Origin of the sequence: Streptococcus infantis (assembly GCF_000963255.1) — a bacterium.
Classification (GTDB): Bacteria; Bacillota; Bacilli; order Lactobacillales; family Streptococcaceae; genus Streptococcus; species Streptococcus nidrosiense.
On sequence record NZ_JYOV01000009.1, the window covers coordinates 1 to 102,230 of the forward strand.

The window sequence follows — 102,230 nt, forward strand, 5'->3', positions numbered from 1 at the left end:
CAATGTCATTAAGTTAGTAATCTAACTATTTGAATAGGAGATAGGATTGAGATCATCAAAGTGATTCTCTATCCTATCTTCTATTTTTTTTGCATAACAAATAAAGGTTTTTTCACCCTATTTTTTGAGATTTATGTTACTCTATAGATGAAATCAATTACCGATTGGGCCTTTATTTTTCTTGGATATTTTCGATTCGGTCGAATAATAGATAACTGTTTCTTGAGGTAGTTTTTCAACTGGAGAGAAGAAAGGGAACCGTTAAAAAACAAACGGCAGGCATAAGTCGCATCTGAGAAACACACTTTATATCTTTGTTTTTTGTGACTACTGTCGATGGCAACTTGCGAGGTTACCCAACGACAAAAGTTAAAATTTGTAAATCGGGCAAAGATTTCTTGGAGAATCCCTTCCTTCTTTTTGGCATGAAAATTGACCAAGCCAATACTGTATTTCAGGTCACGAAAACTAGTCTCTATGCCCCATCTGCTGGCGTAGAGATTTTTTAATTGTTGGACTGAATAGTCTGTATTTGTCACCAAAGTTTCGTATTTTCCTTCTTCCGCTTCTAAACGCACCAAACGAAAAGGAAGTTGGTATAGTTCAACAGGGTCATGTTTTTGACTTGTTTCTGGAAGAAAATCAAAAGTAGAATTGTGTGGAATAAAATGATAGTCATTGGGGAAATCACGATAAAGTTTTTTGAGCTGATTGGTTTGCTTTCGTGATAATTTTAGAGAAAAGTTTTGATCAAAACACTCTGTATTTGGCAAGTTGAAGGAGGAACGCATGGATTGTTTTCCATCTCGAATTCGGATGATATAAAGCCATCCTTTTTCTTGAAAATGAGCCATGAGATTGTAACTTTCATAGCCTCTATCCATGATAACAAGAGCTTTCTCGAAAGGGAGAAGCCTTCATCATCTGAATCAGAGCTAAGCGCTCATGTTGCGTATGTTTGTCTTGAATAGAAACATCTCTATACACTCCAGTCGTCAAGTCGTATAGGGCATTTATGTGTATGAGATTATAGGATTTAACATCCGTTTGGGTTTGGATAGAGGTTTCTGTATCCATGGGATTTCGAGGAATACAGATATCACTCCCATCTGCAGCGAATATCGGAAGATTGGTGTTAAGTGGAATAGGTGCTGTAAATTCTTTAAATAAGGTATAGAAAGCCTCAGGTTTTATCTGATAGCGTCTTTGAACAAAGGCTGAATTTGAAACTGTCAGTCTAGCATCTAGTAATTCTTTTGACAGTGATTTTCCTCCCATTCCCAGAATGGTACGAATCATGGTTTCTAGTGATAACCTTCTTTTACGAGTAAAGGCCTGTTCATCTTGTTTGACGAGCTCAACTTTTTGACCAAGGATACTCTGAATACTCTTATTCAAGTGGGCTTTTATCTGTTTTATCATAGGAAGTACCTCCTTAACTATCAGTTTAGCACATAAAAAAAGAAACCCAAATACAGAATTGTATTTGAATTTCTTAACTTAATGACATTGAGCTCGCGGGCTTGGTTTTTCTTATCTATCACAAAATATTCCAAAATGAAATGGGTTCTTGATAGGCTTGGGGGAAGTCTCTTTTCAGGCTTTGGCAGGTGCGATAGGAAGGGATGAGATATCTTAGGATGAGGAGACTTCCCTGAAGGAAAGGTGGGATACCACTTAAAAACAGCAAGGAGAGAATTATCAGGTTATCCCATAGGAGGATTTGTAAGGCAAAACGCCAGAATCTCGGTCTAATCTGGGAATAGAGTTGACTAAAGTGGTCACAAAGTTGGTTGGAAAGATAGGTAAACAGCACAGGGTGAAAGAAGATGAGCCAACCGCTATAAATCAAAATCCAATCCCAGGTAATACTCTTCGAAAATCAAATTCAAACCACGTCAGCTTCACCTTGCCGTACTCAAGTACAGCCTGCGGCTAGCTTCCTAGTTTGCTCTTTGATTTTCATTGAGTATAAGTCCCTCTTTAAATGTCAAAAATGCCAGCATGATTCCATCGATGATGAGGAGTTGAATGGTTTTGATGTAGATGATTTTTTTCATGATAAAACCTTTTTTTCCTTAGAGACACTCCCACAAAGAGATATGTTTGTCATAAAAGTCTGGATAGTTTTCTCTTAGGTGGCTAGCCGTTATATAATAAAAAGTAGAATGACAGGAAGTAAAGACTGGAGTAAGAGAGTAAAAATGTTGAGGGCCAGTGATGGCTAAAAAGACAAATAATAGTAGGTCAGCGGAGAGAATCTCTAAGTAGTAAAGGCGAATTTTTTTGTTCATCTGAGGATAAATCTCAGAGAAATGTTTTTTGAGTCGATTGACCAAGCGAAATAGCAGTAGTCCTTGAGCAAGGATGAAAATGAAGCAAAAAATCAGGCCTCTCTCCAAAGAAAGTTCGTATCGGGGTCTGAAAGTTACCAACAGTAGCAAATCGCTGACTACGATGGCTGTAAAATGGATTCTAAAGAGATTTTTCATAAGATGACCTCCCTCTTTTATCTAGCTTCATTCTACTCCAAAAGAATGGGAGTTACAAGTAAAATGATAAAAAATTTTAGTAAGGAGATTCTATTAAGTCGGCTTGCTTTCTTTATTTGAGTTTCCTTCTATTTTTCCACTTCTTCATCATTCCAGACAAATAAAGCTCCGATTGCATTGAGGATATAAAAGATGTATTTTCCGATATTGGCAAAGTTTCCTTGAATGCCAGCCTTTGTCAGCTGAACGAAATTGTAAATCAACCAAAATCCCCACTGAGTTGTCAGTTTCAATGCATTCAAAGCATTGGCAATGAGGGAGAGTGCAAAGGCAATAGTTGTTACGTAGGCAAGGAGATTCATCTTTCCTCCATAGCCGATATAGTTGGTCATAAATGCAAAGAGGAAGGCGATGATTGAAATGATGATGGCAGCTAATTTTATCTGTTTTTGGCTCATTTGGTTGGGTCTGCCTTCTTGCGAAGCTTCCCATTTCTTAATAGCAAAGGTATAAATGAGGAAGGTGACAGGATAGGTGATAATGGCTGCCTTATTTCCAAGGATATAGTCAATGGTGCCGGACAAAATCGTATTGACAATGCCAAAGTAATTTCCCCATTTGCTTAATTTTCCCGTGAAACGAGTGGACAACATGGAAATCCCAACGTTGGTTACGGAAATCAATCCAAAGGGCACAAGGGCAGTCCATGGGCCCCAGTCTACGAATTTATCGAGACGGGAGTTGAGGTAACCAGATGCGATCGCAATTCCAACGACCAGAGCAACCCCAAAGAGGTCAAACCATTTGGATGTCGCAAAAATTTTTAGTGATTTTTTCATAGGTTAAAATATCTTTCTTTTTTTTACAAACATTCTACAACAAAATGAGAGTAACATCAAATGCTAGAAATAAAACCCTGAAAATCAAGCTTTCAGGGTTGGTAGGGGACTTGAGAAATTAGTTCAGTTTTTCAACATAGAGCTGCTTGGCGATTTCTAGGCTGACTTGGAGTTCTTCATTCTTGTGAATGAGACTGAAGGTATTAGAGAAGCCATCAAACTGCTTGACTTGGAGTTTGTCTCCAATATGGATACTGTGTTTTTCCAAATATTGGAGAAGTTCAAAGCTATCATGGACCCGAGTCAGTAGATAGGTCCCTGCTTCTTTGATATCAGAGAGTGGAAGGTTATTGATCTCAACTAAAAGCTCTCCCTTGGCAGGAATGGTTCCTCCATGGGGACAGGTTTTTGGAAAGCCTAACATTTTGTCTAATCTCTCGACAAAAAAGTCTGAAACCGTATGTTCTAATACCTCAGCTTCATCATGAATCTGATTACTGGTATAGTCCAGATGGTGAACCAGAAAAACTTCAATGAGTCGGTGCTTTCGGTAAAGGTCAGATACAAGTTTTAAACCAATATCCGTTAGTAAGTAGCCCTTTTTCTGATCTTTTAGGATAAGATTTTCGGATTGCATGCGCTTGATCATTTCGGTTACAGCTGGAGGTGATACCTGCATTCGAGCAGCGATTTCTTTATTGGTAATCTTAGGAAGTTCCATGCCAATCTCATAAATACATTTTAAGTAATCTTCTTTATTTGGTGTCATTCGCATTTCCTTGTTTATTATCTCCATCTAGTATACCAAAAAAAGCTAGATTTCTCTAGCTTTCTGCCTTGTTATAAGTGGTCTTTCTTTTAGTCAAGCGACTTTGCTGCTTCAATGGCTGCTTCAAAGTTTGGCTCACTGTTGATATTGTCCACGTATTCGACATAGCGGATGGTATTGTCAGTATCGAGAACAAAGACTGCACGTGCGAGCAGATGCCACTCATTGATTAAGAGCGCGTAATCGCGTCCAAAAGAGTGGTCGAAGTAGTCTGAGAGCATGATGGCATTTTCAATTCCCTCTGCGCCACACCAACGTTTTTGAGCAAATGGAAGGTCCATAGAAACAGTAAGGACAACAGTGTTGTCCAAGCTAGCCAATTCTTGGTTAAAGCGACGAGTCTGAAGTGAGCAGATTCCAGTGTCGATAGAAGGAATGACACTCAAAATCTTTTTCTTACCATCAAAGTCAGCCAGTGATTTTTTAGAAAGGTCAGTTGTTGTTAGAGAGAAGTCAAGAGCCTTGTCTCCTACTTGTAGTTGTTTTCCTGTGAAAGTTACAGGATTTCCAAGGAATGTAGTCATAAGCTACTCCAATCTTTTTTCTTTCATTCTACATTAAATGTTCAGAGTTTTCCAATAGTTTGACTGAAAATTGATTAGACAAAAACGCCAATTCAAGGAGAATGACGTTTTTAGAAATTTATTTAGACAATCCTTCAGCAATCTTGTCAAGGTTGTATTTCATCATGTTGTAGTAGCTATCGCCTTCTTTTCCTTCTTCAGCGATAGAATCTGTAAAGATTTGAGCGTAGATTGGGATGTTTGTGTCTTGTGAAACAGTCTTCATTGGACGGTCATCCACACTTGATTCTACAAAGAGTGAAGGAGTTTTTGTTTGGCGAAGTTTTTCAACCAAGGTCTTGATTTGGTCAGGAGTTCCTTCTTCTTCAGTGTTGATTTCCCAGATGTAGGCACTTGGGACACCGTAGGCTTTAGAGAAGTATTTGAAGCATCCTTCACTGGTTACGATGAGTTTTTTCTCAGCAGGGATGTTGTTAAATTTCTCCTTAGCTTCCTTGTCAAGTTTGTCTAGCTTATCAGTATATTCTTTGAGATTTTTTTCGTAGAATTCCTTGTTGCTAGGGTCTTTAGCGCTCAATTGTTTTGCGATATTTTTAGCAAAGATTATACCGTTTTCAAGGTTAAGCCAAGCGTGTGGGTCTTCTTTGCCTTTTTCGTTTTGGCCTTCAAGGTAGATAACATCAACGCCTTCGCTGACTGCAAAGTAGTCTTTGTTTTCAGTTTTCTTAGCATTTTCTACCAATTTTGTAAACCAAGCATTGCCACCAGTTTCAAGGTTGATACCGTTATAGAAAATCAAATCAGCTTGAGAAGTTTTCTTAACGTCTTCAGGAAGTGGTTCGTATTCGTGTGGGTCTTGACCAACAGGAACGATACTGTGAAGATCAATCTTGTCACCAGCAATATTTTTAGTAATATCAGCGATGATTGAGTTTGTGGCAACAACTTTTAGTTTTTGACCAGAAGCTGCATCTTTTTTTCCACTAGCACATGCTACAAGAGTAATAACGGAAAGAAAGAGAACAAGTAATGTACCTAATTTTTTCATTAGATCCTCCAATTTATTGGGGCTTTGCCCCTTATTTTAACAAATGTTTATTTTTCAGTTTCAAATATCGTTGTTTTGGAGCGATAAAGAAGCTAATGAGAAAGAAACTAGCAGCTGTAAGCACGATACTAGAACCTGCCGCAACGTTAAAGCTATAACCGATAAAGAGTCCCAAAACTGAAGCTGTAGCTCCAAAGGTTGAGGAAAGGAAAATCATGCTTTTCAGGCTATTAGCATAAAGATAAGCAGTTGCAGCTGGGGTAATCAGCATGGCTACAATCAGGATAGTTCCGACACTTTGCATGGCTGTCACAGACACGAGAGTCAGGAGTACCATGAGAAGGTAGTGATAGAAATTGACAGGCATTCCCATGGCTTTGGCCAAGAGTTCATCAAAGGAAGTTATCAAGAGTTGCTTGAAGAAAATCCAGATTAACAAGAGAATGGCTGTCCCTACCCCCATGGTAATAAACATATCCGTATCTTGGACGGCCAGGATATTACCAAAAAGGATATGGAAAAGGTCAGTTGAACTTTTAGCGACACTAATCAAGATGATACCGAGGGCTAAGAAAGAAGAAAAGGTAATGCCGATGGCGGTATCGCTTTTGATAATCGAGTTTCCCTTGATGTAGGTAATGATGATGGCAGCTAGCAATCCAAAGACAATGGCTCCGATAAAGAAGTCAAGGCCCAAGATGAAGGAGAGGGCTACACCTGGTAAGACAGCATGTGAAATGGCATCTCCCATGAGTGACATCCCGCGTAGAATAATGAAACATCCTACAGCTCCAGCTACGACCCCGATGACAATGGCTGTTATCAAGGCATTTTGTAAGAAATGGAATTTTTGCAATCCATCGATAAATTCTGCAATCATAGGTCACCTCCATTGAAAAAGAGTCGATTACCGTAAGCTTCTTTGAGATTGGCTTCGGTAAAAGTTTCTTTGGTCGGACCAAAGGCAATCAGTTCCTTATTGAGAAGGAGTACCTGGTCAAAATAATGGGCAACCTTACCAAGGTCGTGGTGGACTATAAAGACGGTCTTGCCAGCTTTTTTCAAGTCTCTCAGCGTGTTCATGATGATCTCTTCACTGACAGAGTCAATCCCAACAAAGGGTTCATCCAAGAGAATATAGTCAGCCTCTTGAACCAGGCAACGCGCAATCAAGACACGTTGGAATTGACCACCAGAGAGTTGACTAATCTGACGTTCTGCATAGTCAGAAAGACCGACAATTTCTAGTGCTTCAGCCACCTTCTTCCAGTGACTTGCCTTTAGAGTGTGAAAGAGTGGAATGGATGGATAGAGTCCCAGAGAGACACATTCTTTGACCTTGATAGGAAAGTTGTAGTCAATATGAATTTTTTGCTCAACATAGGCAACTTTCTTAAGAGCTTTTTTCATTTCTTTATCATCGATAAAAGCTTGTCCTTCATGAGGGATAATGCCCAGCATTCCTTTTAATAAAGTTGATTTTCCAGCACCGTTTGGACCAATAATTCCGGTAATCGTTGGTCCTTGGAGCACTAGTGAAATATCCTTTAGTGCCAACGTTTCTTTGTAGGAGACACTGAGGTTTTCGATACGTATCATACAGTTATATTCCTCCTATCTTTTAATATACCTTAAAACAAAAATTAAGTCAAGTTAATTTTTGTAAATATTTAAAATATTAACTAAAGAATAATCAGGAGGAGAAGGCATTTTTAATTGCATTCCCCAGGGATTTTTGCTAAGCTAGGAATAAGTGAAAAATGAAAGTGAGAACAAGATGACACGTTATCAAGATGATTTTTATGATGCTATAAATGGTGAGTGGGAAAAGACTGCAGTCATTCCAGCCGATAAATCGAGAACAGGTGGTTTTATCGACCTTGACGAAGAAATCGAAGAGTTGATGCTAACGACGACGGACAAGTGGTTGGCTGGAGAAGATGTTCCAGAAGATCCTATCCTAGCAAACTTTGTCAAATACCATGCTATGGTGAGAGATTTCGATAAGCGAGAAGCTGATGGAGTTGAGCCAGTCCTTCCAATGCTTAAGGAATACCAGGATTTGGAAAGTTTTGCGGAATTCACAAGTAAATTAGCAGCATTTGAATTAGCTGGTAAACCGAACTTCCTTCCATTTGGAGTATCACCAGACTTTATGGATGCTAGAACCAATGTTCTCTGGGCTAGTGCTCCAGGAACGATCTTGCCTGATACAACCTACTATGCGGAAGACCATCCTCAGCGTGAGGAATTATTGAATCTTTGGAAAGAAAGCACTCGAAATCTCCTCAAATCCTATAACTTCTCAGATGAAGCAATCGAAGACTTGCTAGAGAAACGATTGGAATTGGACCGCCGTATCGCAGCTGTAGTCCTCTCTAATGAAGAGAGTTCAGAATATGCCAAACTTTACCATCCATATTCATATGAAGATTTCAAAAAGTTTGCGCCTGCTCTACCTCTAGATGACTTTTTCCAAGCTGTTCTTGGTCAAGTACCTGATAAGGTCATTGTAGATGAAGAACGTTTCTGGCAAGCAGCAGAGCAATTCTATAGTGAAGAAGCTTGGCCTTTACTCAAGGCAACCTTGATCTTGAGTGTAGTCAATCTTTCAACTAGCTATCTAACAGATGAGATTCGTATCTTGTCAGGTGCCTATGGACGAGCTCTTTCAGGAGTCCCAGAGGCTCAAGACAAACGCAAGGCTGCTTATCACCTAGCTCAAGGACCATTCAAACAAGCGCTCGGACTTTGGTATGCCCACGAAAAATTCTCTCCAGAAGCTAAGGCAGACGTAGAGAAAAAAGTGGCAACCATGATTGATGTTTATAAGGAACGCTTGGCTAAAAATGACTGGTTGACCCCTGAAACTCGAGAAAAAGCTATCGTCAAACTCAATGTCATCAAGCCTTATATTGGTTATCCAGAGGAATTGCCAGCCCGCTACAAGGACAAGGTTGTAGATGAATCTGCTAGTCTCTTTGAGAATGCTCTAGCCTTTGCGCGTGTGGAAATCAAACACAGCTGGAGCAAGTGGAATCAGCCAGTTGATTACAAGGAGTGGGGCATGCCTGCTCATATGGTCAACGCCTACTACAATCCACAAAAGAACTTGATTGTCTTCCCAGCCGCTATCCTACAGGCTCCATTCTATGACTTGCATCAGTCATCTTCTGCCAACTACGGTGGAATTGGAGCGGTTATTGCCCATGAAATCTCTCATGCCTTTGATACCAACGGAGCTTCCTTTGATGAAAATGGTAGTCTCAAGGACTGGTGGACAGAGAACGACTATGCAGCCTTCAAAGAGAAAACGCAGAAGGTTATCGATCAATTTGATGGTCAAGAATCTTACGGTGCAACCATTAACGGTAAATTAACCGTATCAGAAAACGTTGCCGACCTAGGAGGAATTGCTGCTGCCCTTGAAGCTGCCAAGAGAGAACCTGACTTCTCAGCCGAAGAATTCTTCCATAACTTTGCGCGTATCTGGCGTATGAAAGGCCGCCCAGAGTTGATGAAACTCATGGCCAGTGTCGATGTGCACGCGCCAGCTAAACTCCGTGTCAATGTCCAAGTGCCAAACTTTGATGATTTCTTTACAACCTATGATGTCAAAGAAGGCGACGGGATGTGGCGCTCACCAGAAGATCGTGTGATTATTTGGTAATCAAAAAACCAAGGATGATTGATCCTTGGTTTTTAGCTTGCTAGAAAAATGGGTTAAAAGTTTTTTCGTGAGCGATGGTCGTAGCTGGTCCATGGCCAGGATAGACATCGTAGTTTGGGAGGGTAAAGAGCTGGGTTTGGATACTATGGAGGAGTTGTTCCATACTACCTGTAGGTAGGTCTGTTCGTCCAATAGTTTCTCGGAAGAGAGCATCACCCGTTAAGACCAAGTGCCCATCTGGAAAAACAAATGAAACTCCTCCGATAGAGTGGCCTGGAGTTGGTAATACAGTGAAGCGGAACTCCTCAATCTGGTATTCTTCATGAAAGACAAAGGTGTGTTCAGCTGGTCTACATACGACATCTGCCATATCGTCATGACGAGGGAGACCAGAGAGGTTGTCAACTGGAGTATAGAGCCAAGAAGCTTCACTTTCTGCCACATAAACGGGAGGATTTCCAAAAGTATCTCTGACCAAGTCCAGACTCATAATATGATCGTAGTGGGTGTGGGTTAGGAGAATTGCACAGACTGGTTTGTTAATGTTCTCGATAGTCTTGCGAATAGCTTCCCAATGGCTACCAGGATCAACAACAATCAGGTGTTTTTCTCCTTCAAGATAATAAGTGTTTTCATAAGCAACAGGGTTCACAGTTTTATGGATTTTCATAGGATTTCCTCTTTCAAAGCATTTACTCCTACTAGTATAACACAGAAGAATAAAATAAGGAATCAACAAGAAAGTCCCTCCGTAAAGGAAGGACTTTTTGATAAATTAAAAATGATTCTTCCAAGCTTGGAAGCGAGCATCCAGTAGGAGTTGTGTCAGATTTTTTAAGATTTCAACTTGCTCGGGTTCCAGTGTCTGGGCTTGAGAAACAAGTTGTCGAACATGGTCAATAGCATTTTTAGAAGACAGTTCATTAATGGAATTGATTCCAGACTCTAGGATGGTTCCAAAGAAGAGATCGAAGTAGAGCTCCAATTCCTCATCGGGAACACTATCCACCCATTCTTTGAGAGTGTCTTTAATTTGGAGACTCTCGCTACTAATTGCCTCAAGTTGGACAAAGTGATTATCCTCAGTTTGCCAGCTAAAGGTGCTGTGTTGGGCGATGCCACCAAGAGCCGTAGATTTGACGACGATAGGAGTATCAGGAACTTCCAGCATCATGCCAATGACAGAACCTTGTGGGACAAAACGGTGAATTTTTGGAATAACATCTTGATAACCAGTGGTCTCAGTCAGATGAGCCTGCAAACCAGGGGCGTCATAGGTATAAACTGCGGAGACTTTTTCTTGCAATTCAGGCTGGATTTGACTGGCAGCATAGACAGCCAGATTCCCACCTTTAGAATGTCCAGCAACAATCACTTTCTGTTTTGGATGTTGCACAAAGAAATCCTCCAAGTATTCAAGAGCATGCTTTTGGGCAGGGATTTCCTTCATGTAGGTCATATGGAAATCTTCCTTCCAGCCTATAATACTATCGTCAGTACCTCGAAAGACAATCAGATAAGTATCTAGATTCAGACGATAGGTCATAGCAGCGAACTGTTTCTGTTGCTCCGTATCAACCTCGTTTACAAAGTTAGAGAGTTTGCTATTTTTAAAACGTTTGTGCTGGGATAACTGATCGAGGAGCTGGAGACGTTCTTTATTGGTCAACATGTTAGTCTCACGAGGAACACGTGTTGCGACATCGCTTAAACGATTGACAGGCTGGTCCAATAAGTTATCAAAAGGAAGATAAGTCAGCTCTGTAAAAGCAAGTATATCCAGTTCATTCAAGGGAAGATCGTAAAAAGAATCGTATTGAACATCAGTTAGGTAGTCGAAAATATTGGCCATGGGAACTCCTTTCTTAACTTTTATCTTATCAGATTTACATCAATTTCGCTAGTAGTGAGGAGAATTTTGCTATAATATAGAAAAAGGAGGAGCAGATGCACAAGATTTTACTAGTAGAAGATGATCCAGTCATCCGTCAGCAAGTTGGGAAAATGCTCTCTGAATGGGGATTTGAGGTAGTCATGGTAGAAGACTTCATGGAGGTTCTCACACTATTTGTTCAGTCTGAGCCTCATCTGGTTCTCATGGATATTGGCTTGCCTCTCTTTAATGGTTATCACTGGTGCCAAGAGATTCGCAAGATTTCAAAAGTTCCCATTATGTTTCTGTCTTCGAGAGACCAGGCTATGGACATCGTGATGGCTATCAATATGGGGGCGGATGATTTTGTGACCAAGCCTTTTGACCAGCAGGTTCTTTTAGCCAAGGTACAGGGCTTATTGCGTCGTTCCTATGAGTTTGGACGGGATGAAAGTCTCTTAGAGTATGCTGGAGTTATCCTCAATACCAAGTCTATGGATGTGCATGTCAATGGCAAAGCTATCAGTTTAACCAAGAATGAATTTCAGATTTTACGAGTTTTATTTGAGCATGCGGGAAATATCGTGGCGCGTGATGATTTGATGCGGGAACTTTGGAATAGTGACTTTTTTATCGATGATAATACCTTGTCCGTAAATGTTGCGCGCTTGCGTAAGAAATTGGAAGAAGAAGGTTTGATTGGTTTTATCGAAACCAAGAAAGGAATAGGGTACGGATTGAAACATGCTTGATTTTAAAAGTTTTTTTCTAGCTTATATCCGTTCGCGTAGCCGTTTTTTCGTGTTTATTCTCTTACTTACAGGTTTACTTTTTCTCTTTGAGGTCTTATTTGATAACCAAGTGCCCTACTTTAACTATTTCTTCTTTCTATCTACCTTTTTGACACTTTTGTTTTTGGTCTATGATTTCTTGATAGAATTGCAACGCTATCGTAAGGAATTATTTTACGGAAAAAGAGAAGCCAAGTCACCAATGGAGGCTCTATTGACTGAAAAATTAGAGAAAAGTGAAGAGGAACTCTACCAAAAGAAATCAGATGCTGAAAACCGCTATAATGACTTGGTGGACTACTATACTCTCTGGGTGCATCAGATAAAAACACCCATTTCAGCCAGTAAACTTCTCGTGAGTGAGGTGGCAGATCGCCAATTGAAGCAACAGCTAGAACAGGAAATTTTTAAGATTGATTCCTATACAAACCTCGTTCTCCAATACCTACGCTTAGAGAGCTTCCATGACGATCTGGTGTTGAAGAAAGAAAATGTGGAGGATTTGGTCAAGGAAGTCATTCGCAAATATGCCATTTTCTTTATCCAGAAAGGATTAAGTGTTAATCTGCATGACTTGGATAGAAGCATTGTGACGGATAAAAAATGGCTGTTAGTAGTTATTGAACAAATCCTTTCAAATAGCCTCAAATACACAAATGAAGGTGGAATTGAGATCTATATGGAAGATCAAGAACTTTGCATCAAAGATACTGGGATTGGCATTAAAAACAGTGATCAATTGCGAGTTTTTGAACGCGGATTTTCAGGCTACAATGGTCGCATGACCCAGCAGTCATCTGGACTTGGGCTCTACCTGACCCAAAAAATTAGCCAAGAATTAGGACATCAAATCCGTATCGAATCTGAACTTGGTCAAGGGACGACTGTGCGCATTAAGTTTTCAGAAGTAAATCTACTGATCGAATGAAAAGAATTACTAAGAGCTTGGAAGAAACCTTTCAGGCTCTTCTTTAGACCTTTTTATGGTAAGAAAGCAGGCTTCAATCAGATAAAAAATTGTAATCTTACAAAAATGTAAGATTAAAGGCCTCTTTTGTAAGGTTATGTTATGGCAAGACCTCTTTATTTGGAGTAAACTTATAGCATAAAGAAAAAGGAGAGAAACCATGAAAACAATCTTACAAAAGAAACATACAAGTAAACCAAGTCCAAAAGAGATCGAGCGGGTTCAGCTCGGTTGCGCTATTATGCAGGCTCAGTTTCAATTAATGGGATATTAAAAAGGAGATTATCATGACACTATTAGATGTAAAACACGTACAAAAAATTTATAAAACTCGTTTCCAAGGCAACCAAGTAGAAGCTCTAAAAGATATTCACTTTACCGTAGAAAAGGGCGATTACGTTGCCATTATGGGTGAATCTGGTTCTGGGAAATCAACCCTACTCAATATTCTCGCCATGCTTGACAAACCAACTCGTGGTCAGGTCTTCCTAAACGGAACAGACACAGCAACCATTAAAAATACTGAAGCATCAAGCTTCCGTCGTGAAAAGTTAGGCTTTGTCTTCCAAGACTTCAATTTGTTAGATACGCTTTCTGTTAAAGACAATATCTTACTCCCTTTGGTATTGTCTAGAAAGCCTATTACAGAAATGATGAAAAAATTAGTCGTAACGGCTGAAAATCTTGGCATCAACCAATTGCAAGAGAAGTACCCTTATGAAATCTCTGGTGGACAAAAGCAACGGGTTGCAGTTGCACGCGCCATCATTACAGAACCGGAAATTCTCCTTGCTGACGAGCCAACAGGAGCTCTAGACTCTAAGTCATCTGCAGCTCTTCTTGATATTTTTGATCAGATCAATGAACAAGGACAAACCATTCTCATGGTAACCCATTCAACAGCTGCAGCAAGTCGTGCGAAACGTGTCCTCTTCATCAAGGACGGCATTCTCTACAATCAAATCTACCGTGGTGAAAAGACTGAACGTCAGATGTTCCAAGAAATCTCTGACACCTTGACTGTTATGGCAAGTGAGGTGAACTAGTATGTTTCGATTAACCAATAAGTTGGCCATCTCCAACTTAATCAAAAACCGTAAACTCTATTATCCTTTTGCACTAGCAGTTCTCCTTGCAGTTACTATCAGCTACCTATTTTATTCATTAACTTTTAATCCTAAAATGGTAGAAATGCGGGGTGGATCTTCTATTCAATTTACCCTACAACTAGGTCTCATCGTAGTAACACTTGCATCTGCCATTATCGTCCTTTATGCCAACAGTTTTGTCATGAAAAATCGTTCCAAAGAACTGGGTATATATGGCATGTTGGGACTAGAAAAGCGACATTTGATTGGTATGACCTTCAAGGAACTCCTGATTTTTGGTCTAGTAACAGTCACTGCTGGGATTGGGATTGGTGCCCTCTTTGACAATCTGATTTTCGCTTTATTGCTCAAACTTTCAAAGATGAAGGTGGAGTTAGTCGCAACCTTCCAATGGTCCGTAGTCCTTTCCATCCTTCTGGTATTTGGTTTTATCTTTTTAGTCATTGTCTTCCTAAATGCTATCCGCATTATCCGTATGGATGCTCTCCAACTATCTCGTGAGAAAGCAAAAGGTGAGAAGAAGGGCCGTTTCCTAGTGTTTCAGACAATCTTGGGACTACTCTCTTTAGGTAGTGGCTATTATCTAGCTCAAAGCGTAACAAATGCTCTATTAGCTATTTCTACCTTCTTTTTAGCTGTAATACTGGTCATTTTAGGAACCTATCTCTTGTTCAATGCTGGGATTACAGTTTTCTTGAAAATGCTCAAGAAAAACAAGAAATATTACTACAAACCTAACAATCTCATCTCTGTTTCTAACCTCATTTTCCGTATGAAGAAAAATGCGGTTGGTTTAGCGACTATCGCCATCCTTTCCACCATGGTTTTGGTCACCATGTCGGCAGCAACCAGTATCTACAATGGTTCTGAAAATATTAAAAAACTCCTGTATCCTCACGATATGTCAATTTCAGGACAAAATGTAGAAGTTGAGGATTTAGACCAACTTTTAACTCAGTATGCCAAGGAAAAGAACCTAACAATCAGCACTAAGGATGTTCTTAGCTATGCAAGTTTCGGCCTTTCTAGTCAAGATGGTACCAAATTAACCACCTTTGCAAAAGGTCAAAATAGTGTTATGCCCAAGACAGTTTTCCTAGTCTTTGATCAAAAGGATTATGAAAAAATGACTGGACAAAAGCTGAACCTTACGAATAATGAGGTGGGACTATTCGCTAAGAACGATGGCCTTAAAGGTCAAAAAGCATTCAGTCTGAACAATCAGAACTATACGATCAAGCAAGAAATCCAGCAAGATTTCCTCAGAGACCATGTTGCTAACCAGTATGTACTTTTGATCTCAGATTATAACTACCTTGTTGTCTCAAATTTGCAGGACTTTTTAGATAAATACCAGGATTCTGCTATATACACTCAGCTATATGGTGGAATGGATGTGACAGCAAGTAAAGAGGAACAGTTAAAGCTATCTGATGATTTCGATTTGTATGTGAATAATTTCAGTCACAATCTCAAGAACGAGAATGGTATGGTTTACGGTGCAAACATTGCGAGTGAGTCAACTGTCGAAATGAACGCTCTCTTTGGTGGAGTCCTCTTTATCGGTATTTTTCTCTCTATCATCTTTATGGTAGGTACTGTACTCGTTATCTACTATAAACAAATTTCAGAAGGTTATGAAGACCGTGAACGCTTTGTCATTCTGCAAAAAGTTGGCTTGGATCAAAAACAAATCAAGCAAACCATTAACAAGCAGGTCTTGACTGTTTTCTTCCTACCTCTGGCCTTTGCCTTTCTTCATCTGGCTTTTGCTTATCACATGTTGAGCCTGATTCTCAAGGTCGTTGGTGTTGTTGATTCAGCCATGATGTTAAGTGTAACCCTTTCTATCTGTGGTATCTTTGCTTTAGTCTATGTCCTAATCTTTATGATTACTTCAAGAAGCTATCGCAAGATTGTTCAAATATAAAAATAAAGGATATAATGTAAAGTCTGAAAGTTATTTTGACGTAGGAATCCCGGATTATATTGGATACTCTATCTTAGTAGCCATATTTTGCGGGTTTACCTTGGGGATCACACCACCTTGGGTGGTTTGCATGATACAAAATTGGAAAACCAAACACACTCATCATGTTTAAACATTAAAACGTTATCTTCTTTCAGAGGAGATAACGTTTTTTCTTCTTCGGATAAGGAAACAAAAATTTCTACCTTTCTCTATCTTTTAAATTGATTGATTTCTTCAGAGAAAGGCTGTAAAATTTTTGATATAATGTTAAGGATGGACTGATGGATATTTAAAGGATCATTTTCAAAAGAATGACAGGTGAGAATTAAAAATATGTAAGATTGGACAGATGTCTCTCTACCATCATCCATACAGAAACAAGATTATATGAAATAAAAGGAGTAACCAATGACCGGAAACTATTCAACACGTGAATACCGTGAGAAATTATATGATGACCTTCATGTTCGATTAAGAGATACAGTGATTTTGATGTGTGCGATTTTTATTGCCTCTATAGGTCTAAATATGAATTCAACAGCTGTCATTATTGGAGCCATGCTGATTTCCCCTCTTATGACACCGATTGTTGGACTGGGATTCGGTTTAGCTATTTTTGATACGCGTTTAATCAAGCAATCTCTAGAGGTTTTATTTACTCAAGTATTGGTCAGTTTGCTTGTATCGACTCTGTATTTCTGGATTTCTCCCTTATCTTATGCAAGTAGCGAGTTGATTGCACGAACCTCTCCAACCATTTGGGATGTTCTGATTGCTATTGCTGGTGGGATTGCAGGTGTAATTGGTTCAAGGAAAAAAGAAGCAAATAATATCGTGCCTGGAGTAGCCATTGCAACAGCTCTGATGCCACCTATCTGTACTGCAGGATATGGTTTAGCTAATGGAAATGTAGGATTTTTATTTGGGGCTCTCTATCTTTTCTTGATCAACTGTGTCTTTATCATGCTAACCAACATTGTTGGAACAAGAATTTTGATGAGAAAATCTCCTTTAAGTTCATTTAAAGAGCTAAACATTAAAATGAAAATTGGGTTGATATCTTTGATTGTATTATTGATTCTTCCAGCCAGCTACTCAGCGGTCACTCTGACGATGGATCAAGCGCGAAAAGAAGGAATCAAACAGTTTGTAGGAAAAGAGTTCGCCAATCATACGGTCATTAATCAAGTCTACAAGTCAAGGAGCAATGAATTGGTCTTGACAGTTGTTGGAGATCCGATTTCAGAAGAAGAATTAGAAACAATCCACCAAAAACAAGCCTCTTACGGTATTCAATCTGTTCAATTGAAAGTCAATCAAGTCCATAATTCGACAAATTTAGATAGTGAGATGACCAAGGAATTTTATGAAACCATTAACAAGTATATCGATCAAAAACTCTCTGAAAAAGATTCACAAAAAGATCTTGTAAAAGAAAAAGAAGCAAACAAGGATTGAGGATATTGACCTTATCTCACTCATGAAAGCAAATCTTGGGAGGATATCCTATATCCAAAAGTTAGTGGATAGAAAGGATTGTTGATGAGGATACCATTTGTGGTGGTTTTACAAATCACTACTAGCTTAGGCTAAATAAAAAAGCAACAGCTGAAACAGTTGTTGCTTTTTTAGCTAGCTGGAAATATTATCCCAGATTTTATCGTTTATTTTTCAACTCGTGATTTGTTGTCAATATCTGCAAGAATCAATTCTACAAATGCATCTACCGGCATGGTTTCTGTTTCTTTTTGACCATAACGGCGAACGTTTACAGCCTTCTCTTCCATTTCCTTGTCACCAACGATCAATTGGTAAGGAATCTTTTGAGTTTGAGAAGCACGGATCTTGAACTGCATTTTTTCATTACGTTCATCCACATCGGCACGGACACCACGGTCACGAAGTTTCTTAGCTACTTCCCAAGCGTAGTCCACGTGTTTTTCGTTAGAAACTGGGATAAGAGTTACTTGGTGAGGTGCAAGCCATGTAGGGAAGGCACCCTTGTAGTTTTCAATCAAGATAGCTGTGAAGCGTTCCATAGTTGAGATAACACCACGGTGGATCATAACTGGACGGTGTTCTTCACCATCAGCTCCGATGTATTTAAGGTCGAAGCGCTCTGGAAGCAAGAAGTCAAGCTGGATAGTAGAAAGGGTTTCTTCTTTTCCAAGGGCAGTCTTAACTTGGATATCCAATTTTGGTCCGTAGAAGGCTGCTTCCCCTTCAGCTTCAAAGTAGTCAAGTCCCATGTCATCCATAGCTGATTTCAACATGCGTTGAGCATTTTCCCACATCTCATCATTATCAAAGTACTTGTGAGTATCTTGAGGGTCACGATATGATAAACGGAAACGATAGTCAGTCAAGTTGAAATCTTCGTAAACGTCGATAATCAATTGAAGCGTACGTTGGAACTCATCTTTGATTTGTTCAGGTGTTACGAAAGTGTGACCGTCATTAAGTGACATTTCACGTACACGTTGAAGCCCTGTGAGAGCACCAGATTTTTCATAGCGGTGCATCATACCGATTTCAGCAATACGGATTGGCAATTCACGGTAAGAGTGAACGTGGTGTTTAAAGACTTCGATATGGTGAGGACAGTTCATTGGACGAAGAACGAATTCTTCCCCATCCCCCATATCCATAGTTGGGAACATATCTTCACGGTAGTGATCCCAGTGACCAGAAGTCTTGTAAAGTTCTACTGAGGCAATTGGTGGAGTGTAGACGTGTTGGTAACCAGCAGCGATTTCCTTGTCGACGATGTAGCGTTCCAATTCACGACGGATAGTAGCACCATTTGGCAACCAGAATGGAAGACCTTGACCAACTTCTTGAGAAATCATAAAGAGGTCAAGCTCTTTACCAAGTTTACGGTGGTCACGTTCTTTGGCTTCTTCACGCATTTGAAGGTAGTTTTTCAAGTCTTTCTTGTCAAACCAAGCTGTACCATAGATCCGTTGCATCATAGCGTTGTCGCTATTTCCACGCCAGTAAGCACCAGCTACGTTGAGAAGGTGGAAGATTTGGATGCGGCCTGTTGATGGGACGTGAGGGCCACGGCAAAGGTCTACATATTCACCTTGACGATAGATGGTCAAACCACCCTCGTCTTCTGAGTGTTCTTCGATCAATTCTAACTTGTATGGGTCGTTTTTGAAAATTTCACGCGCTTCGTCTTTTGTCACTTCCTCACGAATAGATGGGAAGTTTTCCTTAACGATTTTTTGCATTTCTTCTTCGATACGAGGAAGGTCTTCGTTAGAGATTTGACCAGCTTGGTTGTCTGTATCGTAGTAGAAACCATCTTCGATAGCTGGACCGACACCCAAGTGAATGTCTGGGAAGAGACGACGAGCTGCTTGTGCAAACAAGTGGGCTGCTGAGTGACGCAAGATTGGAAGAGCATCTTCGTGATCTGGTGTCACGATTTCAATGCTTCCATCTTCAGTAATGGCACGAGTAGTGTCGATGAGTTTGCCGTTAAATTTACCAGCAAGAGCTTTTTTAGCTAGAGAATTGCTGATGGATTGGGCAATTTCAAAAGTAGTAACGCCAGATTCGAATTCACGAACAGCGCCATCTGGGAAAGTAATTTGAATCATGATTTTCTCCTTATATTAGTTATCCATTATTTCTAAAGCAGAAGTGTTGCCCTATTTTGCAGTCTTAAATCAAGAAAAACAAAAAGCGACATCCTAAAAAGGACGTCGCAACGTGGTTCCACCTTCATTTATGTTCCTCAAAAAAGAGGGACACCTCTGACTGGCTCTAACGTGGCCACCGTTTTATGTTTGCATAAAAGTTAGTAGAGTAGTATCAGTATAGTCTTCCTATGCGTTCTCAGCAACCACGCACTCTCTGGTAGAAAGGGTCTAAGTGACTTGTCTCTATGCATTATTATAGCATGATTGTGAGATTTTTCAAGGATTTTGTGAAAGTTTTTTGTTTTTCAGTTTTTGCATTAGATACCTGATAGCGGCACCAATAACTGTACCTAGTAGAATAAGAATTTCATAGGCTAGGAAATAAACAATAATAAATTCTCTGAAAGGAATGATTGTAAAGCCATAGAGCAAGCAACTACCTAAAAGCCAATGCAGTGAAAAACCAAATCGATAACTATAAAGAAGTGAAACTATAAAAACTACAATGGGCGAAATGATGAATATATTTAGAAGATAGAGGCCTGTTAAATCAGGATTCGATGATAGTAGTATAAATAGTCCATAAAGTGGCCAATAAAAGAAAAATATGACCAGATAGTAGGGGAGATATTGCGAGAATTTACGCATGGTAATCACCTCTCTTTTCAAGATGTCAACTTAGATATCCTTCCTATAACTATTATAGCACTTTTGCGGTAAGAATAGTAAATCAGTTGACAAAGAACTTAGTTCTTGGTAGAATAAGAAATGTCGTAAAGACAAATAACTTCTTCTTGGTTACAGGCATGCCAACCTGTCACTCGGATGAAGCCAAATAAAAAGGAGAAACATCATGGCAATCTCAAAAGAGAAAAAAAATGAAATCATTGCACAATATGCACGTCACGAAGGTGATACAGGTTCAGTAGAGGTTCAAGTTGCTGTCCTTACTTGGGAAATCAACCACCTTAACGAACACATCAAACAACATAAAAAAGACCACGCTACTTACCGTGGATTGATGAAGAAAATCGGTCGCCGTCGTAACTTGCTTGCATACTTGCGTAAAAACGACGTTAACCGTTACCGTGAGTTAATCAACTCTCTTGGACTTCGTCGCTAATCTTGCGTCTAAAACGTTTCTATACTTCGTTGGCTTCGCCTCGATGTACCATCAGTACAATCTTCGGCTTGCCGCCTAGTCTAAAAACGTTTTATCCAGCAAGAATCAAGCTCTCTGACTTCAGAGGGCTTTTTTATTTTCGTCACCTTGCCTCGATATACTCAAGTATAATCTTCGGTTACGGTTCCTAGCACTGTAAGGTAAAATAAACCAGATCTTCTCCCTTGGGGGAGATTTTTTTGTTTCACTAAAATTTTTGTACAATCTTCGGCTTGCCGCCTAGTCTAAAAACGTTTTATCCAGCAAGAATCATGATGCTAAGGGCACTAAAAATCCGTATGAAAATAGGGAAACGACACAGTGTTCGATGAACACAAGGAGTTTCATCTTTTTCACTAGGATTTTAGCCCGAGCTCAAATCGCTCTCTGATTTCAGAGAGCTTTTTTATTTTTCTCACCTTACCTCGATATACTCAAGTATTATCATCGGTTACGTCTCCTAGGACTATAAGGTAAAATAAATCAGATCTATCTCCCTTCGGGGAGATTTTTGGTTTACTAGGATTTTAGCCCAAGCTCAAATTAGATCTCTGATATCAGAGGGCTTTTTTATTCATTTTTCTAGTCTTGTTCCTGATTTGGAAATGTGGTATACTATTTATGAAAATTGTCTAAATTTTTAATTTTATTAAGGGAGGGTTTCATGATTTCCAAATCTTCTGGAAGCCATCAAAACCTGCGATATGTTTTTCTCCTAGCTCTGTTGCTCGGAGCTTTGGGTGTCTCTCTGTTTCTAGCTGTTTCTATGGGGTCTGTTCAGATTAGCTTGAGTGATACTTATAGAATTATTTTAAGTAAGATGGGGGCCCCTCTGGATATAGGAGACCTTTCGAAGTCTACACTTGCTATTGTTTGGAATATGAGATTACCACGGGTTTTTCTTGGTTTGATAGTTGGTGCAGGCCTTTCCATGTGTGGTAGCGTTATGCAGTCAACAGTTAATAATCCAATCGCAGAACCCTATGTGTTAGGAATTTCTGCTGGGGCAACCTTTGGTGCGACTTTGAGCATCATTCTCGGATTTAAGATCATGATTGGTCTTGGCTCTTTCCTTGGAGCGCTTGTGGCAACAGTTGCAGTACTTCTGATTGCTTCCATGCAAGGCAGGATGACAACTTCAAGCCTGATTTTATCAGGGACAGTTGTGAATGCACTATTTTTGGCTTTTTCAAACTTTATTATCTCAATTGGCGCTAATGCTGATAGTGTCATGACCATCAAGTTTTGGACCATGGGTTCTTTAGCGGGGACTTCCTGGGCTCACTTAACCTTGCCAACTATAATCGTGGGAATTGCTTTTTTATTTTTCTCTACCCAATATCGTGTTTTTAATGCCATGATGATGGGTGATGAGGCGGCTTTGACCTTAGGGATTCCCCTACGTTTTTACTGGTATCTTTATGTGACGATTGTGGCTATAATGACAGCAATCTTGGTATCGACCTGTGGGATTATCGGTTTTGTAGGTCTTATTACCCCACATTTGGCGAGAAGTTTGGTGGGGACAAATTACAGAAGGCTTTTTCCGATAGCTACTTTGCTCGGCGCGCTTTTTGTTGTTTGGGCAGATGTTCTTGCTCGTGTCTTGATTCAAAATGCTGAGCTGCCGATTGGGATTTTTACAGCCCTAGTAGGTGCCCCTTTCTTTATCTACATGGTTGGAAGTAGACGAGGGGAGGTGAAGATCTGATATGGACTTAATGTGCCAGGATATTCACTTTGGAATCGGAGAAAAAAAGATTCTCAAAGGAGTCTCGCTCAAACTGGAGGGCAAGCAATTTCATACCATTTTGGGACCCAATGGAAGTGGGAAGACTAGCCTACTGAAACTTCTCTATCGACAGGAAAAGCCTGATCAAGGCTTGATTTCTCTAAATGGAAAACCCTTGGAACAAATGAGCGTCAAGGAAACGGCAAAACAGATGGCAGTCGTCACGCAGTTTAATCAGTTACAATTTGATTGTAGGGCTGAGGAAATCGTCATGCTGGGCAGAACACCCCATCTCTCTTTCTTACAAAAGGAAAAAGAAAAAGACTTTGCCTTGGTTGAGGATGCTCTGGTCAAGGTAGATATGTTCGAAAAGAGAAATCGACTCTACTCTTCTCTGTCAGGAGGAGAGAAGCAGAGGGTTTTGTTGGCACGCGCCTTGGCACAAGAACCGACTCTCCTGCTCTTAGACGAACCGACCAATCATTTGGATATCAAGTACCAGCTAGACTTGTTAACCATTGTCAAACATCTCAATATCAATGTACTAGCAGTATTACACGATATTCAGCTAGCTTGTCGCTATTCAGACTATCTCTATCTAATGAAAGAAGGAGAGATTGTTTACCAAGGGACTCCAAAAGAGACCATCACTCCTGAGTCTTTGCAGGCTGTCTATGGTGTCCAAAGTAAGGTTACTTGGACAGAAGATCAGCAAGCCATGATTCACTATTTATAAAAAATGAAAAGGAAAACAAACATGAAAAAATCAATCAGTATTTTGCTCCTAACAGTAGCAACCTTAACTTTAGCAGCTTGTGGAAATAGTGCAACAGAAAAAGCTACCACACAATCAAGCGCAGAGACAAGTCAAAAAGCTAATACAGAAACCAGCTATCCTGTAACCATCAAAACTTATGATGCCAAAGGAAATGAAGTCGAACAAGTTTTTGAAAAGGCTCCTGAAAAGGTCATCACCAACAATCTTTCAACAACTGAAATCCTACTTGAACTTGGTTTGAAGGATAAAATTGCCGGCATGCTCAACCCTGATAATGCCGTAACTGGTAAATACAAGGATGCCATTGAAGCCATCCCTCATATTGGGGATAAAAAATCAGTCTCACAAGAAACGATTCTTTCTTATGAACCAGATGCCTTGATGGGACGTAATATGATGTTCTCTGAAAAGTCAATGGGAACTATCAGCGCTTGGAATGAAAACAAAATCCCTGTTTATACGCAAAAAGCCTCACTATCAAATATCCAACAGGATTTGGGAAATATCGTTGAAGATGTGAAGAATCTTGGTACCATTTTCAATGTCCAAGACAAGGCTAACCAATATGCAGAGCAATTGCAAGCTAAAATCGATGCGGTTAAAAAAGCAAATCCAGAAACACAGGGTAAAAAGAAAAAAGCTTTGATTATGGTTGCTTATAACGACGAAACCTTTGGTGCCTACAAGTCAGCCCTTCAAGAAAGTTTGCTCAACCAACTTGGTTACACAAATGTCGCAACAGGAACTTCTGGCTTGACCTTGGAAAATCTAGTATCAATGGATCCAGAGTTGATTATCTATGTAACCAGCGACCGCAATCAAAAATTGGATGAAAAAGCAGTGGATTTGATGAAGGCAAATGCTGTTTTGGAAAATGTCGCAGCAATCAAGAATCAAAAAATCATGACCATCTCTTACGATGAGTTGATGGACTACGGTCCTGCAGTGATTGATTCCCTTGAAAAAATCAATGACTTTATCAAGAAATAAGGAGTTTAACTGGGAAGGGATTCGTGTTAGAGTCAGTCTTCCTTCAAACTATGACTCTAAACAAGCCTACCCAGTTGTGCTCTTAAACGATGGGGAACTGGATTATTTATCAGACCTGTCCCAATCTGTGATTTTAGTGGGTTTGATTCCAGAAAAACGTCTGGATGACTTTACACCTTGGAAAGCTAGTTCTTTGAAAGAAGGGGCTCCAGATTTTGGTGGAAAGGTAGATGCCTACCATCAAAAGCTCTTTCAAGGAATTCTAACAGCTCTAAAAAAATCCTACTTGATAGATGAAAGCAGGATTGCTTATGGAGGCTATTCACTGGGGGGGCTTGCTGCTGTTTATAGTCTCTATAGTAGCCATCTTCCTGCGACCTGTATCTTTTCTATCTGTGGTTCTTTCTGGTATCCAGAATTTATAGACTTTTGCAGGGAACATACTTTGATACAGAGCCAAAGTCTGATTTATCTGCAAAATGGTCAGATAGAAGGTGTCAATCATTCCAATCGTCTGTCTAAGGCGACTCTTTTTGCAAGGGATCTACATGATCTGATTTCAGGGAAAGTTCCCTCAACTTATTCTACTTTTGATGCTTATGGGCATCATGAAGCTCTCGTCCAACGCTATCAACATTTTTGTGATTGGCTGAGAGAAGAGTGGAAGCTTACGTAAAAATCTAATACTCTTTGTTTAGGATGGACAGAGAGTATTTTTCTTGCCTTTAATCGGGTATGTTTTTACATTTCGGAGTGATTATCCAAACCGAAAGTTTAACTGAAATGCATCAAAATGTGGTATAATGAGTAGATAGATAGAATCGAGGATATTATGTCATTTACGAAATTTAAATTTAAAAAATATATAGAAGAAGCTTTGGAGGAGTTGAAGTTTACGACTCCTACCGAGGTGCAGGAAAAGCTGATTCCTATTGTCTTGGCAGGTCGTGACTTGGTCGGTGAATCAAAAACAGGTTCAGGAAAGACTCATACTTTCTTGCTTCCAATTTTCCAACAGTTGGATGAAGAGAGCGATAGTGTGCAGGCAGTTATCACCGCTCCAAGTCGTGAATTAGCAACTCAGATTTACCAAGCCGCTCGCCAGATTGCGGAACATTCTGAAGTAGAAATTCGTGTTGTTAACTATGTTGGTGGTACAGATAAGGCCCGCCAAATTGAAAAACTGGCAAGCAACCAGCCCCACATTGTTATCGGAACACCAGGTCGTATCTATGATTTGGTAAAATCTGGTGATCTTGCCATCCACAAGGCTAAGATCTTTGTAGTCGATGAAGCTGATATGACCTTGGATATGGGATTCTTGGAAACAGTTGATAAGATTGCAGGTAGCCTTCCCAAGGACTTGCAGTTTATGGTCTTTTCAGCAACTATTCCGCAAAAACTGCAACCATTCTTGAAAAAATATTTGTCTAATCCAGTTATGGAAAAAATCAAGACCAAAACAGTTATCTCAGATACCATTGATAACTGGTTGATTTCTACTAAAGGTCGTGACAAGAATGCTCAGATTTATGAATTGACTCAAGTTATGCAGCCGTATCTCGCCATGATTTTTGTCAATACTAAGACTCGTGCAGATGAATTGCATACATATTTAACAGCCCAAGGCTTGAAGATTGCTAAGATTCATGGAGATATTGCACCTCGTGAACGCAAACGGATCATGAATCAGGTCAAGAACCTTGATTTTGAGTACATCGTTGCGACTGACTTGGCTGCGCGTGGGATTGACATTGAGGGGGTCAGTCACGTCATTAATGATGCCATTCCACAAGACTTGTCCTTCTTTGTCCACCGTGTTGGACGAACTGGACGTAATGGTCTGCCTGGTACAGCCATTACCCTTTACCAGCCTAGTGACGACTCAGACATTCGTGAGTTAGAGAAACTAGGGATCAAGTTTGTGCCTAAGATGGTTAAAGACGGAGAATTCCAAGATACCTATGACCGCGATCGTCGTGCCAATCGTGAGAAGAAACAAGAAAAATTGGACATCGAAATGATTGGCTTGGTTAAAAAGAAAAAGAAAAAAGTCAAACCAGGATATAAGAAAAAAATCCAGTGGGCTGTCGATGAAAAACGTCGTAAAGCCAAGCGAGCAGAAGGTCGTGCCCGCGGACGCGCAGAGCGAAAAGCTAAACGCCAGACATTTTAAAAATGAAACAGTAGAACCAAATCGGTTTTACTGTTTTTTTGAGCAATGAAAAGGATATTCCTTAACATTTAGGTTAGTTTTGTGAGATTGTGTGCGATAATGCTTCCTACTGTGGTTCAGGCTTATTCGATAATAGCAGAGTAGTGAGAGGAACGCTATAAAGTTCAATTAAGAAAGTACCAAAATTGTTAAAAATTTTTAGCAGCGGGAGAAGATTAAGTTTTTTAGTTGTAAAATGTTGTCAAAGTAAAATAAAAAGCCTTAGAAATATTGATTTCTAGGCTTTTTTTAACTTATTTACTCTACTCCCACTCAACAGTTGCAGGTGGTTTACTTGTAATATCGTAGACGATACGGTTAACGTGGTCAACTTCGTTTACGATACGAACTGAGATTTTTTGAAGAACTTCCCATGGAATCTTAGCGAAGTCAGCTGTCATTCCGTCGATAGAAGTGATGGCACGGATAGCGATGGTATAGTCATAAGTACGACCATCTCCCATAACCCCTACTGAACGAACGCCAGTGTTAACAGTGAAGTATTGCCAGATATCGCGGTCAAGACCAGCTTTGGCGATTTCTTCACGGAGGATTGCGTCTGATTCACGAACAGTTTCAAGTTTTTCTTCAGTGATTTCACCCATGACACGGATTGCAAGACCTGGACCTGGGAATGGTTGGCGCCATACGATGTGGTCTGGCATACCAAGTTCAGTACCAAGAGCACGAACTTCATCCTTGTAAAGAGTGTTGAGTGGTTCGATCAGTTCAAACTGCATGTCTTCTGGAAGTCCACCCACATTGTGGTGAGACTTGATGGTTTGTGCAGTATCAGTACCAGACTCGATAACGTCTGTATAAAGAGTTCCTTGCGCAAGGAATTTCACATCTTTAAGTTTGCTTGCTTCGTCATCAAAGACATAGACAAATTCATTACCGATAATCTTACGTTTTTGTTCAGGATCAGACACACCAGCCAGTTTATCAAGGAAGCGTTTGGCAGCGTCTGCTTTGACAATGTTCAAACCAAACTTACCACCAAGCATATCCATAACTTGGTCAGCTTCTCCTTTACGAAGAAGACCGTGGTCTACAAAGATACAGATCAATTGATCTCCGATGGCTTTTTGGAGAAGAACCCCAACAACAGAAGAGTCTACACCACCAGAAAGTCCGAGGAGAACACGTTTGTCTCCAACTTTTTCACGGATTTGTTTGATTTGCATCTCGATGAAGTTATCCATAGTCCAATCGCCTTTGGCACCACAGATGTTCAAAGCGAAGTTACGAAGGATATCATAACCGTGAACTGAATGACGAACCTCTGGATGGAATTGGATACCATAGATTTTCTTGTCTGGATTTTCGATTGATGCATAAGGACAGTCAGCTGATGTACCAGTACGAACGAAATCCGCAGGAATTTCTGTTACAGCATCCCCGTGGCTCATCAAAACAAGTTGTTCTTCTGGAGTACCAGCAAAAAGAGCAGACTCAGTGTGAGTAAGAGTGGATTGTCCGTATTCACGGTTACCAGCGTCACCTGCAGGAACAACCTTACCACCAAGCTTGTGTGTCAATAGCTGCATACCGTAGCAGATTCCTAAAATTGGAATTCCAAGTTCAAAAATCTCTGGATCAATATCAAATGATCCTTCTTCGTAAACAGAGTTTGGACCACCTGAAAGTACAATCCCGATAGGATTGATAGCACGGACTTCGTCAGCCGAAATCTTGTGACTTTTTAGTTCTGAAAAGACACCAATCTCACGGATACGACGTGAGATAAGTTGGTTATACTGGCTACCATAGTCCAGTACGATGATCTTTTCGACATCTTGCAAATCAGTTGAAATGTTGGTCATCTTTTCCCTTTCTTAAAAGAAATATCTTCTTGAATATTCTATCATAAATGCCCCAGAATTACCAACCAAACAAGTGCAGTTTGACTTTTCCCCATGAGATAGGGTACAATGGAAAAAATAAAGAAAAGAAGTGAGCAAGCATGTTACCAGCTTATATGAAAATTCACGACCAAATCAAAAAAGGTATTGATGAGGGAAATTGGAAAATTGGAGAGAGACTCCCAAGCGAGAGAGACTTAGCTGAGGAATTTGAGGTTAGCCGTATGACCCTTCGTCAAGCCATCTCCCTTTTGGTCGAGGAAGGAGTTTTGGAGCGTCGTGTGGGTAGCGGGACCTTTGTTTCTAGTACTCGTGTTCAGGAAAAAATGCGTGGAACGACCAGTTTTACGGAAATTGTGAAGGCTCAGGGGAAAACACCATCGAGTCATCTGATTTCCTATCGTCGAACCATCCCTAATGAACAAGAAGTTGAAAAATTAGGGATCAAGGCTACTGAAAATATTATTCGAATGGAACGTGTTCGTTATGCAGATCAAGTTCCGGTAGTCTACGAGGTGGCTTCTATTCCTGAGAAATTTATCAAGAATTTCAAGAAAGAAGAAGTAACCAAGCACTTCTTTCAAACCTTACAGAAACATGGTTATCGGATTGGTAAATCTCACCAGACTATTTATGCTCGCTTAGCCAAGGAAAAAATTGCTCATTATCTAGAAGTAGAAAAAGGTCATGCTATTTTAGGACTGACTCAGGTTTCTTACTTTGATGATGGTACAGCTTTTGAGTATGTAAAGAGCCAATACGTCGGAGAACGTTTTGAGTTTTATCTAGAAAATAATTAGTTTTTAAGAAATCTCTTGAAGTTGGAAATCCTATCCACTTTAAGAGTTTTTATTTGGCTAAGATTAGAAAACAGTTTCCGATTAAGAAAAATAGTAATCATACGAGTATTTTTTAAAGATTCGTGTTATAATAGTTAGGTTATATGGTCCCGATAAGGTGGTAGTGAACGTCGTTTATCGATTCTGTGCCAGTACTTTGTAACTCTATAACGAATATTTTTTAAGGGGGGACATTTTTATGTCAGAACGTAAATTATTCACGTCTGAATCTGTATCTGAGGGGCATCCAGATAAGATTGCAGACCAAATTTCAGATGCTATCTTGGATGCTATTTTAGAGCAAGATCCAGAAGCCCACGTTGCTGCTGAAACAGCTGTTTATACTGGTTCAGTTCATGTTTTTGGTGAAATTTCAACCAATGCCTATGTAGATATTAACCGTGTGGTACGTGATACGATTGCAGAGATTGGCTATACCAACACTGAGTATGGATTCTCAGCTGAAACAGTAGGAGTTCACCCATCACTTGTTGAGCAGTCACCAGATATCGCCCAAGGTGTTAATGAAGCCTTGGAAGTTCGTGGAAATGCGGATCAAGATCCACTTGATTTGATTGGAGCTGGAGACCAAGGTCTCATGTTTGGTTTTGCGGTTAATGAAACTGAAGAACTCATGCCATTGCCAATCTCACTCAGCCACAAGTTGGTTCGTCGTTTGGCAGAGCTTCGTAAGTCTGGTGAAATTAGCTATCTTCGTCCAGATGCTAAATCTCAAGTCACTGTTGAATATGATGAAAATGACCAGCCAGTGCGAGTGGATACAGTCGTTATTTCAACTCAACACGATCCAGAAGTTAGCAATGAACAAATTCATGAAGATGTGATTAACAAGGTTATTAAAGAAGTGATTCCAGCTTCTTATCTTGACGACGAAACTAAATTCTTCATCAATCCAACAGGTCGTTTCGTTATCGGAGGACCTCAAGGAGACTCAGGTTTGACTGGTCGTAAGATCATCGTGGATACTTATGGTGGTTACTCACGTCACGGTGGTGGTGCCTTCTCTGGTAAGGATGCGACTAAGGTTGATCGTTCAGCTTCTTATGCAGCTCGCTACATTGCAAAAAACATAGTTGCTGCAGGTCTCGCTAAGAAAGCAGAAGTTCAATTGGCTTATGCCATTGGTGTAGCTCAACCTGTATCTGTTCGTATCGATACCTTCGGTACTGGAACAGTAGCTGAAAGCAAACTTGAAAAAGCAGCACGTCAAATCTTTGACCTTCGTCCAGCAGGAATCATTCAAATGCTGGATCTCAAACGTCCAATCTACCGTCAAACTGCGGCTTATGGACACATGGGACGTACAGATATTGACCTTCCATGGGAACGCTTGGATAAGGTTGACGCCTTGAAAGAAGCAGTTAAATAAAGTAAAAAGGAGTTGATTTAAACTCCTTTTTTAGTTATTTATTGATAGTCTTTAAAAAAGCCCAGTTCCCAATAGACTTAGCCCCGTACTCTAACTCCATAAAATCTAGCAATTCATAATCATTCTTTTTATAGAATGGAACATTTTTTTCTGTACTGGTAATGAGCCCTAAGCGCTTGCAGCCCTTGGATTTGACATAAGGCTCAACTGCGTCTCTAAGAAAAGCACTGCCCACTCCTTGTCCTTTAACAGATGGATTGACCGCAAGGAGCATCAAATACCAGTCAAAGCTATTAGATTTTTTCAAATGTTCTTCGGAACGGTCTACTAAATCAAGATACTTCAAAAAATTTCGTGGGCTAATGTAGCGAAACAGTTTTATGACACCATTTAGCAAGTAAGATAGGACAGAAAAATCATTTTGTTGTAATAAGGCGACAGCTAGGATTTCTCCGTCTTGTTCAGCTACTAAACAGGTTTCTTCTTTGATATAGAGGCGAGTAAGGAGACTTTCTAATAGTTCTAAAAAAGCAGGATAGTTTTCAGGTTTCTTGAGATCATCTATGATTAGAGTTAAAAATGGATAATCAAAGAAGCTATCGGCTATTACTTTTCCAATTTTTTGGTATTCGTCTAGCCTGGCTTTTCTGTATACTATGTTCTCCATTTATGAGCTCCTTTTTTAATGTTAGTAAATTATAATAGTGAAATTAATTGTTTTGATGATCAAGTACCGAGTTTTTACAAAAATATTGCCAAATTTAGTCAGTTGAAGGATTGTTAGAAAACTCTTTCTGTAACACTGAATCTGATTCTAGAATATAGGATTAGACAGACAAAGAACACTCTAAAAAGTTAGAATTTTTAGAGTGTTGTCCAAATATAGCTAAGTTTTATTTTGTTGGGATTGAGATTTCAATCAATTTTTCAGAGTAGAGGGTCTTGATATTAGCTTCATCGATATTTTGCTTTTCGATCTTGCGATTCAAGAAAAATTCTTGGATTTTTTCTATTTCTTGTTCGCGGATAGCACGATGTTTATTGGAAATGAGGATTTCATAATGAAGCGGTGCCTGAGTAAAGATAACATCAGTATTGCCTGCCGAGTAGACTTCTACGAGTGTAGCGTCGGTACTCTCCAGTTGGCTTTTAACAAGGTTTGAGTGAGAATTAGTAGTGTTGATGAGCTTCATAGGCTTTCCTCCTGTGTTTCTATTTCTATTATAGCACTTTTTGGAAAAATTGGAAAAGTTAATTTAAACTTGATGCTGTTTTTTCCAAGCTTCAATTGCCCATTTATGACTGCCACGTTTTAAGTTAGCAATGGCTTCATCGATTGGGAACCAAGCTAGATGATTGAAGTCCTCCAAAGGTTTTTGGATTTCTTGATAAGAAGTAGCTTCGTAGAGATAGGCTGGATTGTAGTAGTAAGTATCACGATGGCTGGAATAGAAATACTCATCTGCTTGTCCATAATAAGTGCCAATCTCAGCTGTAAAACCTAATTCTTCAATTAGTTCTCGTTTGAGAGCTTCAAAATGATCTTCGCCTGCTTCAATCTCGCCACCAGGCAAGAACCATGCACCATTTGGAGCTTGAACGAGGATAATCTTTTCATGTGCTGAGTCAGGGATGACTGCATAAACACCATATCTAGTTTTGTAGGTTACACCCTCTTTTTTTTCTCCAAAGGTTGGATTTGTCATAAATTTCTCCTTTATGTGTGCGCTTTCTTTCTATCATATTAAAGAATGCTCTTACTGTCAAGTAAGAACATTCTTTTAGTATGTGGAATTAGTCATTTGAGTCAACTGTTTCCAATTTATTTTTTGATTTAATCATGATTTTACCATTGCTAGTCATGACGGCTTTGAGGTTTTTCTCGCTTGGATTTTCAAGGTAGTAGTCCGTAATGGCATCTTCGATGTAGTCTTGGATGGTACGACGTAGTGGACGAGCTCCCATTTTTGGATCATAACCAAGGTCTACAAGTTTTTCTTTAACCTTATCTGTTACATCTAAATGGATATTATTGCTTGAGAGACGTTTATTCACATCATCCAACATAAGGTCAACGATTTGAAGGAGATTTTCCTTGCTGAGAGCCTTGAATTCGATAATGCCGTCAAAACGGTTCATGAATTCGGGGCTAAAGAAGTTGCCTAATTCCCCAAGGACTGAGTTGGTACGGCCTTCACGAGCAGCACCAAATCCAACACTAGCTTCTGCCTTACCTGTACCTGCATTTGAGGTCATGATAATGATGGCGTCTTTAAAGCTAACGGTACGACCTTGCCCATCCGTTAAACGACCATCATCCAAGACTTGAAGGAACATATGCATAACATCTGGATGGGCTTTTTCAACCTCGTCTAGGAGGATCAGTGAGTAGGGGTTACGACGCACTTTTTCAGTCAATTGACCTGCTTCATCATAACCTACGTATCCTGGAGGGGCACCAACGAGTTTAGCCACGCTGTGTTTTTCCATGTATTCACTCATATCAAAGCGAATCATGCTGTCAGCAGAGCCAAAGAGTTCGATAGCTAGTTGTTTAGAAAGTTCTGTTTTACCGACACCAGTAGGACCAACAAAGAGGAAGCTACCGATTGGACGGTTTGGAGTACCGAGTCCAACACGGTTACGACGGATAGCCTTAGCGATTTTATCAACTGCATCATCTTGACCAATAACATGAGCCTTGAGGTCATCTGCTAGGTTGATGAGTTGAGACTGTTCTTTTTCCTTAAGGTCACCAACTGGGATATTAGTCTTTTGTTCGATGATGTGTTCAATCGTCTTTTCGCTGATGATTGGGGTATCCTGATCCGTTACCTTTGTCTTTTGCATTTCCTTATATTTGGCAATCTGGTCACGGAAGTAGGCTGCTTTTTCAAAATCTTCATCGCGGGTTGCTTGTGCCTTGAGATTTTCTGCTTCGATTAAGCGTTGGTCGATGACTTTAGGATCTACAAAATTCAAGGTTAAGTTCATTTTTGAACCAGCTTCATCTAGAAGGTCAATGGCCTTGTCTGGCAAGAAACGATCTTGGATGTAGCGGTTAGAAAGGGTAGCGGCCGCTTCGATAGCCCCGTCAGTATAGTGAACATGATGGTAATCTTCGTATTTCTTTTGAATTCCTTTAAGGATAATGATGGTTTCTTCCACAGTTGGTTCATCAACCTTGACCGGTTGCATACGGCGCTCAAGGGCAGCATCTTTTTCGATGATGCGGTATTCATTGAGGGTAGTAGCACCAACTAGTTGGAGTTCGCCACGAGCAAGAGCTGGTTTTAGGATATTTCCTGCATCCATATTCCCTTCTCCAGCAGAACCAGCACCGACAATTTCATGAATTTCGTCAATGAAGAGAATAACATCCTCGCGCTCACGAATTTCTTCCATGAGTTTTTGCATGCGTTCTTCAAATTGGCCACGGATACCTGTACCTTGAACAAGGCTAACGACATCTAAGCGGATGACTTCTTTACCTTGAAGTTTATGGGGAACATCACCATCAACAATTTTCTGAGCTAAACCTTCGACAACAGCTGTCTTACCAACACCGGGCTCACCGATGAGGACAGGGTTGTTTTTTGTTCTGCGGTTGAGGATTTCAATGACACGGATTATCTCTTCGTCGCGGCCAATTACAGGGTCAATATTTCCACGACGGGCAATCTCAGTGACATTGATACCATATTCATCCAAGAGTCCTTTTTCCTGGATTGGTGGTGGTGTTTGAGCAGGACCACGATTTTGGGAACCATAGCCACCATTTCCACCGTATCCACCCCCTGACTGAGTTGGGGGGATATTGTTGTTATTAGAAGAAGGTCTAAAGTTGTTGAGATCGTTAAAGAAGTCTCCAAAGGGATCAAAATCACGGTTGTTTAAATCTGTAATGCCCTTGAATAAGCTATTGTTAGGATCTGTTTTGATAATTTTATAGCAATTTTGACAAAGGTCGATTTGCTTTTGTTGTCCATTGAGATTGGTATAAAGATGAATCGTTGAGTCATTGATTTTACAGTTTTGACAGAGCATACCGCCACCTCATTTCTTTCTTGGCTTTGACTAAAATAAAAAGGTCAAAAATAGTCAAAGTTCTTTAGTTTCATTATATCATGATTGAAGGGGAAAGCAAGTAAAAAGATTGGATACTAGCACTATAAATAGTAGAGCGCTAATCTGGAGAAGATTTTAATAGCAAGAAAAAAATCCTATTTGTCATACAAAAAGGATTCTCGTTAGTGAAAGGCGGTGGGACAGAAATCGATAGACAAAGTTTTGATTTCGTAGTCCCAGCCCCGCGAAGATGATTAGGAGTTTTGGGAGTCTAAAAGACGAACGAAAAGTCCAATCAGCTACCGCGTCAAAGTTTGATTGCTAATAAAAAGTGAGGTCAGGATCTTTTGTCCCAACCTCTGTATATCTATTATTAGTATAGAAGTTCGTAAATTTCCATCGCAATCAAGTCGATGCTGTCAAAAGTATATGTTTCACGAGCTTCAACATCACGAAGTGTAAAGATTGGGCCATTTTCTTCATCATGGTTAAAAGCAACTTCAGCTACAACAACTCCCTCGCGCTCAAAGTTACGTTTTAAGTTACCACCATCTTTTGTCATTGCTTCTAGGCGGTTGATGATTCTAACCAAATGTGATTCCATTTTGATTCTCCTCCATTTCTTATCGTTACTATTTTACCATAAAGAGTATCCACTTGACTAGAAAAAACTAAGATTTCTCGCTATTTCTGTTTTCTTTGAAATTTTATTGAAAATAAAAGGAAAAAGATTGCATTTTTATTCAAAACATGTTATACTCATACAAGTTTTAAGTTAGAAATTAGAAAGTAGTGGATTTATGAATTTTTCTTTTTTACCTAAATATCTGCCATATTTTAACTATGGTGCTCTTGTAACAGTCTTGATCTCTGTTTTGGTTGTCTTTTTGGGGACAATTTTAGGGGTAGTCTTGGCTTTTGCTCAACGTTCGAAAATAAAGCCCATATCTTGGCTTGCCAATGTTTATATTTGGATTTTCCGTGGAACACCTATGATGGTACAGATCATGATTGCTTTTGCTCTTATGCATATCAATGCTCCGACTATTCAAATTGGAGTTTTGGGAGTTGATTTTTCACGTTTGATTCCAGGGATTATCATTATCTCTATGAATAGTGGTGCCTATGTATCAGAAACAGTTCGTGCTGGTATCAATGCAGTACCTAAAGGACAATTAGAGGCGGCTTACTCTCTAGGGATTCGTCCTAAAAATGCTATGCGCTATGTCATCTTGCCACAGGCCATCAAGAATATCTTGCCAGCCTTGGGGAATGAGTTTATTACCATTATCAAGGATAGTTCACTCTTGTCAGCAATCGGTGTTATGGAATTGTGGAATGGAGCTACTACGGTGTCAACAACCACCTACTTGCCTTTAACTCCACTCTTATTTGCAGCCTTTTACTACTTGATTATGACCTCTATCTTGACACTAGCCTTGAAAGCTTTTGAAAATCGTATGGGACAAGGAGAGAAAAAATAATGACTGAAACGCTAATTAAAATTGAAAACCTTCATAAAAACTTTGGGAAGAATGAAGTTTTAAAAGGGATTGATCTTGAAATCAAAAAAGGGGAAGTTGTGGTGATTATCGGACCATCTGGTAGCGGTAAGTCAACCCTCCTTCGCTCTATGAATCTCCTTGAAGAAGCGACAAAAGGAAAGGTTATCTTTGAAGGAGTAGACATTACAGATAAGAAAAACGACCTCTTTGCCATGCGTGAAAAAATGGGAATGGTTTTCCAACAGTTCAATCTCTTCCCCAATATGACAGTGAAGGATAACATCACGCTTTCTCCTATCAAGACCAAAGGGGAAAGTAAGGAAGTTGCTGAGAAGAGAGCGCATGAGCTCTTGGAAAAGGTTGGTTTACCAGATAAGGCAGATGCTTATCCACAAAGTTTGTCTGGTGGGCAGCAACAACGTATCGCTATTGCTCGTGGTCTTGCCATGGAACCAGATGTCCTACTCTTTGATGAACCGACTTCTGCCCTAGACCCAGAAATGGTAGGGGAAGTACTAGCGGTTATGCAAGAACTTGCTAAGTCAGGAATGACTATGGTCATCGTGACGCATGAGATGGGCTTTGCGCGTGAAGTGGCAGACCGCGTCATCTTTATGGCTGACGGTGTTGTTGTCGAAGATGGAACTCCAGAGCAAGTCTTTGAACAAACCCAAGAACAAAGAACCAAGGATTTCTTGAGTAAGGTTTTGTAAAATATTGTTTATTAGAAAAGCTCCAAGGGGGCTTTTTCTTATAGTTTCAGACTATAGGGTATCTTAGGTAAGAAGTGTTAGAAGGTCGAGCGTTTTTTTGTTATAATAGAGGATATTTGTTAGAAAAGAGAAAACACATGACACAGATTATTGATGGCAAGGCTTTAGCAGCCAAGCTACAAGGACAATTGGCTGAAAAAACAGCTAAATTAAAGGAAGAGACAGGTTTGGTGCCTGGTTTGGTGGTTATTTTGGTTGGGGACAATCCAGCCAGTCAGGTTTACGTTCGTAACAAGGAACGTTCAGCGATAGCTGCAGGTTTCCAAAGTGAAGTCGTGCGAGTTCCTGAGACCATTACCCAAGAGGAATTGTTGGACTTGATTGCCAAATACAATCACGATCCAGCTTGGCATGGTATTTTGGTGCAGTTGCCCTTACCAAAACACATCGATGAAGAAGCTGTTTTATTGGCTATTGATCCAGAAAAGGACGTGGATGGTTTTCATCCGCTCAACATGGGGCGCCTTTGGTCTGGTCATCCAGTTATGATCCCTTCAACTCCAGCTGGTATCATGGAAATGTTTCATGAGTATGGGATTGAACTAGAAGGTAAGAATGCAGTTGTCATTGGTCGTTCTAATATCGTCGGTAAACCAATGGCCCAGTTGTTATTAGCTAAGAATGCAACTGTAACCTTGACCCACTCACGAACACACAATCTGGCCAAGGTAGCTTCTAAGGCGGATATTCTTGTCGTAGCAATTGGTCGTGCTAAGTTTGTGACTGCTGACTTTGTCAAACCTGGGGCTGTTGTCATTGATGTGGGGATGAACCGAGATGAAAATGGAAAGCTCTGTGGAGATGTTGACTATGATACTGTTGCGCCAATCGCTAGCCATATCACACCTGTACCTGGTGGAGTTGGACCTATGACCATTACTATGTTGATGGAGCAGACTTATCAGGCTGCATTGCGTAGTTTGGATAGATAATACAAGCATTGATTTTATATAGTAAAGAAACAAGTTCTAAAAAATGAACTTGTTTTTTCTTGCACTTATTTTAATAAAATTGCAGTAAAACTTCTACAAATTATTGAAAAAACTCTACTATTTTGATATATTAAAAGCATCAATATTTATATGGATAAAATAAGTAAGCGTCTAGAGGGAGGTTTATTTTTTGGAGTAAAATGTAATCGCTTACTAGAACATTGGAAAGGAACAATAATGGATAAGAGATTTTTTGAAAGACGGTGTCATTATAGTATTCGTAAATTTGCCATTGGTGCAGCTTCAGTTATGATTGGAGCTAGTATATTTGGTCTTCAGGTGGCTCAAGCAGCTGAAACCGAAGTAGCAAGTCCTAGTGAGGAAACAATTCATCAAGTTCAACCTTTAGATAAGCTTCCAGATGAGGTTGCTGCAGCAATTGCAAAAGCTGAGCAAAATGGCCCACAAGATTCCGCTACTGAAAAAGAAAATGATACTGTTGAATCCGCAAAACCAGCAAGTGAAGAAAAGGTAACTGAGGCAACAAGTCCTAAGGTAGAAAAGGAAGCAGAAGTAGTCAGCCCTAAAGAAGACAAAGTTGAAAAAACTGAAAAACCTGCTGCTGAAGCGAATGGTAAAGAGGCTACAGTTTCAGAAGGAAGTCCTGAAAAGTCAGCAGTTCGAGAAGAACATACTGATACACCTAATCAAAATAAACCTGTAACGGATGATAAAAGCAAGGAAGAAAAAGCTTCTGCAAGTGAATCACCTCAAGCTACAAAAGAGAAGGAAAAAGAAAATCAGCTTCTTGAAGAGAGAAAACAAAATTTCAACAAAGACTGGTATTTTAAATTAAATTCTCAAGGTGATTTTTCTAAGAAAGATGTAGATGTTCATGATTGGTCTAAGTTGAACCTTCCTCATGACTGGAGTATCTATTTTGATTTTGACCACAAGTCTCCTGCCCGAAATGAAGGTGGTCAATTAAACGGGGGTACTGCCTGGTATCGTAAGACCTTCACGGTTGACGAAGCTGCTAAGGATAAGGATGTTCGGATCAACTTTGATGGTGTCTACATGGACTCTAAGGTCTATGTAAATGGTAAATTTGTAGGTCATTATCCAAGTGGTTACAATCATTTTTCATACGACATCACTGAATTTTTAAATAAAGATGGTAGTGAAAATACCATTGCTGTCCAAGTTACCAATAAGCAACCAAGTAGTCGTTGGTACTCAGGAAGTGGTATCTATCGCGATGTAACTCTGAGTTATCGCGACAAGGTGCAGGTAGCTGAAAATGGAAATCATATCACAACTCCAAAACTAGCTGAACAAAAAGATGGCAACGTTGAAACACAAATCCAAAGCAAGATCAAAAATACTGCCAAAACTTTAGCCAAGGTATTTGTGGAGCAACAGATTTTTACTAAGGAAGGTAAGGCTGTTTCAGATTTGGTTCGTTCTGTAACTAAGAGTCTAGCAGGAAATGAGACAGCTGACTTTAAGCAAACGATTTTGGTTAATAAGCCAACCCTCTGGACAACCAAAAGCTATCATCCTCAGCTCTATGTTCTGAAAACCAAGGTTTATAAAGAAGGTCAGCTAGTTGATGTGACAGAAGATACCTTTGGTTATCGTTATTTTAACTGGACAGCCAAAGAAGGATTCTCTTTGAACGGTGAGAGAATGAAATTCCATGGAGTTAGTATCCACCATGATAACGGTGCCTTGGGGGCAGAAGAAAACTATAAGGCAACCTACCGTAAATTAAAACTCCTCAAAGATATGGGAGTTAACTCTATCCGTACAACCCACAATCCAGCAAGTCCACAGTTGCTTGATGCTGCGGCAAGTCTAGGACTTTTGGTCCAAGAAGAAGCCTTTGATACTTGGTATCGTGGCAAGAAAACGTATGACTATGGACGTTTCTTTGACCAAGATGCAACTCACCCAGAAGCTAAGAAGGGTGAGAAGTGGTCTGATTTTGACCTTAGAACCATGGTTGAACGTGATAAAAATAATCCATCTATCGTTATGTGGTCACTCGGTAACGAAGTTGATGAAGCAGATGGTGGTGAGCGTTCGCTAGAAACAGCCAAGCGTTTGAAAGCGATCATCAAAGCAATCGATACAGAACGCTATGTGACCATGGGGGAAAACAAATTCAGTCGTAGATCAAGCGGCTTGTTCTTAGAATTGGCAGCAATCATGGATGCTGTTGGTATGAACTATGGGGAACGGAATTATGATGCGGTTCGTAAGGAACATCCAGATTGGTTGATTTATGGTTCTGAAACCTCTTCAGCGACTCGAACTCGAGATTCTTATTTTGATCCTGCTCATTTACTCTGGCACGACAATCGCCCAAATCGTCACTATGAACAATCAGACTATGGTAATGACCGTGTAGCCTGGGGTAGAACAGCTACTGAATCTTGGACTTTTGACCGTGATCGTGCTGGCTATGCAGGTCAGTTCATCTGGACTGGTTTTGACTATATCGGTGAACCTACACCATGGCATAACCAAGATAATACACCAGTAAAAAGCTCTTATTTTGGTATCATTGATACGGCAGGCTTGCCTAAGAATGATTTCTATCTCTATCGTAGTGAATGGTATAGTGCCAAAGAAAAACCAACAGTTCGTATCATGCCTCACTGGAATTGGACTGAAGAAACGCTCAAGGAACGTAATATGCTGGTCAATGGCAAGGTTCCTGTACGGACCTTCTCAAATGCTGCTAGTGTAGAATTGTTCTTGAACAATGAGTCCCTCGGTAAGAAAGAATTTGTTAAGAAAACAACTGAAGATGGTCGCCCTTATCACGAGGGAGCTAAACCAAGTGAATTGTATCTTGAGTGGTTGGTGGACTATAAACCAGGTACCTTAACAGCTATTGCTCGCGATGAAAATGGTAAAGAGATTGCGCGTGATAGTGTGACAACAGCAGGGGAGCCAGCTAGAGTTCGACTCACCAAGGAAGAGCATGTCATCACTGCAGATGGTAAGGATTTGTCTTATATCCAGTATGAAATCGTTGATGAAGACGGTAATGTTGTACCAACTGCCAATAATCTTGTTCATTTCAATCTTCATGGCCAAGGACAAATCGTCGGTGTGGACAATGGAGAACAAGCTAGCCGTGAACGTTATAAGGCTCAGAAAGATGGTACATGGCAAAGAAAAGCCTTCAATGGTAAAGGTGTTGTCATCGTTAAATCGACTGAAAAAGAAGGTAAATTCACTCTTTATGCGGATTCTGCAGGCTTGGCTTCAGATCAGGCGACGGTCACAACCGTTTCAGGCAAGAAAGAAAATCGCCATTTTGTCGCTTTTGCCCCTGTGAAGGCAAGAACTGATGTCAGCGAAAATCCTAAATTGCCAGAGACTGTGACAGCTATTTATAGCGATGGTAGTGTTGAAGAAAAAGCTGTGACTTGGGACATCCCAGAAGATCTCCTTTCAAGTGCTGGTGAGAAAAAAGTCCTTGGTAGTGTGGAAGGACTCGAAGCCAAGGCTGAAGCCCTTGTCAAGGTAGTTGCGCTTGATAAGTGGTTGCCAAAAGTAGCAACTGTCCCGGTTGGTACAGCTGTTGAAAATTTGGACAAGACTGTTACGGCTGTTTTATCAGATGGTAACTTGGTTGATGCGGAAGTCGTTTCTTGGACCTTGAAAGATCCTTCTGCTCTGACAAAAGAAGGTGGACGTACTGAAGCAACTGGAAAATTAGTAGGCAATGACTACGAGGTTACGGCAACCTTTATCGCTAGTGATAAGGAAACAGAAAGTACTGTTACAGGTCTCACGGTTGGTGACAAGTCTCTTGAAAACTTTGAGCCTGGAAAGACCTACTACCGAGTATCCCTTCCTTATACTGCTAAAATCCCAAGTGTTGGAGCACAAACTACTGGCTACCAAGTAACTGTGCAACAAGCTTCAGTAGCTAATGATTATCAGGCTTCTGTATTTTTGAGTGACCAGAAGGGCGATTTAGTTCAAACTTATTTGATTCAGTTTGTAAAAGAAGCGCCTGCCTTGACACGCTTGGAAGTAAGCGTTGAAGGAAAAGAGACTGCAACAGAAGACCAAGTTCTCCCTTATCATGTCATTGGGCACTACGAAGATGGTACACAAACTGAATTTTCAGCGTCAGATATCCATTTGGAAGTTAAGTCAGCTGATGGTGCTCATCTTGAGGTGAATGGTCAGAACTTGCTTCTTTACAAGAAAGGTAGTGTAACCCTCACTCCTCGTATTGACAATCAAACTGATAAGACTCAGTCTGTAGCAACTGAACTTGTGATAAAAGAAAATACAGTAGACAAGAAAATTGTCAAGCTACATCCTGTTTCTATCTCTACAGATATCAATCAGCAACCGAATTTGCCTGATCAAATCGGAGCAGAATTTGATAAGGGCTTGCCTCGTAAGGTAGCTGTAACTTGGGACAAGGTAGATGCCAAAGAACTTGGTTACTATCATAGCTTTACCCTTAAAGGTCATGTCGAAGGTACAGATATTGAAGCTCTTGCCAATGTGACTGTAGAAGGTTTGCAGATTGCAGAAGAAATCAGCCTCACTCTTCCTAAGGGTGAAACTGTTCAATTGCCAGCTAACGTACGTGCCTACCATTCTAATGGAACAACTGTCTATAAAGATGTCCTTTGGGACAAGGTCCCTGAAAACTTTAGTCAGACTGAAGGTATCTATGAAATCAAGGGTCAATTAGTGGGTAGCCATTTGACTACTAAGGCCCATGTTCGTGTTTCTAGTCAAGTTGTTGCTGGAAATAATATCTCGAAACAGTGGACTGGTTCTCAATTGCCAGCTGCTATTGTATCCAATACGGGTGGTGATGATTCGGCTAATACTTTGAACGACTTGACAGTTTCAAGAGCCAATACAGATGTTAAGAATCGATGGACTACATGGCAAACAGGTACAGATAATGATTGGGCGTCTATCTTGTTTGGTAATTCAGGTGATTTGACCAAACGATTTGTCGATAATCTTTCCGTTGATTTCTACACAGACGGAGCTATCGGACTTCCAAAAGAATATGTTATTGAATACTATGTCGGTCAAGAAGTTCCAGATCTTCCAAACGATGTCAATCATGCTCAAGGAGATACCAAGCATCCATTCAACAATGCTGCCAACTGGAAGGCTGTAGAAAATCTTCACGCTCCTGGACAATTATCTGCAGGTCAAACGAACCATTTTACATTTGATAAGGTTGAAACTTATGCTGTTCGTATGCGTATGAAGAAGGCAGATGGAAAGGCTGGTGTTGGTTTAACAGAAATTACTATTTTAGGAAGTAAGGTTCCAAGTGCTACCAGCTCAGAAATTTCTATCCAAGTAGATGGTAAGAAGCTCGAACATTTCAATCCATCTAAGACAGATTATTATATTCCTCAAGCAAGCAAGGAAATCACTGCCACAGCCAGCAACAACGGTTTGGTAACGGTTGTTCCTGCAACAAGTGAAAAAGGTGCGACACGTCTTATTTTGAAAGCTGAGGATGGAACTGTTCTTAAAGAATATCGTATCTTCCGTGATGACGAAAAAGAGTCAACACAACCAGTAGCTGCGGAAAATAGTGCCCAGACCTTGAATGTTGGCGATCAACTTCAATTGCCTGCCGAAGTAACGGTCTACTATCCATCACAAGCTGGCTGGGTTAAAGCTAACCTTGCTGTCCAATGGGATGCAGTTCCAGAACATGCGACTGCCCAAGAAGGTAACTTTGAAGTGCTTGGTCATGTTCTAGGAACAGACTTAACAACCAAGATGCAAGTAACAGTTGTTACAAAAGGTAATCAAGTTATCTCAGAAAATGCAAGCAATAATGCGACAGATTCTAAAGCCTTTGCGTCTACTACAAATGATACACAAGCAGCTTCTCGGGATAAAATTTTCTATATCAACGATGGTCACTTTAACGAAGATGGACGTTGGACTAACTGGTCTCGTACTCCGAAGGACCAAGAAACATCTGTGGGAATTCTCTTTAAGAAGAATGGTCAGATTACACCTCAGTCTGTTGGAAAAGTAGCTATTCAGTTCTTTAAAGACAGTGGAACAGACGCACCAGCGACAATGGTATTAGAAAGATATGTTGGGCCTGCCTATACAGAACCAAGTACCATTTCTCGTTATGAAGAAAATGCGGATCATCCATTTAATAAGGCAGAAAACTGGCAAGAAATTCCTTATAAAGCATCTGGAGAAATCGTGGCTGGTAAACCAATCGAATTTACCTTTGATCCAATTCAGACAACAGCTATTCGAGCACGCATGACTCGTAAATCTACAACTAATGGTCTAGCAATGGTCGAATTTAGTGCTTACTCTCCTGCTAAAGCAAAAGATGTGGAAACTCCTTCAGTGACTATTTCGGTTGCTGGAAAAGCATTGGAAAACTTTGATCCTGCGGTTTCAGATTATACAGTGAACTTAAATGGCACTAAACCACAGGTGACTGCTCAAGCAAGTGGTCACGGTGTGACAACGGTTGTTGAGTCTAGTCAGGATAACCTTCCTACTCTTGTCCGTCTTCTTGCTAAGGATGGTAGTCTTGTCAAGGAATATCGTATTCACTTCAAGCCTAGTCACCGTATTGTTCCTGAAGAAGGTGACCAAAGTCCTGTTCTCGAACGACCAAGTTTAGAAGTTGTCAAGACCGAAATTCCATTTAAGGAAATTATTCGTGAAAACAATGACTTAGCTCAAGATGAACGTCGAGTAATCTCAGAAGGTAAGAAGGGTGAAAGAGTTGATTATGTTGAGGTTCTAGGATCTAACCGTACCACTGTTTATACAGATACGACTGAGGCGCAAGATCGAGTTGTTGAAGTCAAGGTAAAACCAGCCATTACTACAAGTAAGGGTGATGAGCCAGCTCCAGTGGTAGAAGTGCCAGAATTTGAGGGCGGAGTCAATGCAGTAGAAGCAGCTAAAAACGAGTTGCCAGAATACACAGAGGCAATCGGCACAGTAGGCGACGAGCCAGCTCCAGTGGTAGAAGTGCCAGAATTTGAGGGCGGCGTCAATGCAGTAGAAGCAGCTAAAAACGAGTTGCCAGAATACACAGATGCAATCGGCACAGTAGGCGACGAGCCAGCACCAGTAGTAGAAGTCCCAGAATTTGAGGGCGGCGTCAATGCAGTAGAAGCAGCTAAAAACGAGTTACCAGAATACACAGATGTAATCGGCACAGCAGGCGACGAGCCAGCACCAGTAGTAGAAATCCCAGAATTCAAGGGTGGTGTCAATGCAGTAGAGGCAGCTAAGAATGAATTGCCAGAGTACACAGATGCAATCGGCACAGTAGGTGATGAGCCAGCACCAGTGGTAGAAGTGCCAGAATTTGAGGGCGGAGTCAATGCAGTAGAAGCCGCCAAAAACGAGTTGCCAGAATACACAGATGCAGTCGGCACAGCAGGCGACGAGCCAGCACCAGTAGTAGAAATCCCAGAATTCAAGGGTGGTGTCAATGCAGTAGAGGCAGCTAAGAATGAAGTCCCAGAATTTACAGGTGGCGTTAATGCTGTGGAAGCCGCCAAAAACGAGCTGCCAGAATATACAGGAACAGTGGCTACAGCTGGAAACGAGCCTGCACCAAGTCTTGTTAAACCAGCCGAAGAGGTTCGAATTTTGACTGATAAGGAAACTGGAGTTCTGGTAGCAGGGCTAACTACAGAGTTATCTAAAGACCTCAAGCTTCAAGTGAAGAAGGTTCTACGTCAAGAATTAGCTGGTAAACACTATGATGCTTATCAAGTTAAATTGCTGGATAAGGACAACCAAGAAGTTGAACTCAAAGGCGCTGTCCTAGTGAGATTACCAGTCAAGGGACAGGTTCAAGGAGTTTATCATATGAGCTTAGATCAAGGCTTGCAGCTTCAAAAGGTGACGCTTGTAGGTGACATGGTTGAATTTGTCACCAAAGATCTAGGACTTTATGCGATTGTCTATAAAGAACAAAACCAAGAACCAGTAAAACCAGTAGAACAAGCTCATGGGCCAGCAGTTAATGGAGAAAACTTTGAAAATGCTTCAGAGAAAGTAGATTCAGCAAGACTTCCAGAAACAGGTGAAAGTCGATCTGATACAGCTGCCTTCCTAGCAAGTCTCAGTCTTGTTTTATCAGTGGCTTTACTAACTGTTAAACGTAAAGAAAAATAGAGTTTGGAACTCTACATTGTTGATTGATTGTAGAAATACTTGGACTATCCCAGTGGATAGGATCGAAAAATGCTACAACCATATGGAGAGGACCTCTTGGTTCTCTCCATTTTTTAAAATAGGGATGAAACCGCTTAGATGAGTGGTTGGAGGAAAGGAATAGAAGAAAGATGGATCATCAATTTTTTGAGAAACGTTGTCATTATAGCATTCGAAAATTTGCAATAGGAGCAGCCTCTGTTATGGTAGGTGCGAGTATCTTTGGAGCTAGTATGGTACAAGCGGCAGAGACAGAGACTTTGCAGGAAGCAGAAACAAGTCTTACACAGCTTCCACCAGAGGATAAGTTATCACCAGATTTGGTAGGCGCTATTAAAAGTGCAGAGGCAAACTTTGTTTCAGAGACTAAAGTGGAAGAGGTAGCTACTAAGTCCCAAGCTCCCGAAGAAACTTCTTCAAAACCAGTAGAAACTAAAAATTCTACAGTAGAGAAGGGAGTAACAACCGTAGAAAATGCTTCTACTGAAGTAGCTCCTACTGAAACCAATGCAGTAACAGAACCTACGAAACCAGCTGAAGTAAATGGAACGGTGGAGAAAGCTGCTTCATTTACAGCAGATAAACCTGCAAGTAAAGCAGAAATTGATGCCGCCAAAAATCAAGTAGCTAAAAAGGAATATACGGTATTTCCAAGACCTCAAAAGGTTACTTATGGCGATGGTGTTACTGCTCTAGAAGGAAAGGTAAACCTTGTCTTTAGCGATGGCTTAGATATCTATACACGTAACCGTGCCAAAGAAGTTCTCCAAGCTAGTAATGTGTCTTACACTACCAGTACAAAAGCTACAGAAGGGGCAACCAACATTTTCCTTGGAGTGCGTGGGAAAGCTCCTCTGGCAGAAAAAGAAGTTCAAGATATTTCGTCTGAATTATACGATAAAATTGATGCCTATGTCTTGCGCGTGAAGGCCAATAAGATTTCTTTTGTCGGAAAGGATACCGATGCTGTCTTCTTTGGACTAACAACCTTGAAACAGATGCTGAAGGAGAGTCCTGTCCCAGTTCTTCGAGATGTGACCGTAGAAGACTACGCAGAAGTGAAGAATCGTGGCTTTATCGAAGGCTATTATGGAAATCCTTGGACCAAAGAAAACCGTGAAGAGCTGATGCGCTATGGTGGCGACTTAAAGCTAACTCAGTACTTTTTTGCGCCAAAAGACGATCCCTATCACAATGCTAAATGGCGTGAACTCTATCCAGAAGAAAAAATGGCAGAGATTCGTGATCTAGCTCGTGTGGGGAATGAAACAAAGACTCGCTATGTATGGACTATCCATCCATTTATGCATAATAAGATGCGTTTTGACACGGATGAATTATATAAACAGGATTTAGATGTCATCAAAGAGAAATTCACCCAATTGTTAGATGCAGGTGTGCGTGAATTTGGGGTTCTAGCTGATGATGCGGCCTGGCCTGTTGGTGGCTACAATAGTTATGTTCGGTTAATGACCGACCTGACAAATTGGCTAACTGAACAAGAAACAAAATACAGTGACCTTCGTAAAGATATGATTTTCGTTCCAGCCTGGTATATGGGACAAGGGACAGAAGATGAACTTCGTACGCTCAATGAACGCCTTCCAGAAACGGTTCATTTAACCCTAACAGGGGGTAAGGTATGGGGTGCAGTTGACCAAACCTTCCTAACAAATTTGAAGAAGAATTTGACAGAAGGTGGCAAGAAGTATCGTCCGATTCATTTCTGGATTAACTGGCCTTGTAATGATAATACCAAGCAACACTTGATTCTAGGTGGTGGTGAAAAATTCTTACATCCCAATGTTGATTTGTCCTTGGCTCAGGGCATTATGCTAAATCCGATGCAACAATCCGAAGCTTCAAAGGTAGCCCTCTTTGATGTGGCTCAGTATGGTTGGAAGCAATGGAGAAGTGCGGAAGAAGCTGAAAAAATCAATGATGTAGCCTTTAACTATGTGGTCAATGGAAACTTTGAAGAAAGCGAAGTATCAAAAGCCTTTCGTGAACTTGGCAAGCATATGCGCAACCAAAACCGTCCTCCACATGTCACAAAATTGGAAGAATCTGTTGAGCTTGCACCTAAATTGACAGACTTTTATAACAAATTGAAGACTGGTCAAAACGTAGACGCAGAGAGAAAAGAATTAAAGGGTATCTTTGCAAACTTGAAGGCTGACGCCCTCCTTCTGAAAGAAAAAGGGGACAAGAAGCTTATTGACCAAATCCACTACTGGTTAGACAATACAGTGGATCAGATGGATGCTTTAGAAGCCTTGCTGACAGCGACAGAAGGTCTGGCTGAAAAGAATGATGCTAAAGTATGGGAGCATTACTATGCTGGGGTTAAGTATTACGATCAGTCTATTAGTTACTCTTTCTTCTATGTAGACCATTATGAACGGGCAGAGTTTGGAGTGCAACATATTCGTCCATTTATCAATAACTTAAAGGAATACTTGGCAACACATATCCAGACCATGCTGCATCCAGATAAACTTGTGACCACCTTTATTACCAACCGTGCGGGGATTGAAGGAGGTCTTGCAGAAGTAACAGATGGCGACTTGGATACTCATGCGATTGTCAAGACGACAACCGTTATTGAACGAGATGATTATGTAGGTCTTCGTTTCAATAAAGCCATTAAGGTCCATACACTAGGTTTTGCTACAGGAACAAAGACAGCCGATAATTATACTTTCGGAAATGCCCTTGTGGAATATCAAAACGAACAGGGCGACTGGGTAGCTCTCACAAGTCCAGCCTACACAGGTAGAGAACGTACGCTTGAATTTACTAATCTTGATATTACGGCACAAGCAGTTCGCATGCGTGCCACTGCTAAGAAAGATAATGCTTGGCTTGCCATGCGTGAGATTGCCGTCAATAGACCGCTCGAACTTGGAAGCAAGAAGGTAAAAGGAACCATTACCCTTAGTCCAAATCTGGTTTACAAGTATGGAACCAGTGTGCTTCAAATGCAAGATGGCAAAGATAACACCGAATCTATGATGGCTCATGCCAATCAAACAAATGTGACTCCAGAAAATGCTTGGGTTCAAATGGACTTGGGTGGAGCTAAGAAAGTGAAACATGTTCATCTAGTTCAAGGGGAAGGTGACAAACTAGCAGCTGGTGTCATCGAATATTCTACAGACGGTACAAACTGGAAGACACTTCAGACCTTAGCTGGGGATCGAATTTCAGATATTAGCCAAAACTTCACAGCCCAATACGTTCGTGTTCGTAATACACAGCTTCTCAGCAAATGGTGGAGAATTGCGGACTTTAGAGTTGACGTTGATACACCAAATACTGATTTGACCGTCACCAATGTCGACAGCCTGAAGGAAACGCCAGTAGTGGACAGTCGTGGTCGTTATGAAATGACCTTACCTCAAGGGAATCATCTTCCAGCAAATGGCTATCTTGGCTTGAAATTGGATCGACTCCATGAAGCTAGTTCAATTGCACTTGAAGGTGTAGGTGAAACAGGTTTGACACTGGAATATTCAGCAAATGAATTGGAATGGATGAGCGCTGACCAACTTCCAGAACACGCCTTGGTACGCTACGTTCGCATCGTGAACAAGACAGATAAGGACCAAGCGCTTCCTACTGGAAAATTAGTCGTTAAGACAAAAGAAGTGGACCCAACGGAACTCTTATCAACCACTATGGGGATTCACCAATATTATGGTGCTAATGATGTTCGTCGCATTCACAATTTAGGTCAACTGTTTGATGGGGACTTTAATAATTTTGTAGAATTTTCTGATTACCAACGTAAAAACGGGGAAATTGTCATGAAACTAGGCACAACTCGTCACATCAAGAAGATTCGTGCCTATATTCAGGATGCTCAGCGTAATTATTTGCGTGATGGGAAGATTCAAGTCAGTGAAGATGGTAAGAATTGGACGGATGTTGTAACAGTCGGAGATGGTGTGGAAAATGAAATTCGTGATAATTCATTGACCGACGGCTGGACACATGATTCTGCCAACCCAGGAAATCGTTATATCGAAGGTGTTCTGGATCAACCTGTAACTGCTAAGTTTATGCGTGTTCTTTTTACAGCGGATTATAATGCTCGTTTTGTAGGATTTAGCGAAATCGTGATTAATGATGGTGAATTTATCAATCCTGAAAATAATCCTACAGTGACAGGAACTGGTAGCGAAGAAGCGGATAACCTGAAGAAAAATATGACTGACGGAAATGTCTTGACAAGCTATGCAGCTACTGAAGAAAAAGGAGAGCTTGTTTATCATTTATCTGAAGAAACCAAGGTCAATCATGTTCGCTTGATTGCTGACTTGCCAGAAGGTGCAAAAGTAAATGTCCAAGTTCGTACCTTGAATGATGCTGGTGAATCAGTCTGGGAAAATTTGGGTGAAGTAAGATCAAGTTTCCAAACCTTTGCCCTTTCAGGAAAAAATCCACGGATTCTCGATGTAAAAGTTTCCTGGGAAGGTGGAGAACCAGAGTTCTACGAAATGACTACCTTCTATCAAGAAGTGGAAAACGATCCAGAACCGACAATAAGTAAAGGCGACGAACCAGCTCCAGTGGTAGAAGTGCCAGAATTTGAAGGTGGTGTCAATGCAGTAGAAGCCGCTAAGCATGAGTTGCCAGAATACACAGAGGCAGTTGGCACAGCAGGTGAGGATACAGCTCCAGTAGTAGATGTTCCAGAATTTGAGGGTGGTGTCAATGCAGTAGAAGCCGCTAAAAACGAGTTGCCAGAATACACAGAGGCAGTTGGCACAGTAGGTGACGAACCAGCTCCGGTAGTAGAAATCCCAGAATTTGAGGGTGGTGTCAATGCAGTAGAAGCGGCTAAGAATGAATTGCCAGAATACACAGAGGCAGTTGGCACAGTAGGCGACGAACCAGCTCCAGTAGTAGAAATCCCAGAATTCAAGGGTGGTGTCAATGCAGTAGAAGCCGCTAAAAACGAGTTACCAGAATATACAGGAACAGTAGCTACAACAGGAAATGAGGCTGCACCAAGTCTTGTTAAACCAGCCGAAGAGGTTCAAATCTTGTCTGATAAGGAAACTGGAGTTCTGGTAGCAGGGCTAACTAAAGAGTTACCTAAAGACCTCAAGCTTCAAGTGCAAAAGGTTCTACGCCAAGAATTAGCTGGTAAGCACTACGATGCTTATCAAGTGAAATTGCTAGATAAGGATAACCAAGAAGTTGAACTCAAGGGTGCTGTCCTAGTGAGATTGCCAGTCAAGGGTCAGGTTCAAGAGGTTTATCACATGAGCTTAGACCAAGGCTTGCAGATTCAAAAGGTGACGTTAGTAGGTGACATGGTTGAATTTACAACCAAAGATCTAGGACTTTATGCGATTGTCTATAAAGAACAAAATCAAGAACAAGTAGCATCAGATCAAGAACCAGCAGTTAATGGAGAAAACTTTGAAAATGCTTCAGAGAAAGTAGATTCAGCAAGACTTCCAGAAACCGGTGAAAGTCGATCTGATACAGCTGCCTTCCTAGCAAGTCTCAGTCTTGTTTTATCAGTAGCTCTACTAACAGTTAAACGTAAAGAAAAGTAAGGTTGATAACTCATAGCTCTGAAAAAGCTAATCATTATAAAAGAAGGAGAAGATAGCATAGTCTTCTCCTTTATTAATTGGGTAGTGAGGTGTATAATGAAAGTAAGAGAATGTGAGGAGAAGGACCATGATTGTAAAAGTTTGTAATGCAGATTTTAGTCTCCAGTGGGATGGGATGTATCAATTTGCTCTTGAAAACTATTCTCAGATTAAAGAATGGGAATTGGAGAAGCTAGCAAAGTTTATTGCTTACGAACAGGACCATCATCATCAGACCATTGTGGAATGTGAGAATCATGAATTAAATATACAAATTCATGATTATTTGCAAGACCATAGCTATTTTCCTCCCTACAGACCAAGTCATCGCCTTGTAGCTTCTACCTATGATATCCAGAGGAAGTTGGTTACTTCCAATTATTGTAGTCATACTTGTACAGTTGAGGTGGCTCAGGCTATTTTTCAGACTGGAAAACTCATGTCGGCGGTAAAAGTATTTGGTAAAAGTGGGGCTGAGCTAGTTACAGATAGTCGTAATGCAGCTTCTGATCCAGCAGACTATTTTGACTATATCATGTTCGGATGGTCTAATACGACTTCGGGTTACCGACTCTCTATGGAGCGTTTGTTAGGACGGGCACCGTCTGAGGAGGAATTACAAGAAAAGTTCATTCCTGGCGTTAGTTTTCATTTTCTGTATGAAGAATTGATTCAAGCACCAGGTTATATATTTGATGGCTATCATGTTGCGAAGGTAAAAGATAGTTTAGATTTGGATACCTTTCTACATTTGTGTATCATCCCGTCAAAAGATAAGGCTTGTTTTGAAGGTTTGATTCCTTGTCAATTACAAGATAGAGTGATTTACCTAGACTATGAAGGAGAAGGGTTACAGGCTTGGAATACTAAGGTTAATCAAGTACTGCATGGTAAGGATAAGTTGAAGGAGTAGTGTATGAAAGAGATTGATCAAGCTCTACTGAAAAAAGTTATCATTGAGCGTCCTCGTTCTAGTCATAAGGGCGACTACGGTCGTCTTCTCTTGATTGGAGGGACTTATCCCTATGGGGGAGCGATTATTATGGCTGCCTTAGGTGCTGTTAGAAGTGGCGCAGGCTTGGTGACAGTAGCAACGGATAAAGAGAATATTCCAGCTCTACATAGCCATATGCCAGAGGCTATGGCTTTTGCTCTTGAAGATAAGCAATTACTTGAACAACAGTTAGAGAAAGCGAATGTTGTCTTAGTTGGACCTGGACTAGTGGATGATAAGCGTGGAGAAAAGCTACTCCAAACAGTCTTTCATCATTTAAATCAAGACCAGACTATCATACTGGATGGCGGAGCCTTATCCATTTTTGCTAAGACGGGAATGAAATTTCCTAAAGCTCAGCTTGTTTTAACGCCTCACCAAAGGGAATGGCAAGTCTTGTCAGGATTAGAATTGACTTCTCAAGGAGCTGAGGAAACAGGAGAGGCTTTGATGAGATTTCCTTCAGGAACGATTTTGGTTCAAAAAGGTCCAGCTACTCGAATCTGGCAAGCTGATCAAACTGATTTTTATCAGCTGGAAGTTGGAGGTCCCTATCAAGCGACTGGGGGAATGGGAGATACCTTAGCTGGGATGATTGCCGGTTTTGCAGGTCAATTTCCCCAAGCAAGTCTCTATGAAAGAGTGACAGTAGCGACCTATTTACATTCAGCAATTGCCCAAGAACTGGCTGAGGACAATTTTGTAGTTCTGCCAACCACGATCAGTCAACATATCCCAGCCTTTATGAAGAAAATACAAAAAGACACCTGAGGTTTTCAGGTGCCTTTTGACTATTAGAAGAGGCCTTTGACCTTATTTACAAGACCGTTAAGTCCTTCTGAGCCTGAAACCAAAGCTTGTGCTTGGTTAAGATACTCACCGAGTTGGTCCTTATTTTCTTCGACAAAGGTTTTTGCGGCAGCCAAATCTTTTTTCTCGATTAGCTCTTTTACTTGATTAAACAAATCTAATGGGTTCATGATGTCACTCCTTTTCTACACTTCTATTCAATCATTTTTTGAAAAAACTTGCAAGAAACTTGACCCTTCCAATAAAGTTCATGGATGTCAAATGCTGTAAATTTTGATATAATTTTTAATGATGAATTTTAGAAATGATCGGTATGTTGTCGTGGATTTAGAAGCGACCAGTACCGGAAGCAAGGCAAAAATTATCCAAGTAGGAATCGTGGTCATTGAAAATGGCGAGATTGTTGACCAATATGCCACGGATGTTAATCCCCACGAACCCTTGGATTCTCATATCAAAGAATTAACGGGTTTGACCGATCAGCGACTAGCAGAGGCACCAGAGTTTTCTCAGGTGGCTGGAAAAATTTTTGACTTGGTCAAGGACGGTGTTTTTGTTGCGCACAATGTCCAGTTCGATGCTAATTTGTTGGCAGAATTTCTCTTTTTTGAGGGCTATGAATTGCGCAGTCCCCGTATCGATACAGTCGAGTTGGCTCAGGTTTTTTATCCTCAGCTTGAAAAGTATAACCTGGGGATTCTCTGTCAAGAGTTGGGTATTTCACTAGAAAAAGCCCATACGGCCCTATCAGATGCTCAAGCAACAGCAGAACTCTTTCTCTGTATGCGACAAAAAATGTTTCAATTGCCAAAAGGCTTGTTGGAACGCTTGTTAAGTTTGTCAGATGGTCTATTATATGAGTCTTATCTGGTCATTGAGGAAGTTTATCAGAAGCAGTCCATCCTAGTTGAACATGACTTGGTAGAGGTGCAAGGTTTATTTTTAAGAAAAGAAAAGCCAGCCCTTTCTCCACGAAAACTATCAAAAGATTTCCAAACCAATATTGCCTTGTTGGATTTGGAAGATAGAACCCCGCAAGCTAGCTTTGCTCAAAAGGTTCAAGATTTTCTACAGAATGAGAAAATTTCCTTTGTGCAAGCTCAGACTGGAATTGGAAAAACCTACGGCTATTTGTTGCCGGCTTTAGCGTTGGAAAACGAAAAAGGAATCCTCCTCAGTGTTCCTACTAAAGTTCTACAAAATCAAGTCATGCAAGAAGAGGCTCGTAGATTGGAAGAGGTCTTCCACCTTTCGATTCATAGTCTTAAAGGACCACAGAACTATCTAAAACTAGATGCCTTTCATGCAGCGCTAGAGGAAGAAGAGTCCAATCGCTTGTACACACGTTTCAAGATGCAACTTCTAGTTTGGTTGACCGAAACAGAAACTGGAGATTTAGATGAGATTGGTCAGCTCTATCGCTACCAGCAGTTTTTACCAAACTTGATACATGATGGGAACCTTCCCAAAGCTTCTCTCTTTTGGCTAGAGGATTTTTGGAGACGGGGGCAGAAAAAAGCTCGCTCTTGCCAGCTACTTGTGACCAATCATGCTTATCTCGTTACCCGACTTGAGGATGATCCCAGTCTACTAGAGGGCCGTCTCTTGATCTTGGATGAGGCTCAGAAGATCTTATTAACTTTGGAAAATCTTTCGCAGAAGAGTTTCGTTTTAAACGACATAGTAGACAAACTAGATCAAGCCCTAGTTCGAGAAAAAGGGACGCTTCAAAGACGCTTGATGGAGAATATTCGCTTTGAGCTTTGTCACTTGATGGATCAGTTCCTATCTGGTAAGCGTAGAATGTGCCCTGCGACAACCATGGCACAACTCCAACAGGATTTCTCTGAGCTAGACGTTCAAGGTTTCCAGGACTATCAGCGATTTTTCTGCACTGATGGAGAATTTTGGCTATCAGCCTCAGACTTGTCTAACAAGAAGGTTGTCATTTCTTCAAGTCGCAATCAACGTCTGCTCTTTTCACAGATTTTTCCAGAGACTTGTCAACTCTTAGCTGTCTCTGCAACCTTGGAAATTAGTAGTAGAGTAACTTTACCAGAACTAATGGGATTCCCACATGCAGCCTTTGACAAATTGGATGAGAATTTTCAAGAAAATCAAGAAATCTTGGTCGTCAAGGATTTTCCATTGGTGACAGAAACCTCCCAAGAAGACTATGCTCAAGCTCTCGTAGAAGTGCTGGAAGATTTGTCCTATCTTGAGGAACCCATGCTCGTTTTATTTACTTCAAAAGACCTTTTGTTGCAGGTATCAGACTCTCTATCTCTTTCTCATCTAGCTCAGTATAAGAACGGAGATCCGGCTCAACTCAAGAAACGATTTGAAAGAGGAGACTCTCAACTCTTACTAGGGACAGGTAGTTTTTGGGAGGGAGTTGATTTTGCGACTCATTCTCGAGTGATTGAAGTGGTGACACGCTTGCCCTTCCAAAATCCAGAAGATCCCTTTACGAAAAAAATGAATCAGGAACTGCGTCTTGAAGGGAAAAATCCTTTCTATGACTATCAACTACCGATGGCTATTATTCGCCTCAAACAAGCGATTGGTAGAACCATGCGTCGTCTTGGACAGCGATCATCTGTCCTTATCTTGGATAGCCGAATGACAAGCAAACGATATGGAAAGCAGATTAGCAAGGCCTTGTCACAGACTAGTCGAGTGAGAGAGGTTGGCAAAGAGCAAGTATTCTCAAAAGTTCAAGAATTTTTACACAAAAAATAAAATAAACATCTGAAAGAATGAAGGAGACCTTTATGAAACGTTCTCTCGACTCTCGGGTCGATTATAGTTTGATTTTACCAGTATTCTGTTTGCTGGTGATTGGAGTTGTGGCTATTTACATAGCTGTCAGTCATGACTATCCACATAATATTTGGCCTATTCTCGGTCAGCAACTAGCATGGATCGTCTTGGGAATTATCATCAGCTTTGTAGTCATGTTTTTTAATACAAAATTTTTATGGCAATCGACTCCCTATCTCTACGCCCTAGGTCTAGTCCTTATGGTTTTACCCTTGATTTTTTACAATCCCAATTTGGTGGCGGCAACAGGGGCTAAAAACTGGGTGTCAATTGGAGGAGTGACACTTTTCCAACCTTCCGAATTCATGAAAATTTCCTATATTTTAATCTTGGCCCGGGTCATTGTCCAATTCACACAAAAACATAAGGAAAAAGAACGTACGATTGCATTAGACTTTCACTTGATATTGTGGTTGATTGTCTTCACACTGCCAGTCTTAGTTTTACTGGCCTTGCAGAGTGACTTAGGAACGGCCTTGGTTTTTGTCGCCATCTTTGCTGGACTCGTCTTGCTCTCTGGCGTTTCTTGGAAAATTATCATTCCAATTTTTGCGACAGTTGTATCAGGAATTGCAGGATTTTTGGCAATTTTCATCACAAAAGATGGGCGTGCTTTCATGCATCAGATCGGGATGCCAACCTATCAGATCAACCGTATCCTTGCTTGGCTCAATCCCTTTGATTATGCACAAACGACCACCTATCAACAGGCCCAAGGGCAAATTGCCATCGGAAGTGGAGGATTATTTGGTCAAGGATTTAATGTATCCAATCTCCTCATTCCCGTTCGTGAGAGTGATATGATTTTTACAGTTATTGCAGAAGATTTTGGTTTTATCGGATCTGTCCTTGTAATTACACTTTATCTTCTACTTATCTATCGAATGCTAAAAATCACTCTGAAGTCCAATAATCAATTTTATACCTACATTTCAACTGGCTTCATTATGATGCTCTTGTTCCATATCTTTGAAAATATTGGTGCAGTGACAGGCCTCCTTCCTTTGACAGGGATTCCTTTGCCATTCATTTCCCAAGGGGGATCAGCCATTATCAGTAATCTGATTGGTGTTGGTTTGCTTCTATCGATGAGTTATCAAACGCATCTAGCCGAAGAAAAGAGCGGTAAGACAAGATTTAAACGGAAGAAAGTTGTTTTGAAAAAAGTTAAATAAGGAGTAAATCATGGCTAAAGTAGCAGTTATCTTAGCAGATGGTTTTGAAGAAATCGAAGCCCTAACAGTTGTGGACGTATTACGTCGTGCCCATATTGCTTGTCATATGGTTGGCTTTGAAGCTCGAGTGACGGGATCACATGCCATCCAAGTACAAGCAGATCGTGTGTTTGATGGTGATTTATCTGAGTACGACATGATTGTCTTACCAGGAGGTATGCCAGGTTCAGCTCACTTGCGTGATAATGAGCAATTGATTGCTGAACTTCAAAAATTTGACCAAGTTGGTAAAAAAGTAGCAGCCATTTGTGCAGCACCAATTGTACTGAATCGAGCCGGTCTCCTCAAGGACAAAGAGTTCACCTGCTATGATGGTGTCCAAGAGCAAATTGCTGATGGTCACTATCGCAAGGAAACAGTAGTTGTTGATGGTCAGCTGACTACCAGTCGCGGTCCAGCAACTGCCCTAGCCTTTGCTTATAACTTAGTAGAACAACTTGGTGGAGATGCAAATGCTTTGAGAGAAGCCATGCTCTATCGTGATGTGTTTGGAATAGATTAACTAAAACGAGAGGAATCTATCAATTAGGGGATTCTTCTCGTTTTTTACTGTTAAAATAGAAGGAAATCGTCGCTTTTTTGATAAAAAAATGCTATAATGAAGGGTATGAAATATCACGATTACATCTGGGATTTAGGTGGAACTTTACTTGATAATTATGAGACTTCGACCGCGGCTTTTGTGGAAACATTAGCTCAATTTGGAATCGAAGAAGAACATGATAAAGTTTACAATGCCTTGAAAGTATCAACTGCTTTTGCGATTGACCAATTTGCCCCAACAATAGAGCATTTTTTAGAAAAATACAAGGAAAACGAAGCGCGAGAGCTTGAACATCCTGCCTTGTTTGAGGGAGTACCTGCTTTATTGGAGGAAATCTCAGACCAGGGAGGACGGAACTTTTTGGTTTCTCATCGCAATGACCAAGTTTTGGATATTCTTGAGAAGACAGGTATTGCTGGCTATTTTACAGAAGTAGTAACAGCTAGCTCTGGTTTTAAGAGAAAACCAAATCCAGAGTCTATGATCTATTTGCGAGATAAGTACAAGATAAGCTCTGGTATCGTTATTGGTGACCGTCCTATCGATATTGAAGCTGGACAAGCAGCAGGCTTTGCGACGCATCTATTTGAAAATATCGTGACATTGAGACAAGTATTAGAAATTTAAGAAAAAGGGAAAAAATGACAGAAGAAATCAAAAACCAACAGGCACAGGATTATGATGCCAGTCAGATTCAAGTTTTGGAAGGTCTGGAAGCCGTTCGTATGCGTCCTGGAATGTATATCGGATCGACTTCAAAAGAAGGCCTTCACCACCTAGTCTGGGAAATCGTTGATAACTCTATCGATGAGGCCTTGGCGGGATTTGCTAGTCATATTCAGGTCTTTATTGAGCCAGATGACTCTATCACGGTTGTTGATGATGGACGTGGTATCCCTGTTGATATTCAAGAAAAGACAGGCCGTCCTGCCGTTGAAACTGTCTTTACCGTTCTTCACGCTGGAGGTAAATTTGGCGGTGGCGGTTACAAGGTTTCAGGTGGACTCCACGGTGTAGGTTCATCGGTTGTAAATGCCCTCTCAACTCAGTTGGATGTTCGTGTTCATAAAAACGGAAAGATTCATTACCAAGAATACCGTCGTGGACATGTTGTTGCTGACCTTGAGGTGATTGGAGATACAGATAAAACAGGTACAACAGTACACTTCACGCCAGATCCAGAGATTTTTACAGAAACAACAACTTTTGATTTTGATAAATTAAACAAGCGGATTCAGGAGCTAGCTTTTTTGAACCGTGGCCTTCAAATCTCTATCACTGACAAACGTGAGGGACTTGAACAAACAAGACACTACCACTACGAAGGTGGGATTGCGAGTTACGTTGAGTATATCAATGAAAACAAAGATGTCATCTTTGATACGCCAATCTACACAGATGGAGAAATGGATGACATCACAGTTGAAGTAGCCATGCAATATACAACTGGTTACCATGAAAATGTCATGAGTTTCGCCAATAACATTCATACACATGAAGGTGGAACACATGAACAAGGTTTCCGTACAGCCTTAACTCGTGTTATTAATGACTACGCTCGTAAAAACAAATTGCTAAAAGATAATGAAGATAATCTAACAGGTGAGGATGTTCGTGAAGGATTGACTGCCGTTATCTCTGTTAAACATCCAAATCCTCAGTTTGAAGGACAAACGAAAACTAAACTTGGAAATAGTGAAGTTGTCAAGATCACCAATCGCCTCTTTAGTGAAGCATTTTCAGACTTCCTAATGGAAAATCCACAGATTGCTAAGCGGATTGTTGAAAAAGGGATTTTGGCAGCTAAGGCGCGTGTAGCAGCCAAGCGTGCGCGTGAGGTTACTCGGAAGAAATCTGGTTTAGAGATTTCAAACCTTCCAGGGAAATTGGCAGACTGTTCTTCAAACAATCCAGCTGAAACTGAACTTTTCATCGTCGAAGGAGATTCAGCGGGAGGTTCTGCAAAGTCTGGTCGTGACCGTGAATTCCAAGCGATTTTACCGATTCGCGGTAAAATCCTCAACGTTGAAAAGGCCAGCATGGATAAAATCCTTGCCAATGAAGAAATCCGTAGCCTTTTCACAGCTATGGGAACAGGCTTTGGTGCTGAATTTGATGTCAGCAAGGCTCGTTACCAAAAACTCGTTATCATGACGGATGCCGATGTCGATGGAGCTCACATCCGTACCCTCTTGTTAACCTTGATTTATCGTTATATGAAACCCGTTTTAGAAGCAGGTTATGTTTATATCGCTCAGCCACCGATTTATGGTGTTAAGGTCGGCAGTGAAATTAAAGAATACATCCAACCAGGAGCAGATCAAGAAATCCGTCTACAGGAAGCCTTAGCTCGCTATAGTGAAGGACGTTCAAAACCAACTATTCAGCGTTATAAAGGTCTTGGAGAAATGGATGACCATCAACTTTGGGAAACAACCATGAACCCAGACCATCGTCTCATGGCGCGTGTATCAGTTGATGATGCTGCAGAAGCAGATAAAATCTTTGATATGCTCATGGGTGACCGTGTAGAACCACGTCGAGAATTTATCGAAGAAAATGCGGTCTACAGTACGCTTGACGTTTAAAAAAATTGGGAAATAGTTCCCATGGTTTGAAAAATATGATATAATCATTACAATTGTTTCATGTATAAAAAGGAGTTTGATATGTCTGATAATCTGTTGATTATTACTATGATTGCAATCGCGGCTCTTCTGATTATTGCATATGTTGTGGCAGTTTTGTTACGCAAACGCAATGAAAAGAGGCTCGCAGTATTAGAAGAAAGAAAGGAAGAGTTGTATAACCTTCCAGTTAACGATGAAGTAGAAGCTGTTAAGAATATGCATCTGATTGGTCAAAGTCAGATTGCATTTAGAGAGTGGAATCAAAAATGGGTAGACCTATCACTCAACTCATTTGCAGATATTGAGAATAATTTGTTTGAAGCAGAAGGGTACAATAATTCATTTCGCTTCTTGAAAGCTCAACACAAAATTGATCAAATTGAAAGCCAGATTACCCTTATCGAAGAAGATATTGCTTCTATTCGAAATGCTTTGGCAGATCTCGAAAAACAAGAATCAAAAAATAGTGGTCGTGTCTTGCATGCTTTAGATTTATTTGAAAGCTTGCAAAAAACAGTCGCAGAAGATTCTGAGAAATATGGTCAAGCACTTCCTGAAATTGAAAAACAATTGGAGAACATCCAATCTGAATTTTCTCAATTTGTGACTCTAAACTCCTCAGGAGATCCAGTTGAAGCAGCAGGAATTTTGGATAATGCTGAAAACCATATTCTCGCTTTGACACATATCGTAGAGAGAATTCCAGCAATTGTTACTGAACTAACGATTGAACTCCCTGATCAACTTGAAGATCTAGAGGCTGGCTATCGTAAGTTGCTTGATGCTAACTATCACTTTGTAGAAACTGATATTGAATCTCGTTTGCAGTTGTTGTATGAAGCATTGAAGAACAACCAAGAAAATATTAAAAAATTGGAATTGGACAATGCTGAATATGAAAATAATCAGATTCAAGAAGAAATCAATGCTCTCTATAATATTTTTACACGAGAGATTGCTTCTCAAAAAGTTGTTGAAAACTTGTTGTCAACACTTCCAACTTATCTTGACCATTTAAAAGACAACAACCAAGTCTTGGTGAAAGATATCGAGCGTTTGAGCAAGACCTACTTGATGGCTGAGAGTGATGTCAATCATGTTCGTCGTCTTCAAGTGGATTTGGATTCCCTAGAACTTACAGTTAGCGATTTGACTTCAGAACAAGAGGAATATTCAGAAGCTTACTCTGTATTGGAAGAACGTTTAGAAAATGTTCAAGCTACATTAAAAGAAATTGAAGATGATCAAGTTTCAGTGAGCGAACGTTTAGTACAGATTGAAAAAGATGATGTTAATGCTCGTCAAAAGGCGAATGTTTACGTAAATCGTCTCCACACAATCAAGCGCTACATGGAAAAGAGAAATCTTCCAGGAATCCCACAGAACTTCTTGAAATTGTTCTTTGCTGCTAGCCATAGTACTGAGGATTTGATGGCAGAGTTGGAACAGTCACAAGTCAACATTGAGTCTGTTAATCGTATCCTAGAAATCGCATCACATGATATGGAAGTTTTGGAAACAGAAACTTACAGTATTGTGCAATATGCAACCTTGACAGAGCAATTGCTTCAATATTCTAATCGCTACAGATCATTTGATGAAGGGATTCAACAAGCCTTCCATGAATCTTTAGAAATCTTTGAAAATGCCTTTGATTATCAAGCATCTTTCGAAAAGATTTCCCAAGCTTTGGAAGTTGCTGAACCAGGGGTAACAAATCGCTTTGTTTCCTCATATGAAAAAACAAGAGAAATCATTCGATTTTAATTAAGAAAAGGCGGTGGGACAGAAATCGGTAGACAAAGTCTCGATTTCGTAGTCCCAGACCCGCGAAGATGATTAGGAGTTTTTGGAGCCTAAAAGACGAACAAAAAGTCCAATCAGCTACCGCATCAAAGTTTGATTGTAAATAAAAAGTGAGGTAGGGATCTTTTTTCCCAACCTCTTTCTTTTACCTATCTTTTTTGAAAAAATGGACATTTTCCTATTTATCATTGAAATTATAGGCCTGATTTGATATGATAAAACTATGACAAAAAAAAGAACAAACCGTAAAGCAAACGACAAGAAGAGAAGAAATTTGTGGATTATTGTGGGGCTTCTATTCTTCACAATCTTAACATTAGGTGCTGGTATTGCTTATAAAGTCTTGACCAAGCAAGCTTTTGAGCAAAAAATTGAAGCACTGAAAAAAGAAAAAGATGATTCCTATTCACAAGGAAGTCAGAAAGATCATTTTCGTAAGGGGCAGGCAGAAATCATCACCTACTATCCTATGACGGGGGACAAGGTGATTACCTCTGTTCAGGATATCATTGTAAAAGATATTACGGATAAGGTAGAAGATAAAGAACATTTGATTTTTTACTACTCTGAAAAAGATTCTTCTTCCATCAAAGGTGTGGAGAGCCATCTTGTAAAAAAACAGGCCTATGACCTGAGTGATTCTACTGTTGTGGAATTAGAAAATACCTCATTAGATCAGCTTTATCTTAAGGAAGATGGGACCCTGTTTACATTAGATCAGCTCTTTACAGATGCTAGCAAAGCTAAAGAGAAGTTTCTTGAGGATATCAAGTCAACGCTCCAAGATAAAAAGATTGAACAAACTCTTGTTGATCAAGTAATAGCCGATTTTACAGCTAGCGATTTATCATCTTGGAAGTTTGCATACAAAGATAGTCAATTGGTTCTTTATCCAATCAAAGCAACCAATAATGTAGAAGAAATAGCTTTGCCTATTTCAGACTTCTTTGATGTTATCCAATCGTCCTATCTAACTGAAAAGGATGTAGAACTTTATAAGAAGGCTCAGGGTGAGAAAAATAAAAAAGTAGTAGCTCTTACCTTTGATGATGGACCAGATGGAAATACAACACCACAAGCTTTAGATATTCTAGCCAAGTATAAGATCAAAGCAACCTTCTTTGTACAAGGAAAGAATATTGCAGGTAATGAGTCGATTCTTAAACGTATGCAGTCTGAAGGTCATGAAGTTGGAAACCATAGTTGGAATCACCCGGTTTTAACAAAACTGTCATTGGAAGACGCTAAGAAACAGCTTACAGATACCGAAGATGCTATTACAAAAGTTCTTGGGAAAAGCTCTAAATTGATGCGTCCACCATACGGAGCAATCTCAGATGATATTCGCAATAGCCTTGATTTAAGCTTTATCATGTGGGATGTGGATAGTTTGGATTGGAAGAGTAAAAATGAAGCAGCGATTTTGACAGAAATTCAGCGTCAGGTAAGCAATGGATCTATCATTTTAATGCATGATATCCATCAAACATCTGTTAATTCACTACCAAAAGTAATTGAGTATCTACAGGAACAAGGATATAGTTTTGTGACTGTATCAGATCTACTCAACACTCGTTTGAAGCCACATGAGATTTACTATTCTCGTAACCAGTAAGTTCACAGTAGGCAAATATTTAAAAAAATTAAAAAAAGATAGTTTTAATCTTGACAAGTAGGGGAAAACTTGATATCATATAAAAGTTGAGAAAAGCAGAAGTGAGAACTTCTCGCCTTGCGACTAACGTTGTCTGGCCCCTACGGATCAAATTTCAGAAATGAAATACAATCATGTAGTGCGGGTTTGCGTTAGCAAGTCCGCTCTTGTTTTTCTCTAAATTAAAAAAAGAGGTGAAAACCATAGCAAAGCAAGACTTATTCATCAATGATGAAATTCGTGTACGCGAAGTTCGCTTAATCGGTCTTGAAGGTGAGCAATTGGGTATCAAACCACTAAGCGAAGCGCAAGCACTTGCGGACGAAGCTAATGTGGACTTGGTTCTCATTCAACCTCAAGCTAAACCTCCTGTTGCGAAAATTATGGACTACGGTAAGTTCAAATTTGAGTACCAGAAGAAACAAAAAGAGCAACGCAAAAAACAAAGCGTTGTGACCGTGAAAGAAGTTCGCTTGAGCCCAGTTATCGACAAGGGTGATTTCGAAACTAAACTTCGCAATGCTCGCAAGTTCCTTGAAAAAGGAAACAAAGTGAAGGTATCCATTCGCTTTAAGGGGCGTATGATCACCCATAAAGAGATTGGTGCAAAAGTTTTAGCCGAGTTCGCTGAAGCAACTCAAGATATTGCAATCATTGAACAACGTGCTAAAATGGATGGACGCCAAATGTTCATGCAATTGGCGCCAGCAACTGACAAAAAATAATTGTCAGAAAGTTAAATAAAGGAGAAAAAATCATGCCAAAACAAAAAACACACCGCGCATCAGCTAAACGTTTCAAACGTACAGGTTCTGGTGGACTTAAACGTTTCCGTGCTTACACATCTCACCGTTTCCACGGAAAAACTAAAAAACAACGTCGTCATCTTCGTAAAGCATCTATGGTGCATTCAGGAGATTTCAAACGTATCAAAGCAATGCTTACTCGCTTGAAATAATCGCGTATTTGTAAGTAAACAATTCTAGGAAATATTTGGAGGAAATAAAACATGGCACGTGTTAAAGGTGGCGTTGTATCACGCAAACGTCGTAAACGTATTCTTAAATTAGCAAAAGGTTACTATGGAGCTAAACACATCTTGTTCCGTACTGCAAAAGAACAAGTAATGAACTCTTACTACTATGCATACCGTGACCGTCGTCAAAAGAAACGTGACTTCCGTAAATTGTGGATCACACGTATCAATGCGGCAGCTCGTTTGAACGGACTTTCATACTCACAATTGATGCATGGTTTGAAATTGGCTGAGATCGAAGTTAACCGTAAAATGCTTGCTGACTTGGCTGTTAACGATGCAGCAGCTTTCACAGCTCTTGCAGATGCAGCTAAAGCAAAACTTGGTAAATAATTATTCATAAGACTGGTGCAAGTTTGTCCCAGTCTTTTTTAAACAAAGGAGAAAAGAATGGCTTCAAAAATGCTACACACTTGCTTGCGAGTAGAAAATCTTGAAAAATCAATCGCTTTTTATCAAGATGCTTTTGGTTTTAAGGAATTACGTCGTAGAGACTTTCCAGACTATGCTTTCACTATTGTTTATCTTGGACTTGAAGGTGATGATTATGAGTTGGAGTTGACTTACAACTATGATCACGGACCTTATGTTGTCGGTGACGGTTTTGCTCACATCGCCCTAAGCACACCTGATCTTGAGGCTCTTCACAAAGAACATAGCGACAAAGGCTATGAAGTGACAGCACCTAATGGACTTCCAGGGACTCAACCAAACTATTACTTTATCAAAGATCCAGATGGATACAAGGTAGAAGTGATTCGTGAAAATTCATTATAGTTCCTATCGAGTAGCTTGTCTGCTACTCGTTTTTTTAATTTGTAGTAGAATGAAAGAAAAAGAATGGCGTCAGGCATTCACTAAATTCAAAACCAAAAAAGGTGCTCGTTCTTCTATTGAAGCTTTATTAAAGCGTGTAAGTCAAGGAAGAAAATTTAATCCAATAAATCCTTTGGTAGATATTTATAATAGTGTTTCACTTTCTTACGCTGTTCCTTGTGGGGGAGAGGATTTAGCTAAGATTGTTGGTGACTTATGTCTCGGAAGAGCTCAAGGAAATGAATCCTTCTTTCCACTAGGGGCCGAAAGTGATGCTCCTGCATTAGCCGATGAAATGATTTATTTTGATGAACAAGGTGCGGTTTGTCGGTGTTTAAACTGGCGTGAGGTCCAAAGAACCATGCTAACAGAAGAAACCAAAAATGCTGTTTTAGTCATTGAAGCTATCAATGAAGAGCAGGCATCACGAGCTCGGGAAGCAATGCTAGAACGACATACTAAAATTGAGGAATATTTCGGTGCCAGTGGTAAGATCAGCCACTTGACAGCTACAAATCCTATCCTAGAGGTAGAATAATGAATGGGAATCACGGTTAATTCAACTGTGGTTCTTTTTTCCAAGGGAAGAAAGAAATTGTTTTTCTATTTTCTAAAATGGTATAATATAAGGAGAAAAAGGGAGGTGATAGCGAGTGATTGCGCAACTTGATACAAAAACGGTTTATAGTTTCATGGAGAGTATGATTTCTATTCAGAAGTATGTTGACCAAGGAAAAGCATACGGCTACTCAGCACTTGGAATCATGGATGTTGACAATCTCTATGGGGCTTATTATTTTATCAAAGAGTGCCAAAAACAGGGGATTCAGCCTGTATTAGGTCTTGAGGTGTCTGTTCATCATAAGGAGGAACTCGTCAACCTTCGATTTTTAGCCTTGTCAAATCATGGCTATCGAAATATCATGAAGCTTTCGACTCTAAAAATGACAGGTAAAAAGGAATGGACTGATTTTTCTCCCTATCTAGAAGATGTTTGTGTTATTGTTCCCTATTATTCTGCAATTGATTCCTTGGACTTAGGGCATGACTATTATATCGGAGTGTATCCAGATACACCTCAGTCGAATTTTTCTCAACCCATCCTCCCACTTTATCGTGTTAATTCCTTCGAATCTGAGGATTTAGAAACGCTTCAAATGCTCAAGGCGATTAAGGAAAATGTGACCTTGCGAGAGGTAGATGTTCAAGCGCAACAAGGCTTGTTTTTACCTGCTGACCGTCTTGAACAATTTTTTGTAGAAAAGTTTCCAAAAGCTTTAGACAATCTATCTGAACTGATTGGAGCAACTACTTATGAGATTGATAGTAGTCTCAAGCTTCCTCGTTTCAATCCAGAGAGACCAGCTGTTGAAGAGTTGCGCGAAAGAGCTATTAAGGGCTTGGAACAGAAAGGCTTACTAGATTCAGTTTATCAGGCTCGTTTAGAAGAAGAGCTATCTGTGATTCATGACATGGGATTCGATGACTATTTCTTGGTTGTCTGGGATCTCTTACGTTTCGGTCGTTCTCAAGGATATTATATGGGGATGGGACGTGGTTCTGCAGTTGGAAGTCTAGTGGCCTATGCCTTAGATATCACTGGTATTGATCCTGTAGCTAAAAATCTCATCTTTGAACGCTTTTTAAATCGTGAACGTTATACCATGCCCGATATCGATATTGATATTCCCGATATCTATCGTCCTGAATTTATCCGCTATGTTCGTGACCGTTATGGTAGTATTCACGCTGCTCAGATAGTCACCTACTCGACTTTTGGTGCCAAACAGGCTATCCGAGATGTTTTTAAACGGTATGGTGTTCCCGAGTACGAGTTGACATCCATAACCAAGAAAATTGGTTTCAAAGATACCTTGACAATCGCCTATGAAGGGAATCTAGGATTTAGACAACTGATTCAAGGTAAGATTGAGTACCAAAAGGCTTTTGAAATTGCTAAAAAGATAGAAGGCTATCCTCGGCAAACTTCCATCCACGCTGCTGGTGTCGTGATTAGTGATAAAAATCTAACGGACTATATTCCTCTTAAGTATGGTGAGGATATGCTCATTACCCAGTATGATGCTCATGGAGTTGAAGGAAATGGTTTGCTCAAGATGGATTTCTTGGGCTTAAGAAACCTAACTTTCGCTCAAAAAATGCAGGAGCTCTTATTTGAAACTCAAGGAATTCAGTTAAGGATTGAGGATATTGACCTTGAGGATAGGGAAACTTTAGCCCTCTTTGCAGCTGGGAAGACCAAGGGGATTTTTCAGTTTGAACAACCTGGAGCTATCCGTTTATTGAAACGAGTGAAGCCACAAAACTTTGAAGAAGTAGTAGCAACAACTTCTTTAAACCGACCAGGTGCGAGCGACTATATTGATAACTTTGTGGCTCGAAAACATGGTAAAGAAAAGGTAACAGTTCTGGACCCAGTTTTGGAAGATATTCTGGCTCCAACTTATGGCATTATGCTTTACCAAGAACAGGTGATGCAAGTAGCTCAACGATATGCTGGTTTTAGCCTTGGGAAGGCCGACATTTTACGTCGTGCCATGGGGAAAAAGAACGCAGCTGAGATGCACCGAATGGAGGAAAGTTTCATCCAAGGAGCACTCCAAAAACGTCATGGGAAAGAACAGGCTCAGCAGGTTTTTGCTGTCATGGAAAAATTTGCTGGATACGGTTTTAACCGTTCCCACGCTTACGCTTATGCGGCTTTAGCCTTCCAGCTTGCTTACTTAAAAACACATTACCCAGCTATCTTTTATCAAGTCATGCTCAACTATGCCAGTGGAGATTATATTCTCGATGCCCTCGAAATGGGCTTTGAACTGACACCACTCTCTATCAATACAATCCCATATCAGGATAAATTGACAGACAAGACTATTTACTTGGGACTTAAGAGTATCAAGGGGATGCCTCGAGATTTTGCCTATTGGATTATAGAGAATCGTCCTTTTAGTAGTGTCGAAGATTTTGTCACTCGCTTGCCTAAAAATTATCAGAAGTTGAGTCTTTTAACTCCCCTAGTCGAGATTGGTTTATTCGATAGTTTTGAAAAAAATCGTCAAAAAATCTTATCCAACTTACCTACTTTGTTCATTTTTGTGGAAGAATTGGGTAGTTTATTTGCAGATAATAGCTACAATTGGCTTGAGAGTGAGGATTTTACGCAAGTCGAGAAGTTTCGTAAGGAACAGGAGTGGCTTGGAGTTGGTATCAGTCCGCATCCCTTACTGGTTTTAGCAAAGAATCCCCTCTATCCAATTGTGAGTTTGTCTGAACTATCTGAAGGACAGACAGCTACAGTACTCGTTGAGATACAGTCTATCCGAGTAATCAGAACTAAAAAAGGTGAAAATATGGCCTTTTTGAAAGTTAGTGATAGCAAATCAAATTTGGAAGTTACTGTTTTTTCTGACCAGTATCGCCAATTTAACAATCTCTTACATGAAGGAAGATTTTACTACCTTAATGGAAAAGTACAGGCAAGAGATGGTCGCCTTCAATTAGTATTAAATAATTTAAAAGAAGCAGTGAGTGAACGATTTTGGATTCAGGCTGCTGATCATGAACATGATTCTGAAATTTATCATATTTTAGAACAATACAAGGGACAAATTCCAGTCATTATACGCTACGAAAATGAACAAAAAAATGTTCTTTTGCCGGGCTATTTTGTTGCAAAAGATGTTAGTTTGCAGGAATCTTTGAGTCAAATAACTATGAAAACGATTTATCGTTAAAAATCAATGAAAATTAAAGAATTTTAACTTTAATTGTGGTATAATCAGTTAGAATGTTAAAAAAAAGGAGCAAAACCAAATGAAACGTATTGCTGTTTTGACTAGTGGTGGAGACGCCCCTGGTATGAATGCTGCCATCCGTGCAGTTGTTCGTCAAGCAATCTCAGAAGGAATGGAAGTTTTTGGTATCTATGATGGATACGCTGGTATGGTTGCTGGTGAGATTTATCCACTTGATGCTGCTTCAGTAGGAGACATCATTTCACGTGGTGGTACTTTCCTTCACTCTGCTCGTTATCCTGAGTTTGCAAAACTCGAAGGTCAACTTAAAGGGATTGAGCAGTTGAAAAAACACGGTATCGAAGGTGTCGTGGTTATCGGTGGTGACGGTTCTTATCACGGAGCTATGCGCTTGACTGAGCATGGATTCCCTGCTATCGGACTTCCAGGAACAATCGATAACGATATCGTAGGTACTGATTTCACAATCGGATTTGATACTGCAGTTACAACTGCAATGGATGCCATCGATAAGATTCGTGATACCTCATCAAGTCACCGTCGTACTTTCGTAGTTGAAGTTATGGGACGTAATGCTGGAGATATTGCTCTTTGGGCTGGTATTGCCACTGGTGCTGATGAAATTATCATCCCTGAAGAAGGCTTCAAGATGGAAGACATCGTAGCAAGTATCAAAGCTGGATATGAACACGGTAAGAAACACAACATTATCGTTTTGGCAGAAGGTGTTATGTCAGCGGCTGAATTTGGTCAAAAGCTAAAAGAAGCTGGAGATACAAGCGACCTTCGTGTAACTGAACTTGGTCATATCCAACGTGGTGGATCTCCAACTGCTCGTGACCGTGTATTGGCGTCACGCATGGGTGCACATGCTGTTAAACTTCTTAAACAAGGAATCGGTGGTGTCGCTGTTGGTATTCGCAATGAGAAAATGGTTGAAAATCCAATTCTTGGAACTGCAGAAGAAGGAGCTTTGTTTAGCCTAACAGCTGATGGTAAGATTGTTGTTAACAACCCTCATAAAGCTGACCTTGAACTTTCTGCTTTGAACAAGAGCTTGTCATAATCAACTTTAACTAAACTGGTAAAATGACCATAAAAGGTCGAATTATATAAAGGAGTCACAAAATCATGAACAAACGTGTAAAAATCGTTGCAACTTTGGGTCCTGCGGTAGAAATCCGTGGTGGTAAAAAATTTGGTGATGACGGATACTGGGGTGAAAAACTTGACGTTGAAGCTTCAGCTAAAAACATTGCTCAATTGATTGAAGCAGGAGCTAACACTTTCCGTTTCAACTTCTCACACGGTGACCACCAAGAACAAGGTGACCGTATGGCAACTGTTAAACTTGCAGAAAAACTTGCAGGTAAAAAAGTTGGTTTCCTTCTTGACACTAAAGGACCAGAAATCCGTACTGAATTGTTTGAAGGTGAAGCTAAAGAGTACTCATACAAAACTGGTGAAAAAATCCGTGTTGCAACTAAACAAGGAATCAAATCAACTCGTGAAGTGATTGCTTTGAACGTTGCTGGAGCTCTTGACATCTATGATGACGTTGAAGTTGGTCGCCAAGTATTGGTTGACGATGGTAAACTTGGTCTTCGTGTTGTAGAAAAAGACGATGCAACTCGTGAATTTGTCGTTGAAGTTGAAAACGATGGTGTAATCGCTAAACAAAAAGGTGTAAACATCCCTAACACTAAAATTCCTTTCCCAGCTCTTGCTGAACGTGATAACGCTGATATCCGCTTCGGTTTGGAACAAGGTATCAACTTCATCGCGATCTCATTCGTACGTACTGCAAAAGACGTGAATGAAGTTCGTGCAATCTGTGAAGAAACTGGTAACGGTCACGTTCAATTGTTCGCTAAAATCGAAAACCAACAAGGTATCGATAACTTGGATGAAATCATTGAAGCTGCTGACGGTATCATGATCGCTCGTGGTGACATGGGTATCGAAGTACCATTTGAAATGGTTCCAGTTTACCAAAAAATGATTATTACTAAAGTGAACGCTGCTGGTAAAGTTGTTATCACTGCAACAAACATGCTTGAAACAATGACTGAAAAACCACGTGCAACTCGTTCAGAAGTATCAGACGTATTTAACGCTGTTATCGATGGAACTGATGCTACAATGCTTTCAGGTGAGTCTGCAAACGGTAAATACCCACTTGAGTCAGTAACAACAATGGCTACAATTGACAAGAACGCACAAACTCTTCTTAACGAATACGGACGTTTGAACTCAGATACTTTCGAACGTAACTCTAAGACAGAAGTTATGGCTTCAGCTGTTAAAGACGCTACTAACTCAATGGACATTAAATTGGTTGTAACTCTTACTAAGACTGGTCACACAGCACGTTTGATCTCTAAATATCGTCCAAATGCTGATATCTTGGCATTGACATTTGACGAATTGACAGAACGTGGATTGATGTTGAACTGGGGTGTTATCCCAATGTTGACAGAAGCTCCATCATCAACTGATGACATGTTTGAAATTGCAGAACGTAAAGCAGTTGAAGCAGGTCTTGTACAATCTGGTGACGATATCGTTATCGTTGCAGGTGTGCCAGTTGGAGAAGCAGTTCGTACTAACACAATGCGTATCCGCACTGTACGTTAATCTAATATTAAAAAACCTATCATATCAAGCTTTATAGCTTGTGTGATAGGTCTTTTTTTGTGACGAGGGGCAAAATATATCATTTTCCTTTCAATGCTAAGGTATATAATACAGTTTGCCCTGTAACTTTTGCTGTAATTATAGATAGCAATGGTCATCTTAGTATCTTTTTGTCTAAATCTAGCTAGGATTTTTTGGATAATAAGTCTATAAGTGTTTGATTGTTGCTTGAGCTTATTGCTATTTGGACAGAAAGGATTGCTAAAAGATAGGAGTTAATAGTGTTTAGGAAAATAAAAAAAGCTCTCTGGAAAAACCAGAAAGCCTGAGAGGCATCTCCATGTGAGAAATTGGTTCACACAATTTCTCAAGGTCCGCTCCTGCGTTATGACCTCCTTTGCTCAATAGTAGCTCTCGCTACATATCGACTCATCGCAAGTTTTATTTTACTATAAGGACAATAAAATGTCAATAAAAAAAGTTCCTATACCAAGGAACTGATGAACAATGCTAATTGCCGGGATCGAACCGGCGACCTCATCCTTACCATGGATGCGCTCTGCCTACTGAGCTAAATCAGCTTACTTAAAAAGTATACTATAGAATCAAATCTTTGTCAATAAAATGTTTTATTTAAAAGTAATCAGATGTCAGTCAAACTAAAATGGCTTAAGAGAATATCCCTCAGCCATTTTATTCTAACCTAATTGATTTTGTTTTTTTCTGGATTCCAGATAAAACTTGCGATAAAGCTAAAGATGATGGTAATAATCGCAACTAAGACAGCAAGAATCAGTGCTGGTATGCGAATAAACCACCACAAAGGATTTGGTTTTTTGTTATCGTGCCATTGTTTTGTTTCCTCATCCAGACGTTGGAATTCTGATTGGATACGTTCAGCAACCATCTCAATTCCTTCATCATTCATCTTCTTAATGTCTGAGATATCGATAGGATTTCCGAAGTTCATATCGACACGTTCGCGACTGATGAGTCCTTTTAAGGTCATTGGACCAGTGTAAGTAACTGGCATGATGCGAACCTTGGCCATTTTAGCAATCAGAGCTACACCCCCTTTGACATCGTTAGAATGACGACTACCACTTGGAAACATGATGAGAGATCGGTCGCTCTTTTTAAGGACATTGATAGGATATTTGATAGCCGAAGCGCTAGGATTCTCCCGATCAATAGGAAAGGCACCACACATACGGATCCACCAACCAAAGATTCGATTAGAGAACAGTTCCTTTTTAGCCATAAAAACAAACTGTTTCGGTTTGGTCGCAAATGCCATGTAGACAGGATCCCACCAAGTACGATGGGGAGCAACTAGGATATAGTTTTCATCTTGACTCGGAATTTTATCCGTATTATGATAATGAGCATTACCGTTGATAGACCAAAGAATCAACATAACCAGCCCACGAAGATAAGTATAAAACATGGTGTCTCCTTCAATTTTCTTTCTTTTATTATACCTTATCGTTGTAGGACAAGCAAATGTTTTTTTGTTTAGGCGGAATTGCTCTTCATATGAAATTAGAATTATTTTTTAAAAAATGATATGATAGAGATTATGGATAAAAATAAAATTATAGGCTTAAGCCAATCAGAAGTTAAAGAACGTCAGAAACAGGGACAGGTCAATGATTTCAAAGCATCAGCTAGTACCAGTACTTGGCAGATTGTAAAACGAAATGTCTTTACTCTCTTCAATGCTTTAAACTTTGCTATTGCATTAGCGCTCGCTTTTGTTCAAGCCTGGAGCAACCTGGTTTTCTTTGCGGTTATCTGCTTTAATGCTTTTTCAGGAATTGTAACCGAGCTACGTGCCAAACATATGGTAGATAAACTCAATCTCTTGAATAAAGAAAAGATTACGACTATCCGTGATGGACAAGAGATTGCTTTAGACCCTGAAGAGCTTGTTTTGGATGATGTGATTCGCTTGTCTGCAGGGGATCAAATTCCAAGTGATGCGATTGTATTAGAAGGCTTTGCAGAAGTCAATGAAGCCATGTTAACGGGCGAGAGCGACTTGGTGCAAAAAGAAGTAGAAGACTTAATGCTGTCCGGTAGTTTTCTTGCCAGTGGTTCTGTCCTCGCTCAGGTTCATCATGTAGGAGCAGATAACTATGCAGCCAAACTCATGCTTGAAGCTAAGACAGTTAAACCGATCAACTCACGTATCATGAAATCGCTAGACCAGCTAGCAGGCTTTACGGGTAAAATCATTATCCCATTTGGTATAGCTCTATTGCTTGAAGCTTTGGTCTTAAAAGGTTTACCACTGAAGTCTTCTGTTGTTAATTCATCTACAGCTCTTTTGGGAATGTTGCCTAAGGGGATTGCCCTCTTGACCATTACCTCTCTTTTAACCGCTGTAATCAAGCTTGGTTTGAAAAAGGTCTTGGTGCAGGAGATGTACTCTGTTGAAACCCTAGCACGCGTGGATATGCTCTGCTTGGATAAGACAGGTACCATCACCCAAGGGAAGATGCAGGTTGAGACTGTTCTTCCTCTGACCCAGGCTTATGACAAGGATGCTATTGTCGACATACTAACCAGCTATATGGCAAACAGCGAGGATAAAAATCCTACAGCTCAAGCTATCCGTCAACGTTTTCAAGGTCAAGTAGCTTATCCGATGATTTCTAGTCTTCCATTTTCAAGCGATCGTAAATGGGGAGCAATGGAGTTGGAAGGTCTAGGAACTGTTTTCCTAGGCGCACCGGAGATGTTGTTGGATGCTGAAGTTCCTGAGGCTAGAGAAGCTCTCGAACGAGGATCTCGTGTCTTAGTTCTGGCCCTCAGTCAAGAAAAACTTGATCACCACAAGCCACAAAATCCATCTGATATTCAAGCCTTGGCTTTGCTTGAAATTCTAGATCCAATCCGAGAAGGGGCAGCTGAAACTCTAGACTATCTTCGTTCTCAGGAAGTGGGGCTGAAAATTATCTCTGGTGATAATCCAGTTACCGTTTCAAGTATTGCTCAAAAAGCTGGTTTTGCAGATTACCACAGCTATGTAGATTGTTCGAAGATCACGGACGAGGAATTGATTGCTATGGCTGAGGAGACAGCGATTTTCGGACGTGTCTCTCCTCATCAAAAGAAACTGATCATCAAAACGTTGAAAAAAGCAGGTCATACTACAGCTATGACAGGTGATGGTGTCAACGATATCCTAGCCCTCCGTGAGGCAGACTGTTCCATCGTTATGGCTGAAGGAGATCCAGCGACTCGTCAGATTGCAAATCTGGTCCTCTTGAACTCAGACTTTAATGATGTCCCTGAGATTCTCTTTGAAGGTCGTCGTGTGGTCAATAACATTGCCCACATTGCTCCAATTTTCTTGATTAAGACAATCTATTCTTTCTTGTTAGCAGTTATCTGTATTGCAAGTGCATTGTTGGGACGTAGTGAATGGATTTTGATTTTCCCATTCATCCCGATTCAGATTACCATGATTGACCAGTTTGTGGAAGGATTCCCACCGTTCGTATTGACCTTTGAGCGAAATATTAAACCAGTCGAACAAAACTTCCTCAGAAAATCCATGCTCCGTGCACTACCAAGTGCCTTGATGGTAGTCTTTAGTGTTCTCTTTGTTAAAATTTTTGGAACAAGTCAAGGTTGGTCAGCCATTGAAATTTCGACACTTCAGTATTATCTACTAGCCTCAATTGGCTTCTTATCAGTAGTTAGAGCTTGCTTGCCATTTAGTCTATGGCGTGTTCTCTTGATTATTTGGTCAGTTGGTGGCTTCCTTGGAACTGCTCTATTTCCAAGAATCCAAAAACTACTTGAAATTTCAACACTGACAGAACAAACATTACCTGTCTATGGCATCATGATGGTCATCTTTGCTATCATTTTCATCCTGACAAGTCGTTATCAAACTAGAAAATAAAGAAAGGCTGCAATCCATGATTGCGGTCTTTTTAGGAGCAGGATTGCCAGATAAAATATGGTATAATAAAGGGAAATAGAGTTTTTGAAAGTGAGAGAAGATGATTTCAAAGAGATTAGAAACGGTGGCTTCTTTTGTTCCCCAAGGAGCCGTTTTGCTAGATGTAGGAAGCGACCATGCTTATTTACCGATTGAACTAGTTGAAAAAGGTCACATTGAGCGTGCCATTGCAGGAGAGGTTGTAGAAGGTCCCTATCAATCTGCAGTAAAAAATGTTGAAAGTCACGGATTAGCTGAGAAAATCCAGGTTCGTTTAGCCAATGGTTTAGCAGCATTTGAAGAAAGTGACCAGGTTTCTGTCATCACTATTGCAGGAATGGGTGGTCGCTTGATTGCTACGATTTTGGAAGACGGATTAGACAAACTTGCTACTGTTGAGCGTTTGATTCTTCAACCCAATAATCGAGAAGATGAGTTGCGTTCTTGGTTACAAGAGCATGGTTTTCAAATCATAGCAGAAAGTATTCTAGAAGAAGCTGGGAAATTCTACGAGATCATAGTTGCAGAAGTTGGCGAAATGAATCTATCAGCAACTGATGTCCGCTTTGGCCCATTCTTGTCCAAAGAAGTCAGTCCAGTCTTCATCCAAAAATGGCAAAAAGAAGCTGCTAAGCTTGAGTTTGCCCTTAGTCAAATTCCAGAAAAAAATCAAGAAGAACGTCAGGTTCTAGTAGATAAAATTCAAGCCATTAAGGAGGTGCTCCATGAAAGCAAGTGAAGTGATTAAGCGTTATGAAGCCTATTGCCCACAAGAATTTTCTATGGAAGGTGATAGTCGTGGTTTGCAAATTGGCACCCTAGACAAGGAAATTCAAAAGGTCATGGTTGCCCTTGATATCCGTGAAGAGACAGTCGCTGAAGCTATTGATAGGGGTGTTGATTTGATTATCGTTAAGCACGCGCCTATCTTTCGTCCGATTAAGGACTTGGTAGCTAGCCGTCCTCAAAATCAGATTTACATCAATCTCATCAAGCACGATATTGCAGTCTATGTTAGCCATACTAATATTGACATTGTTGAGAATGGATTAAATGACTGGTTCTGCCAACTGTTAGATATTAAAGATACAACCTATATACAGGAAACAGGTCCTGAACGTGGGATTGGGCGTATTGGAACGATTAGACCTCAAACATTTAAGGAATTTGCAGATCATGTTAAGGAAGTCTTTGATCTAGATAGCCTTCGTATGGTGTATTATCAAGAGACTGATTTGCAAAAGACCATTTCAAGAGTGGCTATTTGTGGCGGCAGTGGGCAGTCTTTCTACTCTGATGCTTTAGAAAAAGGAGCAGATCTTTATATCACTGGTGATATTTATTATCATACTGCCCAAGATATGTTGTCAGATGATTTATTAGCTTTGGATCCAGGACACTATATCGAAGTGCTTTTTGTGGAAAGAATTGCAGCGCTCTTGAACGAATGGAAGGAAGAGAATGCTTGGTCGCTAGAAGTAGTCGCAAGTCAGGCTTCTACCAATCCATTCCATCATATCTAGTTAGAAGGTAAAGACAATGAAAAAAGTTGCCATTGTAGGAGCAGGAATTGTAGGGGCAACAGCTGCCTACTATCTCTCTAAGGAAGCAGATGTCGAAGTAACTGTCTTTGATCATGGGTACGGACAAGCTACCAAGGCAGCGGCAGGAATCATCAGTCCTTGGTTCTCTAAACGACGTAATAAAGCTTGGTACAAGATGGCTCGCCTAGGAGCAGACTTTTATGTAGATTTATTAGCTGATTTAGAAAAAACTGGTCAAAAGGTTGATTTCTACCAGCGCTCAGGAGTCTTACTTCTCAAAAAAGATGATTCCAAGCTCGAGGAACTCTATGACTTAGCCTTGCAACGTAGAGATGAATCTCCCTTAATCGGCGAATTAGCCATTTTGGACCAAGCTGCTGCAAGCAGTCTATTCCCTGGATTAGTGGGATTTGAAAGATTACTCTATGCTTCTGGTGGCGCTCGAGTAGACGGACAACTCCTAGTCAGTCGTTTACTGGAAGCCAGTCAAGTGAAGGTCGTAAAGCAAGAGGTCAGTCTAAAACCCTTAGCATCGGGTTATCAAATAGACAATCAAAAGTTTGACCAAGTTATCTTGTCCACAGGAGCTTGGCTTGGACACATTTTGGAGCCTTTAGGCTATGAGGTGGATGTTCGCCCTCAAAAAGGTCAACTTAGAGATTACCAAGTGAAACAAGACATGGCAAGCTATTCTGTAGTTATGCCTGAAGGGGAGTGGGATTTGATTCCATTTCCAGGTGGGAAGTTGTCTCTAGGAGCTACTCATGAAAATGATATGGGATTTGACCTAACAGTTGATGAAAATTTGCTCCAACAAATGGCTGAGGCGGCGAGTCCATTTTATCCAGCCCTGGTTGAGGCAATTTTATCTGGAGAACGTGTGGGGATTCGTGCTTATACAAGTGATTTCTCTCCATTTTTCGGACAGGTTCCAAACTTATCAGGAGTCTATACAGCAAGTGGTCTAGGATCTTCAGGATTAACGACTGGTCCTATTATCGGTTATCATCTAGCTCAAATGCTTCAAGGGAGAAGTGGTGTATTAGATCCAGCAGATTATCCGACTGAAAGATACATTAAAAAGAAACAATAGTAAATCTTTTACTTAGATTTTACGATAGTGTTAGGAAAGTAAATGACTTTCCCTATCAAAAATGGTAAAATGAAAAAAATAATCCAAGAATTGAGGAAATAAAATGCAAGAAAAAATTCTGGTAACAGGTGGAGCAGGTTTTATCGGAACTCACACTGTCATTGAACTAGTTCAAGCTGGACACCAAGTAGTTGTCGTGGATAATTTGGTCAATAGTAGTCGTAAAAGTCTTGAAGTAGTCGAAAGAATCACAGGCGTAGAAATTCCTTTCTACGAAGCAGATATTCGTGATACAGATACACTTCGTGATATTTTCAAACATGAAGAACCAACAGGTGTGATTCATTTTGCTGGTTTGAAAGCTGTAGGGGAATCTACACGTATCCCACTAGCCTACTATGATAACAATATCGCTGGAACTGTCAGTCTCTTGAAAGTTATGGAAGAGACTAACTGTAAGAATATCATCTTCAGCTCTTCAGCAACTGTTTATGGAGATCCTCATACAGTCCCAATCTTAGAAGATTTCCCTCTTTCAGCTACTAACCCTTATGGTCGTACCAAGCTAATGCTTGAAGAAATCTTGACAGATATCTATAAAGCCGATTCAGAATGGAACGTTGTGTTGCTTCGTTATTTCAACCCAATTGGAGCACATAAGAGCGGTGATTTGGGTGAAAATCCAAACGGTATTCCAAATAACCTTCTTCCATATGTGACACAAGTCGCAGTTGGTAAGTTGGAACAAGTTCAAGTATTTGGGGATGACTACGATACTGAAGATGGAACAGGTGTACGTGACTATATCCACGTTGTTGACCTAGCAAAAGGACATGTTGCAGCCCTTAAGAAGCTTCAAAAAGGTTCAGGTCTAAACATATACAACCTTGGTACAGGAAAAGGTTACTCTGTGCTTGAAATTATCCAAAATATGGAAAAAGCAGTCGGACGTCCTATTCCATACCGTATTGTTGAACGTCGCCCGGGTGATATCGCAGCTTGCTACTCAGATCCAGCAAAGGCTAAGGAAGAGCTAGGATGGGAAGCAGAACTTGGTATTACAGAGATGTGTGAAGACGCATGGCGTTGGCAAAGCAAGCATCCAAATGGATTTGAAGACTAAGATGATGATTTCAATCATAGTCCCATGCTTAAACGAAGAGGAAGTACTTCCTCTTTTTTATCAAACTCTTGAAGCACTGATCCCAGATTTGGGAACAGAAATCGAATACATTTTTGTAGATGATGGTTCGACTGATAAGACTTTGGATCTTTTAAAGGTTTATCGAGAGAAAAATCCTGCAGTACATTATATCTCTTTCTCGCGTAATTTTGGGAAGGAAGCAGCCTTATATGCAGGTTTACAACAAGCTAGAGGAGATTTGGTGGTAGTTATGGATGCAGACCTTCAGGATCCACCAAGACTCTTGCTTGAGATGAAGGAACTACTAGATCAGAATCCGGATTTGGACTGCGTTGGAACACGCAGAACCAGTCGAGAAGGAGAACCTTTTTTACGTAGTTTCTGCGCCGATCTTTTTTATCGTTTTATGCAAAAAATTAGCCCAGTAGCTCTTCCATCGGGTGTTCGTGATTTTCGGATGATGAGAAGATCAGTTGTGGATGCAGTGTTAGAATTGACAGAATACAATCGCTTTTCCAAAGGACTCTTTGCCTGGGTTGGTTTCCGTACTCACTATTTAGAATACCCTAATGTTGAAAGGCAGGCAGGTAAGACAAGTTGGAGTTTTAGACAACTCTTTTTCTACTCTATTGAAGGGATTGTGAATTTTTCAGATTTTCCTTTGATATTAGCTTTTGTTGCTGGTCTTTCGTCGTGTTTTCTGGCTTTAGTGATGACATTGTTTGTAGTTGTCCGTACTCTCGTACTGGGCAATCCAACTTCTGGTTGGACCTCTCTGATGGCTGTCATTCTATTTCTTGGTGGTGTCCAATTATTGACGATTGGGATTCTCGGAAAATATATCAGTAAAATTTATATGGAAACGAAAAAAAGACCCCTCTATCTGATAAAAGAACAGAGTGAGTCATGATAAGATTTACTAAAAATAAGTCCTTCAAAAGACTATAATTTTCTGGAAAAATATGCTAAACTAGAGGAAGTGGGATTTGGAAATCGAATCGCCACTGATGACAAATTAATCTTTGATGAGCGCGCGAGTGGGACACTGTTTCACAGCTTCCAGTAGCTCTTCACTAGCTGGGATGTCTCTCTCTAGTAGATTAGGATCATCATAGAAACGCACAATACCATTATCATGGTAATCAAATAAATCAGAATAGGTTTGGCATAGCCCACAGGCAATGCATCGTTCAGGTATAAGTGTGATTTTCATATTTATATTGTAATAAGAAATTAGAAAAAAAACAAGGAGTAAGGTATGGAAAAGGAACCATGGCAAGAAGATATTTACGATATCGAGGAAAGTCGTTCGGAACGCAGAAGCAGAGGAAATAAGGAATCAGGAGTAGGAGCTAATCGTATTTTAACGATTTTGGCTTGTATTTTCTTTGTTATCGTTGTCGGAATGATTGCTATTCTAATCTACCTGTCATCTGGTGGAAGTGATCGTACGGCAGCCTTGAAAGATTTTCATGATTCTTCTGCGCCTAAGGTAGAGGAAGTATCTTCAACATCTTCAAGTAGTTCAGTTGAAGCATCAAGTTCTGAAGCAGAATCAACTTCTTCAAGTAGTTCAGAGAAACATACAAATGCTGAAGGAACCATTACTGTCCTTGCAGGTGAAGGTGAGGCAGCTATTGCAGCTAGAGCAGGCATTTCTATTGCTCAACTTGAAGCCTTGAACCCTGGTCATATGTCTTCAGGTACTTGGTTTGCAAATCCTGGTGATGTCCTTAAGACAAGATAGGAGTTAGAATGAAAACAATTCAGATTGCCATTGATGGACCAGCATCCAGTGGGAAGAGTACAGTAGCTAAGATTATCGCTAAGGACTTTGGATATACCTACTTGGATACAGGTGCCATGTATCGTGCTGCGACTTACATCGCTTTGAACAACCAAGTAAGTCCAGAAGAGTCTTCTCGACTTCTTGAATTATTGGAACAATATCCGATTAGCTTTGGTCGTGCTGAAACAGGAGAACAGCTTGTTTTTGTTGGAGACGTTGATGTTACCAATCCAATCCGTGAAAATGAAGTAACCAATGCTGTATCTGCTTTTGCAGCCATTCCAGCTATTCGTGAAAAATTGGTAGCCCTTCAGCAAGAAATTGCCCAACAAGGCGGAATCGTCATGGATGGTCGAGATATTGGTACAGTGGTCTTGCCTAAGGCTGAATTGAAGATTTTTCTTGTTGCTTCAGTGGATGAACGTGCAGAACGACGTTATAAGGAAAATCTTTCAAAGGGAATCGAAACAGATTTGGAAACTTTGAAAGAAGAGATTGCTGCGCGTGATTATAAAGATAGTCATCGTGAAACTTCTCCTCTTAAGCAGGCAGATGATGCAATCTATCTGGACACGACAGGACTAAGTATTTTAGAAGTTGTCGAAAAAATTAAATCAGAAGCAGTCAAACATTTTTAATTGAAATTTTAACCGATTTACCACGATAGTGGTGAGTCGGTTTTTTAGCAATTTGTCAAATTTTTAATTTTAAGGTATAATAGTCTTTGTTAACGAAAATTTGACAATCAAACCATCATGAAAATAGAAGGAGATAAAATGAACAATCTACCAAATTGCCCAAAATGTAATTCAGAATATGTCTATGAAGATGGAGCCTTACTAGTCTGCCCAGAGTGTGCTTATGAATGGAATCCTGCTGAGCAAGCTGAGGTTGAAGAAGGCCTTGTTGCTATCGACGCTAATGGAAATAAATTGGCTGACGGTGATACAGTAACCTTGATCAAAGACCTTAAGGTAAAAGGTGCTCCAAAAGACCTTAAGCAAGGGACACGTGTTAAAAATATCCGTATTGTTGAAGGTGACCACAACATCGATTGTAAGATTGATGGATTTGGTGCTATGAAATTAAAATCAGAATTTGTTAAAAAGATCTAATCATGACTGCTTGGAATAAAATAATTTTTTTCAGTCGCTCTTTCATGTTTTTAGCAGCATTTACAGGCGTCTATCTGGAAATTACCAAACGTGGTGGTTTAGGGATGTTGCTTTACTATACAGTCCTTTCCAACCTCTTGGTGATGATTTTTACGGGTTATCTTTTATGGAAGATGAGACGTGAGGGTGACCATTGGCAAAGTTCAAGTCTTTTGCGACTCAAGGGTGGTATCACCATGAGTATCATGATTACCTGTGTCATCTATCATTTCATGTTGGCTCCCTTGACAAAAGATTTTTACCGTTTGGAAAACTTCCTTTGCCATTATATCGTACCCCTCTGGTTTCTAGTTGATACCATCATTTTTGATAAGAGTCGTCAATATAAGTGGTTTGATCCTATTGTATGGACAGTTTTACCACTGCTCTATATGGGATTTGCAATCTTAAACGGCTTTGTTCTAAAGATGGACGTTCCTAACGCTAAGGATAGTCCCTTCCCTTATTTCTTCTTGAATGCCAATAAATATGGTTGGGGATTTGTCTTTAGATGGGCAGCCATTATCTTTGTTGCCTATATGGTTTCAGGATATCTGTTTTATCTTGTGAAAAGTATTAAAAAAACTAAGAAATAAAAGTACCCCTATGTGGGTGCTTTTTTTGTGATAGAAATAATTGTACCCGGACAAATTGATTTATTTTATCTTGTCCTCGAGTCATTAATATCTTAAAATAAACATGTAGCTACCAATACAACTATTGAGGAAGAGAAAATGACTGAAAATCGTTATGAATTAAATAAAAATTTGGCACAGATGCTTAAAGGTGGCGTCATCATGGATGTTCAAAATCCTGAACAAGCAAGAATTGCAGAGGCTGCAGGTGCAGCAGCGGTTATGGCCTTGGAGCGAATCCCAGCGGATATTCGTGCAGCTGGTGGTGTCTCTCGCATGAGCGACCCAAAGATGATCAAGGAAATCCAAGAAGCAGTCAGTATTCCAGTTATGGCCAAGGTTCGAATTGGGCATTTTGTTGAAGCACAGATTTTGGAAGCCATCGAGATTGACTATATCGATGAAAGTGAGGTGTTATCTCCAGCTGACGATCGTTTCCATGTGGATAAGAAAGAATTCCAAGTTCCTTTTGTTTGCGGTGCAAAAGATCTAGGAGAAGCCTTGCGTCGTATCGCTGAAGGAGCTTCAATGATTCGAACAAAAGGGGAACCTGGAACAGGAGATATCGTTCAGGCAGTCCGCCATATGCGCATGATGAATCAAGAAATTCGTCGCATCCAAAATCTCCGTGAAGATGAACTCTATGTCGCAGCAAAAGAACTCCAAGTTCCGGTAGAATTAGTTCAATACGTCCACGAACATGGGAAATTACCAGTTGTCAACTTTGCAGCTGGAGGAGTTGCAACACCAGCAGATGCTGCTCTCATGATGCAGCTAGGTGCAGAAGGTGTCTTTGTTGGTTCAGGAATTTTCAAGTCAGGTGATCCTGTCAAACGTGCAGCAGCTATTGTTAAGGCTGTTACGAATTATCAAAATCCTCAAATTCTAGCTCAAATCTCAGAAGATTTGGGAGAAGCCATGGTTGGTATCAATGAGAATGAAATCCAAATTCTCATGGCTGAGCGAGGAAAATAGATGAAAATTGGAATATTGGCCTTGCAAGGCGCCTTTGTAGAGCATGAGAAAGTCCTTGCCAAACTAGGAGTAGAAAGTATTGAACTGCGAAATCTAGAAGATTTTCAGCAGCATCAGAGTACTCTGTCAGGATTGATTTTACCTGGCGGTGAGTCAACAGCTATGGGAAAACTCCTACGTGACCAGCAGATGCTACTTCCTCTAAGAGAAGCTATTCTCAATGGCTTACCAGTCTTTGGAACTTGTGCCGGTTTGATTTTGCTAGCGAGTCAAATCACTTCTCAAGAGGAAAGTCATCTGGCGACTATGGATATAGTAGTTGAGCGCAATGCCTATGGACGTCAGCTAGGAAGCTTTTATACCGAAGCAGAATGTAAGGGTGTTGGCAAAATTCCCATGACCTTTATCCGTGGACCTATTATTAGTGAAGTTGGTAAGGGTGTTGATGTTCTGGCAGTAGTGAATCATCAAATCGTTGCAGCTCAAGAAAATAATATGCTAGTGACTTCCTTTCATCCTGAATTGACAAATGATCTTCGCTTGCATCAATACTTTATCAACATGTGCAAATAAAAATAGGTCGGGATTTTCCCGGCCTATTTTTACATGTAATAAACAATGGCAATGTATTGGAGAGCAGAAGCTGCTAGGATGAAGAGATGCCAGATCATGTGGAAGTATGGTTTCTTCTTAGCGTAAAATCCAGCACCAACTGTATAGCAAAGACCACCTGATACCATAAGAGTCCAAAAGATTGGATTTGTTTGACTGATGATTGCTGGTAGGATAGCCACAACTAACCAACCCATGATTAAGTAGAGAATTAGACTAAATTTTTCATTGACTTTTTTGGCAAAGATTTTATAAAGAATACCAAAAATAGTTGTTCCCCACTGGATAGCAATAATCAGGTAACCAAACCAGTTATTCATCAAGGTCAAAACGACAGGAGTATAAGAACCTGCAATCGCAACATAAATCATGGAATGGTCGATAATGCGCAAGACATACTTATGAGTGGAACCATAAGCCATAGAATGATAGATGGTCGATGAAAGGAACATGAGAAAGAGGCTAATAACGAAAATCGACACACCAATCGATGATAAAAATCCATGAGCTTCATAACTATATGTCGATGAGATAGGGAGCAAAATCAGCATGATAAGTGCCCCTACAGCATGGGTGACACTGTTTGCTATTTCTTCTCCAAAACTAAGGCGTTTACTGAGTTTAAAACTAGTATTCATTTGTTTCCTCCTCTTCATTTTCTGTATAGACTAGTGCTAGTGTTTGATGATAAAGTTTGACCGTTTGACAGCTTGCTTGAATGATTGGATTAGCTGGGTCTAGGTCTTCATTCATATAGTCCACAAAAGCATTGTAAAGTTCTTGTGAGTTAGTCTCTGTGTGTAGGGTGTTTAGGGTTTGAGCAATTTCCTGGATTGAAAAAACAGACTTGAGCGTTGTGATAGCAATCAATCGGGCGATTTGTTTGCGTTGGTATTTTTTCTTTTCAGGTTTGGTGATATAGCCGTGTTTGACATAGTTGTTCACCATTGATGCAGTTAAACCTTTCTCTTTAGCAAGAGAAATAGGGGAACAAACTTTATTTACATAAAGTAGGACCTGATCCAAATAGAGATCAATGTTTGGAATTTCGTCCCATTCTGGGTAGGAAAAAGTAGATTTCATTTCCAACTCCTGTTTATCTAGTTTTGATAACTAGATTATAAAATAATAGAAATAAAAAGTCAAGTTTTAACTGCTTGTAGAAAGCCTTAAATTATGCTATGATGAGAGAAACTAGTCAGAAAAGAGGAGATAAGATGGAAATTCGTTTAGCCTTTCCAAACGAAGTAGATGCAATTATGCAGGTGATCGAGGAAGCTAAAAAAAGCTTGGCGGAAGCTGGTAGCACCCAATGGCAAAATGGTTACCCAAATGCCGACACGATTATCGAAGATATTATCTCAGGTCAGGCTTATGTAGCCCTGGAAGAAGGAGAACTCTTAGCTTATGCAGCAGTAACCAAGAGTCCAGAAAAAGCCTATGAAGCCATTTATGATGGAAGCTGGGAAGGAAGAGAGTCAGAGTATCTAGTTTTTCACCGTATTGCTGTCGCTAGTGATGTCCAAGGGCAAGGTGTTGCGCAGACCTTCTTGGAAGGCTTGATTGAAGGCTTTGATTACCTAGATTTTCGTTCAGATACACATGATAAAAACAAGGCCATGCAACATATCTTTGAAAAGCTTGGTTTTAAACAGGTCGGTAAAGTTCCAGTAGATGGGGAACGTTTGGCCTATCAAAAATTAAAATCAAATGCCTAAGCAGTATGCAAAGATGCTGTACAGTTCTCCAATTGGCATCATATCTCTGGTAGCTGATGATCACTATCTGTATGGGATATGGGTTGAAGCACAGAGTTATTTTGAGAGAGGCTTGTCGGTAGGTAATCTAGTTGAGGTGGAAAATCATCCAATCTTAAGTCAAATTGCTAGCTATTTAGATGCTTATTTTAAAGGACAAAATCAAAATTTGTCTCAGTTACCTTTGGCTCCTGTTGGTAGTGACTTTGAAAAAAGAGTCTGGAACTACTTGCGGGAAATTCCTTTTGGTCAGACTGTTACTTATGGACAAATAGCTAAGGACTTGCAAGTAGCTTCTGCACAAGCAATCGGAGGAGCAGTAGGACGCAATCCCTGGTCTATTCTTGTCCCTTGTCACCGCGTACTCGGTGCTGGTAATCGTCTAACAGGCTATGCTTCAGGAATTGACAAGAAGGCTTGGCTCTTAAAGCATGAAGGTGCAGCATTTCAAGAAAATAAGGAATAGAAAGAAAAAAATGTTAGAATTTATCGAATACCCAAAATGTACAACTTGTAAGAAAGCGAAAAAGGAATTAGATCAACTCGGGCTAGATTATAAAGATGTTCATATTGTAGAAGAAACTCCAAGTGAAAAGGTCATTTTAAACTGGATCGAAACTTCAGGATTTGAGTTGAAGCAATTTTTCAATACCAGTGGAATTAAATACCGTGAACTGGGCTTAAAAGATAAGGTTGGGACTTTATCCAATAAAGAAGCAGCCAAACTCTTGGCCAGTGATGGTATGTTATTAAAACGTCCAATATTAGTGGAGAATGGTGTTGTTAAACAAATCGGCTATCGTAAAACCTACGATAACTTGGATTTGAAATAGTTTTTTTCTATCTCCTTGATAGGTAAAATATATAACCTCACACTTTTAAAGTATGATAAACTAGTAGGTAGACAAAGTCTCTTCTGCACGTAGCAAATATTTTAAATCTAGGCAGAAGTATGATAGAATGATTCATTATCAGGAGAGGATGTTTCTATGAATGTTACAACACTTTTAGCATCAGATTGGTACCAAAACTTGATGCAGTATATTCCAGACGGTAAACTGTTTAGTTTTCGTTCTGTCTTTGATGGGATTCCAAGAATTGTACAACAATTGCCAACAACATTGATGTTGACAGTATTTGGTGCTTTTTTTGGTATCATCTTGGCCTTGGTTTTTGCTATTGTAAAAATTAATCGCGTTAGAATTCTTTATCCATTACAAGCATTTTTTGTTAGTTTCTTAAAAGGGACACCAATCCTAGTGCAGCTGATGTTGACTTACTATGGAATTCCTCTAGCATTAAAAGCGTTGAATCAACAATGGGGGACTGCTTTTAATATCAATGCGATTCCGGCAGCAGCTTTTGCTATTGTAGCTTTTGCTTTTAACGAAGCAGCTTACGCTAGTGAAACTATCCGTGCTGCTATTCTTTCTGTCAATCCTGGAGAGATTGAAGCCGCTCGTAGTCTTGGGATGACACGTGCTCAAGTCTATCGTCGTGTGATTATTCCAAATGCAGCGGTAGTAGCGACTCCAACCTTGATTAACTCCCTAATCGGTTTGACTAAGGGTACTTCCCTAGCCTTTAGTGCAGGTGTTGTAGAAGTCTTTGCACAAGCTCAGATTTTGGGTGGTGCCGACTACCGTTACTTCGAACGTTTCATCTCAGTTGCCCTTGTATACTGGGTGGTAAATATCGCTATTGAAAATCTTGGTCGCTTCATTGAGAGAAAAATGGCCATCGAAGCACCAGATAATGTGAAAACAGATGTGAAAGGAGACCTTCGCTAATGATTAAGATTTCAAATTTAAGCAAATCCTTTTCAGGTCAAACCGTCTTGGATCATCTGAATTTAGATATTCAAAAAGGGGAAGTAGTTGCTTTGATTGGTTCATCTGGAGCAGGAAAATCTACCTTTCTTCGTAGCCTAAATTATCTGGAAACACCTGATAGTGGAAGTATTCAGATTGATGACTTTAAAGTCGACTTTTCTCAAATTACTCAAGATGAAATCTTGACTCTTCGACGCAAGTTGTCTATGGTATTCCAACAGTTCAACTTATTTGAACGTAGAACAGCCTTAGATAATGTCAAGGAAGGTTTGGTAGTTGTTAAAAAACTTTCCGACGAAGAAGCAACTAAGATTGCCAAAGAAGAGTTGGCTAAGGTTGGTCTTTCTGATCGTCAACAGCACTATCCTCGCCACTTATCAGGTGGACAAAAACAACGGGTAGCTTTGGCGCGTGCTTTAGCCATGAAGCCAGCAATCTTGCTCTTGGATGAACCTACTTCAGCTCTTGATCCAGAATTAGTTGGTGAGGTAGAACGATCTATTGCTAATGCTGCCAAATCAGGTCAAACTATGATTTTGGTTAGTCACGATATGTCCTTTGTTTCTCAGGTAGCTGATAAGGTTTTGTTCTTGGATAAAGGAAAGATTATTGAGTCTGGAACACCAGATGAGATTATCAATCATCCTAAAGAAGAACGAACAAAAGAATTCTTTGCTAGTTACAAACGGACCTATATTTGATATAATAGAAGATAAGAAAGACTCAGTTGGCTAGGCTAACTGGGTTTGCTCTTTAAAATTAATAGAAATGAGAGAGAGCATGCTAGTTCAGCTATTTGCTTTGTATTTAGAGAGTTTAGTGTTGACAATTCTACTGGTCTTGATTATTTTGGGACTCTGGATTGGACTTAGAGCTCTGTCGGGGGTTGACAAAACTGCTAAAGCACGTCAAGCCCATCTCTACGATATGATTATGATTGGAGTTTTAACCATTCCAGTATTGTCATTTGCAACCATGAGCATCTTGTTGGTTCTCAAGGCTTAATAGTTGTAAAATGGGATTTAATTCGTTAGAATAAAAATAGTTACAACAAGAAAGAAGGAAAGAGAATGTACGATACGATTATTATCGGTGCAGGTCCTGCTGGGATGACTGCAGCCTTGTATGCGGCACGCAGTAATCTGAAAGTGGCTTTGATTGAAGGGGGCCTTCCAGGAGGTCAGATGAATAATACTTCTGACATTGAAAACTATCCAGGTTATGCTAATATCAGTGGCCCAGAATTAGCAGAAAAGATGTTTGAACCTCTTGAAAATCTAGGTGTTGAACATCTCTATGGCTTCGTTGAAAATGTTGAGGATCATGGCGAATTCAAAAAAGTCGTAACAGACGACCAAGTTTATGAAACTCGCACAGTTATCGTAGCGACTGGTTCCAAACACCGTCTCTTGGGAGTTCCAGGTGAAGAAGAACTCAATAGCCGTGGTGTTTCTTACTGTGCGGTTTGTGATGGAGCCTTTTTCCGCGACCAAGATTTGTTGGTCGTAGGTGGAGGTGACTCCGCGGTTGAAGAGGCTATCTTCTTAACACGATTTGCAAAATCTGTTACCATTGTTCACCGTCGGGATGAACTACGTGCCCAAAAGGTCTTGCAAGATCGTGCTTTTGCCAATGAAAAAATCAACTTCATTTGGGATTCGGTTGTCAAAGAAATCAAGGGTGAAAACCGTGTTGAGTCGGTTGCCATTGAAAATGTTAAAACAGGACAAGTGACAGAACAAGCCTTTGGTGGTGTCTTCATCTATGTTGGTTTAGACCCTGTTAGTGACTTTGTCCAAGAGTTGCAGATTCGAGACCAAGCAGGTTGGATTGTGACAGATGACCACATGAAGACAAGTGTTGCAGGTATTTTTGCTGTTGGTGATGTTCGTCAAAAAGACCTTCGTCAAGTCACAACTGCAGTTGGAGATGGCGCTATTGCAGGTCAAGAAGCTTATAAATATATTACTGAACATAGTTAAAAAGGCGGTGGGACAGAAATCGATAGACAAAGTCTCGATTTCGTAGTCCCAGCCCGCGGGTATGATTAGAACTTTTTGGAGTTTAAAAGACGAACAAAAAGTTCAATCAGCTACCGCGTCAAAGTTTGATTGCTAATAAAAAGTGAGGTCGGGATCTTTTGTCCCAACCTCACTTTTTATTAGAGTCGATTTCTAAAGACTTCGTACATGAGAATGGCAGCAGCAACACTGGCATTGAGGCTCTGTACGTGACCATTCATAGGAATGGTGATCATCTCGTCTACTTGTTTCTTGATGTTGCTTGAGATACCTTTGCCTTCATTTCCGATGATGAGGGCGACTTTACCACTTGTATTCCATTTGTGGCAAGGAGTTCCGTTCATATCAGTACCAAATGTCCAGAAGCCTTCATCCTTGAGTTTGTCCAAGGTTTGGCTGAGATTGGTAACGCGGGCAATGGGAACGTGTTCAATCGCACCTGTTGCTGTTTTTGCTACGACAGGAGTAACACCGACAGCTCGATGTTTGGGAATGATGACACCTGAAACATTAGTTGCATCCGCTGTTCTCAAGATAGAACCGAGATTATGTGGGTCCGTTAAACCATCAAGGATTAGTAGTAGTGGGTTTTCTTCCTGGCGTGTTTTAGCAAGAATTTGCTCAAGTTCAGTATAGGCAAATTCAGAAACGCGCAAGACAAAACCTTGGTGAACAGCTCCTTCAGTCATCTCAGAAAGTGATTTTTTAGAAGTCCAAGAAATGGATACTTTCTTTTCAGTAGCCAATTCCTTAACTTTTTCTACATTCTTTCCTCGTAAATCTTCCTGAAGATAGAGTTTGTTTCCAGTATTTGCTAAAAGAGCTTCTGTGACGGCATGAACGCCATAGACAATATCGTTTATTTTCATATCTTCATTATAACACAAAATCCCGTCTTGCAACGGGATTTTCTTTATTCAAGAATGAGCAAACCATCTTTAACTTCAAATGGATCTTTTTCATTGATACGATCGTAGAACATAATGCCATTTAAGTGGTCAATTTCATGTTGAACTACAATAGAATTATAGCCTTTTAGTTTGATGCGGTGCTTTTCTCCATCTTTATCAAAATAGTCAACAGTTACTCGAGCATGGCGGATAACATAACCTGGAACAGCACGGTCAACAGACAAGCAACCTTCTCCTTCACCTAGAGCAGCATCTTGAACTGAGTGTGAGACGATTTTAGGATTGTACATAACAGCTTGTAAGTCATAGGCTTCTTGAGGAGTTTCACCTTCCTCGGTGATATTTGGTACCAGTACGGCGATGATGCGTTTTGAGATATCCAGCTGTGGTGCAGCAAGCCCAACACCTCCACGTAGCCCTAATTTTTCAGCCATAACAGGATCTTGCGAGTGTTTCAAAAATTGCATCATTTTTTCTCCAAGAATGATATCTTGGTCGCTCAAGGGGAAAGAGACCTCCTCGGCAACGGCACGAAGAGTAGGGTTCCCTTCGCGGATAATATCTTTCATATCGATTAAATGAGCAGCTTTGGTAATTCGTTCTATAGCAGACATATTCTTTCCTTTCCTTCCATTACAATTACATGATAACACAAAACAGACGAGAAAGAAAGTCACAGAAGCTGTTAAAAAATTATAGAATAAAAGGAAATACCTATTTGTCTGTGGTATAATAGAATGAGAAATATGACTTTAAAATTATGGGAGAAAAGTTATGGAACAACGTAGTAGTAGAAGAAAAAGTGGTCTCGTTTTACAAGCTATTAGACATTCTGTTCGTTTTTTCAGGAACTATAAGCAGTGGAATAATCGCACTTTTATTGTGGTCTTGTTAGCTTCGGTAGTTATCTCGATGCTGCTTACTTTATTAGTGGAAGGAGCTCGAGGGATTTCTTTAAGCAGTAGTGATCCAAGTTCCACACACCAACAGTCAAGTTCTCAGGCAAAGAATGCAGAGACGGAACAAGAAACAAGTGCTCGGATCATGGCCAATGGTGATTTGCTCTATCATGATATTATCTACATTTCAGCCAAAAAATCAGATGGCACCTATGATTTTCATGATAATTTTGAGTATGTAAAACCTTGGCTGAAGCAAGCAGACTTAGTTCTTGGTGATTTTGAAGGAACTGTAAATAAAGACCATTATCTTGCAGGCTATCCCTTGTTTAATGCACCTGGTGAAGTTATGGATGCTATAAAAGATGCGGGCTATCAAGTGCTAGACTTGGCTCATAATCATATCTTGGATTCTCAGATTGAGGGAGTGGTTTCAACTGCAGATGCTATTGAAAAGGCAGGAATGACTCCGGTCGGGGTCTATACCCATGAATCACGAGATAAGGCGCCTTTACTTATCAAGGAAGTTAATGGTATTAAAGTTGCTATTTTAGCTTATTCCTATGGTTTTAATGGTATTGAACAAAGCATTTCTCAAGAGGATTATAATCGTTATCTTTCAGACTTAGACGAAGATAAAATGAAGGCTGAAATTGAACGAGCAGAGAAGGAGGCGGATATTACAATTATCATGCCTCAGATGGGAGTTGAGTATCAAATTGAGCCGACTGAGGAGCAAAAGAAACTTTACCATAAAATGATTGATTGGGGAGCTGATATTATCTTTGGTGGTCACCCTCACGTTGTTGAACCAGCTGAAACGGTTGAAAAAGACGGTGATAAAAAGCTTATCATCTACTCTATGGGGAATTTTATCTCAAATCAACGGATTGAAACCATGCAGGATGTTGAAAATGCCAAGTGGACGGAACGTGGAGTCCTCATGGATGTGACTATTAAGAAGAAATCCGGAAAAACGACTATTGAGACGGCCCAAGCCCATCCAAGCTGGGTGAGTCGTACTCCAAAGGGAGGCTATTCTCCAGAAGGCTACCCACTCTATCTTTACCAAACCTATATCTTGGAAGATTTTATAGAGGGCGGGAAATACCGTAGTCAGTTAGACGAGGACACAAAGCAAAGGATTGATACAGCATATAAAGAAATGAACGAGCATGTAGGTTTGAAGTGGTAGTGACTTGGACCACAAGGAGACACAATGGAAATTAAGATAATAGCGACGGATATGGACGGTACTTTGTTGGATCCTCAAGGACGACTGGACCTACCTCGACTAGAGAAAATTTTAGATCAGCTAGATCAACGAGATGTTCGTTTTGTCATTGCAACTGGAAATGAAGTTCATCGAATGCGACAATTACTGGGACATCTAGCAGATAGAGTAGTTCTCGTGGTTGCTAATGGCGCTCGTATATTCGAAAATGATCAATTGATTCAAGCTCAGACTTGGGACGATGCTATGGTTGATAGGGCTTTGGGCCATTTTAAAGGCAGAGAGTGTCAGGATCAGTTTGTCGTAACTGCTATGAATGGTGGTTTTGTCAAGGAAGGAACTGTTTTTACAGAACTTGATAAATTTATGACTTCGGAGATGATAGAGAAATTTTATCAACGAATGCACTTTGTTGATGAATTTGATTCCAGTCTCTTTGGAGGTGTCCTTAAGATGAGTATGGTTGTTGGTGAAGAACGTTCAAATTCTGTTTTACAGGAAATCAATGACTTGTTTGATGGTCATGTTCGAGCTGTTTCGAGTGGCTACGGCTGTATTGATATCTTACAAGATGGGATTCATAAGGCATGGGGCTTAAAAGAATTACTCAAACGTTGGGACTTGAAACCTGAACAAATTATGGCCTTTGGTGATAGTGAAAATGACATTGAAATGTTAGAGTTGGCAGGTATTTCATATGCCATGGAAAATGCAGAGGAGACTGTCAAAGAAGTAGCCACCAAAATAGCGCCAGCTAACAGTCAGGCAGGTGTTTACCAAGTTTTAGAAAACTGGCTAGAAGAAGGAGAATAACTTGGCAGTACAATTATTAGAGAACTGGCTCTTAAAAGAGCAAGAGAAAATTCAAACCAAGTATCGTGAACTTAATCAAATTTCGGTAATTGAACCAGATATCATTTTTATCGGGGATTCCATTATTGAATATTATCCCTTGCAAGAATTATTGGAAACGTCAAAAACCATTGTGAATCGAGGGATTCGAGGCTACCAGACGGGACTTTTACGAGAAAATCTTGATGCTCATCTCTATGGCGATGCGGTGGATCAAATTGTACTTTTGATTGGGACAAATGACATTGGAAAAGATGTTCCAATGAATGAAGCGCTAAACAATCTTGAGAGCGTGATTCAAACCATTTCTCGCGACTATCCATTGTCACAGATAAAGCTAGTTTCCATTTTACCGGTCAATGAGAGTACGGACTTCAAGCAGACTGTTTATATTCGTACTAATGAGAAAATCAAGGCCTGGAACCAAGCCTATCAAGATCTTGCCTCTGCCTATATGCAGGTTGACTTTGTGCCTGTTTTCGAGAACCTACTCGATCAGGAAGGACAACTCAAGGAAGACTACACAACGGATGGTCTTCACCTCAGTGTTTCAGGTTATCAAGCTTTATCAAATATTTTAAGAAAATATATATTTTAGGATCAGTCTTTATCAGATATCTATCTTGTAATCAGTAATTTTACAAAAATAAAATTTACTCTAAACATTTGAATTGAATAAAAAAATATTTAATTTAAATGTTTAGAGCTTTTTATATAGAAAACATCATTGGATGAAGGTGATATGTAGATATAAAAGTTGTAATAATACGATTGGATAAAAAAAACGACATCAACAAACATTTATTTAAGTTGAATTAATTGTCGTAAAAATGAATAATAATTACAAAAAGAGAATGATGTTAATTCTGTTTTTCTTGATTTAAAAGGCTACGATATGGTATACTGTTAGCGTTACTGGTAATGTGGGGAAGACCATTTTCTTTTCTGTAAAAAGTCAATAAACTTACATATTATTAGTTAAAATGTTAAAAAAGGAGAGCTTATCACATGATAAGAAGAGAGCAACAACGATTTTCTTTAAGAAAATACAAAGTTGGTGTCACATCAGTTTTCTTAGGAACAACCCTTAGCTTCATGATGGCTAACGGTAGTGCTGTAAATGCTGCTGAGATTGTAGCAAAGCAAAATGCTGAGAATACTGAACTAGTCGGCAATAAGGACGACAAGGAAAAGTTGAAAGAGCCATCAACGGATGTGGTAACTTCAGCTAATTCCGAAACTTCAGAAGTTAAGCCAGAAACATCAATACCTGAAGTTAAGTCTGAAGAAGTAAAATCAGAAGAAACAAAAGCTGAAAAAGCTGAGGAAAAAACATCTGTTATTCCTGAGGCAAAACCAGAATCTTCTAAACCAGTAGCAGAAACTGCTTCAAAAGAAGAAGTTGTAACAACTAAGCCTAAGGCAGAAGAAAAGACTGAATCTAAATCAGAGGACAAATCAGAGCCTAAATCAGAACTTTCAGCTGTAGCTGAAGCAACTAGCCTTGATACAACTGCTAGTGCAGCAAATGTTGAAGCAAAACCACTAGTAGATACAGAAACACTTGCTTTGGCAGCTGAGAACACTGTCAATGCGGGCGCTTTGGCTACAAATGGTGGTCGTCGCCGTAACCGTCGTGCTGCAACTGACCATAATACAGAAGCAATAGCAACATCAGCTACACTTAAGGACGGTGAAGTAGCGGATCCAGATATGTCAGATCCTGCTGGTGCAACTGTTAAATCACAGAATGTGCCTGCTGGTTATGAAAGAAAAGCTGGAGATTACTATACATTTAGTATCTTAGACCTTACAAAATTCAATGAACGCTACAATACTAACTACTACGTTCGTATCTATAAGAACTTTAGTGACTCAACTGATTCTGTTGCGGAATTGATTGATAAGACAACTGGTGCAGTAGTTGAAACGAAGACTATCACTGCTACTAGTGGTGTTCAACAATTTACGACAACTGCAACCAAGTCAAATTCTGAGTTGACCTTCCAAATTGATTACCAAGCAGGTAAGGGGACAGCTGGTGATAAAACTGACGAGCCTTTTTTGCAAGTCGGCTATAAAGTTGGGGATAGTATTACATCTTTAGTAGCACCGGGACACACACTTACTCCTGATGAACAAGCGCGATATACTGCCGTTTATAATGCTCGTACTTCTACAGACGTGATGAACGTCGTAGAACCTGCTTACAATGGACGTACGATTACTGACAGTAACTTCAAACTTCCAAAGGTAGTGGCTAAAACGACTTACTATAAGGTTGTAGACAAGTCAAACTCTACCTACAAGGCTAACAAAACAGATACAACAGTTCAAGACTATGTAGCAAACGGAAATGAAGTTGAACTAGCTAAGTACACCTTGACTGCTACAGAAGGTCAAAATTTCACTGCTTCTGGTGAACGTAAATTTGCTGGTTACAAGCTTTACCAAAAAGCGGATACAGATAGCATGACTGGTTACGCTTCTCGCCCTTACACAGTTGGTAGCAAATTTATGGATGCTGACCGCTATGGCATTAAGCGTATCAAAGAAATTGTTGGAGAAGATGGTACAGTTGTTATTCGTGTTTATCTCCTTGATCCAAGACAACAGAGCAAACGTTCTGATGGTACATTAGAAACCGATGGTTATATGCTTCTTGCAGAAACCAAACCGATCAAACCAGGAAATGCTAACACTGAAGACTTGGTTGTTAAGAAAACCCCTCTTAATACAATTGCTTTCACGGATAAAGATGGGGTATACTATCCAAATGGTAAAGAAATTGAGTTTGGCTTCCAAACAGCTGCCGGGTATACACCTAAGAAAACAGTATTTGTACCATTCTTGGGAGACAACATTGGTTACGCTATTTCAAACGAACAATTAGTAAAAGGAATATTTAGTAGTGGTATTAACGTTGACTTGTTGAATAGTCTAACACCTTATAAATCAACAGTTTACTACTATGAAAAAGTAGAACCAGTAACTTATACACCTGAAGTAAGTAAAGTTCTTGAAGGACGTACTTTGAACGATGGTGACTTTAACTTTACTCTTAAACAAGAAGGTGGTACACACCAAGAAACTGTTGCAAACAAAAATGGTAAGGCAACCTTTAGTGAACTAACTTTCGAAAAACCAGGTACTTATACTTATAAGATTACAGAAGTTGCTGGTTCAGATACGAATGTTGACTATGATGGTATGGAGGTTACTCTCACAGTTACCGTTACACAAAATGCTCAAGATAAACTTGAAGTTCAGGCAGTTTATACATCAACAGGTGGTCATGCTGAAGGTGAAAATGACAAGGTATTCAACAACTATGTTGTAGCTCCAGTTAAAACTAAGTTTGACTTCAGTAAGAAATTGGATGGCCGTAAGTTGAAAGATGGCGAATTTACATTTGCCTTGAAAGATTCAACTGGTAAAACAATCCAAACGAAAACAAATAATGCAGCTGGTGTTATCTCATTTGACGATTTGACCTTTGACAACACTCAAGTTGGTACACACAAGTATACTGTTGAAGAAGTTATCCCAACAAATAAAGTGTCAGGTTTACCAACTAAAGAAGAAGGTATGACTTATGACACTATGAAGGCTGAAGTGACAATCACTGTTACTAAGGAAGGTCATGTTCTTAAAGCAACAAACACACTTCCTGCAGATACAGAGTTCAACAATACCTTCACACCATCTCCTGTTAAAGTAAACCTTGAGTTTGATAAATCACTCTCAAATGGTAACTTGAATGCAGGTGACTTTAGCTTCACTTTGACTGGTGATAACAATGTTAATGAAACTGTAACAAATAAAGCTAATGGTAAGATTAACTTTAGCGAATTGTCATTTGACCAAGCAGGAGTCTACAACTACACAGTTAAAGAAGTTAAAGGCAATAAAGCTGATGTAGACTACGATGCAATGACTATCGCAGTTAAAGTAACAGTTACAAAAGATGAGAATACAGGTCTCCTAGTAGCTAATACTGAAATGACTTCAACAGGTGGCGAAGCGACTGGTACTGATGATAAAGTCTTTAACAACCACGTTGTGGCGCCTGTAACTGCTCAATTTGACTTCAGCAAAGCTCTTGCAGGCCGTAAACTCAAGGCTGGTGAATTTAGCTTTGTATTGAAAGACAAAGATGGCACTGTTATCCAAACAAAACAAAACGATGCCGCTGGTAATGTTAAATTTGACGCCTTGACATTTACGAATGCTCAAGTCGGTGATCATAACTACACTGTAGAAGAAGTTATTCCAGAAACAAAAGAAGCTGGCATGACTTACGATACCATGAAGGCAAACGTGACAGTTACTGTTACAAAATCAGGTCACGCTCTTACTGCTGTAGCAGCACTTCCAGCAGATAAAGAATTTAACAATACCTTCACACCAACTGCAACACAAGCACAATTCAAGTTTACTAAGAAACTTGAAGGTAAAGAGCTTACGAAGGATGCCTTCACATTTGAATTAGTTGAAAATGGCAAAGTCATCCAAACTAAGAAAAATGCGGCTGATGGAACTATCCAGTTTGACGCGATTTCTTATGATAAAGAAGGTACTCATACCTATACTGTACGTGAAGTAGCTGGAACTGACACAAACATTGACTATGATTCAATGAATGCAGAAGTAACCGTAACAGTTACGAAAGATGCTGCATCTGGCCTCTTGAATGCAGCAGTTACAATGCCGGATGATACTGAGTTCAATAACTACCATGTAGCTCCAGTTGTTGCAAGATTTGACTTTACTAAGAAATTAGCAGGTCGTGAACTTAAAGACGGCGAATTTAGCTTTGTTCTTAAAGATTCAACTGGTCAAACTCTTGAAACAGTAACAAATAAAGCTGACGGAACAGTAACATTTACTGAATTATCATTTGATAATACTAAAGTTGGAACTCATACCTATACAGTAGAAGAAGTTATCCCATCTACTAAAGAGCTTGGTATGACTTATGATACTATGAAAGCAACAGTCACAGTTGAAGTTGCTAAGAATGGTCATACCTTGACTACTGTAACAAACGTAACGTCAACTGGCGGTGTCAATGCTGATGGAACTTCAACAGAAGGAACTGATGATAAAGAATTCAACAACAAGATCACTCCTCCTGAAACACCTGAATTCCAACCTGAAAAATTTGTTCTTAACAAAGAGAAATTTGACATTACAGGATCAAAACTTGTAGATGATGACGATGAGTTGACTGATGAGTACACTGCTACAAATGCAAACCCATATGCAGATGGAACTTCAAACAACGAAGCAGAAAACATCAATACTAAGACGGTTGAACGTGGTGATAAATTAGTTTACCAAGTATGGTTGGATACTAAGAACTTCACTGACAAAAACAACATCCAATCTGTTGGTATCTCTGATACCTATGATTCAGAAAAATTAACTGTAAATGCTGCTGATATTAAAGCATATGACAGTGAAACTGGTGATGACGTAACTGACAAGTTTGACATTAAGGTTGAAAATGGTGTCATTACAGCAACATCTAAGACTTCTGTAAACAAATCACTAGGTGATGTTGATAATACACAAGTTATTGATACAACTAAATTTGCATTTGGTCGCTACTATAAATTTGATATCCCAGCAACTGTTAAAGATGACGTTGCCGGTGGAGTGGATATTGAAAATAAAGCCAACCAAATCGTTCATGTTTATAACCCAGTAAGCAAATCTGTTGAAAAACCAGAAAAACCAACTCAAAAACGTGTAAACTCTGTACCAATCACTGCAGAATTCAACTTCACAAAACGTTTGGAAGGTCGTGAGCTTAAAGCTGGCGAATTTACATTCGAGTTGAAAGACAGCGACAATATTGTGATTGCGACTGCAACCAACGATGCAGATGGTAAGATTAAATTCTCTCCGGTAGAGTACACAAATAAAGCTGGTGAAAAAGTCACTGCCCTTAAATACAAGAAGGGTCAAGAAGGTACTTACACATACTTTGTAACAGAGGTGAAAGGTACAGACGCAACTGTCACTTACGATACTATGAAGGCAGAAGTAACTGTAACAGTATCTCATGACGGTACAGCTAAAGCATTGGTTGCTAACGTAACTGAACCAGCTGATAAAGAATTTAACAACGTCGTAACTCCTCCAGAAGAACCTAAGTTCCAACCAGAGAAATACGTTGTTTCTGAAGAGAAATTCGATATCACAGGCGACAAGCTCGTTGATGATGATAAAGAGTTGGCAGACAAGTACGCAGATACAAATGCCAACCCATACGCAGATAAAACTGATAACAACGAAGCTCAAAACTTGAACACCAAGACTGTGAAACGTGGCGACAAGTTGGTTTACCAAGTATGGTTGGATACAACTAAATTTGACGCAGCTAACAAGGACAACATCCAATCAGTAGGAATCTCAGATGACTACGATGAAGCTAAATTGGAACTTGATTCTACTAAGATCAAAGCTTACGATTCAGTAACAGGTGCAGAAGTAACAGATAAATTCGACATCACTGTGAACAACGGTGTGATCACTGCAACTCTTAAAGCTGGCTTCACTAAGTCACTTGGAGACGCAGAAGATACTCAAATCATCGATACAACTAAGTTCGCATTCGGACGTTACTACAAGTTCGACATCCCAACAACAGTGAAAGCTGATGTACCTGGTGGTGTAGATATTGAAAATACTGCGACTCAAGTAGTCAACTACTACAACCCAACTACTAAGAAAGTTGAAAAACCAGAAAAACCAACTGAAAAACGTGTCAACAACGTTCCAGTTGAAGTGGAATTCAACTTCACTAAACGCTTGGAAGGCCGTGAGCTTAAAGCTAACGAATTCAGCTTCGTTCTTAAAGATTCAGAAGGTAAGACTCTTGAAACTGTAAGCAACGATGCGGCTGGTAACGTTAAGTTCAAAGCTCTTGAATTCAAGAAAGGTCAAGAAGGCGTACACAACTACACAGTAGAAGAAGTTAAAGGAACAGACGCAACCGTTACATACGACACCATGAAAGCGAATGTAACAGTTACAGTGAAACACGATGGAACAGCTAAAGTTCTTATCGCGACTGTAGGCGACATTGCGGATAAAGAATTTAACAACGTCGTAACTCCTCCAGAAGAACCTAAGTTCCAACCAGAGAAATACGTTGTTTCTGAAGAGAAATTCGATATCACAGGCGACAAGCT

The 102,230-nt window shown here is 40.0% G+C and carries 81 protein-coding genes, 1 tRNA gene, 4 pseudogenes and 1 other annotated feature; of the genes and pseudogenes, 60 read left to right on the forward strand and 26 right to left on the reverse strand.

Annotated elements, in window-relative coordinates:
- Positions 1-131: 131 nt before the first annotated feature.
- From TZ96_RS10420 to TZ96_RS03245, 8 genes and pseudogenes are all read right to left on the reverse strand, one after another.
- Positions 132-1,422 (reverse strand): annotated as a pseudogene (locus TZ96_RS10420) (IS4 family transposase).
- A 656-nt stretch (positions 1,423-2,078) separates the two neighbouring features.
- On the reverse strand, positions 2,079-2,492 hold the full coding sequence (locus TZ96_RS10925) for a hypothetical protein (protein WP_000792893.1): 414 nt from the start codon (positions 2,490-2,492) through the stop codon (positions 2,079-2,081).
- A gap of 128 nt (positions 2,493-2,620) precedes the next feature.
- Positions 2,621-3,331 (reverse strand): nicotinamide mononucleotide transporter, encoded by a 711-nt coding sequence (locus TZ96_RS03220; RefSeq protein WP_198921487.1) that lies wholly within the window; start codon positions 3,329-3,331, stop codon positions 2,621-2,623.
- A 118-nt stretch (positions 3,332-3,449) separates the two neighbouring features.
- Positions 3,450-4,100, reverse strand: a complete 651-nt coding sequence (locus tag TZ96_RS03225; RefSeq protein WP_045762864.1) for a metal-dependent transcriptional regulator — start codon at positions 4,098-4,100, stop codon at positions 3,450-3,452.
- 89 nt (positions 4,101-4,189) lie between these two features.
- Positions 4,190-4,684: a thiol peroxidase gene (gene tpx, locus TZ96_RS03230; protein WP_045762865.1), complete on the reverse strand. Its 495-nt coding sequence runs from the start codon at positions 4,682-4,684 to the stop codon at positions 4,190-4,192.
- A gap of 118 nt (positions 4,685-4,802) precedes the next feature.
- Positions 4,803-5,732 carry a metal ABC transporter substrate-binding lipoprotein/adhesin PsaA gene (psaA, locus tag TZ96_RS03235; protein WP_045762866.1) on the reverse strand — a complete coding sequence of 310 codons (930 nt, stop codon included), beginning with the start codon at positions 5,730-5,732 and terminating at the stop codon, positions 4,803-4,805.
- A 31-nt stretch (positions 5,733-5,763) separates the two neighbouring features.
- Positions 5,764-6,612: a metal ABC transporter permease gene (locus TZ96_RS03240; protein ID WP_045762867.1), complete on the reverse strand. Its 849-nt coding sequence runs from the start codon at positions 6,610-6,612 to the stop codon at positions 5,764-5,766.
- A complete protein-coding gene (locus TZ96_RS03245; RefSeq protein WP_045762868.1) occupies positions 6,609-7,331 on the reverse strand; it encodes a metal ABC transporter ATP-binding protein in 723 nt (240 codons plus the stop codon). Before TZ96_RS03245 ends, TZ96_RS03240 begins: the two co-directional genes overlap by 4 nt.
- A 178-nt stretch (positions 7,332-7,509) precedes the next feature.
- Here TZ96_RS03245 and TZ96_RS03250 point away from each other — a divergent pair, with 178 nt between their 5' ends.
- Positions 7,510-9,402: a M13 family metallopeptidase gene (locus TZ96_RS03250; protein WP_045762869.1), complete on the forward strand. Its 1,893-nt coding sequence runs from the start codon at positions 7,510-7,512 to the stop codon at positions 9,400-9,402.
- Positions 9,403-9,442: 40 nt separating this feature from the next.
- Here TZ96_RS03250 and TZ96_RS03255 read toward each other — a convergent pair whose 3' ends face one another.
- Both TZ96_RS03255 and TZ96_RS03260 read right to left on the reverse strand, forming a co-directional pair.
- Positions 9,443-10,072, reverse strand: a complete 630-nt coding sequence (locus TZ96_RS03255) for an MBL fold metallo-hydrolase (RefSeq protein ID WP_045762870.1) — start codon at positions 10,070-10,072, stop codon at positions 9,443-9,445.
- Between the two features lie 105 nt (positions 10,073-10,177).
- Positions 10,178-11,254, reverse strand: a complete 1,077-nt coding sequence (locus TZ96_RS03260) for a DUF2974 domain-containing protein (protein WP_045762871.1) — start codon at positions 11,252-11,254, stop codon at positions 10,178-10,180.
- Positions 11,255-11,349: 95 nt separating this feature from the next.
- On the opposite strand from TZ96_RS03260, the gene TZ96_RS03265 reads away from it, so the two are divergent.
- The 5 genes from TZ96_RS03265 to TZ96_RS03285 all read left to right on the forward strand — a co-directional run bounded on the left by TZ96_RS03265 (position 11,350) and on the right by TZ96_RS03285 (position 17,572).
- Entirely contained in the window at positions 11,350-12,027 is a 678-nt protein-coding gene (locus TZ96_RS03265; protein WP_000548968.1) for a response regulator transcription factor, read from the forward strand.
- A complete protein-coding gene (locus TZ96_RS03270) occupies positions 12,020-12,994 on the forward strand; it encodes an ATP-binding protein (protein ID WP_045762872.1) in 975 nt (324 codons plus the stop codon). Before TZ96_RS03265 ends, TZ96_RS03270 begins: the two co-directional genes overlap by 8 nt.
- Positions 12,995-13,320: 326 nt before the next feature.
- Positions 13,321-14,079, forward strand: coding sequence for an ABC transporter ATP-binding protein (locus tag TZ96_RS03275; protein ID WP_000173364.1), 759 nt, complete (start codon positions 13,321-13,323; stop codon positions 14,077-14,079).
- Position 14,080: 1 nt separating this feature from the next.
- The gene (locus TZ96_RS03280; RefSeq protein WP_045762873.1) at positions 14,081-16,072 is read left to right on the forward strand and encodes an ABC transporter permease; all 1,992 of its coding nucleotides are present in this window, start codon (positions 14,081-14,083) and stop codon (positions 16,070-16,072) included.
- Between the two features lie 450 nt (positions 16,073-16,522).
- Entirely contained in the window at positions 16,523-17,572 is a 1,050-nt protein-coding gene (locus tag TZ96_RS03285; RefSeq protein ID WP_045762874.1) for a DUF389 domain-containing protein, read from the forward strand.
- A 206-nt stretch (positions 17,573-17,778) separates the two neighbouring features.
- On the opposite strand, the gene thrS is transcribed toward TZ96_RS03285, so the two are convergent.
- Positions 17,779-19,722 (reverse strand): threonine--tRNA ligase, encoded by a 1,944-nt coding sequence (gene thrS, locus TZ96_RS03290; protein ID WP_045762875.1) that lies wholly within the window; start codon positions 19,720-19,722, stop codon positions 17,779-17,781.
- A gap of 318 nt (positions 19,723-20,040) precedes the next feature.
- A complete protein-coding gene (locus TZ96_RS10930; RefSeq protein WP_045762876.1) occupies positions 20,041-20,412 on the reverse strand; it encodes a hypothetical protein in 372 nt (123 codons plus the stop codon).
- A 205-nt stretch (positions 20,413-20,617) separates the two neighbouring features.
- Between TZ96_RS10930 and rpsO the strand changes: the two genes are divergently transcribed.
- The 6 genes from rpsO (at position 20,618) to TZ96_RS03325 (ending at position 26,602) form a co-directional block, all read left to right on the forward strand.
- On the forward strand, positions 20,618-20,887 hold the full coding sequence (rpsO, locus tag TZ96_RS03300; RefSeq protein WP_001018251.1) for a 30S ribosomal protein S15: 270 nt from the start codon (positions 20,618-20,620) through the stop codon (positions 20,885-20,887).
- A 703-nt stretch (positions 20,888-21,590) separates the two neighbouring features.
- Positions 21,591-22,637, forward strand: a complete 1,047-nt coding sequence (locus TZ96_RS03305) for a FecCD family ABC transporter permease (RefSeq protein WP_045762877.1) — start codon at positions 21,591-21,593, stop codon at positions 22,635-22,637.
- Between the two features lies 1 nt (position 22,638).
- Positions 22,639-23,394, forward strand: a complete 756-nt coding sequence (locus tag TZ96_RS03310; RefSeq protein WP_045762878.1) for an ABC transporter ATP-binding protein — start codon at positions 22,639-22,641, stop codon at positions 23,392-23,394.
- Between the two features lie 21 nt (positions 23,395-23,415).
- Complete coding sequence (locus tag TZ96_RS03315) at positions 23,416-24,426, forward strand: ABC transporter substrate-binding protein (protein ID WP_045762879.1); 1,011 nt, start codon at positions 23,416-23,418, stop codon at positions 24,424-24,426.
- Complete coding sequence (locus TZ96_RS03320; protein WP_045762880.1) at positions 24,407-25,102, forward strand: alpha/beta hydrolase-fold protein; 696 nt, start codon at positions 24,407-24,409, stop codon at positions 25,100-25,102. The genes TZ96_RS03315 and TZ96_RS03320 overlap by 20 nt, the downstream gene beginning before the upstream one ends.
- Positions 25,103-25,258: 156 nt before the next feature.
- Positions 25,259-26,602, forward strand: coding sequence for a DEAD/DEAH box helicase (locus TZ96_RS03325; protein WP_045762881.1), 1,344 nt, complete (start codon positions 25,259-25,261; stop codon positions 26,600-26,602).
- Positions 26,603-26,904: 302 nt separating this feature from the next.
- Here the strand turns inward: TZ96_RS03325 and guaA are convergent, their stop codons facing one another.
- Complete coding sequence (gene guaA, locus TZ96_RS03330; protein WP_045762882.1) at positions 26,905-28,467, reverse strand: glutamine-hydrolyzing GMP synthase; 1,563 nt, start codon at positions 28,465-28,467, stop codon at positions 26,905-26,907.
- A gap of 140 nt (positions 28,468-28,607) precedes the next feature.
- On the opposite strand from guaA, the gene TZ96_RS03335 reads away from it, so the two are divergent.
- Together TZ96_RS03335 and metK are read left to right on the forward strand one after the other, a co-directional pair.
- On the forward strand, positions 28,608-29,306 hold the full coding sequence (locus TZ96_RS03335) for a GntR family transcriptional regulator (protein WP_045762883.1): 699 nt from the start codon (positions 28,608-28,610) through the stop codon (positions 29,304-29,306).
- 238 nt (positions 29,307-29,544) lie between these two features.
- Positions 29,545-30,735 (forward strand): methionine adenosyltransferase, encoded by a 1,191-nt coding sequence (metK, locus tag TZ96_RS03340; protein ID WP_000003967.1) that lies wholly within the window; start codon positions 29,545-29,547, stop codon positions 30,733-30,735.
- Between the two features lie 34 nt (positions 30,736-30,769).
- Here the strand turns inward: metK and TZ96_RS03345 are convergent, their stop codons facing one another.
- The 5 genes from TZ96_RS03345 to TZ96_RS03365 form a co-directional block, all read right to left on the reverse strand.
- Positions 30,770-31,402, reverse strand: coding sequence for a GNAT family N-acetyltransferase (locus tag TZ96_RS03345; protein WP_045762884.1), 633 nt, complete (start codon positions 31,400-31,402; stop codon positions 30,770-30,772).
- Positions 31,403-31,628: 226 nt separating this feature from the next.
- The gene (locus tag TZ96_RS03350) at positions 31,629-31,928 is read right to left on the reverse strand and encodes a DUF1827 family protein (protein WP_000767183.1); all 300 of its coding nucleotides are present in this window, start codon (positions 31,926-31,928) and stop codon (positions 31,629-31,631) included.
- Positions 31,929-31,991: 63 nt separating this feature from the next.
- Complete coding sequence (locus TZ96_RS03355; RefSeq protein WP_045762885.1) at positions 31,992-32,441, reverse strand: NUDIX hydrolase; 450 nt, start codon at positions 32,439-32,441, stop codon at positions 31,992-31,994.
- Positions 32,442-32,529: 88 nt separating this feature from the next.
- Entirely contained in the window at positions 32,530-34,782 is a 2,253-nt protein-coding gene (locus tag TZ96_RS03360; protein ID WP_045762886.1) for an ATP-dependent Clp protease ATP-binding subunit, read from the reverse strand.
- A gap of 394 nt (positions 34,783-35,176) precedes the next feature.
- The gene (locus TZ96_RS03365) at positions 35,177-35,407 is read right to left on the reverse strand and encodes a DUF1797 family protein (RefSeq protein WP_000443576.1); all 231 of its coding nucleotides are present in this window, start codon (positions 35,405-35,407) and stop codon (positions 35,177-35,179) included.
- 196 nt (positions 35,408-35,603) lie between these two features.
- Here TZ96_RS03365 and TZ96_RS03370 point away from each other — a divergent pair, with 196 nt between their 5' ends.
- The 8 genes and pseudogenes from TZ96_RS03370 to TZ96_RS03400 all read left to right on the forward strand — a co-directional run bounded on the left by TZ96_RS03370 (position 35,604) and on the right by TZ96_RS03400 (position 53,625).
- Entirely contained in the window at positions 35,604-36,287 is a 684-nt protein-coding gene (locus tag TZ96_RS03370) for an amino acid ABC transporter permease (RefSeq protein ID WP_045762887.1), read from the forward strand.
- Positions 36,287-37,021, forward strand: coding sequence for an amino acid ABC transporter ATP-binding protein (locus tag TZ96_RS03375; protein WP_045762888.1), 735 nt, complete (start codon positions 36,287-36,289; stop codon positions 37,019-37,021). The genes TZ96_RS03370 and TZ96_RS03375 overlap by 1 nt, the downstream gene beginning before the upstream one ends.
- A gap of 137 nt (positions 37,022-37,158) precedes the next feature.
- Positions 37,159-38,013 carry a bifunctional methylenetetrahydrofolate dehydrogenase/methenyltetrahydrofolate cyclohydrolase gene (locus TZ96_RS03380; RefSeq protein ID WP_045762889.1) on the forward strand — a complete coding sequence of 285 codons (855 nt, stop codon included), beginning with the start codon at positions 37,159-37,161 and terminating at the stop codon, positions 38,011-38,013.
- A gap of 237 nt (positions 38,014-38,250) precedes the next feature.
- Entirely contained in the window at positions 38,251-46,209 is a 7,959-nt protein-coding gene (locus TZ96_RS03385) for an SIALI-17 repeat-containing surface protein (RefSeq protein ID WP_045762890.1), read from the forward strand.
- Positions 46,210-46,379: 170 nt separating this feature from the next.
- A pseudogene (locus TZ96_RS11105) lies at positions 46,380-46,448 on the forward strand (YSIRK-type signal peptide-containing protein); the annotation flags it as partial.
- A 294-nt stretch (positions 46,449-46,742) separates the two neighbouring features.
- Positions 46,743-51,821 (forward strand): annotated as a pseudogene (locus tag TZ96_RS03390) (SIALI-17 repeat-containing surface protein); the annotation flags it as partial.
- A gap of 127 nt (positions 51,822-51,948) precedes the next feature.
- Positions 51,949-52,773 (forward strand): hypothetical protein, encoded by an 825-nt coding sequence (locus tag TZ96_RS03395; protein WP_045762891.1) that lies wholly within the window; start codon positions 51,949-51,951, stop codon positions 52,771-52,773.
- 3 nt (positions 52,774-52,776) lie between these two features.
- Positions 52,777-53,625, forward strand: coding sequence for an NAD(P)H-hydrate dehydratase (locus tag TZ96_RS03400; protein WP_045762892.1), 849 nt, complete (start codon positions 52,777-52,779; stop codon positions 53,623-53,625).
- Between the two features lie 23 nt (positions 53,626-53,648).
- Here the strand turns inward: TZ96_RS03400 and TZ96_RS03405 are convergent, their stop codons facing one another.
- Positions 53,649-53,834: a hypothetical protein gene (locus tag TZ96_RS03405; protein WP_045762893.1), complete on the reverse strand. Its 186-nt coding sequence runs from the start codon at positions 53,832-53,834 to the stop codon at positions 53,649-53,651.
- A 118-nt stretch (positions 53,835-53,952) separates the two neighbouring features.
- Between TZ96_RS03405 and TZ96_RS03410 the strand changes: the two genes are divergently transcribed.
- From TZ96_RS03410 to pyk, 15 genes and pseudogenes are all read left to right on the forward strand, one after another.
- Positions 53,953-56,406 (forward strand): bifunctional DnaQ family exonuclease/ATP-dependent helicase, encoded by a 2,454-nt coding sequence (locus TZ96_RS03410; protein ID WP_198921488.1) that lies wholly within the window; start codon positions 53,953-53,955, stop codon positions 56,404-56,406.
- 32 nt (positions 56,407-56,438) lie between these two features.
- Positions 56,439-57,662 (forward strand): FtsW/RodA/SpoVE family cell cycle protein, encoded by a 1,224-nt coding sequence (locus TZ96_RS03415; protein ID WP_045762894.1) that lies wholly within the window; start codon positions 56,439-56,441, stop codon positions 57,660-57,662.
- 10 nt (positions 57,663-57,672) lie between these two features.
- Entirely contained in the window at positions 57,673-58,224 is a 552-nt protein-coding gene (locus TZ96_RS03420) for a DJ-1 family glyoxalase III (RefSeq protein WP_045762895.1), read from the forward strand.
- A gap of 105 nt (positions 58,225-58,329) precedes the next feature.
- Positions 58,330-58,893, forward strand: coding sequence for an HAD-IA family hydrolase (locus TZ96_RS03425; RefSeq protein WP_045762925.1), 564 nt, complete (start codon positions 58,330-58,332; stop codon positions 58,891-58,893).
- A gap of 14 nt (positions 58,894-58,907) precedes the next feature.
- Positions 58,908-60,854 carry a DNA topoisomerase (ATP-hydrolyzing) subunit B gene (gyrB, locus tag TZ96_RS03430; protein WP_045762896.1) on the forward strand — a complete coding sequence of 649 codons (1,947 nt, stop codon included), beginning with the start codon at positions 58,908-58,910 and terminating at the stop codon, positions 60,852-60,854.
- Positions 60,855-60,935: 81 nt separating this feature from the next.
- Positions 60,936-62,663 (forward strand): septation ring formation regulator EzrA, encoded by a 1,728-nt coding sequence (ezrA, locus tag TZ96_RS03435; protein ID WP_045762897.1) that lies wholly within the window; start codon positions 60,936-60,938, stop codon positions 62,661-62,663.
- Positions 62,664-62,925: 262 nt separating this feature from the next.
- Entirely contained in the window at positions 62,926-64,317 is a 1,392-nt protein-coding gene (gene pgdA, locus TZ96_RS03440; protein WP_045762898.1) for a peptidoglycan-N-acetylglucosamine deacetylase PgdA, read from the forward strand.
- An 87-nt stretch (positions 64,318-64,404) separates the two neighbouring features.
- Positions 64,405-64,535 (forward strand) — a sequence feature (ribosomal protein L20 leader region).
- A 15-nt stretch (positions 64,536-64,550) separates the two neighbouring features.
- Entirely contained in the window at positions 64,551-65,081 is a 531-nt protein-coding gene (infC, locus tag TZ96_RS03445) for a translation initiation factor IF-3 (protein ID WP_000848177.1), read from the forward strand.
- Between the two features lie 32 nt (positions 65,082-65,113).
- Positions 65,114-65,314 carry a 50S ribosomal protein L35 gene (gene rpmI / locus TZ96_RS03450; protein ID WP_001125942.1) on the forward strand — a complete coding sequence of 67 codons (201 nt, stop codon included), beginning with the start codon at positions 65,114-65,116 and terminating at the stop codon, positions 65,312-65,314.
- Between the two features lie 51 nt (positions 65,315-65,365).
- Positions 65,366-65,725 (forward strand): 50S ribosomal protein L20, encoded by a 360-nt coding sequence (rplT, locus tag TZ96_RS03455; RefSeq protein ID WP_000124830.1) that lies wholly within the window; start codon positions 65,366-65,368, stop codon positions 65,723-65,725.
- Positions 65,726-65,782: 57 nt separating this feature from the next.
- Positions 65,783-66,169 carry a lactoylglutathione lyase gene (gene gloA, locus TZ96_RS03460; protein WP_000157160.1) on the forward strand — a complete coding sequence of 129 codons (387 nt, stop codon included), beginning with the start codon at positions 65,783-65,785 and terminating at the stop codon, positions 66,167-66,169.
- Between the two features lie 58 nt (positions 66,170-66,227).
- Positions 66,228-66,746: pseudogene (locus TZ96_RS03465) on the forward strand (B3/B4 domain-containing protein); the annotation flags it as partial.
- A gap of 115 nt (positions 66,747-66,861) precedes the next feature.
- The gene (locus tag TZ96_RS03470) at positions 66,862-69,963 is read left to right on the forward strand and encodes a DNA polymerase III subunit alpha (protein ID WP_045762899.1); all 3,102 of its coding nucleotides are present in this window, start codon (positions 66,862-66,864) and stop codon (positions 69,961-69,963) included.
- A gap of 79 nt (positions 69,964-70,042) precedes the next feature.
- Entirely contained in the window at positions 70,043-71,050 is a 1,008-nt protein-coding gene (gene pfkA / locus TZ96_RS03475; RefSeq protein ID WP_000820873.1) for a 6-phosphofructokinase, read from the forward strand.
- Between the two features lie 65 nt (positions 71,051-71,115).
- On the forward strand, positions 71,116-72,621 hold the full coding sequence (gene pyk / locus TZ96_RS03480) for a pyruvate kinase (RefSeq protein WP_045762900.1): 1,506 nt from the start codon (positions 71,116-71,118) through the stop codon (positions 72,619-72,621).
- Positions 72,622-73,129: 508 nt separating this feature from the next.
- Here the strand turns inward: pyk and TZ96_RS03485 are convergent.
- Positions 73,130-73,202: transfer RNA gene (locus TZ96_RS03485), tRNA-Thr, on the reverse strand.
- Between the two features lie 122 nt (positions 73,203-73,324).
- The gene (locus tag TZ96_RS03490) at positions 73,325-74,068 is read right to left on the reverse strand and encodes a lysophospholipid acyltransferase family protein (RefSeq protein WP_045762901.1); all 744 of its coding nucleotides are present in this window, start codon (positions 74,066-74,068) and stop codon (positions 73,325-73,327) included.
- Between the two features lie 132 nt (positions 74,069-74,200).
- Here TZ96_RS03490 and TZ96_RS03495 point away from each other — a divergent pair, with 132 nt between their 5' ends.
- The 6 genes from TZ96_RS03495 (at position 74,201) to TZ96_RS03520 (ending at position 81,267) form a co-directional block, all read left to right on the forward strand.
- A complete protein-coding gene (locus TZ96_RS03495; protein ID WP_045762902.1) occupies positions 74,201-76,537 on the forward strand; it encodes a cation-translocating P-type ATPase in 2,337 nt (778 codons plus the stop codon).
- A gap of 100 nt (positions 76,538-76,637) precedes the next feature.
- Entirely contained in the window at positions 76,638-77,315 is a 678-nt protein-coding gene (locus tag TZ96_RS03500; protein WP_045762903.1) for a tRNA (adenine(22)-N(1))-methyltransferase, read from the forward strand.
- Complete coding sequence (locus TZ96_RS03505) at positions 77,302-78,099, forward strand: Nif3-like dinuclear metal center hexameric protein (protein ID WP_045762904.1); 798 nt, start codon at positions 77,302-77,304, stop codon at positions 78,097-78,099. Before TZ96_RS03500 ends, TZ96_RS03505 begins: the two co-directional genes overlap by 14 nt.
- Positions 78,100-78,115: 16 nt before the next feature.
- Positions 78,116-79,213, forward strand: a complete 1,098-nt coding sequence (locus TZ96_RS03510; protein ID WP_045762905.1) for an NAD(P)/FAD-dependent oxidoreductase — start codon at positions 78,116-78,118, stop codon at positions 79,211-79,213.
- 103 nt (positions 79,214-79,316) lie between these two features.
- Positions 79,317-80,336: a UDP-glucose 4-epimerase GalE gene (galE, locus tag TZ96_RS03515; protein ID WP_045762906.1), complete on the forward strand. Its 1,020-nt coding sequence runs from the start codon at positions 79,317-79,319 to the stop codon at positions 80,334-80,336.
- Positions 80,320-81,267 (forward strand): glycosyltransferase family 2 protein, encoded by a 948-nt coding sequence (locus TZ96_RS03520; RefSeq protein ID WP_075230459.1) that lies wholly within the window; start codon positions 80,320-80,322, stop codon positions 81,265-81,267. The genes galE and TZ96_RS03520 overlap by 17 nt, the downstream gene beginning before the upstream one ends.
- Before the next feature lie 105 nt (positions 81,268-81,372).
- Here TZ96_RS03520 and TZ96_RS10120 read toward each other — a convergent pair whose 3' ends face one another.
- Positions 81,373-81,570 (reverse strand): ferredoxin, encoded by a 198-nt coding sequence (locus TZ96_RS10120; protein ID WP_075230460.1) that lies wholly within the window; start codon positions 81,568-81,570, stop codon positions 81,373-81,375.
- A gap of 45 nt (positions 81,571-81,615) precedes the next feature.
- Here TZ96_RS10120 and TZ96_RS03525 point away from each other — a divergent pair, with 45 nt between their 5' ends.
- From TZ96_RS03525 to pdxT, 6 genes are all read left to right on the forward strand, one after another.
- The gene (locus tag TZ96_RS03525) at positions 81,616-82,104 is read left to right on the forward strand and encodes an SAG1386/EF1546 family surface-associated protein (protein WP_045762907.1); all 489 of its coding nucleotides are present in this window, start codon (positions 81,616-81,618) and stop codon (positions 82,102-82,104) included.
- An 8-nt stretch (positions 82,105-82,112) separates the two neighbouring features.
- Complete coding sequence (gene cmk / locus TZ96_RS03530) at positions 82,113-82,784, forward strand: (d)CMP kinase (protein WP_045762908.1); 672 nt, start codon at positions 82,113-82,115, stop codon at positions 82,782-82,784.
- Between the two features lie 138 nt (positions 82,785-82,922).
- Positions 82,923-83,261: a zinc ribbon domain-containing protein YjdM gene (locus tag TZ96_RS03535; protein WP_045762909.1), complete on the forward strand. Its 339-nt coding sequence runs from the start codon at positions 82,923-82,925 to the stop codon at positions 83,259-83,261.
- Positions 83,262-83,263: 2 nt separating this feature from the next.
- Positions 83,264-83,896: a Pr6Pr family membrane protein gene (locus tag TZ96_RS03540; RefSeq protein ID WP_045762910.1), complete on the forward strand. Its 633-nt coding sequence runs from the start codon at positions 83,264-83,266 to the stop codon at positions 83,894-83,896.
- A gap of 138 nt (positions 83,897-84,034) precedes the next feature.
- Complete coding sequence (pdxS, locus tag TZ96_RS03545; protein ID WP_006153788.1) at positions 84,035-84,910, forward strand: pyridoxal 5'-phosphate synthase lyase subunit PdxS; 876 nt, start codon at positions 84,035-84,037, stop codon at positions 84,908-84,910.
- Positions 84,911-85,483: a pyridoxal 5'-phosphate synthase glutaminase subunit PdxT gene (pdxT, locus tag TZ96_RS03550; RefSeq protein ID WP_045762911.1), complete on the forward strand. Its 573-nt coding sequence runs from the start codon at positions 84,911-84,913 to the stop codon at positions 85,481-85,483.
- Between the two features lie 29 nt (positions 85,484-85,512).
- Here the strand turns inward: pdxT and trhA are convergent, their stop codons facing one another.
- Together trhA and TZ96_RS03560 are read right to left on the reverse strand one after the other, a co-directional pair.
- On the reverse strand, positions 85,513-86,160 hold the full coding sequence (gene trhA, locus TZ96_RS03555; protein ID WP_001097751.1) for a PAQR family membrane homeostasis protein TrhA: 648 nt from the start codon (positions 86,158-86,160) through the stop codon (positions 85,513-85,515).
- On the reverse strand, positions 86,150-86,605 hold the full coding sequence (locus TZ96_RS03560; protein WP_045762912.1) for a DUF1836 domain-containing protein: 456 nt from the start codon (positions 86,603-86,605) through the stop codon (positions 86,150-86,152). The genes trhA and TZ96_RS03560 overlap by 11 nt, the downstream gene beginning before the upstream one ends.
- Before the next feature lie 134 nt (positions 86,606-86,739).
- Here TZ96_RS03560 and TZ96_RS03565 point away from each other — a divergent pair, with 134 nt between their 5' ends.
- From TZ96_RS03565 to trxB, 7 genes are all read left to right on the forward strand, one after another.
- Complete coding sequence (locus TZ96_RS03565) at positions 86,740-87,240, forward strand: GNAT family N-acetyltransferase (RefSeq protein ID WP_045762913.1); 501 nt, start codon at positions 86,740-86,742, stop codon at positions 87,238-87,240.
- A 13-nt stretch (positions 87,241-87,253) separates the two neighbouring features.
- Entirely contained in the window at positions 87,254-87,745 is a 492-nt protein-coding gene (locus tag TZ96_RS03570; protein ID WP_198921489.1) for a methylated-DNA--[protein]-cysteine S-methyltransferase, read from the forward strand.
- 10 nt (positions 87,746-87,755) lie between these two features.
- On the forward strand, positions 87,756-88,112 hold the full coding sequence (locus TZ96_RS03575) for a Spx/MgsR family RNA polymerase-binding regulatory protein (protein ID WP_045762915.1): 357 nt from the start codon (positions 87,756-87,758) through the stop codon (positions 88,110-88,112).
- A gap of 156 nt (positions 88,113-88,268) precedes the next feature.
- Positions 88,269-89,069: an amino acid ABC transporter permease gene (locus tag TZ96_RS03580; RefSeq protein ID WP_045762916.1), complete on the forward strand. Its 801-nt coding sequence runs from the start codon at positions 88,269-88,271 to the stop codon at positions 89,067-89,069.
- Entirely contained in the window at positions 89,069-89,812 is a 744-nt protein-coding gene (locus tag TZ96_RS03585) for an amino acid ABC transporter ATP-binding protein (protein ID WP_045762917.1), read from the forward strand. Before TZ96_RS03580 ends, TZ96_RS03585 begins: the two co-directional genes overlap by 1 nt.
- 79 nt (positions 89,813-89,891) lie before the next feature.
- Positions 89,892-90,116: a DUF4059 family protein gene (locus TZ96_RS03590; protein WP_000960970.1), complete on the forward strand. Its 225-nt coding sequence runs from the start codon at positions 89,892-89,894 to the stop codon at positions 90,114-90,116.
- Between the two features lie 65 nt (positions 90,117-90,181).
- On the forward strand, positions 90,182-91,093 hold the full coding sequence (gene trxB / locus TZ96_RS03595; RefSeq protein WP_045762918.1) for a thioredoxin-disulfide reductase: 912 nt from the start codon (positions 90,182-90,184) through the stop codon (positions 91,091-91,093).
- Between the two features lie 179 nt (positions 91,094-91,272).
- Here the strand turns inward: trxB and rlmB are convergent, their stop codons facing one another.
- Positions 91,273-92,001: a 23S rRNA (guanosine(2251)-2'-O)-methyltransferase RlmB gene (rlmB, locus tag TZ96_RS03600; protein WP_045762928.1), complete on the reverse strand. Its 729-nt coding sequence runs from the start codon at positions 91,999-92,001 to the stop codon at positions 91,273-91,275.
- A gap of 44 nt (positions 92,002-92,045) precedes the next feature.
- Positions 92,046-92,657 (reverse strand): peptide deformylase, encoded by a 612-nt coding sequence (gene def / locus TZ96_RS03605; RefSeq protein WP_001272935.1) that lies wholly within the window; start codon positions 92,655-92,657, stop codon positions 92,046-92,048.
- A 160-nt stretch (positions 92,658-92,817) separates the two neighbouring features.
- Here def and TZ96_RS10125 point away from each other — a divergent pair, with 160 nt between their 5' ends.
- From TZ96_RS10125 to TZ96_RS03630, 4 genes are all read left to right on the forward strand, one after another.
- Entirely contained in the window at positions 92,818-94,137 is a 1,320-nt protein-coding gene (locus TZ96_RS10125; RefSeq protein ID WP_075230461.1) for a CapA family protein, read from the forward strand.
- 24 nt (positions 94,138-94,161) lie between these two features.
- Positions 94,162-94,989 carry a Cof-type HAD-IIB family hydrolase gene (locus tag TZ96_RS03620; protein WP_045762919.1) on the forward strand — a complete coding sequence of 276 codons (828 nt, stop codon included), beginning with the start codon at positions 94,162-94,164 and terminating at the stop codon, positions 94,987-94,989.
- A 1-nt stretch (position 94,990) separates the two neighbouring features.
- On the forward strand, positions 94,991-95,626 hold the full coding sequence (locus TZ96_RS03625) for an SGNH/GDSL hydrolase family protein (RefSeq protein ID WP_045762920.1): 636 nt from the start codon (positions 94,991-94,993) through the stop codon (positions 95,624-95,626).
- A gap of 410 nt (positions 95,627-96,036) precedes the next feature.
- On the forward strand, positions 96,037-102,230 hold a 6,194-nt coding region (locus TZ96_RS03630; protein ID WP_045762921.1), incomplete at its 3' end, for a Spy0128 family protein.

Excerpts from the sequence above, each read along its gene's own strand:
- TZ96_RS10925 (WP_000792893.1), bottom strand. The coding sequence starts at position 2,492 with ATGAAAAATCTCTTTAGAATCCATTTTACAGCCATCGTAGTCAGCGAT.
- TZ96_RS03220 (WP_198921487.1), bottom strand. The coding sequence starts at position 3,331 with ATGAAAAAATCACTAAAAATTTTTGCGACATCCAAATGGTTTGACCTC.
- TZ96_RS03225 (WP_045762864.1), bottom strand. The coding sequence starts at position 4,100 with ATGACACCAAATAAAGAAGATTACTTAAAATGTATTTATGAGATTGGC.
- tpx (WP_045762865.1), bottom strand. The coding sequence starts at position 4,684 with ATGACTACATTCCTTGGAAATCCTGTAACTTTCACAGGAAAACAACTA.
- psaA (WP_045762866.1), bottom strand. The coding sequence starts at position 5,732 with ATGAAAAAATTAGGTACATTACTTGTTCTCTTTCTTTCCGTTATTACT.
- TZ96_RS03240 (WP_045762867.1), bottom strand. The coding sequence starts at position 6,612 with ATGATTGCAGAATTTATCGATGGATTGCAAAAATTCCATTTCTTACAA.
- TZ96_RS03245 (WP_045762868.1), bottom strand. The coding sequence starts at position 7,331 with ATGATACGTATCGAAAACCTCAGTGTCTCCTACAAAGAAACGTTGGCA.
- TZ96_RS03250 (WP_045762869.1), top strand. The coding sequence starts at position 7,510 with ATGACACGTTATCAAGATGATTTTTATGATGCTATAAATGGTGAGTGG.
- TZ96_RS03255 (WP_045762870.1), bottom strand. The coding sequence starts at position 10,072 with ATGAAAATCCATAAAACTGTGAACCCTGTTGCTTATGAAAACACTTAT.
- TZ96_RS03260 (WP_045762871.1), bottom strand. The coding sequence starts at position 11,254 with ATGGCCAATATTTTCGACTACCTAACTGATGTTCAATACGATTCTTTT.
- TZ96_RS03265 (WP_000548968.1), top strand. The coding sequence starts at position 11,350 with ATGCACAAGATTTTACTAGTAGAAGATGATCCAGTCATCCGTCAGCAA.
- TZ96_RS03270 (WP_045762872.1), top strand. The coding sequence starts at position 12,020 with ATGCTTGATTTTAAAAGTTTTTTTCTAGCTTATATCCGTTCGCGTAGC.
- TZ96_RS03275 (WP_000173364.1), top strand. The coding sequence starts at position 13,321 with ATGACACTATTAGATGTAAAACACGTACAAAAAATTTATAAAACTCGT.
- TZ96_RS03280 (WP_045762873.1), top strand. The coding sequence starts at position 14,081 with ATGTTTCGATTAACCAATAAGTTGGCCATCTCCAACTTAATCAAAAAC.
- TZ96_RS03285 (WP_045762874.1), top strand. The coding sequence starts at position 16,523 with ATGACCGGAAACTATTCAACACGTGAATACCGTGAGAAATTATATGAT.
- thrS (WP_045762875.1), bottom strand. The coding sequence starts at position 19,722 with ATGATTCAAATTACTTTCCCAGATGGCGCTGTTCGTGAATTCGAATCT.
- TZ96_RS10930 (WP_045762876.1), bottom strand. The coding sequence starts at position 20,412 with ATGCGTAAATTCTCGCAATATCTCCCCTACTATCTGGTCATATTTTTC.
- rpsO (WP_001018251.1), top strand. The coding sequence starts at position 20,618 with ATGGCAATCTCAAAAGAGAAAAAAAATGAAATCATTGCACAATATGCA.
- TZ96_RS03305 (WP_045762877.1), top strand. The coding sequence starts at position 21,591 with ATGATTTCCAAATCTTCTGGAAGCCATCAAAACCTGCGATATGTTTTT.
- TZ96_RS03310 (WP_045762878.1), top strand. The coding sequence starts at position 22,639 with ATGGACTTAATGTGCCAGGATATTCACTTTGGAATCGGAGAAAAAAAG.
- TZ96_RS03315 (WP_045762879.1), top strand. The coding sequence starts at position 23,416 with ATGAAAAAATCAATCAGTATTTTGCTCCTAACAGTAGCAACCTTAACT.
- TZ96_RS03320 (WP_045762880.1), top strand. The coding sequence starts at position 24,407 with ATGACTTTATCAAGAAATAAGGAGTTTAACTGGGAAGGGATTCGTGTT.
- TZ96_RS03325 (WP_045762881.1), top strand. The coding sequence starts at position 25,259 with ATGTCATTTACGAAATTTAAATTTAAAAAATATATAGAAGAAGCTTTG.
- guaA (WP_045762882.1), bottom strand. The coding sequence starts at position 28,467 with ATGACCAACATTTCAACTGATTTGCAAGATGTCGAAAAGATCATCGTA.
- TZ96_RS03335 (WP_045762883.1), top strand. The coding sequence starts at position 28,608 with ATGTTACCAGCTTATATGAAAATTCACGACCAAATCAAAAAAGGTATT.
- metK (WP_000003967.1), top strand. The coding sequence starts at position 29,545 with ATGTCAGAACGTAAATTATTCACGTCTGAATCTGTATCTGAGGGGCAT.
- TZ96_RS03345 (WP_045762884.1), bottom strand. The coding sequence starts at position 31,402 with ATGGAGAACATAGTATACAGAAAAGCCAGGCTAGACGAATACCAAAAA.
- TZ96_RS03350 (WP_000767183.1), bottom strand. The coding sequence starts at position 31,928 with ATGAAGCTCATCAACACTACTAATTCTCACTCAAACCTTGTTAAAAGC.
- TZ96_RS03355 (WP_045762885.1), bottom strand. The coding sequence starts at position 32,441 with ATGACAAATCCAACCTTTGGAGAAAAAAAAGAGGGTGTAACCTACAAA.
- TZ96_RS03360 (WP_045762886.1), bottom strand. The coding sequence starts at position 34,782 with ATGCTCTGTCAAAACTGTAAAATCAATGACTCAACGATTCATCTTTAT.
- TZ96_RS03365 (WP_000443576.1), bottom strand. The coding sequence starts at position 35,407 with ATGGAATCACATTTGGTTAGAATCATCAACCGCCTAGAAGCAATGACA.
- TZ96_RS03370 (WP_045762887.1), top strand. The coding sequence starts at position 35,604 with ATGAATTTTTCTTTTTTACCTAAATATCTGCCATATTTTAACTATGGT.
- TZ96_RS03375 (WP_045762888.1), top strand. The coding sequence starts at position 36,287 with ATGACTGAAACGCTAATTAAAATTGAAAACCTTCATAAAAACTTTGGG.
- TZ96_RS03380 (WP_045762889.1), top strand. The coding sequence starts at position 37,159 with ATGACACAGATTATTGATGGCAAGGCTTTAGCAGCCAAGCTACAAGGA.
- TZ96_RS03385 (WP_045762890.1), top strand. The coding sequence starts at position 38,251 with ATGGATAAGAGATTTTTTGAAAGACGGTGTCATTATAGTATTCGTAAA.
- TZ96_RS03395 (WP_045762891.1), top strand. The coding sequence starts at position 51,949 with ATGATTGTAAAAGTTTGTAATGCAGATTTTAGTCTCCAGTGGGATGGG.
- TZ96_RS03400 (WP_045762892.1), top strand. The coding sequence starts at position 52,777 with ATGAAAGAGATTGATCAAGCTCTACTGAAAAAAGTTATCATTGAGCGT.
- TZ96_RS03405 (WP_045762893.1), bottom strand. The coding sequence starts at position 53,834 with ATGAACCCATTAGATTTGTTTAATCAAGTAAAAGAGCTAATCGAGAAA.
- TZ96_RS03410 (WP_198921488.1), top strand. The coding sequence starts at position 53,953 with ATGATGAATTTTAGAAATGATCGGTATGTTGTCGTGGATTTAGAAGCG.
- TZ96_RS03415 (WP_045762894.1), top strand. The coding sequence starts at position 56,439 with ATGAAACGTTCTCTCGACTCTCGGGTCGATTATAGTTTGATTTTACCA.
- TZ96_RS03420 (WP_045762895.1), top strand. The coding sequence starts at position 57,673 with ATGGCTAAAGTAGCAGTTATCTTAGCAGATGGTTTTGAAGAAATCGAA.
- TZ96_RS03425 (WP_045762925.1), top strand. The coding sequence starts at position 58,330 with ATGAAATATCACGATTACATCTGGGATTTAGGTGGAACTTTACTTGAT.
- gyrB (WP_045762896.1), top strand. The coding sequence starts at position 58,908 with ATGACAGAAGAAATCAAAAACCAACAGGCACAGGATTATGATGCCAGT.
- ezrA (WP_045762897.1), top strand. The coding sequence starts at position 60,936 with ATGTCTGATAATCTGTTGATTATTACTATGATTGCAATCGCGGCTCTT.
- pgdA (WP_045762898.1), top strand. The coding sequence starts at position 62,926 with ATGACAAAAAAAAGAACAAACCGTAAAGCAAACGACAAGAAGAGAAGA.
- rpmI (WP_001125942.1), top strand. The coding sequence starts at position 65,114 with ATGCCAAAACAAAAAACACACCGCGCATCAGCTAAACGTTTCAAACGT.
- rplT (WP_000124830.1), top strand. The coding sequence starts at position 65,366 with ATGGCACGTGTTAAAGGTGGCGTTGTATCACGCAAACGTCGTAAACGT.
- gloA (WP_000157160.1), top strand. The coding sequence starts at position 65,783 with ATGGCTTCAAAAATGCTACACACTTGCTTGCGAGTAGAAAATCTTGAA.
- pfkA (WP_000820873.1), top strand. The coding sequence starts at position 70,043 with ATGAAACGTATTGCTGTTTTGACTAGTGGTGGAGACGCCCCTGGTATG.
- pyk (WP_045762900.1), top strand. The coding sequence starts at position 71,116 with ATGAACAAACGTGTAAAAATCGTTGCAACTTTGGGTCCTGCGGTAGAA.
- TZ96_RS03490 (WP_045762901.1), bottom strand. The coding sequence starts at position 74,068 with ATGTTTTATACTTATCTTCGTGGGCTGGTTATGTTGATTCTTTGGTCT.
- TZ96_RS03495 (WP_045762902.1), top strand. The coding sequence starts at position 74,201 with ATGGATAAAAATAAAATTATAGGCTTAAGCCAATCAGAAGTTAAAGAA.
- TZ96_RS03500 (WP_045762903.1), top strand. The coding sequence starts at position 76,638 with ATGATTTCAAAGAGATTAGAAACGGTGGCTTCTTTTGTTCCCCAAGGA.
- TZ96_RS03505 (WP_045762904.1), top strand. The coding sequence starts at position 77,302 with ATGAAAGCAAGTGAAGTGATTAAGCGTTATGAAGCCTATTGCCCACAA.
- TZ96_RS03510 (WP_045762905.1), top strand. The coding sequence starts at position 78,116 with ATGAAAAAAGTTGCCATTGTAGGAGCAGGAATTGTAGGGGCAACAGCT.
- galE (WP_045762906.1), top strand. The coding sequence starts at position 79,317 with ATGCAAGAAAAAATTCTGGTAACAGGTGGAGCAGGTTTTATCGGAACT.
- TZ96_RS03520 (WP_075230459.1), top strand. The coding sequence starts at position 80,320 with ATGGATTTGAAGACTAAGATGATGATTTCAATCATAGTCCCATGCTTA.
- TZ96_RS10120 (WP_075230460.1), bottom strand. The coding sequence starts at position 81,570 with ATGAAAATCACACTTATACCTGAACGATGCATTGCCTGTGGGCTATGC.
- TZ96_RS03525 (WP_045762907.1), top strand. The coding sequence starts at position 81,616 with ATGGAAAAGGAACCATGGCAAGAAGATATTTACGATATCGAGGAAAGT.
- cmk (WP_045762908.1), top strand. The coding sequence starts at position 82,113 with ATGAAAACAATTCAGATTGCCATTGATGGACCAGCATCCAGTGGGAAG.
- TZ96_RS03535 (WP_045762909.1), top strand. The coding sequence starts at position 82,923 with ATGAACAATCTACCAAATTGCCCAAAATGTAATTCAGAATATGTCTAT.
- TZ96_RS03540 (WP_045762910.1), top strand. The coding sequence starts at position 83,264 with ATGACTGCTTGGAATAAAATAATTTTTTTCAGTCGCTCTTTCATGTTT.
- pdxS (WP_006153788.1), top strand. The coding sequence starts at position 84,035 with ATGACTGAAAATCGTTATGAATTAAATAAAAATTTGGCACAGATGCTT.
- pdxT (WP_045762911.1), top strand. The coding sequence starts at position 84,911 with ATGAAAATTGGAATATTGGCCTTGCAAGGCGCCTTTGTAGAGCATGAG.
- trhA (WP_001097751.1), bottom strand. The coding sequence starts at position 86,160 with ATGAATACTAGTTTTAAACTCAGTAAACGCCTTAGTTTTGGAGAAGAA.
- TZ96_RS03560 (WP_045762912.1), bottom strand. The coding sequence starts at position 86,605 with ATGAAATCTACTTTTTCCTACCCAGAATGGGACGAAATTCCAAACATT.
- TZ96_RS03565 (WP_045762913.1), top strand. The coding sequence starts at position 86,740 with ATGGAAATTCGTTTAGCCTTTCCAAACGAAGTAGATGCAATTATGCAG.
- TZ96_RS03570 (WP_198921489.1), top strand. The coding sequence starts at position 87,254 with ATGCTGTACAGTTCTCCAATTGGCATCATATCTCTGGTAGCTGATGAT.
- TZ96_RS03575 (WP_045762915.1), top strand. The coding sequence starts at position 87,756 with ATGTTAGAATTTATCGAATACCCAAAATGTACAACTTGTAAGAAAGCG.
- TZ96_RS03580 (WP_045762916.1), top strand. The coding sequence starts at position 88,269 with ATGAATGTTACAACACTTTTAGCATCAGATTGGTACCAAAACTTGATG.
- TZ96_RS03585 (WP_045762917.1), top strand. The coding sequence starts at position 89,069 with ATGATTAAGATTTCAAATTTAAGCAAATCCTTTTCAGGTCAAACCGTC.
- TZ96_RS03590 (WP_000960970.1), top strand. The coding sequence starts at position 89,892 with ATGCTAGTTCAGCTATTTGCTTTGTATTTAGAGAGTTTAGTGTTGACA.
- trxB (WP_045762918.1), top strand. The coding sequence starts at position 90,182 with ATGTACGATACGATTATTATCGGTGCAGGTCCTGCTGGGATGACTGCA.
- rlmB (WP_045762928.1), bottom strand. The coding sequence starts at position 92,001 with ATGAAAATAAACGATATTGTCTATGGCGTTCATGCCGTCACAGAAGCT.
- def (WP_001272935.1), bottom strand. The coding sequence starts at position 92,657 with ATGTCTGCTATAGAACGAATTACCAAAGCTGCTCATTTAATCGATATG.
- TZ96_RS10125 (WP_075230461.1), top strand. The coding sequence starts at position 92,818 with ATGGAACAACGTAGTAGTAGAAGAAAAAGTGGTCTCGTTTTACAAGCT.
- TZ96_RS03620 (WP_045762919.1), top strand. The coding sequence starts at position 94,162 with ATGGAAATTAAGATAATAGCGACGGATATGGACGGTACTTTGTTGGAT.